General features: G+C 75.4%; 105 protein-coding genes, 3 tRNA genes and 1 other RNA gene (2 of these 109 only partly in view). 62 read left to right on the forward strand and 47 right to left on the reverse strand.

Annotation, left to right across the window (positions count from 1 at the left end):
- From ACI8AF_RS01070 to ACI8AF_RS01080, 3 genes are all read right to left on the reverse strand, one after another.
- Positions 1-757: the 5' portion of a DegT/DnrJ/EryC1/StrS family aminotransferase gene (locus ACI8AF_RS01070; protein ID WP_456537800.1), read on the reverse strand. 458 nt of this gene lie to the left of the window's left edge; the window shows 757 of its 1,215 coding nt (coding positions 1-757); the start codon lies at positions 755-757; its stop codon lies off the left edge, out of view.
- 160 nt (positions 758-917) lie between these two features.
- A complete protein-coding gene (locus tag ACI8AF_RS01075; RefSeq protein WP_456537801.1) occupies positions 918-1,532 on the reverse strand; it encodes a hypothetical protein in 615 nt (204 codons plus the stop codon).
- A gap of 1,585 nt (positions 1,533-3,117) precedes the next feature.
- The gene (locus ACI8AF_RS01080; RefSeq protein ID WP_456537802.1) at positions 3,118-4,659 is read right to left on the reverse strand and encodes an AMP-binding protein; all 1,542 of its coding nucleotides are present in this window, start codon (positions 4,657-4,659) and stop codon (positions 3,118-3,120) included.
- A gap of 64 nt (positions 4,660-4,723) precedes the next feature.
- Between ACI8AF_RS01080 and ACI8AF_RS01085 the strand changes: the two genes are divergently transcribed.
- The 3 genes from ACI8AF_RS01085 to ACI8AF_RS01095 all read left to right on the forward strand — a co-directional run bounded on the left by ACI8AF_RS01085 (position 4,724) and on the right by ACI8AF_RS01095 (position 10,610).
- Positions 4,724-7,522 carry an ATP-binding protein gene (locus ACI8AF_RS01085; RefSeq protein ID WP_456537803.1) on the forward strand — a complete coding sequence of 933 codons (2,799 nt, stop codon included), beginning with the start codon at positions 4,724-4,726 and terminating at the stop codon, positions 7,520-7,522.
- Positions 7,523-7,600: 78 nt separating this feature from the next.
- Complete coding sequence (locus ACI8AF_RS01090; protein WP_456537804.1) at positions 7,601-8,164, forward strand: DUF4188 domain-containing protein; 564 nt, start codon at positions 7,601-7,603, stop codon at positions 8,162-8,164.
- A 223-nt stretch (positions 8,165-8,387) separates the two neighbouring features.
- Entirely contained in the window at positions 8,388-10,610 is a 2,223-nt protein-coding gene (locus ACI8AF_RS01095; RefSeq protein ID WP_456537805.1) for an MMPL family transporter, read from the forward strand.
- Between the two features lie 63 nt (positions 10,611-10,673).
- Here the strand turns inward: ACI8AF_RS01095 and ACI8AF_RS01100 are convergent, their stop codons facing one another.
- The 4 genes from ACI8AF_RS01100 to ACI8AF_RS01115 form a co-directional block, all read right to left on the reverse strand.
- Positions 10,674-12,650, reverse strand: coding sequence for a hypothetical protein (locus ACI8AF_RS01100; protein WP_456537806.1), 1,977 nt, complete (start codon positions 12,648-12,650; stop codon positions 10,674-10,676).
- Positions 12,651-12,857: 207 nt separating this feature from the next.
- Complete coding sequence (locus tag ACI8AF_RS01105) at positions 12,858-13,370, reverse strand: Hsp20/alpha crystallin family protein (RefSeq protein WP_456537807.1); 513 nt, start codon at positions 13,368-13,370, stop codon at positions 12,858-12,860.
- Between the two features lie 155 nt (positions 13,371-13,525).
- Complete coding sequence (locus ACI8AF_RS01110; RefSeq protein ID WP_456537808.1) at positions 13,526-14,995, reverse strand: NAD-dependent succinate-semialdehyde dehydrogenase; 1,470 nt, start codon at positions 14,993-14,995, stop codon at positions 13,526-13,528.
- A gap of 285 nt (positions 14,996-15,280) precedes the next feature.
- Positions 15,281-16,591 (reverse strand): alpha-hydroxy-acid oxidizing protein, encoded by a 1,311-nt coding sequence (locus ACI8AF_RS01115; protein ID WP_456537809.1) that lies wholly within the window; start codon positions 16,589-16,591, stop codon positions 15,281-15,283.
- Between the two features lie 298 nt (positions 16,592-16,889).
- Between ACI8AF_RS01115 and ACI8AF_RS01120 the strand changes: the two genes are divergently transcribed.
- From ACI8AF_RS01120 to ACI8AF_RS01160, 9 genes are all read left to right on the forward strand, one after another.
- Positions 16,890-17,618 (forward strand): hypothetical protein, encoded by a 729-nt coding sequence (locus tag ACI8AF_RS01120; RefSeq protein ID WP_456537810.1) that lies wholly within the window; start codon positions 16,890-16,892, stop codon positions 17,616-17,618.
- A 25-nt stretch (positions 17,619-17,643) separates the two neighbouring features.
- Positions 17,644-18,144: a MarR family winged helix-turn-helix transcriptional regulator gene (locus ACI8AF_RS01125; RefSeq protein WP_456537811.1), complete on the forward strand. Its 501-nt coding sequence runs from the start codon at positions 17,644-17,646 to the stop codon at positions 18,142-18,144.
- Between the two features lie 126 nt (positions 18,145-18,270).
- Complete coding sequence (locus tag ACI8AF_RS01130) at positions 18,271-19,761, forward strand: HAD-IIIA family hydrolase (RefSeq protein WP_456537812.1); 1,491 nt, start codon at positions 18,271-18,273, stop codon at positions 19,759-19,761.
- On the forward strand, positions 19,761-20,762 hold the full coding sequence (locus ACI8AF_RS01135) for a glycosyltransferase family 9 protein (protein ID WP_456537813.1): 1,002 nt from the start codon (positions 19,761-19,763) through the stop codon (positions 20,760-20,762). Before ACI8AF_RS01130 ends, ACI8AF_RS01135 begins: the two co-directional genes overlap by 1 nt.
- Entirely contained in the window at positions 20,759-21,724 is a 966-nt protein-coding gene (locus ACI8AF_RS01140) for a glycosyltransferase (protein WP_456537814.1), read from the forward strand. Before ACI8AF_RS01135 ends, ACI8AF_RS01140 begins: the two co-directional genes overlap by 4 nt.
- Positions 21,721-22,923: a glycosyltransferase gene (locus tag ACI8AF_RS01145; RefSeq protein WP_456537815.1), complete on the forward strand. Its 1,203-nt coding sequence runs from the start codon at positions 21,721-21,723 to the stop codon at positions 22,921-22,923. Before ACI8AF_RS01140 ends, ACI8AF_RS01145 begins: the two co-directional genes overlap by 4 nt.
- Positions 22,920-23,600, forward strand: a complete 681-nt coding sequence (locus tag ACI8AF_RS01150; protein WP_456537816.1) for a D-sedoheptulose-7-phosphate isomerase — start codon at positions 22,920-22,922, stop codon at positions 23,598-23,600. The genes ACI8AF_RS01145 and ACI8AF_RS01150 overlap by 4 nt, the downstream gene beginning before the upstream one ends.
- Positions 23,597-24,970 (forward strand): D-glycero-beta-D-manno-heptose 1-phosphate adenylyltransferase, encoded by a 1,374-nt coding sequence (rfaE2, locus tag ACI8AF_RS01155; RefSeq protein ID WP_456537817.1) that lies wholly within the window; start codon positions 23,597-23,599, stop codon positions 24,968-24,970. Before ACI8AF_RS01150 ends, rfaE2 begins: the two co-directional genes overlap by 4 nt.
- Positions 24,971-24,978: 8 nt before the next feature.
- Positions 24,979-25,890, forward strand: a complete 912-nt coding sequence (locus ACI8AF_RS01160; protein ID WP_456537818.1) for a glycosyltransferase family 9 protein — start codon at positions 24,979-24,981, stop codon at positions 25,888-25,890.
- 57 nt (positions 25,891-25,947) lie between these two features.
- On the opposite strand, the gene ACI8AF_RS01165 is transcribed toward ACI8AF_RS01160, so the two are convergent.
- From ACI8AF_RS01165 to ACI8AF_RS01185, 5 genes are all read right to left on the reverse strand, one after another.
- On the reverse strand, positions 25,948-27,591 hold the full coding sequence (locus tag ACI8AF_RS01165) for a VWA domain-containing protein (protein ID WP_456537819.1): 1,644 nt from the start codon (positions 27,589-27,591) through the stop codon (positions 25,948-25,950).
- Positions 27,592-27,693: 102 nt separating this feature from the next.
- Positions 27,694-28,689, reverse strand: coding sequence for a UDP-glucuronic acid decarboxylase family protein (locus ACI8AF_RS01170; protein ID WP_456537820.1), 996 nt, complete (start codon positions 28,687-28,689; stop codon positions 27,694-27,696).
- Positions 28,690-29,292: 603 nt separating this feature from the next.
- Complete coding sequence (locus tag ACI8AF_RS01175) at positions 29,293-29,529, reverse strand: DUF2630 family protein (RefSeq protein ID WP_456537821.1); 237 nt, start codon at positions 29,527-29,529, stop codon at positions 29,293-29,295.
- 36 nt (positions 29,530-29,565) lie between these two features.
- Positions 29,566-30,486 carry a prephenate dehydrogenase gene (locus ACI8AF_RS01180; protein WP_456537822.1) on the reverse strand — a complete coding sequence of 307 codons (921 nt, stop codon included), beginning with the start codon at positions 30,484-30,486 and terminating at the stop codon, positions 29,566-29,568.
- A complete protein-coding gene (locus tag ACI8AF_RS01185) occupies positions 30,483-30,899 on the reverse strand; it encodes a PaaI family thioesterase (protein WP_456537823.1) in 417 nt (138 codons plus the stop codon). The genes ACI8AF_RS01180 and ACI8AF_RS01185 overlap by 4 nt, the downstream gene beginning before the upstream one ends.
- 43 nt (positions 30,900-30,942) lie before the next feature.
- Here ACI8AF_RS01185 and ACI8AF_RS01190 point away from each other — a divergent pair, with 43 nt between their 5' ends.
- The 5 genes from ACI8AF_RS01190 to ACI8AF_RS01210 all read left to right on the forward strand — a co-directional run bounded on the left by ACI8AF_RS01190 (position 30,943) and on the right by ACI8AF_RS01210 (position 33,395).
- Positions 30,943-31,608 (forward strand): O-methyltransferase, encoded by a 666-nt coding sequence (locus ACI8AF_RS01190; protein WP_456537824.1) that lies wholly within the window; start codon positions 30,943-30,945, stop codon positions 31,606-31,608.
- Positions 31,605-32,120: a tRNA adenosine deaminase-associated protein gene (locus tag ACI8AF_RS01195; protein ID WP_456537825.1), complete on the forward strand. Its 516-nt coding sequence runs from the start codon at positions 31,605-31,607 to the stop codon at positions 32,118-32,120. Before ACI8AF_RS01190 ends, ACI8AF_RS01195 begins: the two co-directional genes overlap by 4 nt.
- Positions 32,117-32,773 carry an HAD family hydrolase gene (locus ACI8AF_RS01200; protein WP_456537826.1) on the forward strand — a complete coding sequence of 219 codons (657 nt, stop codon included), beginning with the start codon at positions 32,117-32,119 and terminating at the stop codon, positions 32,771-32,773. Before ACI8AF_RS01195 ends, ACI8AF_RS01200 begins: the two co-directional genes overlap by 4 nt.
- Positions 32,774-32,841: 68 nt before the next feature.
- The gene (locus ACI8AF_RS01205) at positions 32,842-33,300 is read left to right on the forward strand and encodes a nucleoside deaminase (protein WP_456537827.1); all 459 of its coding nucleotides are present in this window, start codon (positions 32,842-32,844) and stop codon (positions 33,298-33,300) included.
- Positions 33,301-33,310: 10 nt separating this feature from the next.
- Positions 33,311-33,395: transfer RNA gene (locus ACI8AF_RS01210), tRNA-Ser, on the forward strand.
- 54 nt (positions 33,396-33,449) lie between these two features.
- On the opposite strand, the gene ACI8AF_RS01215 is transcribed toward ACI8AF_RS01210, so the two are convergent.
- The 3 genes from ACI8AF_RS01215 to ACI8AF_RS01225 are packed head-to-tail and all read right to left on the reverse strand — an operon-like array spanning position 33,450 to position 35,617.
- Positions 33,450-33,575, reverse strand: a complete 126-nt coding sequence (locus ACI8AF_RS01215) for a hypothetical protein (protein ID WP_456537828.1) — start codon at positions 33,573-33,575, stop codon at positions 33,450-33,452.
- 35 nt (positions 33,576-33,610) lie between these two features.
- The gene (locus ACI8AF_RS01220; RefSeq protein WP_456537829.1) at positions 33,611-35,257 is read right to left on the reverse strand and encodes a serine/threonine-protein kinase; all 1,647 of its coding nucleotides are present in this window, start codon (positions 35,255-35,257) and stop codon (positions 33,611-33,613) included.
- 12 nt (positions 35,258-35,269) lie between these two features.
- Entirely contained in the window at positions 35,270-35,617 is a 348-nt protein-coding gene (locus ACI8AF_RS01225) for a hypothetical protein (protein WP_456537830.1), read from the reverse strand.
- Positions 35,618-35,716: 99 nt separating this feature from the next.
- Between ACI8AF_RS01225 and ACI8AF_RS01230 the strand changes: the two genes are divergently transcribed.
- The 3 genes from ACI8AF_RS01230 to ACI8AF_RS01240 all read left to right on the forward strand — a co-directional run bounded on the left by ACI8AF_RS01230 (position 35,717) and on the right by ACI8AF_RS01240 (position 38,224).
- Positions 35,717-35,802: transfer RNA gene (locus ACI8AF_RS01230), tRNA-Ser, on the forward strand.
- A 106-nt stretch (positions 35,803-35,908) separates the two neighbouring features.
- Positions 35,909-36,004, forward strand: an RNA gene (gene ffs / locus ACI8AF_RS01235) — signal recognition particle sRNA small type.
- Positions 36,005-36,082: 78 nt separating this feature from the next.
- Complete coding sequence (locus ACI8AF_RS01240) at positions 36,083-38,224, forward strand: DNA polymerase III subunit gamma and tau (RefSeq protein ID WP_456537831.1); 2,142 nt, start codon at positions 36,083-36,085, stop codon at positions 38,222-38,224.
- Between the two features lie 14 nt (positions 38,225-38,238).
- On the opposite strand, the gene ACI8AF_RS01245 is transcribed toward ACI8AF_RS01240, so the two are convergent.
- On the reverse strand, positions 38,239-39,042 hold the full coding sequence (locus tag ACI8AF_RS01245) for an N-acetylmuramoyl-L-alanine amidase (protein WP_456537832.1): 804 nt from the start codon (positions 39,040-39,042) through the stop codon (positions 38,239-38,241).
- 50 nt (positions 39,043-39,092) lie between these two features.
- Here ACI8AF_RS01245 and ACI8AF_RS01250 point away from each other — a divergent pair, with 50 nt between their 5' ends.
- Complete coding sequence (locus ACI8AF_RS01250; RefSeq protein WP_456537833.1) at positions 39,093-39,428, forward strand: YbaB/EbfC family nucleoid-associated protein; 336 nt, start codon at positions 39,093-39,095, stop codon at positions 39,426-39,428.
- Positions 39,429-39,453: 25 nt separating this feature from the next.
- Complete coding sequence (gene recR, locus ACI8AF_RS01255; RefSeq protein WP_456537834.1) at positions 39,454-40,053, forward strand: recombination mediator RecR; 600 nt, start codon at positions 39,454-39,456, stop codon at positions 40,051-40,053.
- Between the two features lie 43 nt (positions 40,054-40,096).
- On the opposite strand, the gene ACI8AF_RS01260 is transcribed toward recR, so the two are convergent.
- Positions 40,097-40,453, reverse strand: coding sequence for a Rieske (2Fe-2S) protein (locus ACI8AF_RS01260; RefSeq protein WP_456537835.1), 357 nt, complete (start codon positions 40,451-40,453; stop codon positions 40,097-40,099).
- Positions 40,454-40,563: 110 nt separating this feature from the next.
- On the opposite strand from ACI8AF_RS01260, the gene ACI8AF_RS01265 reads away from it, so the two are divergent.
- The 3 genes from ACI8AF_RS01265 to ACI8AF_RS01275 all read left to right on the forward strand — a co-directional run bounded on the left by ACI8AF_RS01265 (position 40,564) and on the right by ACI8AF_RS01275 (position 45,517).
- A complete protein-coding gene (locus ACI8AF_RS01265) occupies positions 40,564-42,513 on the forward strand; it encodes a TPM domain-containing protein (RefSeq protein ID WP_456537836.1) in 1,950 nt (649 codons plus the stop codon).
- Positions 42,514-42,608: 95 nt separating this feature from the next.
- Positions 42,609-44,690 carry a TPM domain-containing protein gene (locus tag ACI8AF_RS01270; RefSeq protein ID WP_456537837.1) on the forward strand — a complete coding sequence of 694 codons (2,082 nt, stop codon included), beginning with the start codon at positions 42,609-42,611 and terminating at the stop codon, positions 44,688-44,690.
- Between the two features lie 53 nt (positions 44,691-44,743).
- Positions 44,744-45,517, forward strand: coding sequence for a VOC family protein (locus ACI8AF_RS01275; RefSeq protein WP_456537838.1), 774 nt, complete (start codon positions 44,744-44,746; stop codon positions 45,515-45,517).
- 30 nt (positions 45,518-45,547) lie between these two features.
- Here the strand turns inward: ACI8AF_RS01275 and ACI8AF_RS01280 are convergent, their stop codons facing one another.
- Positions 45,548-45,985, reverse strand: a complete 438-nt coding sequence (locus ACI8AF_RS01280; RefSeq protein WP_456537839.1) for a PPOX class F420-dependent oxidoreductase — start codon at positions 45,983-45,985, stop codon at positions 45,548-45,550.
- Between the two features lie 219 nt (positions 45,986-46,204).
- On the opposite strand from ACI8AF_RS01280, the gene ACI8AF_RS01285 reads away from it, so the two are divergent.
- The 4 genes from ACI8AF_RS01285 (at position 46,205) to ACI8AF_RS01300 (ending at position 51,875) form a co-directional block, all read left to right on the forward strand.
- Entirely contained in the window at positions 46,205-47,854 is a 1,650-nt protein-coding gene (locus ACI8AF_RS01285; protein WP_456537840.1) for an ABC transporter substrate-binding protein, read from the forward strand.
- 165 nt (positions 47,855-48,019) lie between these two features.
- Complete coding sequence (locus ACI8AF_RS01290) at positions 48,020-49,126, forward strand: ABC transporter permease (protein WP_456537841.1); 1,107 nt, start codon at positions 48,020-48,022, stop codon at positions 49,124-49,126.
- The gene (locus ACI8AF_RS01295) at positions 49,126-50,193 is read left to right on the forward strand and encodes an ABC transporter permease (RefSeq protein WP_456537842.1); all 1,068 of its coding nucleotides are present in this window, start codon (positions 49,126-49,128) and stop codon (positions 50,191-50,193) included. Before ACI8AF_RS01290 ends, ACI8AF_RS01295 begins: the two co-directional genes overlap by 1 nt.
- A complete protein-coding gene (locus ACI8AF_RS01300; RefSeq protein WP_456537843.1) occupies positions 50,190-51,875 on the forward strand; it encodes a dipeptide ABC transporter ATP-binding protein in 1,686 nt (561 codons plus the stop codon). The genes ACI8AF_RS01295 and ACI8AF_RS01300 overlap by 4 nt, the downstream gene beginning before the upstream one ends.
- 34 nt (positions 51,876-51,909) lie before the next feature.
- On the opposite strand, the gene ACI8AF_RS01305 is transcribed toward ACI8AF_RS01300, so the two are convergent.
- Positions 51,910-52,878 carry a pirin family protein gene (locus ACI8AF_RS01305; protein WP_456537844.1) on the reverse strand — a complete coding sequence of 323 codons (969 nt, stop codon included), beginning with the start codon at positions 52,876-52,878 and terminating at the stop codon, positions 51,910-51,912.
- Positions 52,879-52,888: 10 nt separating this feature from the next.
- Complete coding sequence (locus tag ACI8AF_RS01310; RefSeq protein ID WP_456537845.1) at positions 52,889-53,881, reverse strand: pirin family protein; 993 nt, start codon at positions 53,879-53,881, stop codon at positions 52,889-52,891.
- A gap of 108 nt (positions 53,882-53,989) precedes the next feature.
- Between ACI8AF_RS01310 and ACI8AF_RS01315 the strand changes: the two genes are divergently transcribed.
- Genes ACI8AF_RS01315 through ACI8AF_RS01335 form a run of 5 tightly spaced genes read left to right on the forward strand, consistent with a single transcriptional unit; the run spans position 53,990 to position 59,261 of the window.
- Complete coding sequence (locus ACI8AF_RS01315; protein ID WP_456537846.1) at positions 53,990-55,003, forward strand: methylenetetrahydrofolate reductase C-terminal domain-containing protein; 1,014 nt, start codon at positions 53,990-53,992, stop codon at positions 55,001-55,003.
- The gene (locus ACI8AF_RS01320; protein ID WP_456537847.1) at positions 55,000-55,797 is read left to right on the forward strand and encodes a class I SAM-dependent methyltransferase; all 798 of its coding nucleotides are present in this window, start codon (positions 55,000-55,002) and stop codon (positions 55,795-55,797) included. Before ACI8AF_RS01315 ends, ACI8AF_RS01320 begins: the two co-directional genes overlap by 4 nt.
- 10 nt (positions 55,798-55,807) lie before the next feature.
- Complete coding sequence (locus ACI8AF_RS01325; RefSeq protein ID WP_456537848.1) at positions 55,808-57,406, forward strand: circularly permuted type 2 ATP-grasp protein; 1,599 nt, start codon at positions 55,808-55,810, stop codon at positions 57,404-57,406.
- A complete protein-coding gene (locus ACI8AF_RS01330) occupies positions 57,400-58,362 on the forward strand; it encodes an alpha-E domain-containing protein (RefSeq protein WP_456537849.1) in 963 nt (320 codons plus the stop codon). The genes ACI8AF_RS01325 and ACI8AF_RS01330 overlap by 7 nt, the downstream gene beginning before the upstream one ends.
- Positions 58,359-59,261: a transglutaminase family protein gene (locus tag ACI8AF_RS01335; RefSeq protein ID WP_456537850.1), complete on the forward strand. Its 903-nt coding sequence runs from the start codon at positions 58,359-58,361 to the stop codon at positions 59,259-59,261. Before ACI8AF_RS01330 ends, ACI8AF_RS01335 begins: the two co-directional genes overlap by 4 nt.
- 61 nt (positions 59,262-59,322) lie before the next feature.
- Here the strand turns inward: ACI8AF_RS01335 and ACI8AF_RS01340 are convergent, their stop codons facing one another.
- Positions 59,323-59,961 carry a hypothetical protein gene (locus ACI8AF_RS01340; RefSeq protein WP_456537851.1) on the reverse strand — a complete coding sequence of 213 codons (639 nt, stop codon included), beginning with the start codon at positions 59,959-59,961 and terminating at the stop codon, positions 59,323-59,325.
- A gap of 258 nt (positions 59,962-60,219) precedes the next feature.
- Between ACI8AF_RS01340 and ACI8AF_RS01345 the strand changes: the two genes are divergently transcribed.
- Positions 60,220-62,025 (forward strand): ABC-F family ATP-binding cassette domain-containing protein, encoded by a 1,806-nt coding sequence (locus tag ACI8AF_RS01345; RefSeq protein ID WP_456537852.1) that lies wholly within the window; start codon positions 60,220-60,222, stop codon positions 62,023-62,025.
- Positions 62,026-62,040: 15 nt separating this feature from the next.
- Here ACI8AF_RS01345 and ACI8AF_RS01350 read toward each other — a convergent pair whose 3' ends face one another.
- Entirely contained in the window at positions 62,041-64,914 is a 2,874-nt protein-coding gene (locus ACI8AF_RS01350; RefSeq protein ID WP_456537853.1) for an ATP-binding protein, read from the reverse strand.
- A 153-nt stretch (positions 64,915-65,067) separates the two neighbouring features.
- Between ACI8AF_RS01350 and ACI8AF_RS01355 the strand changes: the two genes are divergently transcribed.
- Positions 65,068-66,441, forward strand: a complete 1,374-nt coding sequence (locus tag ACI8AF_RS01355) for an FAD-binding oxidoreductase (RefSeq protein WP_456537854.1) — start codon at positions 65,068-65,070, stop codon at positions 66,439-66,441.
- A gap of 101 nt (positions 66,442-66,542) precedes the next feature.
- Positions 66,543-66,821 carry a DUF4242 domain-containing protein gene (locus ACI8AF_RS01360; protein WP_456537855.1) on the forward strand — a complete coding sequence of 93 codons (279 nt, stop codon included), beginning with the start codon at positions 66,543-66,545 and terminating at the stop codon, positions 66,819-66,821.
- 28 nt (positions 66,822-66,849) lie between these two features.
- On the opposite strand, the gene ACI8AF_RS01365 is transcribed toward ACI8AF_RS01360, so the two are convergent.
- On the reverse strand, positions 66,850-67,560 hold the full coding sequence (locus tag ACI8AF_RS01365) for a hypothetical protein (protein WP_456537856.1): 711 nt from the start codon (positions 67,558-67,560) through the stop codon (positions 66,850-66,852).
- 146 nt (positions 67,561-67,706) lie between these two features.
- Here ACI8AF_RS01365 and ACI8AF_RS01370 point away from each other — a divergent pair, with 146 nt between their 5' ends.
- The 8 genes from ACI8AF_RS01370 to mnhG all read left to right on the forward strand — a co-directional run bounded on the left by ACI8AF_RS01370 (position 67,707) and on the right by mnhG (position 76,006).
- Positions 67,707-68,891 (forward strand): sensor histidine kinase, encoded by a 1,185-nt coding sequence (locus tag ACI8AF_RS01370; RefSeq protein ID WP_456537857.1) that lies wholly within the window; start codon positions 67,707-67,709, stop codon positions 68,889-68,891.
- Positions 68,888-69,547: a response regulator gene (locus ACI8AF_RS01375; protein WP_456538036.1), complete on the forward strand. Its 660-nt coding sequence runs from the start codon at positions 68,888-68,890 to the stop codon at positions 69,545-69,547. The genes ACI8AF_RS01370 and ACI8AF_RS01375 overlap by 4 nt, the downstream gene beginning before the upstream one ends.
- A gap of 86 nt (positions 69,548-69,633) precedes the next feature.
- Positions 69,634-72,537: a Na+/H+ antiporter subunit A gene (locus tag ACI8AF_RS01380; protein WP_456538037.1), complete on the forward strand. Its 2,904-nt coding sequence runs from the start codon at positions 69,634-69,636 to the stop codon at positions 72,535-72,537.
- Positions 72,534-73,055, forward strand: a complete 522-nt coding sequence (locus tag ACI8AF_RS01385; RefSeq protein ID WP_456537858.1) for a Na(+)/H(+) antiporter subunit C — start codon at positions 72,534-72,536, stop codon at positions 73,053-73,055. The genes ACI8AF_RS01380 and ACI8AF_RS01385 overlap by 4 nt, the downstream gene beginning before the upstream one ends.
- Positions 73,052-74,734 carry a Na+/H+ antiporter subunit D gene (locus tag ACI8AF_RS01390; protein WP_456537859.1) on the forward strand — a complete coding sequence of 561 codons (1,683 nt, stop codon included), beginning with the start codon at positions 73,052-73,054 and terminating at the stop codon, positions 74,732-74,734. Before ACI8AF_RS01385 ends, ACI8AF_RS01390 begins: the two co-directional genes overlap by 4 nt.
- Entirely contained in the window at positions 74,731-75,321 is a 591-nt protein-coding gene (locus ACI8AF_RS01395; protein ID WP_456537860.1) for a Na+/H+ antiporter subunit E, read from the forward strand. The genes ACI8AF_RS01390 and ACI8AF_RS01395 overlap by 4 nt, the downstream gene beginning before the upstream one ends.
- Complete coding sequence (locus tag ACI8AF_RS01400) at positions 75,318-75,614, forward strand: monovalent cation/H+ antiporter complex subunit F (RefSeq protein ID WP_456537861.1); 297 nt, start codon at positions 75,318-75,320, stop codon at positions 75,612-75,614. Before ACI8AF_RS01395 ends, ACI8AF_RS01400 begins: the two co-directional genes overlap by 4 nt.
- On the forward strand, positions 75,611-76,006 hold the full coding sequence (mnhG, locus tag ACI8AF_RS01405; protein ID WP_456537862.1) for a monovalent cation/H(+) antiporter subunit G: 396 nt from the start codon (positions 75,611-75,613) through the stop codon (positions 76,004-76,006). Before ACI8AF_RS01400 ends, mnhG begins: the two co-directional genes overlap by 4 nt.
- Here mnhG and ACI8AF_RS01410 read toward each other — a convergent pair.
- The 4 genes from ACI8AF_RS01410 to ACI8AF_RS01425 all read right to left on the reverse strand — a co-directional run bounded on the left by ACI8AF_RS01410 (position 76,003) and on the right by ACI8AF_RS01425 (position 81,018).
- Positions 76,003-76,740 carry a VOC family protein gene (locus tag ACI8AF_RS01410; RefSeq protein ID WP_456537863.1) on the reverse strand — a complete coding sequence of 246 codons (738 nt, stop codon included), beginning with the start codon at positions 76,738-76,740 and terminating at the stop codon, positions 76,003-76,005. The genes mnhG and ACI8AF_RS01410 overlap by 4 nt on opposite strands.
- A gap of 26 nt (positions 76,741-76,766) precedes the next feature.
- Positions 76,767-78,506, reverse strand: a complete 1,740-nt coding sequence (leuA, locus tag ACI8AF_RS01415; RefSeq protein WP_456537864.1) for a 2-isopropylmalate synthase — start codon at positions 78,504-78,506, stop codon at positions 76,767-76,769.
- 179 nt (positions 78,507-78,685) lie between these two features.
- Entirely contained in the window at positions 78,686-79,315 is a 630-nt protein-coding gene (locus tag ACI8AF_RS01420) for a helix-turn-helix domain-containing protein (protein ID WP_456537865.1), read from the reverse strand.
- A gap of 110 nt (positions 79,316-79,425) precedes the next feature.
- Positions 79,426-81,018: a phospholipase D family protein gene (locus ACI8AF_RS01425; protein WP_456537866.1), complete on the reverse strand. Its 1,593-nt coding sequence runs from the start codon at positions 81,016-81,018 to the stop codon at positions 79,426-79,428.
- A gap of 24 nt (positions 81,019-81,042) precedes the next feature.
- Here ACI8AF_RS01425 and ACI8AF_RS01430 point away from each other — a divergent pair, with 24 nt between their 5' ends.
- Together ACI8AF_RS01430 and ACI8AF_RS01435 are read left to right on the forward strand one after the other, a co-directional pair.
- Positions 81,043-82,311 (forward strand): aspartate kinase, encoded by a 1,269-nt coding sequence (locus ACI8AF_RS01430; RefSeq protein WP_456537867.1) that lies wholly within the window; start codon positions 81,043-81,045, stop codon positions 82,309-82,311.
- The gene (locus ACI8AF_RS01435) at positions 82,308-83,360 is read left to right on the forward strand and encodes an aspartate-semialdehyde dehydrogenase (protein ID WP_456537868.1); all 1,053 of its coding nucleotides are present in this window, start codon (positions 82,308-82,310) and stop codon (positions 83,358-83,360) included. Before ACI8AF_RS01430 ends, ACI8AF_RS01435 begins: the two co-directional genes overlap by 4 nt.
- Here the strand turns inward: ACI8AF_RS01435 and ACI8AF_RS01440 are convergent.
- From ACI8AF_RS01440 to ACI8AF_RS01450, 3 genes are all read right to left on the reverse strand, one after another.
- Positions 83,357-85,156 (reverse strand): S9 family peptidase, encoded by a 1,800-nt coding sequence (locus ACI8AF_RS01440; protein ID WP_456537869.1) that lies wholly within the window; start codon positions 85,154-85,156, stop codon positions 83,357-83,359. The genes ACI8AF_RS01435 and ACI8AF_RS01440 overlap by 4 nt on opposite strands.
- Before the next feature lie 56 nt (positions 85,157-85,212).
- Positions 85,213-85,289 (reverse strand) — tRNA-Pro (locus ACI8AF_RS01445).
- A 51-nt stretch (positions 85,290-85,340) separates the two neighbouring features.
- Complete coding sequence (locus ACI8AF_RS01450; protein WP_456537870.1) at positions 85,341-86,252, reverse strand: metallophosphoesterase; 912 nt, start codon at positions 86,250-86,252, stop codon at positions 85,341-85,343.
- 31 nt (positions 86,253-86,283) lie between these two features.
- Between ACI8AF_RS01450 and ACI8AF_RS01455 the strand changes: the two genes are divergently transcribed.
- Complete coding sequence (locus ACI8AF_RS01455; RefSeq protein ID WP_456537871.1) at positions 86,284-86,736, forward strand: GatB/YqeY domain-containing protein; 453 nt, start codon at positions 86,284-86,286, stop codon at positions 86,734-86,736.
- On the opposite strand, the gene ACI8AF_RS01460 is transcribed toward ACI8AF_RS01455, so the two are convergent.
- From ACI8AF_RS01460 to ACI8AF_RS01470, 3 genes are read right to left on the reverse strand one after another with little or no spacing between them, the layout of a single operon-like run.
- Positions 86,733-89,063, reverse strand: a complete 2,331-nt coding sequence (locus tag ACI8AF_RS01460; protein WP_456537872.1) for a transglycosylase domain-containing protein — start codon at positions 89,061-89,063, stop codon at positions 86,733-86,735. The two genes, ACI8AF_RS01455 and ACI8AF_RS01460, sit on opposite strands and share 4 nt — an antisense overlap.
- A 43-nt stretch (positions 89,064-89,106) precedes the next feature.
- Positions 89,107-90,312, reverse strand: a complete 1,206-nt coding sequence (locus ACI8AF_RS01465) for an ArsA family ATPase (protein WP_456537873.1) — start codon at positions 90,310-90,312, stop codon at positions 89,107-89,109.
- Positions 90,309-91,295: an ArsA-related P-loop ATPase gene (locus tag ACI8AF_RS01470; protein ID WP_456537874.1), complete on the reverse strand. Its 987-nt coding sequence runs from the start codon at positions 91,293-91,295 to the stop codon at positions 90,309-90,311. The genes ACI8AF_RS01465 and ACI8AF_RS01470 overlap by 4 nt, the downstream gene beginning before the upstream one ends.
- Before the next feature lie 63 nt (positions 91,296-91,358).
- Between ACI8AF_RS01470 and ACI8AF_RS01475 the strand changes: the two genes are divergently transcribed.
- The 3 genes from ACI8AF_RS01475 to ACI8AF_RS01485 are packed head-to-tail and all read left to right on the forward strand — an operon-like array spanning position 91,359 to position 92,823.
- Positions 91,359-91,532, forward strand: coding sequence for a hypothetical protein (locus ACI8AF_RS01475; RefSeq protein WP_456537875.1), 174 nt, complete (start codon positions 91,359-91,361; stop codon positions 91,530-91,532).
- An 8-nt stretch (positions 91,533-91,540) separates the two neighbouring features.
- Positions 91,541-92,029 carry a RidA family protein gene (locus tag ACI8AF_RS01480; RefSeq protein ID WP_456537876.1) on the forward strand — a complete coding sequence of 163 codons (489 nt, stop codon included), beginning with the start codon at positions 91,541-91,543 and terminating at the stop codon, positions 92,027-92,029.
- Positions 92,026-92,823: an NUDIX hydrolase gene (locus tag ACI8AF_RS01485; RefSeq protein ID WP_456537877.1), complete on the forward strand. Its 798-nt coding sequence runs from the start codon at positions 92,026-92,028 to the stop codon at positions 92,821-92,823. The genes ACI8AF_RS01480 and ACI8AF_RS01485 overlap by 4 nt, the downstream gene beginning before the upstream one ends.
- A 13-nt stretch (positions 92,824-92,836) precedes the next feature.
- Here the strand turns inward: ACI8AF_RS01485 and ACI8AF_RS01490 are convergent, their stop codons facing one another.
- Both ACI8AF_RS01490 and ACI8AF_RS01495 read right to left on the reverse strand, forming a co-directional pair.
- A complete protein-coding gene (locus ACI8AF_RS01490) occupies positions 92,837-93,511 on the reverse strand; it encodes a Crp/Fnr family transcriptional regulator (RefSeq protein ID WP_456537878.1) in 675 nt (224 codons plus the stop codon).
- 161 nt (positions 93,512-93,672) lie between these two features.
- A complete protein-coding gene (locus ACI8AF_RS01495) occupies positions 93,673-93,912 on the reverse strand; it encodes a hypothetical protein (protein WP_456537879.1) in 240 nt (79 codons plus the stop codon).
- 145 nt (positions 93,913-94,057) lie between these two features.
- On the opposite strand from ACI8AF_RS01495, the gene nth reads away from it, so the two are divergent.
- The 5 genes from nth to ACI8AF_RS01520 are packed head-to-tail and all read left to right on the forward strand — an operon-like array spanning position 94,058 to position 97,883.
- A complete protein-coding gene (nth, locus tag ACI8AF_RS01500) occupies positions 94,058-94,876 on the forward strand; it encodes an endonuclease III (protein ID WP_456537880.1) in 819 nt (272 codons plus the stop codon).
- A complete protein-coding gene (locus ACI8AF_RS01505) occupies positions 94,873-95,463 on the forward strand; it encodes a TlpA family protein disulfide reductase (protein ID WP_456537881.1) in 591 nt (196 codons plus the stop codon). Before nth ends, ACI8AF_RS01505 begins: the two co-directional genes overlap by 4 nt.
- Positions 95,460-96,221, forward strand: coding sequence for an NUDIX hydrolase (locus ACI8AF_RS01510; protein ID WP_456537882.1), 762 nt, complete (start codon positions 95,460-95,462; stop codon positions 96,219-96,221). The genes ACI8AF_RS01505 and ACI8AF_RS01510 overlap by 4 nt, the downstream gene beginning before the upstream one ends.
- Positions 96,222-96,274: 53 nt before the next feature.
- Positions 96,275-96,697 carry a plastocyanin/azurin family copper-binding protein gene (locus tag ACI8AF_RS01515; protein WP_456537883.1) on the forward strand — a complete coding sequence of 141 codons (423 nt, stop codon included), beginning with the start codon at positions 96,275-96,277 and terminating at the stop codon, positions 96,695-96,697.
- A gap of 4 nt (positions 96,698-96,701) precedes the next feature.
- Positions 96,702-97,883 carry a MarP family serine protease gene (locus ACI8AF_RS01520; protein ID WP_456537884.1) on the forward strand — a complete coding sequence of 394 codons (1,182 nt, stop codon included), beginning with the start codon at positions 96,702-96,704 and terminating at the stop codon, positions 97,881-97,883.
- A 69-nt stretch (positions 97,884-97,952) separates the two neighbouring features.
- Here ACI8AF_RS01520 and ACI8AF_RS01525 read toward each other — a convergent pair whose 3' ends face one another.
- The 3 genes from ACI8AF_RS01525 to acs all read right to left on the reverse strand — a co-directional run bounded on the left by ACI8AF_RS01525 (position 97,953) and on the right by acs (position 101,473).
- Positions 97,953-98,894 (reverse strand): alpha/beta fold hydrolase, encoded by a 942-nt coding sequence (locus tag ACI8AF_RS01525; protein WP_456537885.1) that lies wholly within the window; start codon positions 98,892-98,894, stop codon positions 97,953-97,955.
- A 10-nt stretch (positions 98,895-98,904) separates the two neighbouring features.
- A complete protein-coding gene (locus ACI8AF_RS01530; RefSeq protein ID WP_456537886.1) occupies positions 98,905-99,393 on the reverse strand; it encodes a phage holin family protein in 489 nt (162 codons plus the stop codon).
- 133 nt (positions 99,394-99,526) lie between these two features.
- The gene (gene acs / locus ACI8AF_RS01535; RefSeq protein ID WP_456537887.1) at positions 99,527-101,473 is read right to left on the reverse strand and encodes an acetate--CoA ligase; all 1,947 of its coding nucleotides are present in this window, start codon (positions 101,471-101,473) and stop codon (positions 99,527-99,529) included.
- A 93-nt stretch (positions 101,474-101,566) separates the two neighbouring features.
- On the opposite strand from acs, the gene ACI8AF_RS01540 reads away from it, so the two are divergent.
- Complete coding sequence (locus tag ACI8AF_RS01540; RefSeq protein ID WP_456537888.1) at positions 101,567-102,268, forward strand: (2Fe-2S)-binding protein; 702 nt, start codon at positions 101,567-101,569, stop codon at positions 102,266-102,268.
- 4 nt (positions 102,269-102,272) lie between these two features.
- Here ACI8AF_RS01540 and ACI8AF_RS01545 read toward each other — a convergent pair whose 3' ends face one another.
- From ACI8AF_RS01545 to ACI8AF_RS01555, 3 genes are read right to left on the reverse strand one after another with little or no spacing between them, the layout of a single operon-like run.
- Positions 102,273-102,836: a hypothetical protein gene (locus ACI8AF_RS01545; protein WP_456537889.1), complete on the reverse strand. Its 564-nt coding sequence runs from the start codon at positions 102,834-102,836 to the stop codon at positions 102,273-102,275.
- Between the two features lie 26 nt (positions 102,837-102,862).
- Positions 102,863-103,891, reverse strand: coding sequence for an S-adenosylmethionine:tRNA ribosyltransferase-isomerase (locus tag ACI8AF_RS01550; RefSeq protein ID WP_456537890.1), 1,029 nt, complete (start codon positions 103,889-103,891; stop codon positions 102,863-102,865).
- Positions 103,888-104,583, reverse strand: a complete 696-nt coding sequence (locus tag ACI8AF_RS01555; RefSeq protein WP_456537891.1) for an SDR family NAD(P)-dependent oxidoreductase — start codon at positions 104,581-104,583, stop codon at positions 103,888-103,890. The genes ACI8AF_RS01550 and ACI8AF_RS01555 overlap by 4 nt, the downstream gene beginning before the upstream one ends.
- A 46-nt stretch (positions 104,584-104,629) precedes the next feature.
- On the opposite strand from ACI8AF_RS01555, the gene soxR reads away from it, so the two are divergent.
- The 4 genes from soxR (at position 104,630) to ACI8AF_RS01575 (ending at position 107,589) form a co-directional block, all read left to right on the forward strand.
- Positions 104,630-105,097 (forward strand): redox-sensitive transcriptional activator SoxR, encoded by a 468-nt coding sequence (gene soxR, locus ACI8AF_RS01560; RefSeq protein ID WP_456537892.1) that lies wholly within the window; start codon positions 104,630-104,632, stop codon positions 105,095-105,097.
- A gap of 98 nt (positions 105,098-105,195) precedes the next feature.
- Complete coding sequence (ygiD, locus tag ACI8AF_RS01565) at positions 105,196-106,047, forward strand: 4,5-DOPA-extradiol-dioxygenase (RefSeq protein ID WP_456537893.1); 852 nt, start codon at positions 105,196-105,198, stop codon at positions 106,045-106,047.
- Positions 106,048-106,142: 95 nt separating this feature from the next.
- Positions 106,143-106,955, forward strand: a complete 813-nt coding sequence (locus tag ACI8AF_RS01570) for a hypothetical protein (protein WP_456537894.1) — start codon at positions 106,143-106,145, stop codon at positions 106,953-106,955.
- Entirely contained in the window at positions 106,933-107,589 is a 657-nt protein-coding gene (locus ACI8AF_RS01575) for a class F sortase (protein WP_456537895.1), read from the forward strand. Before ACI8AF_RS01570 ends, ACI8AF_RS01575 begins: the two co-directional genes overlap by 23 nt.
- A 3-nt stretch (positions 107,590-107,592) precedes the next feature.
- Here the strand turns inward: ACI8AF_RS01575 and ACI8AF_RS01580 are convergent, their stop codons facing one another.
- The 4 genes from ACI8AF_RS01580 to ACI8AF_RS01595 all read right to left on the reverse strand — a co-directional run bounded on the left by ACI8AF_RS01580 (position 107,593) and on the right by ACI8AF_RS01595 (position 110,015).
- The gene (locus ACI8AF_RS01580) at positions 107,593-107,856 is read right to left on the reverse strand and encodes a helix-turn-helix transcriptional regulator (RefSeq protein WP_456537896.1); all 264 of its coding nucleotides are present in this window, start codon (positions 107,854-107,856) and stop codon (positions 107,593-107,595) included.
- Positions 107,853-108,707: an ABC transporter permease gene (locus tag ACI8AF_RS01585; RefSeq protein ID WP_456537897.1), complete on the reverse strand. Its 855-nt coding sequence runs from the start codon at positions 108,705-108,707 to the stop codon at positions 107,853-107,855. The genes ACI8AF_RS01580 and ACI8AF_RS01585 overlap by 4 nt, the downstream gene beginning before the upstream one ends.
- Entirely contained in the window at positions 108,704-109,669 is a 966-nt protein-coding gene (locus ACI8AF_RS01590; RefSeq protein ID WP_456537898.1) for an ABC transporter ATP-binding protein, read from the reverse strand. The genes ACI8AF_RS01585 and ACI8AF_RS01590 overlap by 4 nt, the downstream gene beginning before the upstream one ends.
- A gap of 76 nt (positions 109,670-109,745) precedes the next feature.
- Positions 109,746-110,015, reverse strand: a complete 270-nt coding sequence (locus ACI8AF_RS01595; RefSeq protein WP_456537899.1) for an HNH endonuclease signature motif containing protein — start codon at positions 110,013-110,015, stop codon at positions 109,746-109,748.
- A 257-nt stretch (positions 110,016-110,272) separates the two neighbouring features.
- On the opposite strand from ACI8AF_RS01595, the gene ACI8AF_RS01600 reads away from it, so the two are divergent.
- Positions 110,273-110,395: a hypothetical protein gene (locus tag ACI8AF_RS01600; RefSeq protein ID WP_456537900.1), complete on the forward strand. Its 123-nt coding sequence runs from the start codon at positions 110,273-110,275 to the stop codon at positions 110,393-110,395.
- A gap of 2 nt (positions 110,396-110,397) precedes the next feature.
- Here the strand turns inward: ACI8AF_RS01600 and cobA are convergent, their stop codons facing one another.
- Both cobA and cobT read right to left on the reverse strand, forming a co-directional pair.
- Positions 110,398-111,675, reverse strand: coding sequence for a uroporphyrinogen-III C-methyltransferase (gene cobA / locus ACI8AF_RS01605; protein WP_456537901.1), 1,278 nt, complete (start codon positions 111,673-111,675; stop codon positions 110,398-110,400).
- On the reverse strand, positions 111,675-112,570 hold the 3' portion of the coding sequence (cobT, locus tag ACI8AF_RS01610; protein ID WP_456538038.1) for a nicotinate-nucleotide--dimethylbenzimidazole phosphoribosyltransferase. It continues 172 nt past the right edge of the window; the window shows 896 of its 1,068 coding nt (coding positions 173-1,068); its start codon lies off the right edge, out of view; its stop codon occupies positions 111,675-111,677. The genes cobA and cobT overlap by 1 nt, the downstream gene beginning before the upstream one ends.

Genomic DNA, 112,570 nt, shown 5'->3' on the forward strand with positions numbered 1-112,570 from the left:
GGCTGCGGCCGTGGTCGGCCAGCTGCCGCACCCGGGCGAGGAGCCAGGAGTCGTCGGACACGAGGGCGCCGCCGTCGCCCAGCCCACCCAGGTTGGTGCCCGGCGCGAAGCTGAAGGCCGCCGCGAGGCCGACGCTCCCGGCACGGCGGCTCCCGAACGTCGCGCCGGGCGCCTGGGTGGCGTCCTCGAGCAGGACCAGGCCGTGCCGCTGCGCGACGGCCTCGAGCCGGTCGACGTCGGCCATCTGGCCGTACATGTGGACGGCGATGACGGCCGCGGTGCGGCGGTTGACGGCGCCGGCGACGGCATCGGGGTCGATCTGCAGCGTCGTCGGGAGCACGTCGACGAACCGGGGGAACGCACCGACCGCGCACACCGCCTCGGCCGTGCCCACGAAGGCGTTCCCCGGGAGCACCACCTCGTCGCCCGGACCGATGCCGAGCGCGGCGAGGCTCAGCTCCAGGGCGTCGGAACCCGATCCGACCCCGACGCAGGCGGACGTGCCGCAGTAGTCGGCGAACTGGCTCTCGAAGGTCTCCACCTCCGGGCCGTCGGTGAACCGGCCGTGCGCCAGGACGGTCCGCCAGGCACGGTCCAGTTCCCCGCGCAGCAGCCGGGTGCCGGCCCGGACGTCGAGCAGGGGGATGAACGGAGGGTTCCCGAGGCGGTCCGGCACCGCCTCGCCGACCGCGTCGGACGACGGGGCGGCCGTGATCCGGGGGACCGGGACGGGGTGCGCGGATTCAGCGGTTGACATCAGGGGTGGTCCTCACGGTTCCCGCGACGGTGCGGGCAGGCGGACAGGGATGGCGGCGACCTCTGCGGCCTCCGGGAGCGACGGCGTCCGACCGTTCGGGCGGCGCCCGGCGTGCGCGGTCCGCGGAGCCGTGCGGGCAGGCCGCACGGCCTCGGCGGGGTCAGCCGGGGCTGCTCCCCGGAGCGGTCGTCCGCTCGACCGGGTCGGCGAGGACGTCGGGTTCCACCCACGACGACGACGGGAGCGCCGCGGTCGGGCCGACGACGGGCAGGTAGGCGTCGACGCTGTGGCGGTGCTTCCCGCGCGCCGACGCAGAGGCGCCGACGGTCGAGGCCGCCCCGGCGTGAGTGGTGGGGCAGGGCGCCGGCGCCGGTAGCGGCGTGGACGGGTGAGGTGGCGCGTGCGACAGCGGCGGGGCGGTGGTGCCCCCGGCGCCGGCGGTCTGCGTGATCGTCGCGACGGCCGGGTCCCCGACCCGGGTGGCCGCCACGACGACGTACCGCGGCGTCGCCTCCCGCACTGCGTCGTCGCCCTGCGGCGAAGCCCCGCAGGTCAGGAGCAGGGCGACCGCTGTGAACGTCGTCGGTGCCGGCAGCTCGGAGAGGGGCGTGGCCTCCAGGAGCTCGGCCGGCTCGGGCGCCGTGTCGGTCGAGGAGGGCGCGGTGGCCTCCGTAGTGGTCGCGACCACCACCTCGACCGCGGCAACCGGCTGCTCGGCGACCGGGGCGTCGGCCGGCGGGTCGGTGGTGGGCGTGGTCGCGGCCGGCGGGGCCACGTCGGCGGCCTGGGTGTCGGCCGGCGGGGCGGTCGGCTGCTCGACGGGCTGCGCAGCGGCGGGCGGGGCGCTCGAGTGGTCCGCGGCGGGGGCGGTCGCCGGCCGGACACCGGGGGCCTCGGCGGCGGGCGGCTCGGTAGCGAGAGGCCCGGTGACGGGAGGCGCGGTGCTGGGCGGCTCGGTAGCCGGAGGCGCGGTGGTGGACGGCCCGGTGACGGGAGGCGCGGTGGTGGGCGGCTCGGTGGCGAGAGGCCCGGTGACGGGAGGCGCGGTGCTGGGCGGCTCGGTAGCCGGAGGCGCGGTGGTGGACGGCCCGGTGACGGGAGGCGCGGTGGTGGACGGCCCGGCGGCCGGAGGCTCGGCGGGAGGCGGCTCAGTGGCCGGAGGCACGGTCGTGGGCGGTTCGGTGGCCGGAGGCACGGTCGTGGGCGGTTCGGTGGCCGGAGGCACGGTCGTGGGCGGCTCGGCCGCCGGGGGCCCGGTGGTGGGCGGCTCAGTGGCCGGAGGCACGGTCGTCGGCGGTTCGGCGGCCGGAGGCACGTCGATGGGCGCACTCGGAGGAACAGGGGGCTGAGGGGGTGCGTCGGCGGGCTCGCCCGGCGGCGTGGCTGCTTCGCCGGGAGGCTCGGTGGGCTCGCCGGCAGGCTCGGTGGGCTCGCCGGGAGACTCGGTGGGCTCGGTGGCGGGATCGGCCGGTTCGACAGGTGGATCGGCCACCGGGGCGGGCGGCTCGGTGGGTTCGCCGGGAGGCTCGGTGGGCTCGCCGGCAGGCTCGGTGGGCTCCGTGGGCTCGGTGGCGGGATCGGCCGGTTCGACAGGTGGATCGGCCACCGGGGCGGGCGGCTCGGCGGGTTCGCCAGGAGGTTCGGCGGGTTCGCCAGGAGGCTCGGTGGGTCCGCCGGGCCGCCCGGCGGGCTCGGCCGGATCACCGGGAGGACTCGTGGGCTTGGCGGGCGGATCGGCCGGCGGACCGCCCGGATGGTCGGAGGCCGGGGTGCTCTCGGGCGGCCCCGCGCTCACCGGCGGGTCCGCGCTCGCGGACCCCGGCGATGCCGCGGACGCGGGACCGGCGAGTGCCACGAGGAGGGCGAAGCCGCTGACGACCAGGACGACCAGCACGAGCAGCCGGCGTCCGGTCCGGCGACCCGGGGGCTGCTCCTCGAGGCGCAGCCGCATCTCCCGGCGGGCGTCGTCCAACCGGACGACGTCGCCGGGCGACGACGGCAGCGCTCTCGTGCCCACCCCAGACCCCTGATTCTCGGGGGAGGGTGCCCCCGCGGAGCGGCGGGACCACCCCCGCAGCGACGGGTGCCGCGGTCAGCCGGACCATGCGCCGCGCACGTCCGAGGTGGCAACCCTCCCTCCCGCCCGATGAGCCGGGCACGGCCTGCGGTGACCTTCAGTGATCGGAAGAGTGGCGACAGCAGTCGGATCGCTCGACATGCGGATCGCGCCGGTCCACCGGCGCGCACGGCGACCGCACTACGTGCAGAGCCGTGCGACAGCCGGTGCGCCGGCCGTCCGGTCCTGCGCCGTTGCCCGCGCCGGCCCTCACGGAGAGTGTCGGAAGCCCCGGCGGTGGCGTTCAGGCGGGGACGGCGCTGCGGTCACGCAGGGCGCGGCGCAGGATCTTGCCCGCCGGCGAGCGCGGGACCGCCTCGACCACGTCGACCCCGGCCAGACGCTTGTAGTGCGCCGTCCGCGCGGCGGCCCACTCGACCAGCTCGGCCGGGTCGAGCGCCCCTCGGGGGACGACGAAGGCCACCGGCCGCTCCCCGGTGCGCGCGTCCGGCCGGCCGATCACCGCCGCGTCCAGGACGCCGGGGTGGGTGACCAGCAGCGCCTCGAGCTCGGCCGGCGCCACCTGGAACCCGCTCACCTTGATCAGCTCCTTGACGCGGTCGACGACGAACACCTCGCCGTCCGCGGTGACCGTGCCGAGGTCGCCGGAGCGGAACCACCCCTCGGCGTCGATCGCGGCGGCCGTGGCCGCGGGGTCGCCGAGGTAGCCGGCCATCACCTGCGGGCCGCGGAACCACAGCTCGCCGGTCGCGCCCGCGGGCACGTCGGCGCCGGTGGCGGGGTCGACCAGGCGGGCCTCGGTGCCGGGCACCAGCGTGCCGACCGCGCCGGGGGTGTGGCCGCTGCCGTCGCGGCGGCAGATCGACAGGATCGGGCTGGTCTCGGTGAGCCCGTACACCTGCAGCACCGGTCGCCCGAGCCGCCGCGCGGCCTCCTGCTCGAGCTCGGCGGACAGGGGCGCCGACCCGCACATCACCGCGTCCAGCGAGGAGAGGTCGTAGCGGTCGACGAGCGGGGAGCGGGCGAGCGCCAGGACCACGGGCGGCGCCGAGGGCAGCAGGGTCGCGCGGTACCGCTCGACCAGCTGCAGCGCCGCCTCGAGGTCGAACCGCGGCAGGGTCACCACCGTCGCGCCGGCGTCGAGGGTCAGGCAGATCGAGGCGCAGAAGCCGGCGACGTGGAAGAACGGCAGCACGCCGATCATCACGTCGTCGTCCCGCATCGCGATCACCGCGCGGCTCTGGCAGACGTTGGCGACGACGTTGCGGTGGGTCAGCCGCACCCCCTTCGGCAGCCCCGTCGTCCCCGACGAGTAGGGCAGCAGCGCGACGTCGCGCGCCGGGTCGATCCGCACGTCGGGGCAGGGCTCACCGGCGGCGATCAGCGAGGCGAAGGAGTCCTCACCGATCACCAGGACGTCGGTCGCGCCCGCGGCCCGCGCCTTGTCCGCGAACGGCCCGACGGTGACCAGGGTCCGCGCGCCGGAGTCGCGCAGCTGGTGCGCGATCTCCTCCGCCGTCCACAGCGGGTTGATCGGCGTGACGGCGCCGCCCGCGAGCTGCGCGCCGAGCATCACCACGGGCCACTCGGGCAGGTTGGGCGCGAGGACCGCCAGGACGTCGCCGGGCCGGAAGCCGCGGGCGGCCAGCCCGCCGGCCACGCGGCAGGCCAGCGTCTCGACCTGGGCGGAGGAGAGGGCGCGGCCGGTCGGGCCGTCGACGAACGCGGGGCGGTCGCCGCGGCGGGCCGCGCCCGCGAGCAGGAAGGCGGGCAGGTCGACGTCGGGGACGGCGACGGGCGGAACGGGACTGGAGATCGCTGTCATGGGCCGATCCCACGCGCGCGGGCACCTGTCGCGCTTCGGGGAGCGTCCCTAACGTTGGCGCGCGATGACCCGCACGACGGCGCGGGCCGACCCGCTGCTGGAGCGGGAGGCGGAGGTCGAGGCGGTCGTCGCGGCGCTGGACGCCGCGGCGACCGGGCGCGGCTGCGCGCTCCTGGTCGAGGGACCGGCCGGGATCGGCAAGACCCGCCTCCTCGACGCCGCCCGCGCGGCCGCCGTCGAGCGCGGCTTCCGGGTGCTGAGCGCCCGCGCCGGTCCCCTGGAGCGCGAGTTCGGGTTCGGGGTGGTCCGCGGCCTGCTCGAGCCGGTCCTGCGGACGGCGTCGGAGGCGGAGCGGGCCGCCCTGCTCGACGGCGCCGCCCGGCTGGCCGCGCCGGTGCTCGACCCCGCCGCCACGCCGGCACCCGGCTTCGCCACCCTGCACGGCGTCTACTGGCTGCTCGCCGGGCTGGCCGAGCGAGCGCCGCTGCTCGTGGCCGTCGACGACGCGCACGAGGCCGACGGGCCGTCCCTGCGGGCGCTGGCCCACCTCGCGCACCGCGTCGAGGGCCTGCCGGTGCTGGTCGCCGTCGCCACCCGGCCGCCGGAGCCCGGGAGCGACACCGGGGAGCTGTTCGACGTGCTCCGCGCCGAGCCCACCACCGTCGTCGTCCACCCCCGCCCGCTGTCGGCTGCGGCGTCGGCGGTCGTGCTGCGGGACCTGTTCGGCACCGACGCCGACGACGCGTTCGTCGCCGCATGCGGGGAGGTCGCGGCCGGCAACCCGATGCTGCTCGGTGCCCTGGCCCGGTCGCTGGCCGCGGCGGGCCTCGCGCCGACGGCGGAGGCGGTCCCAGCTGTCCACGACCGCGCGCCCGAGATCGTCGCCGCATTCGTCCTGCCCCGGCTGCGGCACCTGCCGCGGGAGGCGGTCGCGGCCGCCCGTGCGCTCGCCGTCCTCGGCGCCGACGCGCAGCTGCGGCACGTGGCCGCGGTGGCCGGCCTGCTCCCGGACGCCGCGGCGCGCGGCGTCGACCGGCTGGTCGCCGCCGAGCTGGTCGTCCCCGGGCCGGCGTTCGTGCACCCGCTGGTCGCGCAGGCCGTGGTCGACCACCTGCCCGCGGGGGAGCGGCACCTCGCCCACCGCACCGCCGCGCGCGAGCTGGCCGCCGACGGCGCGCCGGCCGAGGCGGTCGCGGCGCACCTGCTCGAGGTGGCGCCGCTGCGCGACCCGTGGGTCGTGGAGCGGCTGCGCCGCGCGGCGCGCGAGGCGCTGGGCAAGGGCGCGCCCGGCCCGGCGGTGGCCTACCTGCGGCGCGCGCTGGCCGAGCCGCCGCCGCCCGGGCTGCGCGCCGAGGTGCTCTTCGAGCTCGGCGACGCCGAGACGCACCTGGGCCCGGCCGCGGGGCTGGACCGGCTGGCCGAGGCGCTGGCGGTGACCACCCGCCCGACCGCCCGCGCCCGCGTCGCCCTTCGGCTGGCCCGCGGGTTGGAGACGGCGTGGGAGCTGCCCCGCGCCCTGGCCGTGCTGCGGGACGCCGTCGTCGAGGCCGACGCCGCCGAGGTGGAGCCCGCGGTGCGGCAGCTGCTCGAGGCCGAGTACGTCGGGCTGGCCCGGTCGCGGCCCGCCGTCCGCGCCGATGCGCTGGCCCGGCTCGCGCGGCTGCTGCCCACCGCAGGGCCGGACACGGTGGCCGGCTGCGTGCTGCTCGCCACCTCGGCCGTCGAGGTGCTCCAGGAACCCGGCCGGACGGCGGAGGCCGTCGCGCAGGCCCGCGCCGCGCTGACCGGCGTCCTGCGGCTGGACAGCGCCTCCTTCGTCACCGGCGTCCTCTACCTGGCCGCGCCGGTGCTGGCCGCCGCGGGCGAGCTGACCGAGGCGGTGGCCGCAGCCGACGACGCCGTGGGCGATGCACGGGGACGCGGGGCCCCGGTCGAGCTCGGCGCCGCCCTGGGCTCGCGCGCGGAGATGGGACGGCGGACCGGCGCGCTGCTCGACGCCGAGGCCGACCTGCGCCTGGCCCTGGACCTCGCGGCGGCGGCGGGCGCGCCGTATCCGCGGCGGCTGCTGCTCGGCACGCTGCTGCCGGTGCTGGTCGAGCGCGGCGAGGTCGCTGCCGCGCAGCAGGAGCTGGACGAGCTGGGGCTGGCGCTGGACCACGCCGCGCTGCTGGCCGCGGTCGGCCGCCTCCGGCTCGTGCAGGGGCGACCGGGGGTGGCGGTCGACGTCCTCCGGGACGCCGGGGAGCGGCTGGCCCGCCGCGGGTGGGTCCACCCCGGGCTGGTGCCGTGGCGCACGGACGCCGCGCTCGCGCTGCACCGGCTCGGCCGCGCGGAGGAGGCGGGTGCGGAGGCGCGGGCGGCCCTCGCCGACGCCGAGCGCTTCGCCGCGCCCGTCGCCACCGGGATCGCGCTGCGCACGGTCGGGCAGGTGGGCGACGACCTCGACGCGCTCGCCGCGGCGGTCGGCGTCCTGGGCGGCACCGCCGCCCGGCTGGAGCACGCGCGCGCCCAGGTCGAGCTCGGCGCCGGGCTGCGGCGGGCCAACCACCGGGCCGACGCGCGCACACCCCTGCGGGAGGGTCTGGACACCGCCTCGCGCTGCGGTGCGGGAGCCCTCGTCCGGCAGGCCGTCGAGGAGCTCGCCGCCGCCGGGGCCCGGCCCCGGACGCCCCGCCTGACCGGGGCGGAGGCGCTGTCGGCCAGCGAGCGACGGGTGGCCCGGCTGGCCGCCGACGGGCTGACCAACCGCGACATCGCGCAGGCCCTGTTCGTCACCACCAAGACCGTGGAGGTCCACCTCTCCGCCGCCTACCGCAAGCTCGGCATCGCCTCGCGCGCGCAGCTGCCGGGGGTCCTCGGCTGAGTTGCTGGGGTCCGACCCCGAGGCGGCGGACCGGTGCCCTGCGGTGCGCTCGACCTCCCGCCCCTCGAGGAGGTCCCCGTGCAGACCCAGGTCCCCAAGCCCTACGTCGGCGCCGCCGAGCACGCCCCGCGCGGTGTCAGCGGTGGCCAGTTCGCCGCCACCCCCGACGGCGAGGTCGTGCTCTTCCTGATCGGCATGCGGTTCAACCGCCTGCGCCGGGTGCGCAGCTGGTGGCCGGTGTTCGCCGGCATGCCCCGGATGGTCCGGGAGCTGCTCGCCCGCCCGGACTCGGGGCTGCTCGCCCGGCCGCGCACGTACTGGTCGGGTCGCGACCTCCTCGTCGTCCAGTACTGGCGGTCGGTGGAGGACCTCGGCCGCTACGCCCGCGACGCCGGCATGGCGCACGCCCCCGCCTGGGGGGCCTTCAACCGGAGCGGTGCCGCGTCCGCCGACGTCGGCATCTGGCACGAGACCTACAGCGTCCGCGCCGACCAGGTCGAGAGCCTGTACGGCAACGTGCCGCTGCGCGGGCTGGCCGAGGCGACCTCGTGGGCGCCCCGGGTGCGCCGCACACGGTCGCGCACCGGCGAGCGCATGGGCCAGCACGACCCCGAGTACGTGGCCGACCGCCGCGCCGGCTGATCCCCGACCCGGCCGGGAGCCCCCCGAGCCCCTGGTGACCGAGGACCAGGGGCGGATGGGGGCGTTCCCCGATACCTGTGCAGATCCCGCCCCGAGAGGCTTCCCGCGGTGGTGTTCGGGCTGGCCCGACACCCGAACGGCCAGGTGGCGGGATGGGCGCGCGTCCCGCCCGACGGCAGGTTCGACCCGGCGACTTCTCCGAGATCAGGAAGGCACGAAGACAGTGGACGCATCACGCAATCTCGCGGCGCGCGCCGGGCGGTGGAGCGCGCGGCACCGGAGGACGGCGGTCCTCGGCTGGCTGGCGTTCGTCGTCCTGGCGATCACCCTCGGCAACCTGATCCCGCGCGGGGAGCTCACCGCGGCCGAGGCGAACGTCGGCCCCACGGCCGAGGCCCAGCGCATCCTCGACGCGCACGGCTGGGAGGAGCCGGCGTCGGAGATGGTGCTCGTGCAGCGCGCCGACGACGTCTCCGAGGCGGCCGCGACCGCGGCGCTCACCGACGTCGTCGCGACCCTGGAGGCCACCCCGGACGTCGAGAACGTGGCCAGCCCGCTGTCGGGCGCCCCGCTCACCTCCGCCGACGGCCGGTCGGTGCTGGTGACGTTCGACATCCGCGGCTCGCCCGACGACGCCGCCGACAAGGTCGGCCCGATCACCGAGGCGGTGGCCGAGGTCGCCGACCGGCACCCCGACGTCCGCGTCGAGCAGTTCGGCGGCGCCAGCGCCGACGTCGCCCTGGACGAGGCGCTGGCCGGCGACTTCGAGCGGGCCGAGTACCTGGCCATCCCGATCACCCTCGCCGTCCTGCTGCTGACCTTCGGCGCGATCGTCGCCGCGCTGCTGCCGCTGGTGTTCGCGCTGACCGCGTTCGTCGGCGCGCTCGGGCTGCTCACCTACGTCAGCCAGGTCTGGCACGTCGACGGGACGGCGCAGACGGTCATGCTGCTCATCGGCCTGGCCGTGGGCGTGGACTACTCGCTCTTCTACCTCAAGCGGGAGCGCGAGGAGCGGGCCCGCGGCAACGGTGCGGTCGACGCCCTCGACATCGCCGCCGCCACCTCCGGCCGGTCGATCCTCATCTCGGGGCTCACCGTCATCGTCGCCATGGCCGGCGTCTTCCTCACCGGCTCGGCGGTCTTCACCGGCATCGGCGTCGCCACCATCCTCGTCGTCGCCACCTCGGTGCTCGGCTCGCTCACCGTGCTGCCGGCGCTGATGAGCTGGCTGGGCGACCGGGTCGAGAAGGGGCGCATCCCCGGCCTGCACCGCCGCGAGGCGCGGCCGTCGCGGTTCTGGGGTGTGGTGCTCGGTGCCGTGCTGCGCCGCCCCGTGGTGGCAGCCGTTGTCGCCGGCGGGGCGCTGGTCGCCCTCGCCGTCCCGACCGTGCAGCTGGAGCTGCGCAACGACGGCATCCAGGACCTGCCGCAGGACCTGCCGGTCATCCAGACCTACGAGCGCATCGCCGAGGCGTTCCCCGGCGGCTCGTCACCGGCGGAGGTGGTGATCGAGGCCGACGACGTCGCGGCGCCGGAGGTGCAGGCGGCGATCGCCGACCTGCGCGCGCAGGCGCTGGGCACCGGGCAGATGAACGAGCCGGTCGACGTCCGGACCAGCGAGGACGGCGAGGTCGCCGTCGTCTCGTTGCCGCTGGTGGGCGACGGCCAGGAGCAGGCGTCGGTCGACGCGCTGCACGCCCTCGAGGGCATCGTCGCCGACACCGTCGGCTCGGTGGACGGCGTCACCGCGGTGGTGACCGGTGAGACCGCGGGCTCGGTGGCCTTCCGCGACCTGATCGCCGAGCGGACGCCGTGGGTGTTCGGGTTCGTGCTGGTGCTGGCGTTCCTGCTGCTGCTGGTCTCGTTCCGCTCGGTGGTGGTCGCGTTCACCGCGATCGTGCTCAACACGCTCTCGGTCGCGGCGGCCTACGGCACCCTGGTGCTGGTCTTCCAGGAGGGCTGGGGCGGCTCGCTGATCGGACTGCAGGAGACCGGCGCCATCGTCACCTGGATCCCGCTGTTCCTCTTCGTGATCCTCTTCGGGCTGTCGATGGACTACCACGTCTTCATCCTCAGCCGGATCCGCGAGGGCTACGACCGCGGGCTGTCGACCCGGGCCGCGATCGCGAACGGGATCACCTCGTCGGCCGGGGTGGTCACCAGCGCCGCGATCATCATGGTGTTCGTCTTCGGCACCTTCGTGACGCTGTCGACGACCAACATGAAGCAGATCGGGCTGGGGCTGGCGGTCGCGGTGCTGCTCGACGCCACCGTCGTCCGGGCGCTGCTGCTGCCGGCCGTGATGCAGCTGCTCGGCGAGCGCAACTGGTACCTGCCGCGCTGGCTGCGGTGGCTGCCGACGCTGCAGCACGAGCCGGTGCCGCCGCCGTCGGTGGAGCGGCCGCGGCCGGTGGTCGACGAGCCGCTGGTCCTCTCCCGCGACTGACCGCCGCTCGGCGCCGGGAGCCTGGTCGGCTCCCGGCGCCGAGAGCGGTCCGGGTACCGCCGGTCAGCGGGTGAGGGACGCGTCGTCGGCCTGGAAGCACACCCCGACCGGAGCGCCGGTCGAGTACACCTCGAAGTCCAGGCTCGACCCCGGGGCGACCGGCGTGTAGGCCGTGGTCAGCAGCTGCCACGACGTCGTGACCGCCACCGATGCGGTGACCGACCCCTGCAGCACGCCACCCGCGTACTCGCGCACCCGCAGCCGGACCGTGAGCCCGGGGGTGTCCGACCGGACCCACACCCCGGCGGTGTAGGCGCCGGCCTGGGTGAAGCTCACCCAGCTGGGCTTGTCGGTGAGCCCGCAGACGCCACCGGCCACGGAGTTCGTCACCGCGGCGGCCCAGTCACCCGAGTGCCCGCCGGCGACCCGGCTGAGGGTGTTCGCCGCCACGTCTCCCGCCCAGCCGGCGGTGTCCGTCTCGAAGCCCGGGTTGCCGACGAGGTTGCCCGCCGACGCGGCGACGGTCCACGTCCGCTGCGCCGGGCTGAAGTCGGCGTTGTAGGACGGGTCGACGGCGACGACCCGGAAGGTGTGGTCGGCGGTCGTCAGACCCGTGTAGCTCACCGGCGAGGTGCACGGGGTGTACGCGGCGCCGTCGAGGCTGCACTGGAAGCCCGTGGCCTCGCTCGCCGAGAAGGTGAAGGTGGCCGACGTGTCGGTCACCGACCCCGACGGCCCCGAGTCGATGGCGGTGTCGGGTCGGGTCACGTCGGGCGTGGGGCCGGGGTTCAGCGGGGCGAAGCCGATCCCGTAGTGGTCCTCGCGCCCGAAGGCGGTGCCGTCGCTGCCGACCCAGAGCCCCTGCGGGGTGGCGAACAGCGCCATCGTGCCGTGGAAGCGGGACTTCGTCGGGTTCCACGGGAGGGCCTTGCCGGTCACCGGGTCGATGGCGCCGATGCCCGGTCGCTCGACCGCCCCGGGACCGGCCGAGTCACGGCCGAACGGGTTGTCCAGCCAGCGCTGGTGACCACCGACGTACACCGCCGTGCCGGTCACCGCGACGCTGTAGAGCGTGTCGCCGCCGGTCCAGTTGATCCAGGTGGGCTGGACCGTGCTGCTGACGTTCGCCGTCTCGAACCGGGCCGCGGCGTCGCAGATCCCGTTGGTGCCGGTGGGTCCACCGGTGGAGACCACGACGAAGTAGCTGCCGTCGGGGGAGAAGTCCACGCCTTCCGCGCTGACGTCGCGGGCGCCGGACGCCGCGCAGTCGACGTCGAAGCGGGGCGCGTGCCAGGTGCTCAACGTCGCGGACGTCGCGCCGAGGTTGAGCATGAACGCCTGCCGGCGACCCTGGCCGTTGACCGTCGCGAAGTTGCCGGTCGCCACCAGCCGGGTGCCGTTCGGCGAGACGGCGATGTGCTTGACCCGGGTCTCGTCCCCCGTCCACACCACGCCGGCGACGTTGACGTTGATCCGGCCGGTGTCCGCCCCGGTGACCGGGTCCATGGCCATGATCTTCTTGGTGAAGTTCCCCGCCGCGATCACGACGCCGTTGGCGATCACGAGGTCGGACACCGTGCGCATGCCCGTGGGCGCGAAGGTGGGGTCGATCCGGTTGTTGACCAGGTCGTACTTCATGATCCCGCGGCGGGTGACCCCGTTGACGGTGGCGAAGGCGCCACCGACGTAGAGCGCCGTGTCGGTGGCCGCGAGCGACGTGACCATGCCGTCGAACTGCAGCTGGAGCGGGGAGACCACCCCGGTCCGGCTGTCGAAGGCGACGAAGTTCTGCCGGCTGTACGTCGTCGTCCGCGCCCAGTCCTGCACCTGCTGGAAGCGACCGCCGGCGAAGACGGTGTCACCGACCTGCGCGAAGTCGTAGATGCTGTACGAGGTGTTGTCGAGCACCAGGTGCGGGGTGACGTCGGACGGGTTGTCCGACACCACCGCGGGTTGCGACAGCGCCGCCTGCGCCGGCACGCCGCCCAGGGCGACCAGCGCGACCACGCCGAGGAGGGCCACCGCGGCCTTCCTGCACATCTCGGGGAACCCACCTCTGGCACTGCGCATGGCGTCCTCGCTCACGCTCGACGGACGCCGCGCGGACTTCCCCCGGCCTGCGCGGCACTGGTGCCGCGACCGTAGGAACGAGCGGGGTGAGGTGGCACCCGGCAGAAGACGCAGAGGTTCTAGACCTGTTGCAGGAGAACGTGCTGCTCGGCGCCTCGTCCGGGTCGTGCGACGGTCCTAGGACCCCCGGCTCACCCGGATCCGGGTCGACTCGGACGACGGTTCGGCCAGCGGGATGCGGATCTCGAGGACGCCGTCGGTGTAGGACGCCGTGATCTCGTCCGGCCGTGCCCGCTCCGGCAGCGGGAGCGAGCGCTCGGACCGGCCGGTGGGCAGCTCGCGGCGCAGGTAGGTGCGCTCGTCGTCGCCCCGGCGCTCGACCGCGATGCGCAGCTCACCGGCGTCGGCGGTCAGCTCGACGTCCCGGTCGGGGTCGACGCCCGGCAGGGAGGCCCGCACCACGTGCGCGCCGTCCTCGCGGTACTCGTCGACCCGGATCCGGTCGTCGGCCACCGGCTCCTCGTCGACGACGTCGGCCTTCGGGCGGCTGTCCTCGCGGGTGGCCTGCGCCCACACCGAGCCGCCCCCCTGCGGGCGGTTGGCGCGCATGGTGCGCACCCAGTCGTCGAACATCTCCTCGAGCCGACCGAAGGGGATCGACGACTCGTTCCAGCGGCCCTGTCCGCTCATGGGGGCGGCTCCTCTCCGTTGCCTGCTCTTTCGAACGAACGAACCCCGCCGGTGGTGCCGCGATCAGCCCACCTGATCCGAAGTGGTCCTCCCCCACGGTGCGACGTGGGGGAGGAGCCCGGGGGATCAGGTGGGCTGATCGTGGCCGGGACCGCCTACAGCGGGAACGAGATGTACTTCGTCTGCAGGTACTCGGCGATGCCCTCGTGCCCGCCCTCGCGGCCGATGCCCGACTGCTTCACGCCGCCGAACGGCGCGGCCGGGTCGCTCACCACGCCGCGGTTGAGGCCGACCATGCCGAACTCCAGCGCCTCCGACAGCCGCAGCCCGCGGGCCAGGTCGCCGGTGAAGACGTACGCGACCAGGCCGTACTCGGTGCCGTTGGCGTTCGCCAGCACCTCGTCGTCCGAGGTGAACGGCACGATCGGCGCCACCGGGCCGAAGATCTCCTCCTCCGTCGCCGGCGACCCGGCCGGGACGTCGAGCAGCACGGTCGGCGGGTAGAAGTAGCCGGGGCCCTCGGGCCGCTCGCCGCCGATCACCGGGCGCGCGCCGGCCGAGACGGTCTCGCGCACGATCCGCTCGACCTTCTCCACGGTGTCCTCGTTGACCAGCGGGCCCAGGCCGACGCCCTCGTCGTCCCCGCGGCCGACCTTGACCGCGCCCATCTTCTCGGCGAGCCGGCGGCCGAACTCCTCGGCGACCGGCGCCTCGACGTAGAACCGGTTGGCCGCGGTGCAGGCCTCGCCGCCGTTGCGCAGCTTGGCCAGCATCGCGCCCTCGACGGCGGCGTCGAGGTCGGCGTCGGCGCAGACGATGAACGGGGCGTTCCCGCCGAGCTCCATCGAGCTGACCAGCACCTGGTCGGCGGCCTGCTTGAGCAGGATGCGGCCGACCTCGGTGGACCCGGTGAAGCTGATCTTGCGCAGTCGCGGGTCGGCCATCGCCGCCTTGCTGACGTCGCCGGCCTTGCTGGTCGGCAGCAGGTTGACCACGCCGTCGGGGACGCCGGCCTCGGTGAGCAGCTCGACGAGCAGCGCCGCGGTCAGCGGCGTCTCGGCGGCCGGCTTGACCAGCGACGTGCAGCCGGCGGCCAGCGCCGGCCCGAGCTTGCGGGTGAGCATCGCGGCCGGGAAGTTCCACGGCGTGATGAGCAGGCAGACGCCCACCGGCTGGTTGGTCACCACGGTGCGCGTGCCGCCGGCGGGCGCGACGCCGTAGTGGCCGTCGATGCGCACCGCCTCCTCGGAGAACCAGCGGAAGAACTCGGCGGCGTAGGTGCGCTCGGCGCGCGCGTCGGCCAGCGCCTTGCCGTTCTCCCGCACCATGAGCAGCGCCAGGTCGTCGGCGTGCTCGCCCATGAGCTCGAACGCCCGCCGGATGACCTCCGAGCGCTTGCGCGGCGGTGTCGCCGCCCACCCCGGCAGCGCGGCCGCGGCGGCGTCCATGGCGGCGGCCGTGTCCTCGGGCGTGGCGTCGGCGACCCGGGTGAGCACCGACGCGTCGGCCGGGTCGTGCACCTCGAACTCGGCGCCGTCGCTCGACGGCCGCCACTGCCCGCCGATGTACAGGCCGGTCGGGACCGGTCGGCTCACCCCGGGGACGTCTGCGTACAGGTCGGCCATCGCGCATCTCCTCCTCGCTCCACCAGCAGGGCACCATCCTGCGCCCGGCCGCGGACCTGCTGCAGAGGGGAGTTCGTGGGGCGGGGGGCCGGTCCTGACGGTCTGGCCGCGTTGGTCGGTCCACCGAGCTGTCGGTGGCCACTCTTTGCCGGCTGCCCCCGCCCGAACCCACTGTGACCCCGGTCACTCGGAGGGGTCAACCCTCGTCGGCGTGTCGGCAGGGGCCGGGCGTGTCCGCCGCTTCCCGCACCGAGAACGGTCCTGGTTCCGGTGCGGAAAGCGGGTTCAGCCGACGCGGCGGAGGACGTCCGGGGTGAGCTCGCCGACACGGGTGTGCCCGGTCAGCCCGAGGGTCAGGTCGAACTCGCCGAGCACGTCCTCGACCACCTGCCGGACGCCGGCCTCCCCGGCCAGCGCCAGCCCCCACGCGAACGGCCGCCCGAGCAGCGCCGCCCGCGCGCCCAGCGCGACGGCGGTGAAGACGTCGGCGCCGCTGCGGACGCCGCTGTCGAGCAGCACCGGCACCCGGTCGGCGACGGCGGCGACGACGTCGGGCAGCGCGTCGAGCGCCGCGATCGAGCGGTCGACCTGCCGCCCGCCGTGGGTGCTCACCACGACGCCGTCCACGCCCTCGTCGACCGCCCGCCGGGCGTCGTCGGGGTGCAGCACGCCCTTGAGCACGATCGGCAGCCGCGTCCGCGCGCGCAGCCAGCCCAGGTCGGCCCAGCTGATCGAGGGGCGGGAGTAGATGCCGAGGAACGTCTCGACGGCGGCCCGGGGGAGCGGCGAGCGGAGGTTGTCCCGCAGCGACCCCGGCCAGGCGCGCGCCATGCCCACCAGCGCGCGGACGGCCGCCGGCGTGGGGAACGGCTGGCGGTCGCGCTGGGCCGAGGCGGCGGGGTCGGCCGGTGCCGGCGTGCCCGCCACCCGCTCCTCGACCAGCCGCCGGAACACCGGGTCGGAGGTGTACTGCGCGATGCCCTTGCCCAGCGCGAACGGCAGGTGCCCGAGGTCGAGGTCGCGGGGCCGCCAGCCGAGCATCGTGGTGTCCAGGGTGACGACGACGGCGTCGCAGCCGGCCGCCTCGGCGCGGGAGAGCAGGCTCTCGACCAGCTCGTCGGAGGTCGACCAGTAGAGCTGGAACCAGCGCGGCGCGTCGCCCATCGCGGCCGCGCAGGTCTCCATGGGCACCGACGCCTGGTTGGAGAAAACCATCGGCACGCCGGTGGCGGCCGCCGCCCGCGCCACGGCGAGGTCGGCCTCGCGGTCGACCAGCTCGAGCGCGCCCACCGGGCCGAGCAGCAGCGGGGCCGGCAGCCGGCGGCCGAACAGCTCGACCGAGGTGTCGCGGTCGCTGCAGTCGCGCAGCACCCGCGGCACGACGGCCCAGCGGTCGAACGCCGCCCGGTTGGCCCGCTGGGTCGCCTCGTCCCCGGCGCCGCCGGCCACGTAGGAGTAGGCGCGCGGGTTCAGCTTCCGCTTCGCCAGGCGCTGCAGCCCGCGCGCGGTCGTCGGCACGCGGGGGTGCCGGCCGTACACCCCGGCGCGGTAGACCTCGTCCTGGCGACGCCGCCCGGTGCCCGCTGCTGAGTCCATCGCCACACCGTAGTGACGGCCCCGCGGGGCGGGGTCGTCACCGGTCCTCAGGGTCCTTGGTCCTGAATTCCGTCGACACGCCGCGCGACACGCCCGACGGGCTGATCACAGTGGCGGAACTTCCCGTCACACCCAGGCATGATGGACCGGCCGACGCCTGGGGGAGACCGCAACACGCAGGACAGGGCGGCGGCAGCAGTTCGAGGGGGACGCCGTGCCGGCCGGGCCGACGCCGATTTCCGCACGCAGGACAGCCGGGCTCACGGCTGCGCTCCTGCTCGCCGCCCTCGGCTCGGCGGTGGCGCTCGCGCCGCCCGCGGGCGCCGTCGACGATCTCGCCCGGCCCAACTACGCGGTGACCCAGGGCCCCAGCTGCCACCCCGGCGGGGTGCGGATCGAGGTCGTCGCCGGCACCGCGCCCTACCGCGTCGTGCTGGCCACCACGCGCACCCCCGAGGGGGAGGACGTCGCCGAGGTCCACCCCGGCCAGACCGTCGTCCTCGCCACCGACGACGTCGCCTGGGGCGAGACGATCGACAGCCGCCTGGAGTTCACCGCCCTCGACGACTCGGGCGACACCTTCGCCGACGACCTCCGGCCGTACAGCTTCACCCGCCCCACCGAGGAGGACTGCGCCGCGATCGCGCCGCCGGTCGCCGGGGCGACGCCGGCACCGGCGACCGTGCCGGGCACGGACGGCGAGGCCGCGCCGGCCCCCGGCGAGCAGGACGTCCCGGCGGGGTCGGAGGGGCACGCGCCGGCGAACACGGACGACGGGCCCGCGCCCGGGGGCGGCACGACGGAGGGCGGCGCCGGCGACGGCGCACCGTCCCCGGAGACCGTGCCCGGGCACGGCAGCGACCTGCAGGTGGAGACGGCCGCCGCGGGCATGCCGGTCGCGCCGGTGACCCGGGCGCCCGCGTGGCCGGTGATCGCCGCCGGGGTGTCACTGGCCGGAGCCGCCGCCGGAGTGCTGCTGGCCGGTGCCCGTCGCGGCCGCGGCGCCGCGCCGACGCCGGGCGCCTGAGCCCGGGGTCGGGGAGGATGGCCCGGTGACCTCTTCCCGGGACGCGCTGGCGCGCGGCGTCCCCCGCAACGCCGCCGGGGTCCCGGGAGCGGCTCCCCGGCCCGCGGAGACGTGGCTGCGCATCGTCCAGGTCCACGACCGCATCAGCCACCGCGTCGACTCCGCGCTGCACCGCCAGCACGGCCTCTCGCTGACCGGTTTCGAGGCGCTGCGCCGCATCGCCGAGGCGCCGGGCGAGCGAGCCAGCATGGGCGAGGTGGCCGAGGCGCTCGGCCTGTCCCGCCCCGGTGTCACCAGCACGATCAACCGGCTGGTCACCGAGGGGCTGGTCGTCCGCGAGCGGGCCGAGGAGGACAAGCGCCTGCTGCACGCCCGGCTCACCCCGGCCGGCCGGCAGCGCGTGGACGCCGCCGCCCGCACCCACGACGACCTCGTCGCACACCTGCTGGCCCTGCTCGGCGACGACGCCACCGTCGTGACCGACGCGCTGGCCCGCGTCTCCGCCGCCGCGCGCGTCCGCCGCTGACCCTCCGTCACCGACACGCCGCGCGGCGCGTGGGCGCGGTCCGGGCGGGGTAGCCCGCACGTCAACGCCCGGAAAACTTCAAGCCCGTAGTGTTTCCGGCCGCTTCCGTCCGGATACGACGCGATCATGCTCGAGCAGTGCACGGTCGTCGTGCCGACCATCGGCCGGCCGTCGCTGGACGTGCTGCTCGACGCCCTGGCCACCGCGCCGGGCCCGCGGCCCGCGGAGCTGCTCGTCGTCGACGACCGCCCCTCCGGGGAGCCGCTGCGGGTCGAGCGCCCCGGGCTGCCCCCGGTCCGCGTCGTCCGCACCGGCGGCGGCGGCCCGGCCCGTGCCCGCAACCTGGGCTGGCGCACCGCCCGCACCGGGTGGGTGGCCTTCCTCGACGACGACGTCGTCCCCGACCCCGACTGGTACGAGCGCCTGGCCGCCGACATCGCCGACCTCCCGGCCGACGTCGCCGGCAGCCAGGGCCGGGTCCGGGTGCCGCTCCCGGAGGACCGGCGCCCCACCGACTGGGAGCGCGGCACCGCGGGGCTGGCCGCGAGCAGCTGGATCACCGCCGACCTGGCCTACCGCCGCGCCGCGCTCGCCGCGGTCGGCGGTTTCGACGAGCGCTTCCCCCGCGCCTTCCGGGAGGACTCCGACCTCGCGCTGCGGGTCATGGACACCGGCGCCCGCCTCGTCCGGGGGCAGCGGTGGATCACCCACCCGGTGCGGCCGGTCGACCGCTGGATCAGCCTGCGGGTGCAGGCGGGCAACGCCGACGACGTCCTCATGCGCCGGCTGCACGGGCCCGGCTGGCGGCGGCGCGCCGACGCCCCGCTCGGCCGCCGTCCCGGCCACCTGGCGATCACCGCGGCCGGCGCCGCGGCGGTCGCGCTGGCCGCCGCGCGACGGCCCCGCGCCGCCGGGGCCGCCGCCGCCGCCTGGCTCGCCGGCACCGCCGAGTTCGCCTGGCGACGGATCTCGCCCGGCCCGCGCACCCGCGACGAGCTGACGACGATGGCCGTCACCAGCGCCGCGATCCCCGCGCTGGCCACCTGGCACTGGGCGAGGGGCGTCGTCCGGCACCGCCGCGTCGAGCAGTGGCGGGGCCTGCCCGACCTCGTGCTCTTCGACCGCGACGGCACGCTGGTGCACGACTTCCCGTACAACGGCGACCCCGAGTGGGTCCGCCCGGTCGACGGCGCGCGGGATTCGCTGGACCGGCTGCGCGCCCGCGGGGTGCGGGTCGGCGTGGTCAGCAACCAGAGCGGGGTCGCCCGCGGGCTGATCACCGAGGACCAGGTGCGCGCCTGCATGACCCGGCTCGAGGAGCTGCTCGGCCCCTTCGACGTGGTCCGCTGGTGCCCGCACGGCCCCGACGACGGCTGCGCCTGCCGCAAGCCCGCGCCCGGCATGGTCAAGGACGCCTGCGCCGAGCTCGGCGTCGACCCCGCCCGCTGCGTCGTCGTGGGCGACATCGGTGCCGACGTCGAGGCCGCCACCGCCGCCGGTGCGGTCGGGATCCTCGTCCCGACCCCGGTCACCAGGAGATCGGAGGTCGCCGCGGCGACCCATGCGGTCCAACAGCTGGCCGCCGCCGTCGACGACGTGCTGGCGGGCAGGTGGTAGTGGCGCCGACGGTCCTCATCGCGCGACTCGACAACGCGGGAGACGTGCTGCTCCAGGGCCCCCTGGTGCGCGCGGTCGCGGCCGGGTCCGAGCGGGTCGTGTTCCTCGCCGGTCCGGCCGGTGCCGACGCCGCGCGCCTGCTGCCCGGTGTCGACGAGGTGTGGACCTGGGCCTGCCCGTGGATCCTCGGCGAGCCGCCGGCGGTCGACGCCACCGACCTGGCCGCGCTCACCGAGCGGGTGCGCGGCCTGGCCCCCGACGCCGCGGTGGTCTCCACGTCGTTCCACCAGTCGCCGCTGCCGCTGGCGCTGCTGCTGCGCGCCGCGGGGGTGCCCCGGATCAGCGCGATCAGCGTGGACTACCCCGGCTCGCTGCTCGACGTCCGGCACCGGGTCGACGACGACCTGCCCGAGCCCGAGCGCGCGCTCTCGCTGGCCCGCGCGGCCGGCTTCGCGCTGCCCCCCGGCGACGGCGGCCGGCTGGCGGTGCGCCGGCCCCTGCCCCCCGTCGACCACGAGCCGGGCTACGTCGTGCTGCACCCGGGCGCGTCGGTGCCGGCCCGGGCCTGGCCGGCCGGGCGCTGCGCCGAGGCGGTCGAGGCGCTCGCCGACGCGGGGTTCCGCGTGCTGGTCACCGGCGGCCCGGCCGAGCGGGAGCTCACCGCGGCCGTCGCCGGCACGCGGGGCGTGGACCTGGGCGGGGAGACCTCGCTGGCCGAGATGGCCGCCCTGCTCGACGGCGCGTCCGCCGTCGTCGTCGGCAACACCGGCCCGGCGCACCTGGCCGCCGCGGTCGGCACCCCCGTCGTCTCGCTCTTCTCCCCGGTGGTCCCGGCCGAGCGGTGGGCGCCCTACGGGGTCCCCACCGTGCTGCTGGGCGACCAGAGCGCGGCCTGCCGCGGGACCCGGGCGCGCGAGTGCCCCGTGCCCGGCCACCCCTGCCTGTCCTCGGTGACCGCCGCCGACGTGGTCGCCGCCGTCGAGAAGCTGGTGGTCCCATGAAGGTCCTGGTCTGGCACGTGCACGGCTCGTGGACGACCGCGTTCGTCGAGGGACGGCACGAGTACCTGATCCCCGTCACGCCGGACCGCGGCCCCGACGGCCTCGGCCGCGCCCGCACGTGGGACTGGCCGGCCGCGGCCCGCGAGGTGACGCCCGAGCAGCTGCGCGCCGAAGAGGTCGACGTCGTCGTGCTGCAGCGCACCCGCGACCTCGAGCTGGTGCGCGAGTGGCTCGGCCGCGAGCCCGGCCGCGACCTGCCGGCGGTGTTCCTCGAGCACAACGCCCCCGACGGCGCGGTGCCGGACACCCGGCACCCGATGGCCGACCAGGACGTCGTCCCGATCGCGCACGTCACCCACTTCAACCGCACGTTCTACGACAACGGCCGGGCGCCGACGACGGTCATCGAGCACGGCATCGTCGACCCCGGGGAGCGCTACACCGGCGAGCTGCCCCGCGCCGCGGTGGTGAGCAACGAGCCGGTGCGCCGCGGCCGGTACGTCGGCGCCGACCTGCTGCCCGGCCTGGCCGCGGTCGCGCCGGTCGACGTCTTCGGCATGGGCCTGGCCGGCCTGCACGAGAAGTACGGCCTCGACCCCGACCGGGTGGCGCTGCACGACGACCCGCCGCAGGCGGCGATGCACGCCGAGCTGGCGCGGCGCCGGGTGTACGTGCACCCGGTCCGCTGGACGTCGCTCGGCCTGTCGCTGCTCGAGGCGATGCACCTGGGCATGCCCGTGGTGGGGCTGGCCGCCACCGAGGCGGTGGAGGCGGTCCCGGCCGAGGCGGGTGTGCTCTCGACCGACCCGGACCGGCTGTGGGCGGCCGTCCGGCACTTCCTGCACGACGAGGACGCCGCCCGGCTGGCCGGCAAGGCGGCACGCGCCGCCGCGCTGGACCGGTACGGGCTTCCCCGGTTCCTCGCTGACTGGGACCGGCTCCTCGAGGAGGTCACGCGGTGAAGATCGACATGGTGTCCGAGCACGCCAGCCCGCTGGCGGCGATCGGCGGTGTGGACGCCGGGGGGCAGAACGTGCACGTGGCCGCGCTGGCCGCGGGCCTGGCCCGGCGGGGCCACGAGGTCACGGTGTTCACGCGCCGGGACGACGACGCGCTCCCCGAGCAGGTCGTCACGCAGGACGGCTACCACGTGGTGCACGTGCCGGCCGGGCCGCCGGTGGAGCTGCCCAAGGACGACCTGCTGCGGCACATGCCCGAGTTCGCCTCCGTCCTGCGCCGCCGGTGGGGGGCGCACCCGCCGGACCTCGTGCACGCGCACTTCTGGATGAGCGGGTTGGCCTCGGTGGCCGCGGCGGGCTCCCTGCCGGTGGTGCAGACCTTCCACGCGCTCGGTTCGGTCAAGCGCCGGCACCAGGGCGACGCCGACACCTCGCCGCCGCAGCGGATCGAGCTGGAGCGGTCGCTCTGCCGCACCGTCACCCACGTCGTCGCCACCTGCTCCGACGAGGTCTTCGAGCTGCGCCGGCTGGGCCTCGCCCGCGACCGCGCCTCGATCGTGCCGTGCGGCGTCGACACCTCGGTGTTCACGCCGAAGGGCCCGGTGGCCGACCGCGGCGCCCGGCCCCGGCTGCTCGTGCTCGGCCGGTTGGTCGAGCGCAAGGGGCAGGAGGACGCCGTCCGCGCGCTGGCCGACGTCCCCGGCGCCGAGCTCGTCGTCGTCGGCGGCCCGCCGGCCGACCGGCTCGGCGAGGACGCCGAGGTGCAGCGGCTGCGCGCGGTGGCCGAGCGGGTCGGGGTGGCCGACCGCCTGGTCTTCACCGGCTCGGTGGCCCGCGCCGACGTGCCGGCCTGGATCCGCTCCGCCGACGTCGTCCTCGCCGTCCCCTGGTACGAGCCGTTCGGCATCACCCCGCTCGAGGCGATGGCCTGCGGGCGGCCGGTGGTCGCCACCGCCGTCGGCGGCCTGGTCGACAGCGTCGCCGAGGGGGTGACCGGCGACCTCGTCCCGCCGCGGGACCCCGCCCGGCTCGCCGAGGCCGTCTCCGCGCTGCTCGCCGACGACGCGCGGCGGGCCGCCTACGGCGCGGCCGGCGTCCAGCGCGCCCGCGCCCGCTACCGCTGGAGCCGGGTGGTCGCCGACACCGAGGCCGTCTACCGCCAGGTCCTGTCCGCCCCCCGACTCGTGGAGGTCGCGCGATGACGGTCGCCCCCCACTCGTTCTTCGAGAACACCGCCGGCGAGATCCCCTCGCCCGACGCGTGCACGCACCTGACCGGCGCCGACCACATCGCGTCGCTGTCGGCGGCGCTGCGCTCGCTCGACGGGCAGCTCGACGTCCTCGACGGCTGGGGACGGCGGCTGGCCGACGTGCTGTGCGGCGACAACCGGGGGCGGCTGCTCGCGGCCGGCAACGGCGGCAGCGCCGCGCAGGCGCAGCACCTGACCGCCGAGCTGGTCGGCCGCTACCGCGCCGACCGGCCGCCGTTCTCCGCGATCTGCCTGACCGCCGAGACGTCGTCGCTGACCGCCATCGCCAACGACTACCCGGCCGACGAGCTGTTCGCCCGGCAGGTGGAGGCGCACGGCCGGGCCGGTGACGTCCTCGTGCTGCTGTCCACGTCGGGGCGGTCGCCGAACGCGGTGGCCGCGGCCCGCCGGGCGCGGGAGTGCGGCATCACCGTGCTGGCGATGACCGGCCCGGCGCCCAACCCGCTCGAGGCGGTCGCCGACGAGGCCGTGTGCATCGACTCGCCGTGGACGGCGACGGTGCAGGAGTGCCACCTGGTCGCGCTGCACCTGCTCTGCGCCGCCTTCGACGCGGCGGTGCTGGCCGAGCCGGCCCGGGTGCCGGCGACCAGGCTCGGGGTGGCCGGGTGACCCGGCCGCTGGTGGTGGTCGGGGACGCGCTGCTCGACGTCGACCTGGTCGGGACGGCGTCACGGCTCACCCCCGACGCGCCGGTGCCGGTGGTCGAGGACGCCGAGCGCCGGGAGCGGCCCGGGGGAGCGGCGCTGGCCGCGGTGATCGCCGCCCGGACCACCGCGCGTGAGGTCGTGCTGGTCGCGCCGATCGACACCGACGAGGGCGCGCAGCGGCTGCGCTCGCTGCTCGACGGCCGGGTGCGGCTCGTGGCGATCCCGGCCACCGGCGGCACCGCGGTCAAGCAGCGGGTGCGGGTGGGCGACCACTCCGTCGTCCGCATCGACAGCGGGGCACCCGTGGCGACGCTCGGCGCGCTCCCGGCCGAGGCGGCGGAGGTCGTCCGGTCGGCCGCGGCGGTGCTCGTCGCCGACTACGGCCGGGGGACGACGGCGGCGCCCGACGTGCGGGCGGCGCTCGCCGCGGCGCGCGGCCCGGTGGTGTGGGACCCGCACCCGCGCGGCGCCGACCCGGTGCCCAACGCCCGCCTGGTGACGCCGAACGGCGCGGAGGCCGCCCGGGTGGCCGCCGCGGCCGGGTGCGACGTCGCCGGCGACGGGCTGGCGGCGGTCGGGGCGCGGGCCGAGGCGCTGATCCGGCACTGGGGCGTGGGGGCGGTCGCGGTGACGATCGGCGCGCGGGGCGCGCTGCTCTCCTACGGCGAGGGCGCGCCCATGGTCGTGCCGGCCGCGAAGGTCACCGGCGGCGACCCGTGCGGGGCCGGCGACTCCTTCGCCGCCGCGGCGGCGCTCGCCCTGGCCGACGGCGCGGTCACCGCCGACGCGGTGGCGACCGCGGTGGCCTCGGCGTCGGCGTTCGTCGCGCGCGGCGGCGCGTCGGCCTGGGACGCCGAGGTGGCCGAGCCGGACGTGGTCGTCGACCCCTCGGTCGACGGGCTGCTGGCGCGGGTCCGCGCGGTCGGGGGCACCGTCGTGGCCACCGGTGGTTGCTTCGACCTGCTGCACCCCGGCCACGTCGCGACGCTGCGCGCGGCCCGCGGGCTGGGCGACTGCCTGGTGGTGTGCATCAACTCCGACGACTCGGTGCGCCGGCTCAAGGGCCCCACGCGGCCGCTGAACAGCGCGCCCGACCGCGCGCGGGTGCTCGAGGCGCTGGAGTTCGTCGACGCCGTGGTCGTCTTCGACGAGGACACCCCGGCGGAGGTCCTCGACCGGCTGCGGCCCGACGTGTGGGCCAAGGGCGGCGACTACGCCGGCGCCGACCTCCCGGAGGCCGCGGTGCTGCGCCGCTGGGGCGGGCAGGCCGTCGTCCTGCCCTACCTCGACGGGCACTCGACGACCGCGCTGGTCGAGCGCTCCCGAGTATGAGGACCGCCGTGGTCCTCCGGCCGCTGGGGCTGGGGGACCTGCTCACGGGGGTGCCGGCGATCCGCGCGGTCCGGGCCGCGGTGCCCGAGCACCACCTCGTCCTGGCGACGACGGCGGCGCTCGAGCCCCTCGCCGCGCTGATCGACGCCGTCGACGAGGTGCTGCCCGCCCGCGAGCTCGAACCGCTGGACTGGGACCGCCGGCCGCCGGAGCTCGCCGTCGACCTGCACGGCAAGGGACCGGCGTCGCACGTGGTCGTCGACCAGCTGCACCCCGACCGGCTGCTCACCTTCGCCAGCCCCGGCTACCCCGGCCCGGTCTGGCGGCCCGACGAGCACGAGGTCCGCCGCTGGTGCCGGCTGGTCGCCGAGGGCCTCGGCGTCGACGCCGACCCCGACGCGCTCGACCTCGCCGTCCCGGCCGTGCCCCCGCCGGTGACCGGGGCGGCGGTCGTCCACCCGGGGGCGGCGTTCCCGGGCCGGCGCTGGCCGCCCGAGCGGTTCGCCGCCGTCGCCCGGCACCTGGCCGGGGCGGGGCACGACGTGCGGATCACCGGCGGGCCGGCCGAGGAACCGCTCGCCCGGGCCGTCGCGGAGGGCGCCGGGCTGGGCCCCGACGCCGTCCTGGCCGGCCGGACGACGTCGCTGGAGCTGGCCGCCGTCGTGGCGGCCGCGCGCGTGGTGGTCTGCGGCGACACCGGCGTCGCGCACCTGGCCACGGCGTACCGGCGGCCGTCGGTGGTGCTGTTCGGCCCGGTCTCCCCGGCGCTGTGGGGGCCACCGCCACGACCCCAGCACGTCGTGCTGTGGCACGGCGACGGGACCGGCGACCCGTGGGGCACCGAGCTCGACCCGGCGCTGGAGGAGGTCACCGTCGACGAGGTGACCGGGGCGCTGGACACCCTTCTCCGGGCTCGCTAGTGCTCTGCCCACCACGGTGGGCAGAGCACTAGCACCGGCAGGGGAGTTGTGCGGGCTCTACTGCCGCTGGCGGAGGGCGTCGAAGAGGACCGACTGCAGGTCCGCGGGGTCCTCGGCCGAGTAGGCGGCGCCACCGGTGGCGTCGGCGATCTGCTGCAGCACGTCGAGGTCGGCGTCCGGGCCGAGCGCGACGCCGATGACCTTCACCGGCCGGTCCGGGTCGGCCTCGGCCGTCAGCGTGTCCAGCAGCTCCTCCAGCGCGATGCTCTGGTCGTCCTCGTTCGTCCCGTCGGTGACGATCAGCACGCTGTTCACCGCGTCGGGGTTGTAGTCCGCCTGGGCGGCCCGCACCGATGCCAGCACCGTGTCGTACAGACCCGTGCCGCCCGGCGTGAGCGAGTCGGGGATGGTGTCGAGCTGGTCGTCGAGGACGTCGCGCTGCGGCCGGCCGTCGGCGTCGGCGTCCAGCCGCCGGGTGGGCACGAGCTCGCGGTAGTCCTGCTCGCCCTCGAGCTGGAAGGCGAAGGTCCACAGCCCGATCGCCGAGGTGTCGGGCACCAGGGTGAGCGCGCTCTTGGCCGCGTCGCGGGCCAGCGTGGCCCGGGTGCCGTCGCCCACCGGCGCCTCCATCGAGGTGGAGACGTCGAAGACGGCGAGGATCCGCGAGGGCGCGGTGAGGCTCGACAGCCGCCCGAGCAGGGCCCGGACGTCGGCCGGGTCGAGCGCGACCGCGGCGGGCGCCGCCTCCTGCAGCCCGTTGTCGGTCGCGGCGGCGGGCGCGGCGCCGTCGGGGGCCCGGAAGCCCGCCTCCCGCGCCCGGTCGTGCGCCGCCGCGCCGCCGAGCCGGTCGAGCACGGCGTCCACCGCGGCGGCGTCGCCGTCCCCGCTCGCGCCCACCCGCAGCACCGGGTAGTCCAGCGCCGGCGAGCCGTCGCTCGGGTACACGACGGCCAGCAGGGAGTCGCCGGCGGTCGAGTTCACCGCCCAGACCTCCTGCTCGCTCACCGGCACCAGCGGCGCCTGCGGGTCACCGGCGGCACCGGCCGCCAGGGCGTCCTGGACGCTCAGCGCCGGGCCGCGGGAGGCGGCGAGCACCGCCTGCACGATCGCGTTGTCGGCGTCCTCGCCGCCGCCGAGCCCCGCCCGCACGGCCCCCAGCGCGCTGATCCCCTCGGCGCTGCGGGCCAGGTCCGGCACGGTGATGGGGTGGCCGGCCGAGAGCGCCTCCGCCCACGTGGGCGGGGTGTCCGGCGCGCCGAACCAGCCGGCGACCGACGAGCTGGTGGCCAGCACGATCGGCGAGGAGGCCAGGTTGCCGGCGGGCTCCAGCGGCGCCCCCTCGGGCGCACGGGCCAGCCACAGCGACGAGTCGGGCACCCACACCTGGGGGAGCGCCCCGCCCTCCAGAGCGCCCAGGTCGGCGACCGTCTCCAGCGGTCCCTGGGTCTCGACCTCGGCCACGGCGCAGCCGCCGTCGGGCAGCGTCTGCGGGTCGGCCAGCAGTTCACGGGCCAGGTCGCCCACCTCCGGGGCGACGGTCACCCGGACGGGCTGCTCCGCGCACGCGGCGTCGTCTGCACCGGAGGCGACGACCCACCACACGATCCCCCCGGCGAGGAGGACGAGGACCGCCGCGGCGGCGACCACGGCACGGGGGTGGACACGGCGGGACGAGGAGGAGGTGTCGGCGTGGCGGCCCATGCTCGCTCTCAGTCGTAGGGGACGGCCGGCGGGCGACCCCCCGTGCCGCCGACCCAGCGTAGTCGGCCGCGAGCCCTCCGTGTGTCGTCCCCGGGACGCCGATCAGCCGGCCGCGGCGGCCGCCGTCCCCAGCTGCGCGGCGAACCACGCCACCGTCCGCCGCAGCCCCTCCTCGGAGGGCACCTCGGGCCGCCAGCCGAGCAGCTGCTCGGCCCGGGTGGTGTCCGGACGGCGGACCTTCGGGTCGTCCACCGGCAGGTCGATGAACTCGATCGGCGACGACGAGCCGGTCATCTCCTTGATCCACCCGGCCAGCCGGAGCATGGACAGCTCGTCGGGGTTGCCGATGTTGACCGGGCCGGTCTCGGTCGAGAAGGCCAGCGCCAGGATGCCCCGGACGGTGTCGTCGACGTAGCAGATGGAGCGGGTCTGCGACCCGTCACCGGCGACGGTCAGCGGCCGGCCGGACAGCGCCTGCCCGACGAAGGCGGGGATCGCCCGGCCGTCGTCCACGCGCATCCGCGGGCCGTAGGTGTTGAAGATCCGCACGATGGCGGTGTCGGTGCCCTTGGACGTGCGGTAGGCGGTGGTCAGCGCCTCGCTGAACCGCTTGGCCTCGTCGTAGACCCCGCGCGGGCCGACCGGGTTCACGTTGCCCCAGTAGTCCTCGTCCTGCGGGTGCTGCAGCGGGTCGCCGTAGACCTCCGAGGTGGAGGCCAGCACGTACCGGGCGCCCTTCTCGTGGGCCAGGCCCAGGGTGTGCAGCGTGCCGAGGCTGCCCACCTTGAGCGTCTCGATCGGCATCTTCAGGTAGTCCAGCGGGCTGGCCGGCGAGGCGAAGTGCAGCACCAGGTCGACCGGCCCGGGGACGTGCACGAAGTCGGTCACGTCGCAGCGGACCAGCCGGAAGCCCGGGTGCTCCATCAGGTGCAGCACGTTGTTCGGCGAACCGGTGAGGAAGTTGTCGAGGCAGACCACCTCGACGCCCCGGTCGAGCAGGTGCTCGCACAGGTGCGATCCCAGGAAGCCGGCGCCGCCGGTGACCACCGCTCGCCGGATGGTGCGCGCCTCGCGCACCGGACTCGCTGCCTGGGGCATGGGGGCTCCTCCGTCGTCGTCCCGGGTGCTGCGCGGCTGCCCTACCCCAAGATCACGGCGACACACTTCGGGAGCGAACCACACAGCAGAACGGGCCGCCGGCCCCCGGCGGGGACCGACGGCCCGTTCGTCGAGCGGTGCGCGTCAGGCGTTGGGGATGCCGTTCTCGGGCACGTCCCCGGACCCGGCGTCGGACTCCTCGATCGCGGCGTCGCCGTTGTCGGTGACCAGGACGCCGGTGAGGTCCTCGCCCGTGGTGCCGTTCGGGAGGAGCAGCGGCGGCTGGCCGGGGTCGACGAGCAGTCCCGGCAGCGCGTGGTCGACGGCCTGCTCGACGGCCGCGGCAGCGATCCGGTCTTCGTGCGTGCTGCGGTCGACCTGCTCGCGCTGCCGCTGGACGGCCGGCTGCTCGTGGTGGTCGCGCTGCCGGCCGGCGACGACGTCCCGGCGCTGGCCGACCTGGCGGGGGCGCTGCTGCGCCGGGGGATCCGGTCGGTGTGGGGCACCCGCTCGGGGGCCCAGGTGGGGGTCGTCGCGCTGGGCACCCGCCGGGCCGAGGCGCCCGCCGCGAGCGTGCGAGCGGTGGGGGGCGAGGGGGTCCTTCTACTGGAGGTAGTTCTCGACCTCCTGCTCGGGACGGGCCTGCGCCTCGTCCGGGTCCTCGCCGTACTGGCGCTTGGCCCGCCACTGGCGCAGCAGGTCCCAGCACTGGTCCAGCTGGACCTCGAGGTGGCTCAGCCGCTCCCGCTGCTCGTCGGTGTGGTCGCCGCTGCTGCCGCGCAACTTGTGCTCCTCGTCCACCAGCGCCGAGATCCGGCTGAGGATGTCCTTCTCGTCCATGATCGCTCCCTGCCCTTTCTCCCGACGGGGAAACCGTCAGGCCGTCTGCTCCGGCACCCAGCCCTCGACGAAGGCGGCCAGCCGCCGGGTGACCGCACCGCCGGCGCGGCCCAGCGCCAGCAGCGCCGCGCGGTCCAGCGGGACCCGGACCTCGCGCCGCCCCGTCCGTCGCGTCGCCACCGCGTGGCCGGCCGCCACCAGCTCCGGCCACGGTCGGCCGAGCTGGGCCAGCACCCGCTCGAGCGCGGCGGCGGTGGGCGCGGCGTTGCCCTCGACCATCGCGGTGACGAAGGCCGGGTCGCTGCCCACCACCCGCGTGCCGCTCGCGAAGCTGCCCGCCGCCAGGGTCAGCGCCAGCGGCCCGGCCTCGCCCGCCGCGGCGGCGAGCGCGGCGGCCAGCAGGTGCGGCACGTGGCTGACCGCGGCGACCGCGTCGTCGTGCTCGGCGGCGGTGACCGGCACGACCTCGGCGCCGACCTGCAGGGCCACCTCCGCGACCCGCAGCCAGCGCGGCAGCTCCGTGCCCGGCTCCAGGCAGACCGCCCAGCGGGCGCCGGCGAACAGCGCCGGGTCGGTCGCCCCGTGGCCGGACCGTTCCGTCCCGCACATCGGGTGGCCCCCGACGAACCGGCCGCCGTAGCGGGCGCCCGGCCCGGCCAGCACCGGCACCTTCACCGACCCGAGGTCGGTGACCGTCGCGTCGGGGGCGACGGCGAGGTCGTCGAGCGCCGTCTCCATCGCCGGCAGCGGCACGGCCAGGACGACGACGCCGTCCAGCTCCCGACCGATTCGGACGCCCCGCGCAGCGGCGGCCTCGCGGGCGGCCGGGTCGACGTCCCAGCCGGTCACCGGGCGGCCGGCGGCGGCCAGTGCGGCGGCCAGCGAGCCACCGAGCTGCCCGAGGCCGACGACCGACACCGGCGGCACCGGCATGGTCGGGACCGGGAACGAGCTCATGCGGTTCCCCACGGGCGGTCGGTGCGGAAGACCCGGGCGAGCGCGGTGGCCACCAGCCGCCCGTCCTGCGCCCGGGCCTCGATGCGGTAGACCGCGGTGCGGTTGCTGCGGTGCACCTCGACGCCCTCGGCCACCAGCCGGTCGCCCGCGGCGCCGGCGGCGAGGAACTCGGTGTGCACGTCCTGCGCGATCGCCACGGTGCCGTGGCTGTTGCTCACGGCGGCGTGCACGACGTCGAGCAGCGCCATCGTGGCCCCGCCGTGCGCCATGCCGACGGCGTTGAGCAGCTGCGGGCCGACGGTCATCGCCGCGCGCGCGTACCCGGGGCGGACCTGCTCCAGCTCGATGCCCAGGTGCCCGGCCAGCGGGTCGGCCGCGAGCCGGGCGAACAGCTCGGCCGGGACGTCGTCCATGATCGGACCCTATGACCCCCGCGCTCCTCAGGCCCCACGCGCCATGACCCCGCGGTCCTTCCTCCTGACCCCGGAGCTCGCCGAGTACGTGCGCGCGTCCTCCGAGCCCTACGACCAGGTCGTGCTCGACCTGCTGGCGGAGACCGCCGCGCTGGCCGAGCGGGACCCGGCCGCCTCGCCGACCTTCCAGATCGCGCCGGAGCAGGGCAGCTTCATGCAGCTGCTCACCGCCGCCGTGGGCGCCCGGAGCGCGGTGGAGATCGGCACGTTCACCGGCTACTCGGCGCTGTGCATCGCCCGCGGCATGCCCGCGGACGGACGGCTGGTCTGCCTCGACGTCAGCGAGGAGTGGACGGCGATCGCCCGCCGCCACTGGGAGCGGGCCGGCGTGGCCGACCGGATCGAGGTGCGGATCGGCGACGCCCACGAGTCGCTGCGGGCGCTGCCGGCCGAGCCGCACCTGGACCTGGCGTTCGTCGACGCCGACAAGGAGGGCTACGCCGACTACGTCGACCAGCTGCACCCGCGGCTGCGCGACAACGGCCTCGTGCTCCTCGACAACACCCTGCGCGACGGCCGGGTCCTCGACCCGCAGGACGACGACGCCCGCGCCGTCGCCGCGCTCAACGCCGCCCTGGCCACCGACCCCCGCTGGGAGACCGTGCTGCTGCCGGTCTCCGACGGGCTGACCCTGCTGCGCAAGCGATGAGCCCCGAGTCGGTGGACGAGGCCCCCGAGCTCCGGCCGAGCTTCGCGGTCAAGGTCGCGCGCACCGGCACCCGGTGGGCGGTCGAGCTGCTGGCCGCCGACGCCGGCGACGAGCTGCCGGTGCTGGAGCGGGCCCTCGGCGACCCGGGAGCCGCGGAGTGGCCGGGGCCGTTCGTCGTCGTCGTCGACTCGCGGCTGTACTTCGTCGTGCTGCGCCACGGCCCCGGCGGCATGGTCCGGGCGCTGATCTCCGACGCGACGATGCAGGAGTGGGTGCTCGCCGCCGAGGTGGTCGAGCGGTACGGCATCGGCGTCGACACCGACGGCGCCTTCGACGACGACGAGTCCGGCTGGCCGGGCGGCGACCTCGACGTGTTCGCCGACGACGGGCTGCCCGCCGACGAGCTGCGCCCGATCGTGACCGCCGACGACCTGTGGGCCGACGAGATGGTCACCCGGATCGCGGCGCGCCTCGGGTTCGCCGACGAGCTCGTCGCGGCGGTGGCCCCGTGACGGCGGTCGTGGGTGCGGTGGTGTTCGACCTCGGCGGGGTGCTCACCGAGAGCCCGATGCACGCCTTCGCCGCCTACGAGCGGGAGGTCGGTCTGCCGGAGGGGCTGATCCGGCGGCTGAACAGCACCGACCCGGACACGAACGCCTGGGCCCGGTACGAGCGCGGCGAGCTGGACGTGACCGGCTTCTCGGCGGCGTTCGAGGCGGAGGCGCTCGCGGCCGGGCACCGGGTGGACGCCGCCCGGGTGCTCGACGGGCTGCGCGGCGAGCTGCGGCCGCAGATGGTCGCCGCGGTCCGCCGGCTCAAGGACGCCGGGCTGCCGCTGGGCCTGCTGTCGAACAACGTCGCCCCGATGGAGCGGACCGGTGAGCTCGGCGAGCTGCTGGCGCTGTTCGACGCCGTGGTCGAGTCGTCGGTCGAGGGCGTGCGCAAGCCCGAGCCGGAGATCTACGAGCGGGCGCTCGCCCGGCTGTCCGACGCCGTGGGCCGGCCGGTGCCCGCCGCGGACTGCGCCTACCTCGACGACCTCGGGATCAACCTCAAGCCGGCCCGCGCGCTGGGGTTCCGCACGATCAAGGTGGTGGAGCCGGACGAGGCCCTGGCCGAGCTCGCGGAGCTGGTCGGCTTCCCGCTGGACGGCGACCCCTCGTGACGTGTTCGCGCAACCTAGTGCTCTGCCCACCATGCCGGGCAGAGCACTAGGACGCCGAGGTGTCAGTGGTGGACGTCGACGCCGCGATGGACCGGGCGCTGGAGCTGGCCGCAGCCGCGCAGGAGTGGGGCGACACGCCGATCGGCGCCGTCGTCCTCGGGCCGGACGGGACGGTCCTGGCCGAGGCGGCCAACGAGCGGGAGAAGCGGGGCGACCCCACCGCGCACGCCGAGGTGCTCGCCCTCCGGGACGCCGCGCGGGTGCACGGCGACGGCTGGCGGCTGACCGGCGCGACGCTGGTCGTCACCCTCGAGCCGTGCACCATGTGCGCAGGTGCGAGCGTCCTCGCGCGGGTCGGCCGGGTGGTCTACGGCGCCGACGACCCCAAGGCCGGGGCGGTCGGGTCGCTGTGGGACGTCGTCCGGGACCGCCGGCTCAACCACCGGCCCGAGGTCACCGCCGGGATCCGGGCCGAGGAGTCCGCCGCGCTGCTACGCGCGTTCTTCCGCGCGCAGAGGGGCCTGTAGTCTCTTCGGCGGTGGCGTGTCCGAGCGGCCGAAGGAGCACGCCTCGAAAGCGTGTGAGGTGCAAGCCTCCGTGGGTTCAAATCCCACCGCCACCGCCCTCCGCGAGAGGCGGCACCCCGCTAGGGTGCCGCCTCTCGCGCGTTCTCGGGTCACATCGGCCGGCGGGGCCGGTGGACGGCGGCCGCCGCGTGCCGGCCGCCGCACAGCGGGCAGCGGGCCTCCGGCTCCGGAGGTGCCTGCTCGGTTCGCGGGAGGGTGGCGGCGGGAGAGCTCACGACCGGACGCTAGGCCCGGGGTACGACAGTCCGGCTCACGGATCGCACTCGCAGTCGAGCAGCAGCTCGCCGTCCTGGACGACGAAGTCGAACCGGCGCACGGCGCTCTCGGTCCCGCCGTCCCGGTACACCCAGGTGAGCCGGGCGAGGGCGCTGCTCTGCCCGTCGCCCGCCCGGACCTCGCTCACCTGCACGTCGGAGAACTGGCCCCAGTAGGCGGCGTAGTCCTCCTGGCTGCCGATCGCCTCGCGCAGCGTCGGCCCGGTGCGGGCGAAGGCGGCGGCGGGATCGCTGGTGACCAGCTCGTGGTAGTCCACCAGGAACCGCTCGACGTTCGCCGCGCTCAGCGGGTCGCCGGTCGCCGTCGGCTGTGCCGACGTCGTGGTCTCGGAGCCGGCCCCCGTCGTTCCCGCCGGCTGCTCCGTCGTCTCCTCGGCCGGCGGGGACGAGGAGGTCTCCGCGGACGGCGACGAGGTCTGCTGCGCCGTCCCGCCGCCGCCGTCGTCCGTCCCGCGACCGGTCAGCCAGACGACCCCCAGCACCACCGCGACGGTGAGCAGGGCGCCCAGCGCGACCCACAGCCACGGTCGCCGACGGGAGCCCGCCGCCTCGCCGTCGGTCGGGCGGGCCGGGGGAGCGGGTACCGGTGGGGCGGCGGCCGGCCGGGGCGTGGTGGCCGGCGGCGGGTCCTCGGCCGCGGGGCGCGGGACCACCGGGGGCGGCGGAGGGGACGGGGTCGGCTCGGCGGGCGCCGCTGCGGGGAAGGTCGCCGTCCGCTGCCGGCCGGAGGAGCGCAGCTGCGTGCGCGCCAGCAGGACCGTGGTCGTGTCGCCGTCCCGGGAGACCAGCGAGGCCAGCTCGTCGCGGATCTCGGCCATGGACGGCCGGGTCCCCGGGGTGGGCGCGAGCATCTTCATCAGGGGCTCGGTGAGCCCGGCGCAGTTCACCGGCGGGTTGATGCGGCCGGCCGCGACGCGGTGCAACTGCTGGAGCGAGTTGCCGCTCATGCCGAACGGCGGTTGCCCCTCCCGGCAGGTGTAGAGGGTGGCGCCGAGCGAGAAGACGTCGCTGGCCGGCCCGGGTTCCTCGCCCTGCGCCACTTCGGGCGCGAGGAAGGCGGGCGTGCCGGTGATCTGGCCGGTCTGGGTGAGGGTGACGTCCCCGCTGGCGTGCGAGATGCCGAAGTCGGTGATCTTGACGAGGCCCTCGACCCGGGGCTCGCCCTCCCCGATGAGGATGTTGGCCGGCTTCACGTCGCGGTGCACGATGCCCGCGGCGTGCGTGGCGGCCAGCGCGTCGGCCACCTGCGCGCCGATCTGCGCGACCGTCTCGACGCGCAGCAGCCCGTCCTCGGTCAGGACCGCGGCCAGGCTGCGGGAGGGCAGGTACTCCATGACCAGCCACGGCTGACCCGACTCGACGGCCACGTCGTAGACCGAGATCGCGTGCGGGTGGGAGAGCCGCGCGGCGATCCTGCCCTCGCGGAGGGCGCGCTGCCGCTGCTGCTCGGCCTCCTTCGGATCCGCACTCGCCGGCGGCACCACCTGCTTGATCGCCACCTGCCGGCCCAGCAGCTCGTCGCGGGCGACCCAGACCGTGCCCATCCCGCCGCCACCGATCTGCGACAGCAGCCGGTAGCGGCCCGCGACGAGCCGACCCGGCCGGGTCAGGGGTGCGGTCACGGCAGACCGCCGTCAGACGGCGGAGGGGACCCCGAAGCGGCGCGCGTACTCCTCCTGGGCGCCGGCGGGCAACGCGTCGTAGAGGGTGCCGAGCTCCTGCAGCGCCTCGGGGGAGAGGTCGTCGAACAGCCGCTGCCAGGTCGGCGGCTCGTCGTAGCCGCGGGTGAGCAGCAGCTCCCAGGCCTGCGCCTGCCGGTCCCGCTTGCTGCGCTCGGCGGCGAACTCGGAGAGGTAGCGGTCCTTGGCCGCGGCCTTCTCCTCCTTGGTGGCGTCCGCCGGCAGGCTGCCCGGGTCGGCCCCCTGGAGGACGGCGAGGATGGCTTCCACGACCTCGGGTCTCACCTGCTGCGGTTCGCTCATCGTCTGCCTCCTCGTGGGTACCGGTCGAACCTTTCCCTGTCGGCCGACACTCAACCACCCCCGGGTCCGCGGTGCGCGCCGCCCGGTACTCTGCTCGACGGAGGATTCGCCTAGTGGCCTATGGCGCTCGCTTGGAAAGCGGGTTGGGTTAACAGCCCTCGGGGGTTCGAATCCCCCATCCTCCGCGCCTCCTCGGGCCCCCGGTCGCCGCACCGGGGGCCCGATGCGTCTCCCGGCTCCCGTGTCGGGGGCGGCGCGTCCGGTCTCGGGGCGCCGTCCCGTACAGTGGGGCCAGACCCCTCGTGTGGCGTCACCCCGTGAACCTCCCCAGGGCCGGAAGGCAGCAAGGATAAGCGGGCTCTGGCGGGTGCGCGGGGGGTCCCTACTTTTCCCGGGCCGGTGCCGTCGCCCACACGGCGCCGTCGGGTCCCCGGCGTCGTCACCTCCGCCACGTAACCTGCCTGCGTGGCTCTGGCGCTCTACCGGAAGTACCGCCCGGCGACCTTCGCCGAGGTGGTCGGGCAGGAGCACGTCACCGCCCCGCTGGTGAACGCGGTCGACGCCGGCCGGATCAACCACGCCTACCTCTTCAGCGGCCCGCGCGGCTGCGGCAAGACGTCGTCGGCGCGGATCCTCGCCCGCTCGCTCAACTGCGAGAAGGGGCCGACGTCGACGCCGTGCGGCGTGTGCACCTCCTGCGTCTCCCTGGCGCCCGACGGCCCCGGCTCGATCGACGTCATCGAGATCGACGCGGCCAGCCACGGCGGTGTCGACGACGCCCGCGACCTGCGGGAGCGCGCCTTCTTCGCGCCGGTCAACAGCCGCTACAAGGTGTACATCGTCGACGAGGCGCACATGGTCACCACGCAGGGCTTCAACGCCCTGCTCAAGGTGGTCGAGGAGCCGCCGGAGTTCCTCGTCTTCGTCTTCGCCACCACCGAGCCGGACAAGGTGCTGCCCACGATCCGCTCGCGCACGCACCACTACCCGTTCCGGCTGGTGCCGCCCACCACGCTGCGCGGCCTGCTGGAGAAGACCTGCGCCGCCGAGGGCGTGCAGGTCGAGCCCACCGTCTTCCCGCTCGTCGTCCGGGCCGGCGGCGGCTCGGTGCGCGACTCGCTGTCCATCCTCGACCAGCTGCTCGCCGGCGCGGGGTCCGAGGGCGTCACCTACAAGGAGGCGGTCGGCCTCCTGGGGGTCACCGACGACGCCCTGCTCGACGAGACGATCGACGCCCTGGCCGCGCACGACGCGCCGGCGGTCTTCCGCGCCGTCGACCGGGTGGTCGAGGCCGGCCACGACCCGCGCCGCTTCGCCACCGACCTGCTCGACCGGCTGCGGGACCTGATCGTGCTCGACGCCGTCCCCGAGGCCGGTGGCAACGGCCTGCTCGACTGCCCGCCCGACCGGCTCGACCTGATGAGCTCCCAGGCCCAGGCGCTGGGCTCGGCGACCCTGTCGCGGATGGCCGACACCGTGCACGAGGGGCTCACCGAGATGCGCGGGACGACCGCGCCGCGGCTGCTGCTCGAGCTGGTCTGCGCGCGCATGCTCCTGCCCGCCACCGACGGCTCCGCCGCCGCCACCCTGCAGCGGCTGGAGCGCCTCGAGCGGCGGATGTCGATCGCCGGCGAGCACGCCGGCCGGCCCGTGGAGCCCGACGACGCGCCGGTCGCGCGGGCGGCGGCCCCGGTCGAGGCGCCGCCGGCCGCCCCCGCGCCGTCCCCGGCCGGGCCGCGCCGGGAGTTCGTGCGCCGGTCGCAGCAGGCCGCCGCCCCGGCACCGGCTCCCGCACCCGAGCCGCCGCCGGCACCGACCCCGCCGACGGCCCGGGCGGCGGCCCCGGCACCGGCCGGGCCCGTCGCCGACGACGACTGGCCCGAGACCCTCCGGCCCGGCACCGCCGCCCCGGCGCCCGCGAAGCCGCGGGTGGCCACCGCTGAACCGGACATCCCGCTGCCGCCCGAGCCCACGGACGACGAGGACTGGCCGCACGCCGCCCGCCCCGCGCGCCCCCCCCCCCCCCCCCCCCCCCCCCCCGCCCCCCCCCCCCCCCGCCCCCCCCGGCCCCGGGCCCCGGCCCCCCCGCCCCCCCCCCCCCCCGAGCCGACCCCGGTGGCGTCGGCGAACCCGCCGGAGCAGGCCTCCGGCGGCGACCTCACCACCAGCGACGTCCGCCGGATCTGGCCCGAGCTGCTGGCGGTGGTCAAGCGGCACAAGCGCACCACCGAGGCCCTGCTCAAGAACGCGCAGGTGCACGAGCTGCGCGCCGGCACCCTCGTGCTGTCGACGTCGTCGCCGGCGCTGGCCCGGCGGATCGGCGACGACCTGAACAAGGACGTCCTGCGCGAGGCGCTCAACGAGCTGCTCGGCGTGCGCTGGAAGGTCGAGGCGGTCGTCGAGGGGGCCGGCGGACCGCCCGGCACCAAGGTCTCGCCCGAGGTGGCCCGCGAGGCCGCCCGCGCCGCCGAGGAGCGCGAGCTGGCCGCCCAGCACGCCGCCGAGGCGGCCGGCGAGCCGGTCGACGACACCCCCGCCGTGGACCCGGAGCAGGCGGCGCTCGCCCTGCTGCGCTCCCAGCTCGGCGCCCGCCCCGTGGAGGGCTGAGGAAGGGACCGGCGTCAGCGTCCGAGGAAGGCCAGGACGCCGGCGGCGAGCCGCCCGGCCAGCGCCTGCCGGCCCTCGGCGGTGCTCATCCACGCCGCGTCGGCGGCGTTGCGCATGTTGCCGCACTCGACGTAGACCGCCGGCACCGCGCTGAGGTTCAGCCCGGCGAGGTCGGGCCGTTCGTCGAGCCCGTCCGCGCCGAGGTAGTCGCTGACCGGCTCGACCGCCACCAGCGCGTCGCGCAGCGCGGTGGCGAGGGCGTCGGTGCGCGCCGCGACGTCCGGCCCGGCGGGATCGAGCGAGGACGTGATCACGTGGAAGCCGCGCCCGCCCGGCGCGGCGCCGTCCCCGTGGATGCCGACGAACGCCGCCGCGCCGACCTGCCCGCCGAGCGCCCCGCGCGCGTCCACGCACGGACCCACGCCGTCGTCGTCCGGACGCGAGAGCACCACCTGCACGCCCGCGGCGGTCAGCAGGTCGCGGGTGCGGACGGCGACGTCCCACGTGAAGGCGTGCTCGGGGTAGCCGGCGTCGGTCGCCGTCCCCGTGGTGTTGCACGGCTTGGTGCCGCCGGCGCCGTCGGGCACCGGCGCGGTCACCACCTCGGGGTGCGCTGCGTTGCCGCCGTTGTGCCCGGGGTCGAGGACGACGACCGGCGGCGGTGCCGGGGGCGGGGTGGGCGACGGCGGGGGAGCGCTGGGAGCCGCCGTGCTCGACGACGGCGGGGCGACCGTCGGGGCGGCGGGGGCGGCGGGGGCGGCGGGCGCGGAGCAGGCCGCGAGCAGGGCGAGGGGCACCAGCACCCTCGCCCGTCGCACACGGCCAGCGTGTCACGCCCGATGTCGCTGCCGCGGCCTACGCTCGGGGCATGTTCCCCGGAGGCCAGCCCGACATGGCGCAGTTGCTCCAGCAGGCCCAGCAGATGCAGCAGCAGCTGGTCGCCGCGCAGGAGGAGCTCGCGCGCACCGAGGTCACCGGCTCGGCCGGTGGCAACCTCGTCACCGCCACGATGACCGGCAGCGGCGAGCTCACCGCGCTCACCATCGCGCCGGCCGCGGTCGACCCCGACGACGTGGAGACGCTGCAGGACCTCATCGTCGCCGCCGTCCGCGACGCGCGGCGCGCCGTCGACGAGCTGGCCGCCACCACCATGGGCCCGCTGGCCGGCGGCCTCGGTGGCGGCCTGGGCCTGCCCGGCCTGTAGATCCGCCCCGGAGGAAAGAACCACCGTGTACGAGGGTGCCGTCCAGGACCTCATCGACGAGCTCGGCCGGCTGCCGGGCGTCGGTCCCAAGAGCGCCCAGCGCATCGCCTTCCACCTGCTCGCCGCCGAGAGCGCCGACGTCGGTCGGCTGGTCGCGGCGCTGCAGCGGGTGCAGGCCGAGGTGCGCTTCTGCTCGACCTGCTACAACGTCGCCGAGGGCGAGCAGTGCCGGATCTGCCGCGACCCGCGCCGCTCCGACGACGTCATCTGCGTCGTCGAGGAACCCAAGGACGTCGTCGCGATCGAGCGCACGCGGGAGTTCCGCGGCAAGTACCACGTGCTCGGCGGCGCGATCAGCCCGATCGAGGGCGTCGGCCCCGACGACCTGCGGGTTCGGGAGCTGATGACGCGGCTCATGGACGGCTCGGTCACCGAGCTGATCATCGCCACCGACCCCAACCTCGAGGGCGAGGCCACCGCGGCCTACCTGGCGCGGCTGGTCGGCCCCATGGGGCTCGCGGTGTCCCGGCTGGCCAGCGGACTGCCGGTCGGCGGTGACCTCGAGTACGCCGACGAGGTCACCCTGGGCCGCGCCTTCGAGGGCCGCCGCCGCATCGACGCCTGAAGCGGAGTCCCAGGGCCGCACTTCCCGCGCCCTGGGACTCCGCTCACTCGACCACGACGTCGTCGCCGCGGCGGAGGGCCGTGCGCACCCGGAGCCTCAGCCGCTTGGCGTACGCCCGCACGAACTGCGTGTAGCCGGGCGTCGGGCCGTGGTAGCCGAGGAAGCCGCGCGGCCCCTCGACCATCTCCCCGGTGCGGACGTCGTAGCGGCTCTGGTGCCACGGGCAGACCAGGCAGCCGTCGGCGTCGACGCTGCCCTCGGACAGGTCGGCCAGCTGGTGCCGGCAGCGCCGGGAGACCGCGAAGTACCCCCCGCCGGCGTTGCCCACCGCCCAGTCGCCGGCGCGGCGGACCGCGCCCGGCGGGAGCTCGGCGGCGGGGATCCGGTCGGGTGCGTCCACGGTGCCTCCAGCGGCTCGGGGGTCGGACCGCCGCCCTACCCGCGACCGACCCGATCGACGCGGGCCGCGGTTAGGGTCCGGCGGAACGCGTCCGCCCGGAGGGAGCCCTCGTGCGCCGGTTGCTCGTCGTCCTCGGCCTGCTGGCCGGGCTGCTGCTCGCCGCCGCCCCGGCGCTGGCCGAGGCCCCGTTCCGGCTCGACGACCAGGTCACCGACGAGTCCGGGGTGCTCTCCTCCGGCGACCGGGACCGGGTCGAGGAGGCGCTGGAGGAGCTCCGCGACGCCGACGGCACGCAGCTGTGGGTGGTGTTCGTCGACTCCTTCGACGGCGCCGACGGGTTCGACTGGGCGGCCGACACCGCCGAGGCCTCCCAGCTCGGCGACGGCGACGTGCTGTTCGCCGTCGCCGTCGGCGACCGCGCGTACGGCTGGTCGGTCGACGAGGGCTTCCGGCTGTCCGACGAGGACCTGCAGGACCTCGTCACCTCCGACGTCGAGCCGCGGCTCGCCGAGGAGGACTGGGCCGGCGCGGTGGTGGCCCTGGCCGACGGTCTGCAGCCGTCGTCGATCTGGCCGGCCGTGCTGGTCGTCGCCGCCGTCGTCCTGGTCGTCGCCGGCCTGGTCTGGGGAAACCGGGTGCGCAAGCGGCGCCGGGCCGAGGACGAGCGCCGGCGCCGCGAGGACCCGTTCCCCGGCGAGCCCACCGAGTCGGTGCAGGGCCGGGCCGCGGAGGCGCTGCTGCAGGTGGACGAGGCGCTGCGCACGTCGCAGGTCGACCTGGACTTCGCCCGCCAGCAGTACGGCGAGGCGGCCGTCGCCGAGGCGGCCGCGACCTTCGCCGCCGCCCGCGCCGAGATGGACCAGGCCTTCGCGGTCCGGCAGCGGCTCGACGACGAGCACCCGGAGGACGACGAGACGACCCGGAAGATGCTCGCCGAGCTGATCCGGCTCGCCGACTCGGCCGACACGAAGCTCGACGCGCAGGCCGCGGCCTTTGCGCAGCTGCGCGACCTGGAGCGCAACGCCCCGCTGCTGCTCGACGGGCTGGCCGCGCGGGTCACCGCCCTGACCGAGCGCCTGCCGCAGGAGGAGGCCGCGCTGGCCCGCCTCCGCGAGCGCTGGTCCCGCACGGCGCTGGCGCCCGAGGACGACAACGACGCCGAGGCCCGCGCCCGCCTCATCGCCGCGCAGCAGGCGGTCGACGGCGGCCGCGCCGAGATCGCCGCGGGCCGGCCGGGGATGGCCGCGCCGGCCGTCCGGGCCGCGGAGGAGGCGGTCAGCCAGGCGGCGACGCTGCTCGACGCGATCGGCCGTCGCGGGCAGGAGCTCGAGGACGCCGCGGCCCGGCTGCCCGCCGCGCGCGCGGAGGCCGAGCGCGCGCTGGGCGAGGCCCGCACGCTGGCCGCCTCCGGTACCGAGAGCACCGGCCTCGCCGAGCAGCTGGCCCGCGCGGAGCAGGCGCTGGCCGAGGTCGACGCGCTGGCCGGCGGGAGCCCGCCCGACCCGCTGACCGCGCTGGAGAAGCTCACCGCGGCCGACACCGCGCTCGACGAGGCGCTGGCCCGGGCGCGGGACGAGCAGGCGCGGCAGGACGCCGCCCGCGCCCGGCTCGACCGCGTGCTCGCCGGGGCTCGGGTCCGGGTCGCCGGGGCCGAGGACCTCGTCGCGACGCGCGGCGCCCGGGTGGGCGCCGCCGCGCGCACCGCGCTGGCCGAGGCGCGCCGCCACCTCGCCCAGGCCGAGGCGGCCGCCGCGCTCGACGCCGTGGTGGCCCTGGCCGCCGCCGAGCGGGCGACCGCCCAGGCGCAGGCGGCGCAGAACGCCGTGCACCGCGACCTCTCCCCGCCCGTCGCCGTGGGCGGCGGCTGGGGAGGGGGCTACGGCGGTGGCGGGTGGGGAGGCGGAGGCCTCGGCTGGGGCGGCGGAGGGTTCGGCGGCTCCGGCGGCGGTTACCGCTCCTCCCGTCGCTCGTCGTCGCGCTCCTCCGGCGTCCGCCGCTCGTCCGGTGGCGGCCGGCGGTCCGGCGGGGGCGGTCGGCGCGGGGGCGGCGGCCGGTTCTGAAGCGGCGGCGCGCGGGAACCCGGCAGGGCGTCCGCACGTGCAGAAGGTCCGGGACGTCCTCTGCGGCGGCCCACGCAACTGGAGGTTCGCGCACCGTGCGTCGTCTGACGATCGTCCTCGGCGTCTCCGCCGCCGCCCTGCTCGCCGGGGCGGCCCCGGCGCTCGCCGAGCCGCCGTCGGCCCTGTCCGACCAGGTCACCGACACCGCCGACGTCCTCTCCGCCGGCGAGGAGGCCGACGTCGAGCAGGTCCTGCAGGACCTGCAGACCGACACCGGCACCCAGCTGTACGTCGCCTTCGTCGACACCTTCGACGGCGCCGACGGCCAGCAGTGGGCCACCGAGGCCGCGAACGCGACCGGCCTCTCCGGCAACCAGGTGCTGCTGGCCGTCGCGGTGGAGGACGGGCAGTACGGGTTCGACGCGGGCACGGCGGAGGACCAGGCCGAGCTCAACCAGGGCGCCGCCGACATCGAGTCGCAGCTGGGCGACGGGGACTGGGCCGGTGCGGTGAGCGCCACGGCCGACGCGCTCGGCGGCTCGACGGCGTCGTCCTCCGACTCCTCCGCCGGCGGCGGCGGGGGCGGCGGCGCCGTCCTGCTGGTCGTGCTGCTGCTCGCGCTGGTCGCCGTCGGCGGCTACCTGTTCGTGCGCTCGCGCCGGAACCGGGGCCGCGCCGAGCTGCCGGCCGCCGGGCGGGGGCAGCTGCCGGCGCCCGACCCGCACGCCGGCACGCCGACCGCGACGCTCAACGGCCGCGCGAGCGAGGCCCTGCTCGAGCTCGACGAGCGGGTCCGCACCGCCCAGGTCAACGTCGACTTCGCCCGCACCCACTTCGGGGCCGACGCCGTGCCCGGTGCCGACGAGGCCCTGGAGCGCTCGCGCGACGAGCTGGCCCGGGCCTTCACCATCCGCCAGGAGCTGGACGACGAGATCCCCGAGGACGAGCCGACGCAGCGGCGGATGCTCACCGAGCTGCTGGCCCTCACCGACGCGGCGGGCAAGCGGCTGGCGGAGCAGTCCGCCGCCCTCGACGCCCTGCGCGCGCAGGAGGCCCAGGCCCCGCAGGCCATCGAGGAGCTGGGCCGCCGGATCGACGCCCTGCAGCAGCGGCTGCCCGCCCAGGAGCGCAGGCTCACCGAGCTGCAGGGCCGCTACGCCGCGAGCGCCCTGGCCCCGGTCGCGGTGAACGTGCAGGAGGCCGGGGCCCGGCTGGCCGCGGCGGAGCAGCTGCTCGGCCAGGCCCGCGAGGCCCAGCAGGGCGGGCAGACGGGGCAGGCCGTCGGCCGGCTGCGTCCGGCCGAGGACGCGGTCACGCAGAGCACCACGCTGCTCGACGCGATCGACCGGCTGGCCGAGGACCTCGCCACCGCCGAGCAGCGGCTGGCCGCCGCCCGCGCCGAGACCGAGGCCGACCTGGCCGAGGCCCGGGCGCTGATGGCGCGCGGCGACCGCGACGGCCTGCAGCCGCCCGTCGCCCGCGCCCAGGCCGAGCTGGCGTCCGCCGAGAGCGCGCTGCACCCGTCCGACGGCGGCCTGCCCGACCCGCTGGCCGCGCTGCGCCGGATCGAGGAGGCCGACGCCGCCCTCGAGCAGGCGCTGCAGAGCGCCCGCGACGCGGAGACCAACCGCCGGCGTGCCGCCGAGGCGCTCGAGCAGGCACTGCTCACCGCGCGCTCGGGGGTCACGGCGGCCGACGACTTCATCAGCACCCGGCGCGGTGCCGTGGGCAGCGAGGCGCGCACCCGCCTGGCCGAGGCCGAGCGCCACCTCGAGGCGTCGGCCCGGATGGCCTACGACGACCCGGTCCGCGCGCTGCGCGAGGCGCAGAGCGCCGACCAGCTGGCCCGCTACGCCCTCCAGCTCGCCCAGGACGACGTGCTGCGGTGGTCGCAGCGCACCGGCTACGGCTGGGGCGGCGGCTACGGGCAGGGCGGCGGCTACGGGCAGGGCTACGGCTACGGACGCCCGGGCTACGGCTACGGGCGCGGCGGTGGCATGGGCAACGCCCTGGGGTGGGGGCTCGGCGGCCTCGTGCTCGGCGGCCTGCTGTTCGGGGACAACGACGGCGACTTCGGCGGCGACTTCTCGGCCGGCGGGGGCGACTTCGGCGGGGGCGGGGACTTCGGCGGCGGCGGGGACTTCGGCGGCGACTTCGGCGGCGGCGGGGACTTCTGAGAACTGTCGGTGCCCGGGAGGAGGCTGCGGCCCCCGACTCGAGGAGGACAGCGATGCCCACCCGCGACACCCCCTGGCCGAACGGCACCCCGTGCTGGGTCGACTACGGAGCCGCTGACGTCGACGCCGCCCGCGCCTTCTACGGCGGCCTGTTCGGCTGGGAGTTCACCGGCGGCGGCGAGGAGTACGGCGGCTACCTCAACGCCACGCGCGACGGCCGGCCGGTCGCCGGCCTGGCACCGCTCGTGCAGGACTCCGGCCCGCCCGCCTGGACGACCTACTTCGCCACCGACGACTCCGCGGCCGCGGTCGAGCGCATCACGGCGGCCGGCGGCACCGTCGTCGTCGCGCCGATGGAGGTGCCGCCGTTCGGCGTCATGACCATCGCGCTCGACCCGCAGGGCAACGGGTTCGGCCTCTGGGAGGCCCGGGAGCACACCGGCTTCCAGCGGCACAGCGAGCCGGGCACGGTGGCGTGGGACGAGGCGACCTCCGACGACCCCGCCGCCGCCCGGGCCTTCTACGGCGCGGTCTTCGGCTACGCCTTCGACGACGTGGAGGGCCTCGAGGGCTACGCCACCTTCCGCACCGACGAGCGCACCCCCGAGTACCCGCAGGGCGGCATGGGCGGTTCCGTGCCCGGCATCCCCACCGGCTGGCTGGTCTGCTTCGGGGTGGCGTCGGCCGACGAGGCGGTCGCCGCCGTGGAGGCGCAGGGCGGCAAGGTGCTCACCGGCCCCGAGGACACCCCGTTCGGGCGGTTCGCCGTCCTCGAGGACCCGTGGGGCGCGCCGTTCGAGGTGATCCAGGACGTCGACCCGGCCTGAGCCGGACCGGGGAGCTGCCGCGCCGGCGGGTCAGCCGCGCGGCAGCTGCCCGTAGGCGTGCTCGGGGCGCAGCCGCACGACCAGCCGGCGGTCGGTGACCATCGCCGCCCGGTACTCGTCCCAGTCCGGGTGCTCGCCGGCGGTGCCGCGGTAGTAGGTGATCAGCTCCTCCACCGTCGCGTCGTGCGGGTCGGCGGCCACCGGCGTGAGCTCGGCGGTGCCCTCGACCGCGACCCAGGTCCAGACGTCGTCGCCGCGCACGTGGAGGGTGGCCCGCGGATCGCGCCGCAGGTTGCGGGTCTTCACCCGGTCGTCGGTGACCGAGATGCGGATCAGCCCGGCGTCGCGGTCGTACGCGTAGCCGATCGTCGACACCTGGGGCCGGCCGTCGCCCTTGACGGTGGCCAGCACGCCCCACCGGTTCGCGGCGAGGACGTCGAGCATGCGGGGATCGGGGTGGACCGCCATGCCCTCAGCCTGCCGCAGCCCGGGCCGTCCGTGCACCCCGGCCGGACGACGACAAGCTCTCCGGCGGTCCCCGGTCACGACCGCATAACACCCTGTCCGCCGCCCTCCTGAGCGGGAAAACCTCTGTGCTAGGCATGGGGCCTCTTATCGGACCACGGGCGGCCGCCGTGGGGCGCGCCCCGCGCCCGGCGGCCGCTCCCATGAAGACGAGGTACGCGGATGAGTTCCGTTTCGAGGGACGGCCGGCGGCGGCTCGCCGTCACGTCCGGCATCGCGGTGACGGCCCTGGTGCTGGCCGCCTGCGGCGGGGGCGGTGACGACGACGGCGGCGGCGGCTCGGGCGGCGGCGGCGACACCCTGATCATCGGGACCAGCGACAAGATCACCACGATCGACCCGGCGGGCTCGTACGACAACGGCTCGTTCGCCGTGATGAACCAGGTCTACCCGTTCCTGATGAACACCCCCTACGGCAGCCCGGACGTCGAGCCGGACATCGCCGAGTCGGCCGAGTTCACCTCGCCGACCCAGTACACGGTCACGCTGAAGCCGGGCCTGACCTTCGCCAACGGCAACGAGCTGACCTCGTCGGACGTGAAGTTCACCTTCGACCGCATGGTGGCGATCAACGACCCGAACGGCCCGGCCTCGCTGCTGTACAACCTGGCCAGCGTCGACGCGCCCGACGACACCACGGTCGTGTTCAACCTGACCAACCCCGACGACCAGGTCTTCCCGCAGATCCTCTCCAGCCCGGTGGGCCCGATCGTCGACGAGGACGTCTTCTCGCCCGACTCGCTCACGCCGGACGACGAGATCGTCGAGGGCCAGGCGTTCGCCGGCCCGTACACGATCACCGACTACGACCTCAACAACCTGGTCTCCTACGAGGCCAACCCCGACTACCAGGGCCTGCTCGGTGCGCCGGCGACGTCGAACATCGACGTCAAGTACTACGCCGACGCCTCGAACCTGAAGCTCGACGTGCAGGAGGGCAACATCGACGTCGCCTTCCGCAGCCTGTCGGCGACCGACATCGAGGACCTGCGCGGCAACGACGACGTCCGGGTCGTCGACGGGCCGGGCGGAGAGATCCGCTACATCGTCTTCAACTTCAACACGCAGCCCTACGGCGCGACGACGCCCGAGGCCGACCCGGCCAAGGCGCTCGCCGTCCGGCAGGCGGTGGCCGACCTGATCGACCGCGAGGAGCTCGCCGACCAGGTCTACAAGGGCACCTACACCCCGCTGTACTCGTTCGTGCCCGAGGGCCTCACCGGCGCCACCACCCCGCTGCGGGACCTCTACGGCGACGGGCAGGGCGGGCCGGACCCGGACAAGGCGGCCCAGCGGCTGCAGGCGGCCGGCGTCCAGACCCCGGTCGAGCTGAACCTCCAGTACTCCGACGACCACTACGGGCCGTCCTCGGGTGACGAGTACGCCCTGATCAAGGACCAGCTGGAGGCGACGGGCCTGTTCACCGTCAACCTGCAGACGACGGAGTGGGTCCAGTACTCCGAGGACCGCGTCGCCGACGTGTACCCGGCCTACCAGCTCGGCTGGTTCCCGGACTACTCCGACGCCGACAACTACCTCACGCCGTTCTTCCTCACGGAGAACTTCCTGAGCAACCACTACTCCAACCAGCAGGTCAACGACCTGATCCTGCAGCAGGCCACCACCGCCGACCCGGCGGCGCGGCAGGCGCTCATCGAGCAGATCCAGGAGCTCGAGGCGCAGGACCTGTCGACCGTGCCGTACCTGCAGGGTGCCCAGGTCGCCGTCACCGGGGTGGACATCGAGGGGGCCGAGGACACCCTCGACGCCTCGTTCAAGTTCCGGTACGGAGCCCTGTCCCGCACCAGCTGAGGCGGGCGGACCCGTAGCCGGGCCCCGGGTGGCTCGCCTCGAGCGAGCCACCCGGGGCCCGCGCGCGTGCGGCGCCCGGCACGGGCGCATCCTTTTCACCGCAACCGGCACCCCGGTTGCGCTTCGAGGCCGCGAACCACCGCGGCACCGGACGGCTGGACGGACATGACGACCACCACGAGCGAGCTGACCGACAGCCCGGCCCAGGACGACGGCGCCGGCGCACCGGTCGCCCGCCGACGACGCCAGGGCGGCGGCCTGGGCCGCTACGTCCTGGTGCGCTTCCTGCTGATCATCCCGACGATCTTCATCCTCGTGACGACCGTCTTCTTCCTGATGCGGACGACGGGCGACCCGATCACCGCCGCGCTCGGCGGCCGGCTGCCGGCCGACCAGCTCGCCGAGCGGGTCCGCGAGGCCGGGTACGACCGCCCGCTGTTCGAGCAGTACCTGGACTACCTCGGCGGCGTCTTCACCGGCGACTTCGGGACGACCGCCAGCGACCGCCGGCCGGTGCTCGACGTGCTCACCACGTTCGGCACCGCGACCCTCGAGCTCACCGTCTACGCCCTGGTCGTGGCCTTCCTGGTCGGCATCCCGCTGGGCCTGGTGGCCGCCTACTTCCGCGACCGCGCCCCGGACGCCGTGCTGCGGGTGTTCGCGATCCTCTTCTACGCCACGCCGGTGTTCTTCCTCGGCCTGCTGTTCAAGCTGATCTTCTCGGTGGGCCTGGACTGGCTGCCGGTGGCCGGCCGCGCCTCGACCCGCTCGGAGCTCCAGCTGACCCGGATGGACGGCGCGACCGGGATCTACCTGGTCGACGCCATCAAGCTGGGCGACCCGGAGATCATCGGCGACGTCCTGGAGCACGCGATCCTGCCCGCGCTGGCGCTCGGGCTGCTCACCGCCGGCATCTTCCTGCGGCTGGTGCGCACCAACGTGATCGGCACGCTGGGCTCCGGCTACGTCGAGGCGGCCCGCTCGCGCGGGGTGGGGGAGTACCGGCTGCTGCGCAAGCACGCCTACCGGCCGGCGCTCATCCCGATCATCACGGTGATCGGCCTGCAGGTCGCCATCCTGCTGGTCGGCGCGGTGCTCACCGAGACGACGTTCGAGTGGAAGGGGCTGGGCTTCCAGCTCTCGGAGTACCTGCAGGCCCGCGACTTCGTGGCGGTGCAGGGCATCGTCGCGCTGCTGGCGGTGATCGTCGCGGTGACGAACTTCGTCGTCGACATCGTCGCCGCGCTCATCGACCCCCGGGTGAGGTACTGATGGCCACCGCGGCGACCCCCGCCGACACCCCCGCGGCCCCGCGGCGGCGGCGCTCCTGGAAGAAGCTGCCGGTCGTCCACCAGCTGCGGCAGAGCGTGGGCCTGCAACGCGGGATGCTCGTCGCCGGCCTCGTGCTCATCGCGGTCTTCCTCATCGCGGCGCTCTTCGCGCCGCTGCTCGCGCCGTACGAGTACGGCCAGCTGCGCGACGCCGAGGGCGCGTTCGGTGCGCAGCAGCCGCCGTCGAGCGCGCACTGGCTGGGCACCACCGTGGGGGGTTACGACGTCCTGTCCCGCGTGATCTGGGGGGCGCGGACGGCGCTGCTGGTCATCGTGGTCGCCGTCCTGCTCTCGCTCGTGGCCGGCGTGCTGCTCGGGCTGGTGTCCGGCTACTTCGGCGGCTGGGTCGACCGCGTGCTCGTGGTGATCTGCGACGCCATCTACGCCTTCCCGACGCTGCTGCTGGCCATCGTGATCGCGATCGCGATCAGCGGCGGGCAGTCCAGCATGTGGGGCGGGATCATGGCCGCGGCCATCTCGATCACCGTCGTCTTCATCCCGCAGTACTTCCGGGTGGTCCGCGCCGAGACGGTGCGGATCAAGGCGGAGGCCTTCGTCGAGTCGGCCCGCGTGATCGGCGCGAGCAACTGGCGGATCATGACCCGGCACGTGCTGCGCAACGCCACCCGCACCCTGCCGCTGATCCTCACGCTCAACGCCTCCGAGGCGATCCTCACCCTGGCCGGCCTGGGCTTCCTCGGCTTCGGCATCCAGCCGACCGCGGCCGCCGAGTGGGGCTACGACCTCAACCGCTCGATCTCCGACGTGAGCAGCGGCATCTGGTGGACGTCGGTGTTCCCGGGTGCGGCGATCGTGCTCACCGTGCTCGCGCTGACGCTGGTCGGCGAGAGCCTCAACGACCTGGCCGACCCGCGGCTGCGCGCCCGCCGCCGGGCGGCCGACGACGTCCCCGTCGGCCTCGCCGAGGTGGCGGTCGTGCCGGGCGGCACGCTCGCCGCGCCGGGCGGGATCGGCGGGCTGGAACCAGGGGCGGGGAGCGCACGATGAGCGTCGTCGACATCGACAACCTGGCGGTCTCCTTCGCCACCGACGCGGGCACCGTCCCGGCGGTGCGCGACGTCAGCCTCTCCGTCGAGGCCGGCGAGGTGCTGGCCATCGTCGGCGAGAGCGGCAGCGGGAAGACGGTGACCGCGCGCAGCATCCTCGGCCTGCTGCCCGAGACCGCGACCACCCGCGGCGCCGTCGTCCTGTCCCGCAAGGACGGGACGGGGGAGCACGACGTCGTGCAGCTCTCCTCCAAGCAGATGCGCGAGGTGCGCGGGCGGGACGCCGCGATGGTGTTCCAGGAGCCCGGCAGCGTCCTGAACCCCGTCTACAAGGTGGGCTGGCAGATCGTCGAGGGGCTGCGCGCCCACGGCCGGATGAGCCGCGCGGAGGCGCGGGAGAAGGCGATCGACGTGCTGCGGCGGGTCGGCATCCCCGACCCCGAGGAGCGCATCGACTACTACCCGCACCAGTTCTCCGGCGGGCAGAAGCAGCGCATCGTCATCGCGCAGGCGCTCGCGCTCGACCCCGGCGTGATCATCGCCGACGAGCCGACCACGGCCCTCGACGTCACGGTGCAGGCCGAGATCCTCGACCTGCTTCGGCGCTGCCGCGACGAGTTCGGCGCGGCGATCGTCCTGATCACGCACAACATGGGCGTGGTGGCCGACCTCGCCGACCGGGTCGCCGTCATGTACCAGGGGCGGATCGTCGAGGAGGCCGACGTCCGGACGCTGTTCCGCGCGCCGCGGGACGCCTACACCCGGCAGCTGCTCGGCTCGGTGCCGCGGATCGGCCAGGGGACGGCGCGGGCGGTCGAGCGGGCCGCCCGGCGGGCGCCGGACTGGTCGCAGACCGCCCCGGTCGTCGAGGCGCGCGACCTGCGCATCGTCTACCCCGGCCGGTTCCGGCAGCCGGACTTCACCGCGGTGGACGGCGTCAGCTTCGCCATCCGCCCGGGCGAGGTGCTCGGCCTCGTCGGCGAGAGCGGCAGCGGCAAGACCACGATCGGCCGGGCCATCGCCGGGCTGACCAGGGTGACCGACGGCTCGTTGCGGGTGCTCGGCACCGAGATGAACGGGGTCAAGGAGCGCGCGTTCCGGCCGGTGCGCGAGCGCATCGGGTTCGTCTTCCAGGACCCGGCGACCAGCTTCAACCCGCTGCTCACCATCGCCGAGGCCGTCGCGGAGCCGCTGATCGTGCACGGCCGGCACAAGGACCTCGCCGGCGCGCGCAAGCGGGTCGACGACATGCTCGAGTCGGTGCAGCTGCCGAAGAGCTTCGGCGACCGGTACCCGCACGAGCTGTCGGGCGGCCAGCGGCAGCGGGCGTCGCTGGCCCGCGGGCTGGCGCTCTTCCCCGAGCTGCTGATCGCCGACGAGCCGACGTCGGCGCTGGACGTGTCGGTGCAGGCCAAGGTGCTCGAGCTGTTCGAGGACCTGCAGCGCGAGCTCGGGTTCGCGGCGCTGTTCATCAGCCACGACCTCGCCGTGGTCGACCTGCTGGCCGACCGGATCGCCGTCCTCTACCGGGGGCAGCTGGTCGAGGAGGGGACGGGGGAGCAGGTGCTCGGCGCGCCCCAGCACCCGTACACCCAGCGGCTGCTGGCCTCGCTGCCGGTGCCGGACCCGGACGAGCAGGCCCGCCGCCGCGCCCACTGGGAGCAGCTGTCCACCGGAGGCTGAGCGCGCAGTATTCCTGCGCGCTCAGCCTCCGGGATCAGCGCTCGCGGCCGCGGGCCTTGAGGGGGACGGGCGGCAGCGGCGGGGCCTCGAGCCGGTCGCCGTCGTAGCCGACCACGGGCGCGAACCGGCCGCGCTCGGCGTTCCAGTCGTCGGCGAACTCGGCGATCTCCTCGCCGGAGCGGCCGACGAAGTTCCACCACATGACGATCCGCTCCTCGAACGGCTCGCCGCCCAGGAGCAGCACCTTCGCCGGCTCCTCGGCGCGCAGCCGCAGGGTGCGCCGGCCGGTGCCGAGGTAGGCCATCGTGCCGTGCCCGAGCGGGGCGTCCTCGACCGTCGCGGCGCCCGAGGCGGCGAGGACGGCGTGCTCGAAGCCGGGCTCGAGGGGCACCTCGACGTCGGCCCCGGCGGCCAGCTCGAGGTCGACGCCGACCAGCGGGGTGTAGGCGGTGCCCGGCGAGGTGGCGCCGCCGAACGAGCCCATGAGCACGGTGGCGCGCACGCCGTCGGACGCGAAGCCCGGCAGTGCCGGGTGGTGCTCGAAGGCGGGGGCGACCTCGCGCGACCCGTCGGGCAGCACCACCCACAGCTGCGCGCCGTGCAGGAAGCGCGGGTGGGCCGCCGGCGACTGCTCGGAGTGCGCGATGCCGTGCCCGGCGGTCATCAGCGCCAGCTCGCCGGGGCCGAAGGTGACGTCGCTGCCGAGCGAGTCGCGGTGGTGCACCTCGCCCTGCAGCAGCCACGACACGGTCTGCAGGCCGGTGTGCGGGTGCGGCGCCACCTGCATGCCCGGGGACGACGTCACGTCGTCGGGACCGTAGTGGTCGACGAACGCCCACGCGCCCACCAGCCGCCGCCCGAGGGTGGGCAGCAGCCGGCGGACGTGCGTGCTCTCCCCGAGCAGGACCTCCTTGCCGGGCAGCACGTCCAGGACCGGGCCGGCGGAGGTCTGCTCCAGCCCGCCCAGCTCCCGGGGCGTCGGCCGGCGGTCGAGGTTGCTCATGGCGTGCTTCCTACTCCTGCCCGGCCTCGCCGTGCACGCCCCCGTGGGGGATCCGCTGCGCCGGGATCGAGCCCAGCCGGCCGGCCTGGAAGTCGGTGAAGGCGTCGAGCACCTCCTGCCGGGTGTTCATCACGAACGGCCCGTACATGGCGATCGGCTCGCGGATCGGCTGCCCGCCCAGGATGACGACGTCCAGGGACGGCGTGCGCGACTCCTGCTTCAGCGCCCCGCTGACGGTCACCGTGTCCCCCGGCCCGAAGACGGCGAGCTGCCCGGTGCGCACCGGCTGCATGTCGGGGCCGACCGAGCCGGCGCCGGAGAGCACGTAGACCAGCGCGTTGAAGTCCGGCCGCCAGGGCAGGTCGAGGGTCGCGCCGGGGGCGATCGTGGCGTGCACCATCGCCATGGGCGTGTAGGTGCTGCCCGGGCCGGTGTGCCCGGCGACGTCGCCGGCGATCACCCGCAGGAACGCGCCGGCGTCCTGGCTGGCGAGCAGCACCGACTGGTCCGCCCGCAGGTCCTGGTAGCGCGGCTCCACCCACTTCTGCGCCCCCGGCAGGTTCACCCACAGCTGCAGGCCGTGGAACAGGCCGCCGCTGACCACGAGGTGCTCCGGTGGGCGCTCGATGTGCAGCACGCCGCCGCCGGCGGTCATCCACTGGGTGTCGCCGTTGCTGATCGTGCCGCCCCCGCCGTGGCTGTCGGCGTGCTCGAAGGTGCCGTCGATGATGTAGGTGACGGTCTCGAAGCCGCGGTGCGGGTGCCAGGACGTGCCCTTGGGCTCGCCCGGCGCGTACTCGACCTCGCCCATCTGGTCCATGTGGATGAACGGGTCGAGGTCGCGGAGGTCCACGCCCGCGAAGGCGCGGCGCACCGGGAAGCCCTCGCCCTCGAAGCCCGAGGGCGCGGTGGTCACCGAGCGGACCCGGCGGCGGACCGTGCGCGGCGCGGGGAGCGGGACGCGCGGCAGGGTGGTGGTGTCCTCGACGGTGATGGCCGGCATGACGGGCCTCCTTGAGTTGAGAGCTCAACTATTGGGCACTCTAGCGCGTGGCGGCCCCGGTGTGTTCCCACCGGGGCGGACGGTCTCGATCCGGTGCAGGATCGGCGGGTGGACGACGACGGGGGCCGGCCCGGGTGCCCCAAGCGCATGGTCTTCGGGCCCTGCGGCGGGGTGCGGGACGACGGGGCGTGCGAGGTCGCCGCGCGCCCGTGCGTCTTCGCCGGCACCCCGCTCGTGCGCTGGGCGGACGGGCCGCGGCCGGTCCCGCCGCCGCGGCCCGGTGGGCTGCTCGAGCGCGCGCGGCACGGCCCCGTCGTCCTCGCCGACCTGACGGTGCGGCCCTACGACCGCGGGTCGGTCCGCAGGGTGGTGGGCGCGCTCACCCCGGCCGCCGACGCCGTCCTGGTGGGGGAGCACGCCAACCGCCCCGACTTCCCGCCGTCGATGGTGGCCGCCGAGGTGATGGACGCCGGCGGGCGGCTGTGGACGACGCTGGCCTGCCGCGACCGCAACCGGGTGGTCCTCGAGCAGGAGCTGACCGGGCTGGCTGCGCTCGGCGTGGACGGCGTGCTGTGCGTGACCGGGGACGCCCGCGGCCCGTCGGTGCGGCCGGGCGCCACCCAGGTCTTCGACGTCGACGGCACCCGCCTCGCCGCGCTGGCCGCCGAGCGGGGGCTCTCGGCCGCCGTCCCCGAGTCGCCCGAGGCACCGCCGGTGGACCTGCGCCCGGCGCGGGTCGTCGAGAAGCAGCGCGCGGGCGCGGCGCTGTGCGTGCTCAACCACGTCGGCACCCCCGACCGGGTCGCCGCCTTCGTCGCCGCCGCGCGCGCGGCCGGCGCCACGCTGCCCTTCCTGGCCGCCGTCGCCGTCTACACCGACGAGCGCTCGGCCCGGGTGCTGCAGGCCTTCCCCGGCCTGCACCTCGACGGCGCCGTCGTCGAGCGGGTGCTCGCCGCACCCGATCCGCGCGAGGCCGGCATCGCCGCGGCCGTGACGGAGGCGCGGGCGCTGCTGGCGGTGCCGGGGGTGGTCGGCGTCAACCTCTCGGGACTGGCGTCGGCCCGCGGGGAGGACGAGGGTGCCCGTGTGAAGGCCGAGGTGGCGACGAGGATCCGCGGGTGACGCTCGAGAGCGACGCGATGGAGGCCGAGTTCGGCACGGTCGCGGCCTGGACCGAGCAGGCGGTGCGGGCGCTCGGTCCCGAGCACGCGATCCCCGCCGCCTGCCGCGGCAGCGGCAGCGAGGGCGCGCTGCGCTGGCTGGCCGACGGCCTCGGGCTGCGGGCGGGCTCCCGGGTCCTCGACGACGGCGCCGGCCTCGGCGGACCGGCGGGCTGGCTGGCGGCCGAGCGCGGGGTGCGCCCGGTCTGCGCCGAGCCGATGGCCGACGCGGTCGCCGCCTCCCGTCGGCTGTTCGGCCTGCCCGCCGTCGTCGCGGCCGCCCAGGCGCTGCCCTTCGCCGACGGGGCGTTCGACGCCGCCTGGTGCCTCGGCGTCCTGTGCACCCTGTCGGACAAGGCCGCCGCGCTCGCCGAGCTGCGCCGGGTGCTGGCCGACGGCGGCCGGCTCGGCCTGCTGGTCTTCGTCGCCGACGGCCCGCTCACGCACCCGGTGCCCGAGGGCAACGAGTTCCCGTCGACCGCGGAGACGGGGTCGCTGCTGACGGCGGCCGGCTTCCGGGTCGTCGCGACGGGCGAGGCGGACCTGCGCGACAGCCCGCCGGAGTGGGACGCGCGCGCCGACGCCGTCGACGACGAGGTGGCCCGGCGGCACGGCGACGCGCCCGAGCTGCGGGAGGCGCGGGAGCAGGCCGGCCGGGTCGCGCAGCTGCTCTCCGCGGGGCAGCTGCGGCCCTGGCTCGGCGTCGCGGAGGCCGGCTCACGTCGCCGAAACGCGCAGGACACACGGCGGAACTAGGTTGCGATCCATGGCGGACCTCTTCGACGGCTACCCCCTGGGGGAGCAGTGGGACGAGATGTTCGGCCGTCCCCTCGAGCCCCGGTCGGCCTACGCGGGCCTGTTCACCGCCCTCCAGCCCATGGCCGGCGAGGAGCTGGCCGCCCGGGCCGACCTGCTGTCGCAGACCTACCGGGACGCCGGGGTCACCTTCGCGCACGCCGGGGAGGAGCAGCCGTTCCCGCTCGACATCGTGCCGCGGGTGATCGGTCACGAGGAGTGGGAGGTCATCGAGCGCGGCGTCGCCCAGCGGGTGCTGGCGCTGGAGGCCTTCCTCGCCGACGTCTACGGCGCCGGGGAGGTGTTCGCCGACCGGGTCGTGCCGCGCAGCGTCGTCACCACCAGCGCGCACTTCCACCGCCAGGCGCACGGGCTCGTGCCGCCCAACGGGGTGCGGGTGCACGTCGCCGGCATCGACCTGGTGCGCGACGAGGCCGGCGACTTCCGGGTGCTCGAGGACAACCTGCGCTCGCCGTCGGGCGTCAGCTACGTCATCACCAACCGCTCGGCGATGAGCCAGGTGCTGCCCGAGCTGTTCGCCGACCACCGCGTGCAGCCCGTCGACGACTACCCGACCCGCCTGCTCGCCGCGCTCAAGGCGTCGGCGCCGTCCAACGTGAGCGACCCGACGGTCGTCGTCCTCACGCCGGGTGTCTACAACTCGGCCTACTTCGAGCACGCGCTGCTCGCCCGCCAGATGGGCGTCGAGCTGGTCGAGGGCCGCGACCTCGTCTGCGCCGGCAACCAGGTGAGCATGCGGACGACGGACGGGCAGCGCCGCGTCGACGTCATCTACCGGCGCATCGACGACGAGTTCCTCGACCCGGTGCACTTCCGGCCCGACTCGGTGATCGGCTGCGCCGGCGTCCTCAACGCCGCCCGCGCCGGGCGGGTGACCATCGCCAACGCCGTCGGCAACGGCGTCGCCGACGACAAGCTGCTCTACACCTGGGTGCCCGACCTCGTGCGGTACTACCTGGGCGAGGAGCCGGTGCTGCAGAACGCCGAGACGCACCGCCTCGACGAGGAGGACACCGTCGAGTGGGTGCTCGGGTCGCTGGACCAGCTGGTGCTCAAGCCGGTCGACGGGTCGGGCGGCAAGGGCATCGTGATCGGCCCGCGGGCCGACGAGCGCACCCTCGCCGAGCTGGCCGTCAAGGTGCGGGCCAGGCCGCGGGACTGGATCGCGCAGAAGCCGATCGGGCTGTCGACCTGCCCGACGCTGGTGGGCGGGCGGATCGCGCCGCGGCACGTCGACCTGCGGCCGTTCGCGGTGAACGACGGCTCGAAGGTGTGGGTGCTGCCGGGCGGGCTGACCCGGGTCGCGCTGCCCGAGGGCGAGCTGGTGGTGAACTCCAGCCAGGGCGGCGGCTCCAAGGACACGTGGGTGATCAGCCCGCCGCGGCCGGCGTCGGAGCCGGAGCAACCGGACCACACGACGATCGAGTTCAGCACCGCCGACCTCTCCGGCGACGCGCCGCACCAGGACCCGGGTCCGGTCAACGACCTCGCCGTCGGCCAGTCGCAGCAGCAGCAGCAGCAGCAGGAGGGGGTGCGGCCGGGATGCTGAGCCGGATCGCCGAGTCGCTGTTCTGGATCGGCCGCTACGTGGAGCGGGCCGACGACACGGCCCGCATCCTCGACGTGCACACCCAGCGGCTGGTCGAGGACCCGTGGATCGACGAGCGCCGCGCCTGCGCCAACCTGCTCGCGCTCATGGGCAACCCGGTGCAGGGCGGGGAGGCCGACACCGAGCTGGTGCTCGACACCCTGGCCTTCGAGCGCAGCAGCCCGGCCTCGATCGTCGGGGCGCTGTCGGCGGCGCGGGAGAACGCCCGCGGCGCCCGCGAGGTGCTCTCGGCCGAGATCTGGGAGTCGCTCAACGTCACCCACAACGCCCTGCCGCAGCAGCGCACGATGGCCCGCCGGTACGGGCCGCACTCGCTGTTCCGGTTCGTCCGCGAGCGCTCGGCCATGGTGTTCGGCCTGGCCGACGCGACGATGAGCCGCGACGAGAGCTGGCTGTTCCTCATCCTCGGCCGCTCGCTGGAGCGGGTGGACATGACCGCGCGGATGCTCTCCACCCGGGTGCTGGCGGGGGACGCGGCGCCGTCCTGGACCCTCGTGCTGCGCTCGACCGGCGCCTACGAACCCTACCTGCGCACCTACCGGGGGCAGGTGAACTCGGGCCGGGCAGCGGAGTTCCTGCTGCTCGACCGGCTGTTCCCGCGCTCGGTGTTCGCCGCGCTGGAGCAGGCCGAGGCGTGCCTGGCCGAGCTGGAGCGGGCGCCGGTGCGCTCCGTCGGCAGTGCGGCCACCCGGGTCGGCGTGGCCGGCGAGGCCCACCGCATCGTCGGGCGGGCGCGGACGATGCTGGAGTTCATGGCCCCCGACCAGCTGCTCGGCCAGCTGCCGCAGCGGCTGGAGGAGCTGCAGCGCACCTGCTCGGCGGCGAGCGCGGCGGTGACCCACCGCTTCTTCACCGAGCAGGCACCGCAGGTGTGGGTGCCGGAGGAGGTCGGGTGAGCCAGACGCAGACCCAGGGCGCCCAGACGCAGGTGCAGGGGCCGCGGCTGTCCGCGCAGCGGTGGCGGCTGCAGGTCGTGCACCGGACGACGTTCCTCTACAGCGGGCCCGTCCGGTCGTCGTACAACGAGGCCCGGCTGACCCCGGAGAACAGCGGGCGGCAGACGGTGCTGCGCTCCCGGGTGGAGATCGAGCCGGCCGCGAGCGCGTACGCCTACCGCGACTACTGGGGCTCGACGGTCACCGCGTTCGACCTGCACGTGCCGCACGCGGAGCTGGTGGTCACCGGCACCTCGATCGTCGAGGCGGGGCCGGAGCCGGCGCTGCACCGCTCCCTCGGCTGGGCCGAGCTGGCCGGCCGAGACGTCCGCGACCGCTTCGGCGAGCTGCTCGGTCCCACCCGGCTGACCGCGATGGACGACGCGGTGGTGGAGCAGGTGCGGGCGGCGGTCGGTCCGGCCGAGCCGCACGAGGCCGGCGCGGTGGTCTGCCGCTTCGTGCGCGACCACATGGACTACCTGTCCGGCGCCACCAACGTGAAGACCAACGCCATGCAGGCGTGGACCACCGGCAAGGGCGTCTGCCAGGACATCTCGCACGTCACCGTCGGGCTGCTGCGGGCGCTCGGGCTCCCGGCCCGCTACGTCTCCGGGTACCTGCACCCGAAGCCGGAGGCCGCGATCGGTGCCCCGGTCACCGGGGAGAGCCACGCCTGGGTGGAGTGGTGGGACGGCGGCTGGACCGGCTTCGACCCCACCAACGCCGTCGAGGTCGGGCCGCGGCACGTGACCCTCGGCCGCGGCCGGGACTACGGCGACGTCCCGCCGTTCAAGGGGCTGTTCTCGGGGCCGAGGAGCGAGGGGCACGAGGTGACCGTCGAGGTCACCCGCCTGGCCTAGCGGCCCTCCTGCAGGGCCCCGCCGCGGGCTTGCGGGCGGCGGGGCCCTGCAGGAGGGTCCTTCACCGGAGGAGGCGAGCGACCCCGGTCGGTCCCTCGGGCTCGTCGCCCGAGGGCAGGTGGGCGGTGCGCTCGGTGAGCCGCTCCCGCCAGTACAGGGGGGCGCCGTCGAGCCAGGTGGCGCCCGCGTCGGTGAGCCGGCCGTCGGCGACCAGCGGCGCCCAGCCCCGGACCAGGCGCAGCGCCTCGGCCGCGGTGACCAGCACCCGGGCGATGCCCTGCCGGCGGAACACCGGCTCGACGGTGACGTCCTCGACGACGCCGGAGCGGCACCACCAGCGGATCTCGCCGACCCGGTCGGCCATCCGCAGCCCCCGGCGGGCCACGTCGTGCGGGCCGACCAGCGAGCCGGCGGGGTAGGCGGTGCCGGCGAAGGCGACGAGGGAGAACGTGGGCACCCCGCTGGTCGCGTGTCCGATCTCGGCGAACCACAGCGGCGGTTCGGGACGGGCCACCGACTCGGAGACGTCGATCCGCAGGACGTGCCCGTCCTGCGCCCGGTAGCGGACGTCGGCAAGCCAGCCGGACGGCATGCGGCCGCGGGCGCCGGTGAGGTCGACCGGCGTGCCGTGGGCGAACCGGTCGGAGTTGACCAGGACCAGGGAGTGCTCCGGCGGGGCCCCGACCAGCCGGTGGGTCATCCGGCCCACCCACACCGTGGGGGAGGTGGGGGCCGGCGGCCGCGACGGACGGCGCGCCGCCCCGCCCGCCGAGCGGATGCGGGGGCGCTGCTCCCGCAGCCCGTCACCTTGGGGTTCCCGTGCTGCCGCCGCACTCATGGTGTCCTGCCTCCCGTTCGCGCTGGTGCCGGCCCGGGTGGGCCGCTCGGGACGAAGGTTCACCGAGGTCACTTGGGCCCTTCTTGGGCGTGACTAGGGGACGGCGATACTGGGTCCCTCATGAGCGCACCGCTGAACCTCCTCGCGCTGGAGCGGGTCTCCAAGGCGCACGGCACGACGGTGCTGCTGGACGACGTCTCGCTCGGCGTCGCCGCCGGCGAGCGGATCGGCGTCGTCGGCCGCAACGGCAGCGGCAAGTCCACGCTGCTCGGCGTCCTGACCGGCGCGGAGGACCCCGACTCCGGCCGGGTCACCCGCCGCGGCGACCTCCAGCTGGGGGTGCTGGACCAGTCGGGGACCCTGCCGCCGGGGACGACGGTGCGCGACGTCGTCCTGCCGACCAGCGTGTTCGCGGCCGAGCACGAGTGGGCCGCCGACCCGGCGGTGCGCAGCGTGCTCACCGGCCTGGAGCTCGACCGGCTCGGCCTCGACGCGCCGGTCGCCCCGATGTCCGGGGGCGAGCGCCGCCGGGTCGCGCTGGCCGCGCAGCTGATCCGGCCGCTGGACCTGCTGGTGCTCGACGAGCCGACCAACCACCTCGACGTCGAGGGGGTGGCGTGGCTGGCCGACTTCGTGAAGAACCGGGTCGGCGCGCTCGTCGTCGTCACCCACGACCGGTGGTTCCTCGACGAGGTCTGCTCGACCACGTGGGAGGTCGCCGAGGGCAAGGTCTTCGCCTACGAGGGCGGCTACTCGGCCTACACGCTGGCCCGCGCCGAGCGGGCGCGGATCGCGGCGGCGACCGAGGAACGCCGGCTCAACCTGGTGCGCAAGGAGCTGGCCTGGCTGCGTCGCGGCCCGCCGGCGCGCACCAGCAAGCCGCGTTTCCGGATCGAGGCGGCCGAGGCGCTGATCGCCGACGAGCCGCCGCCCCGCGAGTCGACGGCGCTCAAGGGGTTCGCGGCCCGCCGGCTGGGGCGGACCGTCTACGACGTCGAGGACGTGTCGTACTCGGTCGAGGGCCGGGAGCTCTTCCGCGACGTCACCTGGCACGTCGGCCCGGGCGACCGGATCGGCGTCGTCGGCGTCAACGGCGCGGGCAAGACGACGCTGCTGCGGTTGCTGGTCGGCGAGCTCGAGCCCGACGCGGGCCGGGTGGTGCGCGGGCAGACGGTCGCGCCGGCGTACCTGTCCCAGCACGTCACCGAGCTGCCCGGGCGGCTGCGGGTGCTGGAGGCGGTGCAGGAGATCGCGCGCATCGCCCGGTTCGGCAACCAGGAGATCTCGGCGTCGTCGCTGGCCGAGCGGTTCGGCTTCGCCGCGGCGCGGCAGTGGACGCCGGTCGGCGACCTCTCCGGCGGCGAGCGGCGCCGGCTGCAGCTGCTGCGGCTGCTCATGGGCGAGCCGAACGTGCTGGTCCTCGACGAGCCCACCAACGACCTCGACATCGACACCCTGACCGCGCTGGAGGACCTGCTCGACTCCTTCCCCGGCACGGTGCTGGTGGTCAGCCACGACCGCTACTTCGTCGACCGGGTCTGCGACTCGGTGGTCGCGCTGCTCGGCGACGGGTCGCTGGCCGCGCTGCCCGGTGGGGTGGAGGAGTACCTCGCCCGCCGGGCGGCGGGGGAGGCGCAGCTGCGCCCGGCCGGCGGCGCGGGGCCCGGGCCGGCGGCCGCCGCGGTGGCCGCGCCCGCCGGTCCGTCCGCGGCCGAGGTGCGCACCGCCCGCAAGGAGGCCGCCCGGCTGGAACGCCGGCTGGAGCGGCTGACCGCCGACGAGGAGAAGCTGCACGGCGAGCTGGCCGCCGCCGCGACCGACCACGCCAGGGTGCTGGAGCTCGATGCCCGGTTGCGGGCGCTGCAGGCCGAGAAGGAGCAGGTCGAGACCGACTGGCTGGCCGCGGCCGAGCTGGCCGAGGGCTGAGGGGACCGGATCTCCTCACCGGGCGGGGTGGGCCGCCCCGCCGAGGAGGCCGTGGGTGGCTGCGTACATCGCCGCCTGCGTCCGGTTCCCGGCGCCGGTCTTGGCCAGGATGCTCCGGACGTGGTTGGCCACGGTGTTCTCGCTGATCACCAGCCGGGCGGAGATCTCCCGGTTGAGCAGACCGGCACCGATCAGCCGCAGCACCTCGGTCTCACGGGGCGTGAGCCCGGCGGTTGCGGCCGGCGCTGGCGCGGCGGCCGACGGAGGTCGCAGGGCCCGCAGAACTCGTCGCAGAGCGAGCGGCTCGGCCAGCGCGCGCGCCTCCTCGGTGAGCTCCCGGACCCGCGACGGCGGGGCGCCGGCCCGCCGGTGGTGCGCGGCGAGCGCCGCGAGGCTCTCCGCCCGGTGCAGCGTCGCTCCCATGCGGACGTCCATGGCGAGTGCCTCCTGCAGCTCCTCCTCGGCGCCCGGCCGGCCGAGGACGGAGTCCAGCGCACCGAGGTAGCGGTCGGCGCTGCCGAACACCGCGATGAAGTCGCCGGCGACCAGGTTGACGCCGGAGTACTCGCCCAGCCACGGCCGCAGCCGGCGCAGCGCCTCGCCGTCGCGCAGGTGCAGCGCGGCCTCGACGAGGAAGGCCAGGACGCACGGCCACTGCGCGGAGTCGTCATAGCGGTCCAGCCGCCCGTCGAGCAGCCAGTGCAGCAGCCGTGCCGCCGGGGCGTCGAGGCCCAGTTCGGTGTACAGGGCCAGCAGCCCGGGCGCCCAGTGGTCCTCCGGTGACTCCGTGCCGGTGATCAGCGGGCGGACCTGCGCCACGCCTCCGGTCTCCCTGCGGAGCAGGTACGTGCGGACGGCGGACGACCCCTCGGTGTCCTCGGTGCCCAGGGCGGCGCCGAGCTCCGCCAGCTCGATGATCGTCCGCTCGGCGCCGGGTAGGTCGCCGGCGGCGAACAGCCGGGCCCACTGCACGCACCGGGCCACGTAGTCGGCGAGCCGCTGACCGGTGGTCCGCGCGACCTCCAGCTGGTCCTCGTGCGCCTCGGCCAGCCCGCGGACGTCGCCCTGGAGGTAGCCGATGACGGCGCGGAAGTACGCGGAGACCCCGAGGTCGACGTGGGCGCCGGTGCGCCTGGCCAGCCGGGCCAGCTCCGTGGCGCGGGCCAGCTTCTCCGGCGCGTCGGCCGGGCGCAGCCGGTACCAGAGGCCGGCCTGCAGCGCCTGGACGAGGAGCTCGTCGTCCTGCCGGGCGCGGGCCAGCTCGATCGCCCGCCGGCAGAGGACGCCGGCCTCCTCCGTCGCTCCGCTGAAGGCGAGCGCCCGGCCGAGACCCGCCAGCCCGCGGACGTAGAGCGCGTCCGCCGGATCGTGCTCGACGGCGCGCAGGGCCGCGGTGAACAGCTCGACCGCTCGGGAGCCGGGCCGGCCCACCCGCCAGGACGCCCCCTCGAAGCCGATGGCCGCTTCCAGCCGCTCCCGCGGGCCGGCCCGCCGGGCGACCTCCTCGAACACCACGCGCGCGCGGGCGAAGTCCCCGCCCAGCAGGTGGGCGTGCGCCGCCGACAGCAGCAGCCGGTAGCGGTCGGCGCGGTCGGCACCGAGCTCGGCGGCCTGCTCGAACCAGCGGGCCGCGTCCTCGTGGGCCAGGCTGGCCGACGCCGCCTCGGCGGCCTCCGTGAGGTAGCGCACCGCCTGGGGGCCGTAGCCGAGGGCCTGGCCCTGGGCGTAGTGGTAGGCCAGCCGCTGGGTGCGGCGGACGGAGGGCGCGCCCGACGCCTCGAGGACCGCGGCCACCCGCACGTGCTCGCGCGCCCGGCGGGTGGCCGGCATGAGGTCGAGCACCGCCTGCCGGGCGAGGGCGTGCGGGAACCGGAAGACCGCACCGGTCGGTTCCAGCAGCCCGAAGTCGACCGCGGTGTCCAGCGCCGCCAACGTCGTCTCCTCGCCCCAGGCCGACATCGCCAGCACCGTCGCGGCGTCGGTCTCCTCACCCACGACCGCGGCCAGCTCGAGAGTCTGCCGCTGGGGATCGGTCAGCCGCGCCAGCCGGCCGGCCACCATGTCCCGCACCGAGAGGGGCGCCTGCTCGCCCGGTTCGGGCACGGCTCCCCGGGAGGACGCCTCGCGGACCAGTTCCCGCAGCAGGAACGGGTTGCCACCGGTGCGGTCCCGCAGCAGCGCGGCCGCCCTCCTCGCGCGCTGCGGCGACCACGGCGTCTCCCGCGCCAGGTACTCGGTGATCTCGTCGGTGGACAGGCCGGCGAGGTCGAGGCGGCGCACGCCGTCGAGCCGGTAGAGGTCGGCGACGGTCGAGGTCAGCGCGGCCGACCGGTCCGGCGCCGTCGTCCGGTACGTGGCCAGCACGAACAACGGGAGCTCCGGCGTCCGCTCGACGAGGTGACCGAGCAGCTGCAGCCCGGCCGGGCCGGCCCGGTGCAGGTCCTCCAGGGCGAGCACGACCGGTCCCGATCCGGCCACGACGGCGACCGCGTCGACCGCTGCGTCGTAGAGCTCCCGACGGGTGTCGGGCTCGGGCGCGTTATCGGCCGCCCGGCCGGCGAGCCGGGCGAGCGGCCCCGCGCGGTCGTCGAGACCGGCCAGCAACGCCTCGGCCGGCTCGACGAACGGCTGGTAGGGCGGACCGAACTCCGCGATGCAGGTGCCCAGCAGGACCGATGCCCCGCGGGCGTGCAGGCCGCAGAACTCCGCCAGCAGCCGCGACTTGCCGGCACCCGGCTCGCCGCCGAGGAAGGCGACCTGCCGGGCACCGCCGGTCACGTCCGCCCACTGCTCCTCGAGGGCGGCCAGCTCGGCGCGGCGGCCGACGAACGCGGGGCGCGCGGCCCGCGCCCAGCGCGCCGGGAGGGGAGGCGGCGTCCAGCCGGACACTTCCCGGACGCTAGCCCTCGCCCCCGCCGGCGTCGATGGCCAGATCTGACCCCCCGCCGGCCGGCCGCGTTTCGCCTCGTTCTGGTCATGTGCCGGCCCCGTCCCCGTCCCTAGCGTCGGGCGCCATCGGCACCGAGCTCACGAGGAGGAGCCATGACCACGCAGCTGCCGCGGACGCTGGCCGACCGGGTGGAGGGCACGGTCGTCCGGGCCGGGGATCCGGGCTACGACGACGCCCGCCGGGTCTACAACGGCATGATCGACGCCCGTCCGCACGCGATCGTGCGCTGCACCGGCACCGCGGACGTGGCGGCGGCGATCGCCTACGCGACGGAGACCGACCGGGTGGTGGCCGTCCGCGGCGGCGCTCACAGCGTGCCCGGGTTCGGCACCGCCGACGACGCCGTCGTCGTCGACCTGTCGCCGCTGCGGTCGGTCACCGTCGATCCGCGGGCGCGGACGGTGTCGGCAGGCGGCGGCACCACCTGGGGGCGGCTCAACGACGCGGCGGCGGCTCACGGGCTGGCCACCCCTGGCGGGATCGTCTCCACCACCGGCATCGGCGGGCTCACCCTGGGCGGCGGCATCGGCTACCTCACCCGAGGGTACGGCCTCTCCTGCGACAACCTCCTGGCCGCCGAGGTGGTCACCGCCGAGGGGCGGGTCATCACCGCCGACGCGGAGGAGAACCCCGACCTGTTCTGGGCGCTGCGCGGCGGGGGTGGCAACTTCGGCGTCGTCACGAGGTTCACCTACCGGGCGCACCCCGTCCCGGAGGCGGTCATGGTCGGCTTGATGTTCTTCGAGCTGGACGACGCCGCCGCCCTGCTCACCTTCTTCCGCGACTTCATCCGGGAGGCCCCGCGCGAGTACGGCGGCTACCCGGCCTTCCACCTCGCCCCGCCGCTGCCGTTCATCCCCGAGGAGCGGGTCGGGCAGCCGCACGCGGTCGTCGTCTCCTGCTGGACCGGCTCCCGGCCCGAGGGTGAGCGGGTCCTCGACCGCATCCGCCGGGTCGCCCCACCGGTGGCCGATTCGGTCGGCCCCATGCCGTACCCGGCGATCAACACGATGTTCGACCCGCTGCTGCCGCCGGGGCTGCGGAACTACTGGAAGCCGGCGTTCCTCACCGAGCTCACCGACGAGGCGATCGCCGCGCACGTGGAGCACGGGGCGCGCGTGCCGTTCGTCAGCTCCGGGATGCACATGTACGCCGTCAACGGCGCGGCGCACGACGTGGCACCCGACGAGACCGCCTTCGGGCACCGCGACGCGACGTTCGCGGTCAACATCGCCGGCATCTGGCCCGACCCCGCCGACGACGAGGCGAACACGCGGTGGGTGCGGGAGTACCACGCCGCGATCGCCCCGCACGCAGACCCGGGGGGCTACGTCAACTTCGCCTCGGCCGACGACCAGCCGCAGGTGGCCGCCAACTACGGCGCCGGCTACGCGCGGCTGCGGGAGGTGAAGCGCCGCTTCGACCCCGGCAACGTGTTCCGGCTGAACCAGAACATCGAGCCGTGACGGGAGGGCGGCCCTTCCCCGCCCTGGCCGCTCCCTCCACCATGGGGAGCGAGGGACCCCTCCGGGGGTGCGCAGCCCGGGTCGCGACGGGAGAGGACCCCATGCCTGTCTTCATGGTCGAGCGCCGGTTCGCCGAGGCACTGGAGGTCACCGCCGATGCCGCGGACGGCCTGAACCGCGTCAACGCCGACGAGGGCGTCCAGTGGCTCTACTCGTTCCTCTCCGCCGACAAGCGCAAGACCTACTGCCTGTACGAGGCGCCGTCGGCGGAGGCGATCCGACGGGCCGCCGAACGGGCCGGCCTGCCGGCGGACGTCGTCCTCGAGGTCAGCGGCGCGGTGCACCCGGACGGGTCGCTCGGCCCGGTGCCGGCCGCCTGACCAGCGTCGTCAGGGGAAGTGCTGCCCGTCAGGCGGCGGCAGCGGCCTCGGCGCGGTTGCGCTGGACCATCCGCAGGCCGATCAGGACCGCGGGGACGGCGCCGACCAGGGCGAAGCCCGCGTAGAGCAGCGGCGTGAAGCTCAGCGCGATCGACAGGCCGATGCTGACCACCGCGGGGGCGAACAGCCACCAGCTCGTGACGCCGGCCCTGGCCAGACCGCCGTAGACCACCAGCGGGCCGACGATGCCGAGCAGGTGCACCGTGCCGACGATCGCCAGGGCGGGCGAGCTGGACACGGTCTCGAACAGCGACAGCGCCGTGTCGGGGTCGAGCTCGCGGCCGATGCCACCGGTCCAGAAGTCGTAGAGCACGTACCCGGCGACGGTCACCAGGCCGAGGGCCGACAGCAGCGCACCGACCACGGTGCCGATCCGGCCCTTGCGACCGCGGACCAGCGCGGGCGCGGCCAGCCAGGCCAGGCCCTGGAACATGTTGCCGTAGTGCAGCAGCATCGCCGAGAGCGCCGTCCGGCCCTCGTCGCGGGCGAGCGAGGCGATGTAGTCGGCGTTCTCGAGCGAGTCCGCGGGCGGCGAGGTCGCCAGGCCGGCCACGTACAGCAGCGAGCCGACGATCAGGGCGCCGCCGGCGATCGGCAGCATCAGCGAGCCGGCGCTGCGGGTGGGGCGGGTGGTCGTGGCGGTCGTCGCCACGTCGGGGGTGATCGCGTTGGTCGTCATGGCCCGGAACGCTAGGAACGGCCGGGGGTGCGCCGCGTCCGCCGGAACGGACCGATCCGCGTCCGTCGCGCGGCGGAACGCGACACCCGCGACGTCCGCCGCGCGGGGGATGCCCGCCGCTGCCCGCGCCACCTAGCGTGCTGGTCATGCCCCGGTGGATCTCCGCAGCCCGCGGCCGCGTGCGCCTGCTCTGGCCGGCGGTCGGCCTCCTGGTGGCGCTGCTCTCGCTGGTGGAGATCGCGACCGACCAGAACTTCCACTTCCCGCTGGTCACCTCCGTGCCCGGCGTCGTGGTGGGCGCGCTGCTGGCGGTCAGCCCGCGCTGGCCCGAGACGACGGCGGTGCTCGGCGCGCTGAGCGTCCTCGGCAACGCCGCGCTGGGCACCCCCGGACCGGGGGGCGCCCAGCTGGTCGGCATGGCCCTGCTGGTCGGTCACGCCGCCGCGGTGCTGCCGTACGCGCGCGGCATCCGGGCGGCCGGCGTCGCCAGCCTGGTGGTGGTCGTCGCGGGGATCGCGCTCTCGTCGTCCACGTGGGAGGGCGTGTTCTTCTTCCTGGTCACCGGCACCGCGTACGGCGTGGGCCTGCTGGTGCGGCAGTCCCGGGAGCGCTCGCGGGAGCTGCAGGTGCTCGCCGCCCGCCTGGCCGAGCAGCAGGAGACGGTCGCCGCGGCCGCGACCACCGCCGAGCGGGCCCGGATCGCCCGCGAGGTGCACGACTCGGTGGCCCACGCGGTGAGCGTCATGGTGCTGCAGATGGGCGGGCTGCGACGGTTGCTGCCCGACCACCCGCAGGCGCAGGAGGTGCTCCGCGGGCTCGAGCGGCTCGGCCGCGACTCGGTCGACGAGATGCGCCGGGTCGTGGGCATCCTGCGGGAGCAGCCGGACGGCGAACCCGCCCCGCTGCCGTCGCTGTCCCGCCTCGACGCCGTCCTGGGCGAGCTGCGCACCGGCGGCATGCCGATCGAGCTGGTGGTCACCGGGGAGCCGGTGGAGCTGCCCCAGCTGGTCGACGTCTCCGCCGTCCGGGTGGTGCAGGAGGCGCTGTCCAACGTCGTCCGGCACGCCGGCGCCGCGGCCACCGCGGTCGAGGTCGGCTACGCGGCCGACCGGGTCACCGTCACCGTCACCGACGACGGCCGGGCGCGCGTCCCCACGCCCCCGTCCGTGCCGGGCGCCGGCGGCCACGGCCAGCTGCACATGCGCGAGCGGGTCTCGGTGGTCGGCGGCCGGCTGGAGGTGGGGCCGGTCCGCGGCGGTGGCTACCGGGTGCGCGCCGTCTTCCCGATCCACGTGGCCGAGCGGCCGGCCCCGGCGGAGGTGGGCGCGTGACGATCCGCGTGGTGCTGGTCGACGACCAGGCGATGGTGCGCACCGGCCTGCGCATGGTGCTGGCCGCCGAACCCGACATCGAGGTCGTCGGCGAGGCCGCCGACGGGGCGGCCGGCGTCCGGGTGGTCACCGAGCAGCGGCCCGACGTCGTCCTGCTCGACGTCCGCATGCCCGGGGTGGACGGGCTGGAGGCGGCGCGGCGGATCATCGCCGCCGCGCTGCCGACGCGGGTCGTCGTCCTGACCACGTTCGACGAGGACGAGTACGTCGCGGCGGCCCTGCGCGCCGGGGTGAGCGGCTTCCTGCTCAAGGTGGCCCCGCCCGAGGACCTCGTCGCCGCGGTGCGCACCGTCGCCGCCGGCCAGGGCCTGCTCGACCCGGCCGTGACCCTCCGGGTGATCGAGTCGTTCGCCGCCGCCCCCGCGCCCGACCCCGGCGCCGCCGGGCGGCTGGGCGAGCTGACCGAGCGCGAGACCGACGTGCTGGCCCTGGTCGCGGCCGGGCTCTCCAACGCCGAGATCGCCGCGCGGCTGTACCTGGGCGAGGCCACGGTCAAGACGCACGTGAGCCGGGTACTGCTCAAGCTGGGGCTGCGGGACCGCGTGCAGGCCGTCGCCTTCGCCTACGAGAGCGGGCTGGTCACGCCGGGCAGGTAGTATGGGGTCACCGCCGGCCGTGGACGACCGACGTCTGTGGACCCGGAGCCGACCCACGACTCCCGGGAGACCTCCTGCTCGCACTGCTGCTCCTCCACCTCGTGGCCGCGCTCTGCGCGCCGCTCCTCGTGCGCTGGTGGGGTCGGCAGGCGTTCCTCCCGCTGGCCCTCGTGCCGGCCACCGGCTTCGCCTGGGTGCTCGCCCAGCTCGCCCGCGTCCTCGACGGCGACGAGGTGGTCGAGCGCACGACCTGGATCCCCGCGCTCGAGCTGGACGTCGTGCTGCGGCTGGACGCGCTCTCCCTGACCCTCGCCGCGCTGGTCACCGGCGTCGGCGCGCTGGTGCTCCTCTACTGCGCGCGGTACTTCGAGCCGGGGGACGAGGGCACCGGCCGGTTCGCCGGCACCCTCACCGCCTTCGCCGGCTCGATGCTCGGCCTGGTCCTCGCCGACGACCTGCTGCTGCTCTACGTCTTCTGGGAGCTCACCACCGTCTTCTCCTTCCTGCTGATCGGCGGGTCGGGACGGCGGCTCGCGGCCCGGCGGGCGGCCACCCAGGCGCTGGTCCTCACCACCGCCGGCGGCCTGGCCATGCTGGTGGGGCTGATCCTGATCGGCGAGGCCAGCGGCAGCTACCTGCTCTCCGAGGTGGTGGCCGCCCCGGGCAGCGGGGCGTACATGACGGCCGGCACGGTGCTCGTCCTGGTCGGCGCGATCACCAAGTCGGCCCTGGTGCCGTTCCACTTCTGGCTGCCCGCGGCCATGGAGGCGCCCACGCCGGTCAGCGCCTACCTGCACGCCGCGGCGATGGTGAAGGCCGGCATCTACCTGGTCGCCCGGCTGGCGCCCGGGCTGGCCGACGTCCCCGGCTGGCGGCCCGTCCTGCTGGTGCTCGGCCTGGCCACCATGCTCGTCGGCGGCTACCGGGCGCTGCGGCAGACCGACCTCAAGCTGCTGCTCGCGTTCGGCACGGTCAGCCAGCTGGGCTTCCTCACCGTGCTGGTCGGCGCCGGCAGCCGCGAGCTGGCGGCCGCTGGGCTGGCCATGCTGGTGGCGCACGCGCTGTTCAAGGCGACGCTGTTCCTCGTCGTCGGCGTCGTCGACCACGCCACCGGCACCCGGGACCTGCGGGAGCTGTCCGGGCTGGGCCGCCGGCTGCCCGTGCTCGCCGCGATCGGCGGCCTGGCGGCCGCGTCGATGGCCGGCATCCCGCCGCTGCTGGGGTTCGTCGGCAAGGAGGCGGCGTTCACCGCACTGCTCGAGGGCGGCCTCGCCAACCGCACCGCCGCCGTTCTGGAGCTGACCGGGCTGGTGCTCGGCTCGGTCCTCACCGCCGCCTACACCTTCCGGTTCCTGTGGGGCGCCTTCGCCCGCAAGCCCGAGCTGCCCCCGACCGCGCCGCCGGCGCTGGTGCACCCGCCGGGTGCGCTGTTCCTCCTCGCGCCGGCCGTGCTCGCCGCCGCGAGCCTCGTGGCCGGGCCCGCCAGCACCTTGCTCGAGCCGCTGGTCGCGGAGTACGCGGACACGCTGCCGCTGATCGCGCCCGAGGCGGAGGAGCTGGCCCTGTGGCACGGCCTCCAGCCGGCCCTGCTGCTGTCGGCGCTCACGCTGCTCGGCGGTGCGGCGCTGTTCGCGGTGCGGACGCGGATCCAGCGGCTGCAGAAGCGGGTGGCGTTCGGCGCCTCGGCCGACGAGGGCTACTGGAACGTGATCCAGGCCCTCGACCGGCTCTCGGTGCTGCTCACGGGGACGACGCAGCGCGGCTCCCTGCCGGCCTACCTCGGCACCATCCTCGTCGTCGTCCTCGCGCTGCCGGGGACCGTGCTGCTCACCCGGGCACCGTGGCCGGGCGAGTGGCGGGCGTGGGACACGCCGGTCCAGGCGCTGGTCGGCGCGGTGGTGCTGGCGGCGGCCGGGCTCGCCGTTCGCATGCGGCAGCGGATGTCGGCGGTGCTCGTCGTGGGCGTCACCGGCTACGGGCTGGCCGTCCTCTTCGCGCTGCAGGGGGCACCCGACCTCGCGCTGACGCAGTTCCTCGTCGAGACGCTGACCCTGGTGACGTTCGTGCTGGTGCTGCGCAAGCTGCCCAAGGACATCACCGAGCGGCACCGCCCCCGCGAGCGGGTGGCCCGCGGCTTCCTGGCGATCGCGGTCGGCCTGCTCATGGCCGGTGTCGGGGCCGTCGCGCTGGCCTCCCGCACCGCCGAGCCGGTGTCGGTCGACTTCCCGGAGCAGGCCTACGAGTTCGGCGGCGGGGAGAACGTCGTCAACGTGACCCTGGTCGACATCCGGGCCTGGGACACCCTGGGCGAGATCTCCGTCCTCGTCGTGGCCGCGACGGGCGTGGCCAGCCTGGTGTTCCTGCGCCAGCGCACCGGCCTCATCGCCCGGGTCGCCCGCGACCGGCTGGCACGGGAGGACGGCGGGCGGCGGGCGCCGCGCCGGCGCTGGCTCGCCGCGAGCGCCACCCTCGCGCCGCAGCGGCGCTCGGTGATCCTCGAGGTGGTCACCAGGATGCTGTTCCACACCATCCTGGTGTTCTCCCTGTTCCTGCTCTTCTCCGGGCACAACGAGCCCGGCGGCGGGTTCGCCGGCGGCCTGGTCGCCGGCCTGGCCATGGTGCTGCGCTACCTGGCCGGCGGCCGCTACGAGCTGGGCGAGGCGGCCCCGGTGGACCCGGGCAAGGTGCTCGGCCTGGGCCTGCTCATCGCCGGCGGCTACGCGGTGACCGGCCTGGTCGGCGGCGGGGAGGTCCTGCAGTCGGTGATCTACCAGGTCACCCTGCCGGTGCTCGGCGACGTCAAGCTCGTCACCTCGCTGTTCTTCGACGTCGGCGTCTACCTGATCGTCGTCGGCCTGGTCCTCGACATCCTGCGCAGCCTCGGCGCCGAGCTCGACCGCGAGGAGGAGGCCGGCGCCTTCCCGGCCGAGGACCCCACCGGCGACACGGCCTCCGGAGCCGCCGTCCCCGAGGAGGTGACCGTCCGATGACCCCCACCGTCGTCCTGCCGGTGATCATCGGCGGGCTCTACGCCGCCGGCGTCTACCTGCTGCTCGACCGCAGCCTCACCCGCGTGCTGCTCGGCTTCCTGCTGCTGGGCAACGCCACCAACCTGCTGCTGCTGTCGGCCGGTGGGCCGGGTGGCCTCGCGCCGATCCTCGGCTACGCCGAGCCGGAGGAGATGAGCGATCCGCTGCCGCAGGCGCTGATCCTCACCGCGATCGTGATCACGTTCGCCGCGTCGGCGTTCCTGCTGGCGATGATCTACCGGTCCTGGCGGCTGGTCCGGCAGGAGGTCGTGGGCATCGACGAGGAGGACCGGCGGGTGGCCACCCGGTCCGGGATGGACTCCGACGAGCTCGACCCGGACGACCTCGCCGCGGAGGACCGCCCCGCCGGGCACGCCGACAGCCTGCGCGACGACGTCGACGAGCTGCTCGAGCGGCACTTCGCGGGCATCCCCTCCGACGACGTGGACCTCCCGCCGACGCAGGGGAGGAGCCGGTGACGAGCGCGCTCGCCCCGCTGCCGGTCCTGCTGCCCCTGCTGGGCGCCGCGGCGGCCCTGCTCACCGGCCACCGGCCGCGCATCCAGCGCACGGTGAGCACGCTGGTGCTCACCGGCGTGCTGGTGGTCTCCGTCGTCCTGCTGTTCCTCGCCGACGCCGAGGGCGCGACGGCGATCTCGGTCGGCGGCTGGCCGGTGCCGCTCGGCATCGTCCTGGTGGTGGACCGCCTGTCGGCGCTCATGCTCGTCGTCGCCTCGACGGTCGGCCTCGGTGTCCTCCTGTTCGGCATCGGGCAGGGCTCGGCCGACGGCGACGAGGAGACGCCGCTGTCGATCTTCCACCCCACCTTCCTGGTGCTGATCGCCGGCGTGAGCAACGCCTTCCTGGCCGGCGACCTGTTCAACCTCTACGTCGGGTTCGAGATCCTGCTGGTGGCCAGCTACGTGCTGCTCACGCTCGGGGGGACGGCGCCGCGGGTGCGCGGCGGCATCACCTACGTGGTCGTCAGCCTGTGCAGCTCGCTGCTGTTCCTCGGCGCGATCGGGCTGGTGTACGCCGCGACCGGGACGGTCAACCTCGCACAGCTGGCCGAGCGGCTCGACGACATCCCCGCCGGCACGGCGCTGCTCATCCAGTCGATGCTGCTGATCGCGTTCGGCATCAAGGCGGCCGTCTTCCCGCTCTACGCGTGGCTGCCCGACAGCTACCCGACCGCACCCGCCCCGGTCACCGCGGTCTTCGCCGGCCTGCTCACCAAGGTCGGCGTGTACGCGATCATCCGCACGCAGACGCTGCTGTTCCCCGGCGGCGTCCTCGACGACCTGCTGCTGTGGGCGGCGCTGGCCACGATGCTCATCGGCATCCTGGGCGCGGTCGCGCAGACCGACATCCGGCGGATGCTGTCGTTCACGCTGGTCAGCCACGTGGGTTACATGATCTTCGGGATCGGCCTGGCGACGGTGGGCGGGCTGGCCGGCGCGGTGTTCTACGTGGCGCACCACATCGCCATCCAGACCACGCTCTTCCTCGTCGCGGGGCTGGTCGAGCGCAAGGGCGGCTCGACGTCGATCGAGCGGCTCGGGGGGCTGGCGCGCCTGTCCCCGCTGCTGGCGGTCCTGTTCTTCGTGCCGGCCATGAACCTCGCCGGCATCCCGCCGCTGTCGGGGTTCATCGGCAAGGTGGGGCTGCTGCAGGCCGGGGTCGCCGAGGGGGGCGCGCTGGCGTTCACGCTGGTGGTCGGCGGGGTGGTGGCCAGCCTGCTGACGCTGGTGGCCATCGCGCGGGTGTGGACCCGGGCGTTCTGGCGGCCGCTGGCGGAACCGCAGGACGACGCCGACCGGGACGGCGCCGGCCGGGACGGCGCCGGCCGGGAGGACGGGGCGGCCGCGGGCGGGTCGCGCGCCTCGGGGGCCGGGGACGGCGGCGAGCTGACCGCGTGGGAGCGGCACCAGGCGGTGGCCACCGCCTCGCACCCGCAGGACGACGAGCCACCCGCGCGGATCAGCGAGCGGCCGCTGCCGTGGCTCATGGTGGGGGCGACCGCCGGGATGGTCGCGGTCACCCTCGTGCTGACGCTGGTCGCCGGGCCGCTGTACGGGCTGGCCGACCGGGCCGCGGCCGACCTGCTCGACCGCACGCCCTACATCGCGGCGGTGCTCGGCGGCGGGGGCGGCGGGTGAGCGCGCGTCCCGCGGGGCCGGGCTGGCGGCACCGCGTGCTGCCGCTGCTCTGGCTGGTGCTGGTGTGGAACCTGCTCTGGGGCACCTGGTCCTGGGCCAACCTGCTGTCGGGTCTGCTGGTCGCGCTGCTCGTCACGGTGCTGCTGCCGCTGCCACCGGAGGCCGGTGGCCTGCGCTTGCGGCCGTGGCCGGCGCTGGTGTACGTCACCCGGTTCCTGGCCGACCTCGTGGCGTCCTGCGTGCAGGTCGTGCTGCTGGCCTTGCGGGGCGGGCGGCCGCGGGGCGCGATCATCGCGGTGCAGGCGCGCACCGACAACGACCTGCTGCTGACCCTCCTGGCGGCGACCGTCTCGCTGATCCCCGGCTCGATCGTGCTGGAGCTCGACCGGGACCGGCGGGTGCTGGGCCTGCACGTGCTCGACGCGCGCGACGCCGCGGGCATCGAGGCGCAGAAGCAGCGGGTGCTCGCCGAGGAGGAGCGGATCGTCCGGGCCTTCGGCGGGCCGGACGACCTGGCGCGGCTGGGGCTGTCGGCCGGGGTGGCCGAGGCGGCCGCGGGGCTGGACGCGCGGGGAGGCCGGTCGTGACCGCCACCTACGCCGTCCTCTACGCGATGATCGGCCTCGGTTCGCTGCTGACCCTGGTCCGCCTGGCGCGCGGCCCCTCGCTGCTCGACCGGGTGGTGGCCACCGACACCCTGCTGGTGATCATCTCGGCCGGGCTGGCGGTGCACGCCGGCCTGGCCCGGGACCCGACCCTGGTCCGGGTGCTGGTCGTCGTGTCCCTGCTGGCGTTCGTCGGCTCGGTGTCGGTCGCCCGCTACATCGGCGGCATGCTGGTGCGCGCCGAGGAGGCGCGGGAACGGGAGGCCGAGGCGTGATCGAGTCGCCCGCTGACGTCGTGGCCCTGGTGTGCCTCGGCCTCGGCGCGTTCCTGTGCCTGTCGGCCGGGGTGGGGCTGCTGCGGTTCCCCGACGTCCTCGCCCGCATGCACGCCGGCACGAAGCCGCAGGTGCTCGGCGTGCTGCTGATCATGACTGGCGCCGCGATCCGGCTGCAGGGGTGGTCGGCCACCTGGATGCTGCTGCTCGTGGCGCTGTTCCAGATGCTCACCGCCCCGGTCAGCGCGCACATGGTCAGCCGGGTGGCCTACCGCCGCCGGCACGTGCGCCGCGACCTGCTGCTGGTCGACGAGCTGCGCACCGACGAGCCCGGCGGCCCGCACCACCGGGGCGACGAGCCGGCCGACGCGCCGCCCGGCTCGGCGAGCTAGCCGAGCTGCCCCAGGTAGAACGGCAGCCCCTGGTCGTCCCGGCACAGCGACGTGAGCCCGTAGGGCATCCGTTCGACCTCCCCGGCCTGCCCGCCGGCGGTGCGGACCGCGGCGACGGCCACCTCGAGGTCGTCGACGGCGTACAGGGGCACCGTGCCGGGCTCGTCGGAGCCGCCGCCGATGCCGACCATCGGGACCGGGCCCTCCACCTGCCAGCCGTCGGCCACCCGGCCGGGGACGGCGGCCCAGCCGAGCACCGCCCCGTAGAAGTCCCGGGCGCGGGCGCCGTCGGGCACCTGGAGGGTGAGGTAGACGGCGTCGCCGGGGCGGAGCGGCGGTCGCGGGGCGGCCGGCGCGGAGTCGAGCGCGTGCAGCATCCAGCGGTGCCCGTAGGGGTCGACGACGACGCCGACCCGGCCGCCGGGCGCCTCGGCGGGCGGGCGCTCGACGGTCGCACCCAGCTCGGCGGCGCGGGTGACGGCGGCCTCGACGTCGTCGACCGTGAGGTGCAGCGAGACCGCGGTCCCGCCGTCGCCCGGGCCGGTCAGGCCCAGCTCCGGGTACTCGTCGGCGAGGTAGAACGGCGCGCCGGCGATCTCCATCTCGGCGTGGCCGATCCGGTCGTCGTCCATCAGGTACGGGTCACCGACGACCCGGGCGCCGAGAGCCTCGCAGTACCAGTCCATCGCCGCCCGGGCGTCGCGGACGGAGAGGTAGGGCGTGAGCTGCGTCACGCCCCCATCCTCTCCGAGATCGGCCGCTACCGCTGGGCCCGGTTCACCGCCGACACCACCGCGCGCAACGAGGCGGTGACGATGTTCGGGTCGATGCCGACGCCCCACAGGACCCGGTCGCCGACGGCGCACTCGACGTAGGCGGCCGCCCGGGCGTCGCCGCCGGCCGACAGCGCGTGCTCGGCGTAGTCGAGCACCCGCACGTCGACGTCGAGGCCGCGCAGCGCGTCGACGAACGCGGCGATCGGACCGTTGCCCTGACCGGAGACGGTGACCGGGACGCCGGCGTCCTCCAGCTCGACGGTCATCTCGTCGAGCTTCTCACCGTGCGCCTGGTGGCGGTGGCCGGCCAGGCTGAACCGGCCCCAGGGCGCCGCCGGCTCGGGCAGGTACTCGCTGCTGAAGGCGGCCCACATCTGCTCGGCGGTGACCTCGCCGCCCTCGTCGTCGGTGTGCCGCTGGATGACCGCGCTGAACTCGATCTGCAGCCGGCGCGGCAGGTCCAGGTGGTGCTCGGTCTTCATGATGTAGGCGACGCCGCCCTTGCCGGACTGGCTGTTCACCCGGATGACGGCCTCGTAGCTGCGGCCGACGTCCTTGGGGTCGATCGGCAGGTAGGGGACCGCCCAGGTCATCTGGTCGACCGGCCGGCCGGCGGCCTGCGCGTCGACCTCCAGCGCCTTGAAGCCCTTGTTGATGGCGTCCTGGTGGGAGCCGGAGAAGGCGGTGTAGACCAGGTCGCCGCCGTAGGGGTGCCGCTCGTGCACGCCGATCTGGTTGCAGTACTCGACGGTGCGGCGGATCTCGTCGATGTCGGAGAAGTCGATCTGCGGGTCGATGCCCTGGCTGAACAGGTTCAGGCCCAGGGTGACCAGGTCGACGTTGCCGGTGCGCTCGCCGTTGCCGAACAGGCAGCCCTCGATGCGGTCGGCCCCGGCGCGGTAGCCCAGTTCGGCGGCGGCCACGGCCGTGCCGCGGTCGTTGTGCGGGTGCAGGCTCAGCACGACCGCGTCGCGGCGGCCGAGGTTGCGGTGCATCCACTCAATCTGGTCGGCGTAGACGGTCGGCTCGGCCATCTCGACGGTGGCCGGCAGGTTGAGGATCGTGGGCCGGTCGGCGGTCGGCTCCCAGACGTCGGTGACGGCGTTGCAGACCTCCACGGCGAAGTCCAGCTCGGTGCCGGTGAAGGACTCGGGGGAGTACTCGAACCGGATCTCGGTGTCGCCGGCCTGCTCGGCCAGCTTGCGCACCAGCTGCGCGCCGTGGACGGCGATGTCGACGATGCCGGCGCGGTCGGAGCCGAAGACGACCCGCCGCTGCAGCGTGCTGGTGGAGTTGTACAGGTGCACGATCGCCTGGTTCGCGCCGCGCAGGGACTCGAAGGTGCGCTCGATCAGCTCGTCACGGGCCTGGGTCAGCACCTGGATCGTGACGTCGTCGGGGACCAGGTCCTCCTCGACGAGCTGGCGGACGAAGTCGTAGTCGGTCTGGCTGGCCGCCGGGAACCCGACCTCGATCTCCTTGTAGCCCATGCGGACCAGCAGCTCGAACATCCGCCGCTTGCGGTCGGGCGTCATCGGGTCGATCAGGGCCTGGTTGCCGTCGCGCAGGTCGACCGCGCACCAGCGCGGGGCGGCGGTGGTGACCTTCTCCGGCCAGGTGCGGTCCGGCAGGTCGATCGGGGTGAAGGGGACGTACCGGTGGACCGGCATCCCCGAGGGCTGCTGGGGATTGCGTACGTGCGGGTGCTGCGAAGGGGTGGTCACGGGATTCTCGCTCCTCGGGCGCGGGCTGGACTCAGCTCCGTCGTGGGGCGGTCAGCAGGCGCCGGGGAACGCTCCAGGCCACGGCGGGATCCCCGCGGCGAGGGGGCCGACCTAGGAGAGGGCCTCGCCGCGGCGGGTAAGCAGGAGGCTGCCGCGCACGGGCCCACGGTAGCAGCGGCTCAACCCACATCGCACACACACGGGCAGCCGTCGGCGTGTACGGGCCGTTCGCCCGTGTCCAGCTCGGCGCACTCCGGTGGGCACTCGCAGACCCACTCGGGCTGCTCGCGCACCTCGCCGGCGTCCCGCCGCCGACGGAACTCCTCGTCGAGCTCCTGCCGGAGGGCCCGTGCCCGCGCGGCCCTGCGTTCCCACGGTGCGTCGCCCGGCTGCGGGAGCTGGTGGTCGCCCGGGGTGCCGAGGCGGCCGCGCCAGAAGTCGCGGGTCCAGCGCACGCGGTCGAACGTGTACCAGGGCTGCTCCCGGCTGTACCGCTCGTCTCCGTGCCACCAGTCCTGGTCGCCGTAGCGCGTGTCCAGGTGGGCGGGGAACCGGCGGCCGGCCATGTCCCGGACCGCACCGTCGGCCATGCCGGTGACCTCCGCCCCGGTGTCGTCCAGGAGCGCCAGCTGCCATCCCGCCAGTGCCGCTGCCCGCGCCAGGATGCGCGCGTCCAGGCCAGCTGAGCCGCTCTCCGCGGCTGCGACGGCCGACTTGGAGATCCCCAGGCGGGCGGCCAGTTCCCGTTGGGAGAGGTCCGCCGTGCGCCGGATCCGCCGGAGCGCTCCGGTCAACTCGAACGACGCCACGGCGGCAGGGTGCCCGCCGGGCACGGGCACTGGGCCACCGTCCGCGGATCTGTGGACGGGCGGCGCACCCGAGGAGGAATGTGTGCGGGGCCGGGGAGGCGCCGTGGCGGTCAGAACGTGCGCTTGAGGCGCAGGCGCAGGGGGCGGCCGTCGGGGTCGTCGAAGAGGCGGTAGACCGGCGTCGCCCAGAGCCGGGTGACCAGCGAGAGCTGCTCGGGGGAGTGGTGGCGCAGCCGCCCCGGCGGGCGCGGTCCCTGCCGGCCGCCCTCGTGCCAGGCGTCGAGGGCGTCGGCGCTGGCGACCAGCGCCTCGACGAAGCGGCCGGGGTCGACCAGGTCGTCGTCCTCGCTGCCGTCGGCCGCCCGGTCGAGGTGCTCGCGGGCCAGTTGGAGGCGCAGGTCGCGGGCGAACACCCGGGCGCACTCACCGGTGCCGGCCGGGTCGCGCGGCTCCCGCGGGTCGAGGGTGGTGTCGAGGACGGCGGAGGAGAGCTCGCTGTCGTGGGTCCAGGACCGGCGGTTGAAGTTGTCGCTGCCGACGCTGGCCCAGGTGTCGTCGACCACGCAGACCTTGGCGTGCACGTACACCGGCGTGCCCTCGTGGTTCTCGACGTCGAAGACGTGCACGCGGTCGCGACCGGCCCGCCGGCACATCTCGATCGCCTGCCACCGCCCGACGTACTGCGGCAGCTCGGCGAAGGCGCCCTCCTGGTCGGGCACCCGCGGCACGACGACCACCAGGTGCAGGTCCGGGCGTGCGGCCAGCGCCTCGGCGAACAGCCGGGCGACGTCGGCCGACCACATGTACTGGTCCTCCAGGTACACCAGCCGGCGGGCCCGGTTGATGGCCTTCGAGTAGCCCCGGGCCACCGACCGCTCGCCCTTCGGCGCGAAGTCGTAGGGCGGCCGGATCGCGGGGTACGTGCGCAGCGTCTGCACGAGGTGCGGTCCGCACTCCCGCGGCGGGGGCAGCTGCGGGGGCAGCGGCGGCGGGTCGAGCCGGGCGTGGTGCAGCTTGTCGCGCACCCAGGCGATCGGGTGGTCGACGTCGGCGTTGGTCGGGTCCTCCCAGCGCTCGCGAAAGGCGGTGTCGAGCACGTGCACGGCCGGGCCGCGCAGCATGAGCTGCACGTCGTGCCACGGCGGCCGCTCCCCGTACACCGAAGCCATCTGCACCGGCTGCGGGTCGCCGAGGTGCCGGGCGTCGTCCCGCCGGGAGTGGCACAGGTCGATGCCACCGGCGAAGGCGACGTCCCGGGACGGGTCACCGGCGTGCCGCAGCACCACGAACTTCTGGTGGTGGCTGCCGAACCGCCGCACCCGCTGGTCGAGCACCATCTGCCCGCCGTCGTGCTCGATCTCCTCGTCGAGCGCGCGGTTCTCCTCCTTGCTGAACGACGCCCGGTCCATGTGCGAGCGCCACACCAGCCCGCGGACGGCGACCCCGCGGCGGGCCGCCTCCTCGAACAGCTGGGCCACGGTCGGGCCGTCCTCGCGCAGCTTCTGGTCGGGATCGCCGCGCCAGTCGGTGAAGAACAGGTGGTCACCCCTGCCGAGCGCCTCGACCTCCTCGACGAGCCGGTCGAAGTAGGTCGTCCCGTGGACCAGCGGCTCGGCGAGGTTGCCCGCCGTCCAGGCCGGCAGCGCCGTCGCGGGGTTGCCCCGCTCCCCGGCGCTGAGCAGCCACTGCTCCGGATCGTCCACCCGGCGACGGTAGCCTGTTGACCCGTGGCACTCGTCGTCCAGAAGTACGGCGGCTCGTCCGTCGCCTCCGCAGCGCACATCAAGCGTGTCGCCGAGCGGATCGTGAGCGCCAAGAAGGACGGCCACGACGTCGTCGTCGTGGTCTCCGCCATGGGCGACACCACCGACGAGCTGCTCGACCAGGCCAGCCAGATCACCGACGACCCGCCCGGTCGCGAGCTGGACATGCTGCTCACCGCCGGCGAGCGCATCTCCATGGCGCTGCTGGCGATCGCCATCTCCACGCACGGCTACGAGGCCCGGTCGTTCACCGGCTCGCAGGCCGGCGTGATCACGACGTCCAGCCACGGCAAGGCCCGGATCATCGACGTGACCCCCGGCCGGCTGCGCTCGGCCCTCGACGAGGGCTCGATCGTCATCGTCGCCGGCTTCCAGGGCGTCAGCCAGGACACCAAGGACATCACGACGCTGGGACGCGGCGGCTCGGACACCACCGCCGTCGCCGTGGCGGCCGCGCTGCAGGCCGACGTCTGCGAGATCTACACCGACGTCGACGGCGTCTTCACCGCCGACCCGCGGATCGTCCCCAACGCCAAGCGGCTGCAGACCATCACCTACGAGGAGATGCTCGAACTCGCCGCCTCCGGGGCCAAGGTGCTCATGCTGCGCTGCGTCGAGTACGCCCGCCGCTACGGCATCCCCGTGCACGTCCGCAGCTCCTACTCACAGCTCCCCGGCACGACCGTGACCGGCTCGATGGAGGACCTCTCGGTGGAACAGGCGATCATCACCGGCGTCGCGCACGACCGCAGCGAGGGCAAGATCACCGTCTACGGCGTGCCCGACCGGCCGGGCGAGGCGGCGCAGATCTTCCGCGTCCTCGCCGACGCCGAGATCAACATCGACATGATCGTGCAGAACGTGTCGGCCGAGGCCAGCAAGCTGGCCGACATCTCCTTCACGCTGCCCAAGAGCGACGGCCCGGCCGCGCTGGCCGCGCTGGAGAAGGTCAAGAACACCGTCGGCTTCACCGACGTCAGCTTCGACCAGCACATCGGCAAGGTGTCGCTGGTCGGCGCGGGCATGCGCTCGCACCCCGGCGTGTCGGCGCGGTTCTTCGGCGCCCTGGCGGACGCGGGCGTCAACCTGGAGCTGATCAGCACCTCGGAGATCCGCATCTCCGTGGTCTGCCGCGACACCGACGTGGACGTCGCGGTGCGCGCGGTGCACGACGCCTTCGAGCTCGGCACCGAGGACGTCGAGGCCGTGGTGTACGGAGGAACCGGACGATGAGCATCTTCAAGCAGGACGGGCTGCGCGTCGGCGTCGTCGGCGCCACCGGCCAGGTCGGCGCCGTCATGCGCCGGATCCTGGCGGAGCGGGACTTCCCGATCAGCGAGCTGCGCTTCTTCGCCTCCGCCCGGTCGGCCGGCAGCACCCTGCCCTGGGACGGCGGGGAGATCACCGTCGAGGACGCCGCGGTCGCCGACCCCAGCGGCCTCGACGTCGCCCTGTTCTCGGCCGGCGCAAGCACCTCGCGGGTGCAGGCCCCGCGGTTCGCCGAGGCCGGCGTCACCGTGATCGACAACAGCTCGGCCTTCCGGCGCGACCCCGACGTCCCGCTGATCGTGGCAGAGGTGAACCCGCACGCCCTCGCCGAGATGCGCAAGGGCATCATCGCCAACCCGAACTGCACCACCATGGCCGCGATGCCGGTGCTCAAGCCGCTGCACGACGAGGCGCAGCTGGTCCGCATCGTCGCGAGCACCTACCAGGCGGTGTCCGGCAGCGGCCTGGCCGGCGTCGAGGAGCTCGACACCCAGGTGAAGTCGGTCGTCGACAAGGCCGCCGAGCTCACCCACGACGGCTCGGCGGTCACCTTCCCCGAGCCGGTCAAGTACGTGCGGCCGATCGCGTTCAACGTGCTGCCGATGGCCGGCTCCCTGGTGGACGACGGCACGTTCGAGACCGACGAGGAGCAGAAGCTCCGCAACGAGAGCCGGAAGATCCTCGGCATCCCCGAGCTGCTGGTCTCGGGCACCTGCGTGCGGGTGCCGGTCTTCACCGGCCACTCGCTGTCGCTCAACGTCGAGTTCGCCCGGCCGCTGTCGGTCGAGCGCGCCACCGAGCTGCTCACCGGCGCCCCCGGTGTCGAGCTCTCCACGGTGCCCAACCCGCTGCAGGCGGCCGGCCAGGACCCGAGCTACGTCGGCCGCATCCGGCAGGACCCGGGCGTCCCGGACGGCCGCGGCCTCGCGCTGTTCGTCAGCAACGACAACCTGCGCAAGGGCGCAGCGCTCAACACCGTCCAGATCGCGGAGCTGGTGGCACGGTCCCGCTAGGGCTGCACGTGGCGTAGCGCGAAGCCCAGGGCCACCTCGACCTGGCGGATCGTCTCCTCGATCACCAGCGACCCGTGCCCGGCGTCGAACCGGTACACCTCGTGCTGCTTGCCCAGCCGCTCCAGCTCGCCCAGGTAGTTCTCGATCTGCCGGATGGGGCAGCGCGGGTCGTTGGCGCCGGCCACGACGAGCACCGGCGCGGCGACGGCGTCGACGTAGGTGATCGGCGACGAGCGCACGTAGACGTCGCGCACCTCCTCCGGTGACCCGCCGAACAGCGCCCGGTCGTAGGCCCGCAGGCCCTCCATCTCGTCCTCGTACGCGGCCAGGTAGTCCGCGACGGGCACCTCGGCGATGCCCGCGGCCCACCGCTCGGGCTGGGTGCCCAGCCCCAGCAGGGTGAGGAAGCCGCCCCAGGAGCCGCCGGAGAGGATCGCGCGGGCCGGGTCGACGACGCCCTCGGCCACCAGCGCGTCGTGGACCGCGCCGACGTCCTCGAGCTCGGTCAGCCCGGGCCGCCCGGTGAGCGCGTCGCGCCAGACGCTGCCGTAGCCCGTGGAGCCGCGGTAGTTCACGTGCACGACCGCGTAGCCGGCGTCGACGTAGGCCGCGCGCCGGGCCCGGTACGAGTCGTCGTCGAGCGACTCGGGGCCGCCGTGCACCAGGAAGGCGGTTGCGTACGGCGCCGGCCGGTCCGGCGGGCGGACCAGCAGCGCGTGCACCTCACCGCCGGGGCCGTCGACCCACCGGTCCTCGATCGGGTACGCGGCGGGCGGCGCGACCTCCGACACCGACAGGACCACGGGGCCGTTGGCCCGGCGCACCACCGGCGGCTCCACCGACGACGACCAGGCCAGCTCCACCGTGCCGTCGGGGCGGGCCGTTGCCCCCCGCACGACCCCCGGCGGGGTGTCCAGCCGCTCCAGGAACCCCGTGGACAGGTCGTATCGGTACAGCTCGCTGCGGGCCGCTGAGTCGTGGCCCACCAGCAGCGCAGAGCCGTCGGGGTAGAAGCCGGCGCTCACGTCGCCGGGCAGGTCGAGCACGATCTCGGTCTCCTCGCCGGTCGCGAGGTCCCAGACGAGCAGCTCCTCGCGGCCGCGCCGCTCGTGGCCGACCAGCAGCCGGCGGTCACCGGGCAGCGGGCCGAACTCCAGCGCGTGCAGACCGCGCCCCTCGCCGTCCCACTTGTCCGCCACCACCGCGTCGTCCGCCGTCCGCAGCACCCGCAGCGCCGGGTAGCGCGGGTCGCCGTGCTCGGAGTGGGAGATCACCAGCAGCTCGTCGTCGCGGCTGAGCGCGTCGACCGACGCCGGGTCCTCGTGCCGGTAGACCACCCGCGGCGTGCCGCCGTGCGGCGCCACCCACAGCTCGCTGCCGTCGTCGGTCGACCGCCCGACGGCGACCAGCGTGCGCCCCACCTCCAGGCCCGCCGGGTAGGCCGGCCCGACCTCGGGCAGCGGCTCGGTGTCCGGGCCGCCGTCGAACGGCTGGGTGCGCCAGGTGCCGAACTCGTCGCCGTCGGTGTCGGCGAACCACCAGACCGTGCCGCCGTCGGGGGAGAGGGTGGCGATCAGCGTGCCGTTGGGCCGGTCGGTGACCTGGCGGTGGCGGTCGTTCGCCCGATCCCAGGCGTACTGCTCCACGACGCCGCTGACGTCGGAGGCGTACAGGCAGCGGTCCGGCGCGTCCTCGGCCCACTCGGGCAGGCTCACCCGCGGTGCGCGGAACCGGGCCTGCCAGCGGGCGGTGACCTCCGGGGAGAGGGCCGGGGCCTCGGGCGCTGCAGAACTCAACGCGACCTCCTCGTGGAACGACTCAGGGGCCGCCTGGTCGGCGGCCCCTGAGCAGGTGGTCGGGGTGACAGGATTTGAACCTGCGACCTCGTCGTCCCGAACGACGCGCGCTACCAAGCTGCGCCACACCCCGAGGTGCGGGATCGAGTCTAACCTGCCCCCCGGACTGCCCCGGCGGCGGGCCTCAGGCCGCCCGCGGGGTGAGGGTGAGCAGCGTGGCCTCGGGCGGGCAGGCGAACCGCACGGGCGCGTACGGGCTGGTGCCGAGGCCCGCCGAGACGTGCAGCCACGTCCCGTTCGGGTTCGCCGGCGTCGCGTCGGCCCACCGGTGCAGCCAGCGGACGCGGTCGCGGTCGATGCCGCAGTTGGTCACCAGCGCGCCGTAGAGCGGCACCCGCAGCTGCCCGCCGTGGGTGTGGCCGCACAGCAGCAGGTCGTAGCCGTCGGCGGCGAACCGGTCGAGCACCCGGGGCTCGGGGGAGTGCACCAGCCCGATCCGCAGGTCGGCCGTGGGATCGGCGCGGCCGGCCACCTCGTCGTAGCGGTCCCGCTTCAGGTGCGGGTCGTCCAGGCCGGCGAGGACGATCCGGCGGCCGTCGACCTTGAGCTCGCCGCGGGCGTTCGTGAGGTCCAGCCACCCCCGCCCGGTCAGCCCGTCGCGCAGGTCCCGCCACGGCAGCGGCTCGCCGTGCACCCGCTTGTGGTCGCGCTTGAAGTACTTCAGCGGGTTCTTCGGCTTCGGCGCGTAGTAGTCGTTGGACGACGTCACGAACGCGCCCGGCCGGTCGAGCAGCGGGTCGAGGGCGCGCAGCGTGGGCGGCACGGCGTCGAAGCCGGCGAGGTTGTCACCGGTGTCGATCACCAGGTCGGGCTCGAGCGCGGCCAGCCCGGCGACCCACTCCTGCTTGCTCCGCTGGCCCGCGGTCATGTGCAGGTCGGACAGCTGCAGGATCGACAGCGGCCGCGAGCCGGGCGCCAGGACCGGGACGTCGAAGCGGCGCAACGTCCAGCGGGTGCGCTCGTAGAGGCTCGCGTAGGCGACGGTGGCCGCGCCGGTGGTGACGGCGGCGGTGGGCAGGGCGGTGTACCAGCGCACGGTGGTCCAGCCTACGTGCCAGGCTGGGGGCGTGTCCGAGCTCAAGGAACAGCTGCGCGCCGACCTGACCACCGCGATGAAGTCCCGCGACGAGCTGCGCACCGCGACGCTGCGCATGGCGCTCACCGCGGTCACCGCCGAGGAGGTCGCCGGCAAGGAGGCCCGCGAGCTCAGCGACGACGACGTGCAGGCGGTGCTGCGCCGCGAGGCGAAGAAGCGCCGGGAGGCCGCCGACGCCTTCGCCGGGGCCGGGCGGCCCGAGCAGGCCGAGCGCGAGCGCGCCGAGGGCGAGGTGCTGGCCGCCTACCTGTCGGCGCAGATGGAGGACGCCGACCTGGCCGCCCTCGTGGCCGACGTCGTCACGCGGACCGGTGCGTCCGGCATGAAGGACATGGGCCGGGTCATGGGCGCGGCGAACCAGGCCGTCGCCGGGCGCGCCGAGGGTGCGCGGGTGGCCGCGGAGGTCCGCCGCCAGCTGGGCTAGTCGTCGTCGTCCCCGCCGCCACCGGGGCCGGAGTTGTCCCCGCCGCCGGGTCCGTTCCCCTGCTGGCCGTCCTGGCCGTTGTCGCCCTCGGCGGGCGGCTGCGGGTTGGCCGGCGGCGCGACGTAGCCGGAGCCGTCGCTCACCTGGATGGTGATCGTCTGCTCCTGGGTGGCGCGGGAACCCGACGGCGGGTTCAGGCCCAGGAACGTACCCTCCGGCTGGTCGCTCTCGACGACGGCGGTGTCGGACGGGAACCCGGCCGACGCCAGCGCGTCCTCGCAGTTGTCGACCGACGTGCAGTTCGGCACCACGCGGGTGTTGCCGTTCACGACCGTCTGGTCGGCGGGCGGGAACTCCGCCGTCGGCTGGTTGCTGAGGATCGGCAGCATCGCGTCGTGCCAGATGGTGGCCGGCTTGTTGCCGCCGAAGCCGCCGACGTTCTGGTTCTGCTTCGGGTTGAGCACCATCACGCTGGCCGTGTACTCGGGCGTGTAGCCGACGAAGGCGGCCGAGAAGTTGCTCTGCGACGTACCGGTCTTGCCGGCGATCTGGTGGCCCGGGACGTAGGCCCGCGCACCGGTCTGCCCCGGGTACCCCGGCTCGACGTCCTTGCGCAGGATCTGGTTCAGCGTGGTGGCCACGCCGCTCGGGATGGCCTCGGCGTGGCAGTTGTCCGCGGTGACGACGGGGGTGCCGTCCTCCTTGAGCAGCGGCTGGCCGTCGCGGCCGAGGACCTGCACGACCGGCGTCGGGTCGCACTGCGTGCCGCTGGCCGCCAGCGTGGAGTACGCGCTGGCCAGGTCGAGCGGGCTGGTGGGCTCCGGGCCGAGGGTGAACGAGCCCCGCTCCTCGGCGATGATCTGGTCGGCGATCGGGTCGAGCGAGTGCAGCCCCATCCGCTGGGCCATGCGCACCGGGCCCTCGACGCTGCCGAGCGCGTCCTCCAGCGCCACGAAGTAGGTGTTGGAGGACATGACGAGCGCCTGCTCCATGTTCAGCGTCCCGGGGTAGCTGCCGGCGTTCTCGACGCTGTAGGGGTTGCGGCCGTTCTTGTAGACGCGCGAGGTGTACCGGTCGCCGGTGGTCAGCGTGAAGTGCTGCGAGTAGCCCTCCTCGAGGGCCGCTGCGGCGGTGAACACCTTGTACGTCGAGCCGGCGCCCTGGCTGGCCGCGGTGTTGAGCACGACGGACTCGCACTCGGGCGCGTCGCAGCCGTACCGGCGGTTGACGCTCATCGCCAGCACGTGCCCCGTCCCGGGCTCCACCGCGGTGAACATGCCGGCCAGCGGGGCGCCCATGGGCAGCGTGTTGAGCACGGCCTGGTCGCCGGCCACCTGCATGTCGGGCCGCAGGGTGGTCTGGATGGTCAGGCCGCCGTCGTTGATCTGCTGGTCGGTCAGCCCGAGCGTGCCGGTGAGGTAGCTGCGGAGGTAGGCGCAGAAGAAGCCGCCGACGGCCGCGTCGACGCAGCCGTTCGCGGGCGGCTGGCCCGGGGTGACCGTGACCGGCGTGGCGAGCGCCTCGGCCAGCTGCTGGTCGTCGATGTGCCCGAGCCTGTGCATCCGGTTGAGCACCTGGTCGCGGCGGGTCTTGGCGTTCTCGGGGTTGGTGGTCGGGTCGTCGTTGGTCGGGCTCTGCACCAGCCCGGCCAGCATGGCGGCCTGCACCAGGTCCAGGTCGGCGGCGTTGACCGAGAAGTAGCGCTGGGCGGCGGCCTGGATGCCGTAGGCGCCCTGGCCGAAGTACACCGTGTTGAGGTAGCGGGTGAGGATCTCGTCCTTGGAGAACTCCTCCTCCATCGCCATGGCCAGGCGGGCCTCGCGCAGCTTGCGGCCCGGGGTCTGCTCGGTCGCCGCCTGCCGCTCCTCGGGGGTGTCCGCCGTCTGCAGCAGGGTCTGCTTGACCAGCTGCTGGGTCAGCGTCGAGCCGCCCTCCTGGACCGAGCCGGCGGCGACGTTGGTGACCAGCGCGCGCAGCGTGCCCTGCACGTCGAGGCCGTTGTGCTCGTAGAAGCGCGAGTCCTCGATGTCGACCAGCGCCTGCTTCACCAGGTCGCTGATCTGCTCGCTGGCGACCGGGATCCGGTTGTTCGTGTAGAAGTACGTGATCACCGAGCCGTCGGCGGCGAGGACGACGCTGTTGCCGGCGGGCGACTCGTCGGTCAGCTCACCGGGCAGCGCGTCGAGCAGCGACGCGGAGTTGCGGGCGACCAGGCCCGACCCCCCGATCCAGGGGAACAGCACACCGGCGAGCAGGGCCCCGGCGAGGACGATGGTCCCGGCCAGCTTGGCGAGGGTGGCGGACCGGACGCGCGCATTCTCCGACATCGCAGGCCAAGGTACCTGCCGGAGCAGCCCCGGGCCGTCGAGCTCAGGGACGGCGCGCGGGGAGGATCCGCGTGCGCGGCGTGCCGGTCGGGGTGTCGTCGTCCGGACCGATCAGTTCCGCTCCCATGCCGCGCAACCCGTCCAGGTCGTGGACGTCGCCGGCGGCGGCCGGGACGGTGCGGACGGCGACCTGCGGGTGGGCGCTGGTGAACCGGTCGGCCAGCCGCTGCTCGCGCGTGGCCAGGGTCATCCGCTCGGCGTGCACCCGCAGCGCGCCGGCCGCGACCTGCGAGCCCTTGCCGCCGGCCTCGAGCACCTCCTCGGCCGCACCCTCGGCGCGGGTCGCCGACAGCGCGGTGGTGGCCGGCGGGTGGGTGCGGTTGAGCACCAGGCCGGCCAGCGGCATGCCCTCGGCGGAGAGCCGGTCGACGAAGTAGGACGCCTCCCGCAGCGCGTCGGGCTCGGGGGTGGCGACGACGACGAACGACGTCCCCGGCATCCGCAGCATCTCGTAGGTGGCGGTGGCGCGTTCCCGGAAGCCGCCGAACATGGTGTCCAGCGCCGTGACGAACGCGGAGATGTCGCGCAGCAGCTGGCCGCCGAGGATCTTGGAGATGATCCGGCTGAACATGCTGAAGCCGGCGCCGACCACCCGCATGCCCACCCGTCCACCGGCCCGGGCCGGGGCGGTGAGGAGCCGGATCATCGTGCCGTCGAGGAAGCGGCTCATCCGGTTGGGGGCGTCGAGGAAGTCCAGCGCCGACCGCGAGGGCGGGGTGTCGACGACGATGAGGTCCCACTGGTCGGTGGCCCGCAGCTGGCCCAGCTTCTCCATGGCCATGTACTCCTGCGTCCCGGCGAAGGACGAGGACAGCGCCTGGTAGAAGGGGTTCTCGAAGATCTGCTGGGCCCGGTCGGGGCTGGTGTGCGCGGACACGACGTCGTCGAACGTCCGCTTCATGTCCAGCATCATCGCGTGCAGCTCGCCGTCGGCCCCCCCGACGTCCACCTTGCGCGGCTCGTTGTCGAGCTCCACCAGCCCGAGCGACTGCGCCAGCCGCCGGGCGGGGTCGATGGTGAGGACGACGACCCGGCGGCCGGCCTCGGCCGCGGCCAGCGCCAGCGCCGCCGACGTCGTCGTCTTGCCCACGCCGCCGGCGCCGCAGCACACGACGATGCGGGTCTCCGGCGACCGGATGAGGGCGGCGAGGTCCATCGGCGGGGCGACCCGGACGACCGAGCCCGTCACGCGGCGACCTCGGGGCTCAGGTGCTCCTCCAGCCGGCCGGCCAGCTCGAACAGGCAGCCCACGTCGACGGGCCCGACCAGCAGCGGCAGCTCGACGGTGGGCCGGCCGAGCGCGAGGACGTCCCCGCGCAGGGCGTCCTGGGCGGCCCACCGCTGGGCGTGCTCGACCGCCTCGGCGGCCAGGGGCGCGGCCAGCGAGGCCGGCAGGTGCGCCGACTCCAGGGCGGGCACCAGCTCGGCGCCGGTCAGCCGGCCCTCCGCCGCCCGGACCAGGCTGGACGGCGGCAGCGCCGGCTCGGTGGCCATGTTGACGACCACCGAGCCCACCGGCAGGCCGACGGCGGTCAGCTCCGCGATGGCGTCGGCGGTCTCCTGCACCGGCATGTCCTCGAGCAGGGTGACCACGTGCACCGCCGTCTGCGGGGACTTCAGCACCGCCATGACGCCGTCGCTCTGGGTCTTGATCGGGCCGGAGCGGGCCAGCTGGCCCATCTCGCCGGTGACGTTGAGGAAGCGGGTGATGCGGCCGGTCGGCGGCGCGTCGACGACGACGGCGTCGTAGACCCGCTTGCCGTCGTGCCGGCGGGTCACCGCCTCCTTGACCTTGCCGGTGATGAGCACGTCGCGCAGGCCGGGCGCGATGGCGGTGGCGAAGTCGATGGCGCCCATCTTGCGCAGGGCGCGGCCGGCCCGGCGCAGGTTGTAGAAGAGGTCGAGGTACTCGAGGAGCGCCTCCTCGACGTCGATGGCGAGGGCCTTGACCTCCCCGCCGCCGCGCGTGACGGCCACCCGCCGCTCCTCGTAGGGCAGCGGCGGGGTGTCGAACAGCTGGGCGATGCCCTGCCGGCCCTCGGTCTCGACGAGCAGGACGGTGCGGCCGTCGGCGGCCAGCGCCAGGGCCAGGGCGGCGGCGACGGTGGTCTTCCCGGTCCCGCCCTTGCCGGTCACCACGTGGCAGCGCACGGGCAGGGGCTCGGGGCTCACGGTGCTCAGCGTAGGAGGACCGTCTGTGCGGGGCCCGTCCCGGGAGGCGCTAGCGTCCCCTGCATGAGCGAACCGGTTCGCCGCAAGTGGGAGTACGCCACCATCCCGCTGCTGATCCACAACACCAAGGCGATCCTCGACTCCTGGGGCGTCGACGGCTGGGAGCTGGTCACCGTGCTCCCCGGTCCCGGCGGGGCGGAGCAGCTGGTCGCCTACCTCAAGCGCCCCTCCGACTGAGGACTGCCATGACCGCCCCCACGTCCCCGGACGCCGCGCCGAGCTGGCACGCCCGGCTCGCCGAGCTCGGCATCCGCCTGCCCCCGGTGGCCGCCCCGGTCGCCTCCTACGTGCCGGCCGTGCGCAGCGGCTCGCTGGTGTTCACCAGCGGCCAGCTGCCCTTCATCGACGGCGGGCTGCGCCGCTCCGGCAAGGTCGGCGGCTCGGTCGAGGTCGAGGAGGCCGCGGCCGACGCCAAGCTCTGCGCGCTCAACGCGCTGGCCGCGATCGACGAGCTGGTCGGGCTGGACTCGATCGCCCGCGTCGTCCGCGTCGTCGGCTACGTGGCCAGCGCCGAGGGCTTCAGCGGGCAGCCGCGGGTCGTCAACGGCGCCAGCGAGCTGCTCGGCAAGATCTTCGGCCCGGCGGGGGAGCACGCCCGCAGCGCCGTCGGCGTCGCCGAGCTGCCGATGAACGCGCCGGTCGAGGTCGAGCTGACCGTCGAGCTGAGGGGATGACCCCCGCCGAGCCGAGGCAGGCGGCCACCGTCCTGCTGCTGCGCGACGGTGCCGACGGGCTCGAGGTGTACCTGCTCCGCCGCACGCGGGGCATGCCCTTCGCCGGCGGGATGACCGCCTACCCCGGTGGCGGGGTCGACCCGCGGGACGGCGACGTGGACGTCGCCTGGGTCGGGCCCGCCCCGGCCGACTGGGCCGCCGCGTTCGGCTGCGACGAGCGGACGGCGCGCGAGCTGGTCTGCGCCGCGGTCCGGGAGACCTTCGAGGAGGCCGGCGTGCTGCTCGCCGGCCCCGCCGACGGCGGCGACGTCGTCCTGGACGTCTCCGGCGACGACTGGGAGGACCAGCGGCAGGCGCTGCTGTCCCGCGAGCTGTCGCTGGCCGAGCTGCTGGCCGGCCGCGGGCTGGCGCTGCGCTCGGACCTGCTGCGGCCCTTCGCGCACTGGATCACCCCGCCGGTGGAGCCGCGGCGCTACGACACGAAGTTCTTCGCCGCCGCCCTGCCGGTGGGGCAGGAGGCCCGGCACGTCTCCGGGGAGGCGGACGAGGCGAGCTGGCTGACCCCGGCGGCGGCCCTGGCCGAGGCGGAGACCGGCGGGCGGCCGATGCTCCCGCCGACCCAGCACACGCTCGGCCAGCTGCAGCCGTTCGCCGACGTCGCGGCCGCACTGGCCGGCTCGCCGCCGGAGCCGCTGCAGCCGATCAGCCCCACCTTCGAGGAGACGCCCGACGGCCGCTGGGCCGTGCTCCCCGACGGCACCCGCGTGCGCCTGGTGGTCCCGCTTCCCCAGTAGGAGGACCCCGCTCTCAGCGGGCGCGGCGGCGGAGGCGCTCCTCGTCGAGGACGACGACCGACTTGCCCTGCAGCTGGATCCAGCCGCGGTGCACGAAGTCGGCCAGCGCCTTGTTGACCGTCTCGCGGGAAGCGCCGACCAGCTGGGCCAGCTCCTCCTGGGTGAGGTCGTGGCGCACGCGCAGGCCGTCGGAGTCGCGGCTGCCGAAGCGGTCGGCCATCTGCAGCAGAGCCTTGGCGACGCGGCCGGGGACGTCGGTGAAGATCAGGTCGGCCACCGAGTCGTTGGTGCGGCGCAGCCGGCGGGCCAGCACGTGCAGCAGCCGCTCGCCGACCTCGGGGTGCGCCTCGATCCACGGGCGCAGCACCGACTGCGGCATCTTGGCCAGCTTCACGTCGGTCACCGCGGTCGCCGTCGCGGTGCGCGGGCCCGGGTCGAACACCGACAGCTCACCGAACTGGTCGGAGGGACCCATCACGGCCAGCACGTTCTCGCGGCCGTCGGGCGAGCGCCGCGACAGCTTGATCTTGCCGGAGAGGACGATGTACAGGCTGTCCCCCGGCTCGCCCTCGTTGAAGACCACCCGGCCGCGGGGGAGGGTGAGCGTCTCGAGGCGGCTGACCACCGGCTCCACGGCTTCTTCCGCAAGCCCCTGGAAGAGCCCGGACTGGGCCAGTACGTCGTCCACTGCACGTCCTCTCACTGCACGTCTCGCGCCGGACGCCCGGTAGGCATCCGTGTCCGACCGGTGAGTCTAGGGGGCTGTGCTGATCGTCACCCGTTCGAGACGGCGGTCGTGCCCCGGACGGGCGAGTGGGCGTGCTCACACCGTGCGCACGCCGACGGGGGTCAGACCAGCGGTTCCTGGGCGCGCCTGGTCCGCCCGCGGTTGCGGTTGCGCCAGCGGTTGAGCGCCCGGCGGACGCCCGACGTGGTGAGCGTGTCCACCTCGCCCGGGGTGGCGCTGGACAGGAACTCGGCCACCTCGCGGCCGGTCGCCGGGCGGCGCAGCGGCTCCTCGACCCGCTCCATGACCAGCAGGAAGGCGATCAGCAGCGGCGGGAACAGGATGACGATGAGGGCGACCATGCGAACCTCCTCGGCCCTTCTGCACGGGGTCGGGGTACCCACGCGCGGACGGGTGAGTCCTGGGACGGTGCCGTCCCCGGTCACGTGGCGCCGTCGATGATGGCACGCCCGGTCGATGTCGGCGGCTCCGCATACCCTCGACCGCGTGTCCCCGCCCGCGACCGCACGGCCCGCCTACGCCCGCCCGCTGACCGGGCGCTCCGCCGCCGGCCGCCGTCCGGCACGCGGGGCGCTGCCGGGCGGGTCACCGTTCGACGAGCAGGAGACCGCGCTCGCCCGCACCCGGCGGGCCCGCCGGATGGCCCGCGAGCTCGCGGTGATCCACCCCGACGCGCACTGCGAGCTGGACTTCACCAACGCCTTCGAGCTGCTGGTCGCCACGGTGCTCTCGGCGCAGACCACCGACAAGATGGTCAACAAGGTCACCCCGACGCTGTTCGCGAGGTACCCCGACGCGTACGCGCTGGCCGGCGCCGACCGCACGGAGCTCGAGACGATCCTCAAGCCCACCGGCTTCTTCCGCGCCAAGGCCGGCTCGGTGCTGGGCCTGGCCCAGGCGCTGGTCGAGCGGTTCGACGGCGAGGTGCCCGGGCGCATGGCCGACCTGGTCACGCTGCCCGGCGTCGGCCGCAAGACCGCCAACGTGGTGCTCGGCAACGCCTTCGACGTCCCCGGCCTGACCGTCGACACCCACTTCGGGCGGCTGGTCCGCCGCTTCGGCTGGACGGCGGAGGAAGACCCGGTCAAGGTCGAGGCCGAGATCGCCCAGCTGATCCCCAAGCGGGAGTGGACGATGTTCTCCCACCGGGTGATCTTCCACGGCCGCCGGGTCTGCCACGCCAAGAAGGCCGCCTGCGGCGCCTGCGGGCTCGCGCAGTGGTGCCCCTCCTTCGGCATCGGCCCCACCGACCCGGAGGTGGCGCTGAAGCTGGTCAGGACCCCGGCCGCATCGGACACCGAGTGAGAGCTCCGCGCGCCGCGCTCGCGGCACTCGTCCTCACCGGCCTCCTGGCCGGGTGCACCGGCAGCGAGCCGGAGTCGCCGCTGGCCACCCGCGGCACCAACCCCTCGGACGTCGCCGACTCGCCGCTGCTGCCGTGCCCGACGCAGCCGGACACCCCCGCCTCGGGCGCCGCGCTGCTGCCCGCGCTGTCGTTCGGCTGCCTCGGCGGCGGCACCTACGACCTGGGGCGCGCGCCGGGCGTGCCCACCGTGGTGAACCTCTGGGCCAGCTGGTGCGGTCCCTGCCGCGAGGAGCTCCCGCTGATGCAGGAGCTCGCCGACGCCGGCGGGTCGCAGCTCGCGGTCGTCGGGGTGATCAGCAAGGACGGCACCGAGCAGGCGCAGTCGTTCGCCACCGACGTCGGCGCGAGCTTCCCGGGCGCGTTCGACGGCGAGGGCGAGCTGATGACCGAGCTCGGCCTCAACGCGCTGCCCTACACCTACTTCCTCGACGCCTCCGGCGCGATCGCGTACACGCAGGTCGGCCCGGTCCGCAGCGTCGACGAGCTGCGCGCGCTGGTCGCCGAGCACCTGGGCGTCCAGCTGTGACCGCCGGGGAGCGCGATGCCGGCACCGATGGCGTCCCCGAGTACCTGCAGCGCCTCGTCGACGCCTCGATCGACCTGCCGCTGCGGCACGCCACACCGCGGGCGAGCGCGACCGCCCGCCGCTCGGCGGTGCTCATCCTCTTCGGCGAGGGGCCGGCCGGGCCCGACGTCCTGCTGATCGAGAAGTCGGCCGCGCTGCGCCGGCACGCCGGGCAGCCGGCGTTCCCCGGCGGCGGGGCCGACCCCGGCGACGACTACCCGGTGGAGACCGCGCTGCGGGAGGCGCAGGAGGAGGCCGGCGTCGACCCGGCCGGTGTCCGCGTGCTCGCCACGCTGCAGGAGCTCTACCTCATGCCGTCGGACAACCTCGTCGTCCCGGTGGTGGGCTGGTGGGAGGAGCCCGGCGACGTGTCGGTCGGCGACCCGCGCGAGGTGGCCCGCGTCGCCCGCGTCCCGCTGGCCGACCTGGTCGACCCGGCCAACCGGTTCCGGGTGTCGCACCCGTCGGGCTTCGTCGGCCCGGCGTTCGGCGTGGCCGACATGGTGGTGTGGGGCTTCACCGCGGCGCTGCTCGACGCGATCCTCGACGCCGCCGGTCTGGCCCGGCCGTGGGACCGGTCCGACGTCCGCCCGCTGCCCGAGCCCGGGGCGAGGCGCGCGGCCGCGCTGCCCGGCTCGCTCGACGACGACGACGCCGCGCCGACGGTGGCCGATCCCGCACCCGACGGCCCTCCGACGCGTACGGTCGGCCCGCGATGAAGGTGGGGGTGGGCTCGCCGAGACCTCGGACGGCCCGGCGGAGCGGAGCGCTCGTGGTCGGAGTGGTGCTGGCGGCCGGTGTGCTGGCCGGCTGCGGCGGTGGGGACGGCGGCGGCTCGCCCGCCGCGCCGTCGTCCGCGGCCGAGGGGCTCGGGGAGGTGACCACCGACGCCGAGGGCGTGCAGGAGGTCACCATCCAGACGCAGGACGACTACGTGTTCACCCCCGACACCTTCACGGTGCAGCCCGGGCGGGTGCGGCTGACCGTCGTCAACGTCGCCGAGCAGCTGACCCACAACTTCCGCTTCACCCCCGGCGAGACGCCGGAGCCGGTGGACGAGGAGATCCCGCTGCTCGCGCCGGGGCAGAGCGAGACGATCGAGTTCGAGGTCACCGCGCCCGGCGACTACGGGTTCGACTGCAGCTTCCACATCCAGCTCGGCCAGGTCGGCACCATGACGGTCGCGGCGGGGTGAGGCGGTGTCGCTCGTGGACCTGATCCTCATCGCGCTGGCGCTGCTGTTCGCCTTCTCCGGGTTCCGGCAGGGCCTCATCGTGTCGGCGGCGTCGTTCCTCGGCTTCTTCGGCGGCGCCGTGCTCGGGGCGCAGCTCTCCGGGCCGATCGCCGACCGGATGAGCGACTCCAGCGTGACCCGGGTGTTCGTCGCGCTCGTCGTGGTGCTGGCCGGGGCGCTGCTGGGCCAGCTCGTGGCCGGCGCGGTCGGCCGGGCGGTGCGCCGGCGGGTCACCTGGGAGCCGGCCAAGCTGGTCGACTCGGTGGCCGGCGCGGTGCTGTCGGCGGCCGCCGTCCTGCTGGTCGCCTGGATGGTCGCGACGCCCCTGGCGAGCTCGCCGTTCCCGCAGGTGGCCAGCCAGGTGCGCCAGTCGGCGCTGGTGCAGGCGGTCGACGAGGCGGTGCCCGACAGCGTCCGCTCCGTCTACGGGAACCTGCGCGAGGCGATCGAGCGCCGGGGGCTGCCCGACGTCCTCGACCCGCTCACGCCGACCGAGGCCCGCGACGTCCCCGCGCCCGACCCGAACCTGCAGAACAGCCCGGTCGTGGCCGCGGTGCAGGGCTCGGTCGTCAAGATCAGCGGCATCGCGCCGTCGTGCTCCCGGCAGATCGACGGCTCCGGCTTCGTCTACGCCGCGGGCCGGGTGATGACCAACGCCCACGTGCTCGCCGGCGTGACCGACCCGGTGGTCGAGGCCGAGGGCGAGGAGTACGACGCCGTCCCGGTGTACGTCGACGAGGCCACCGACATCGCCGTCCTGGCCGTCCCCGAGCTGCCGCAGGTGCCGCTGAGCTTCGCCCCCGAGGCGCTCGACACCGGTGCCGACGCGATCATCATGGGCTACCCCGGCGGCGGCGACCTGTTCGTCGGCCCCGCGCGCGTGCGCGACCGCGGGGAGATCAGCGGGCCCGACTTCCGCAACACGACCACGGTCGTCCGCGACGTGTACGCGCTCTACGGGCAGGTGCGGGCCGGCAACTCCGGCGGGCCGCTGTTCGACACCGAGGGCCGCGTGCTGGGCGTGGTGTTCGCCTCGGCGATCACCGACCCGGACACCGGGTACGCGCTGACCCTCGACCAGATCTCCGAGGCGGCCACCGAGGGCGCCACCTCCCAGGTCCGCGCCGACACCGGACCGTGTGAGTGAAAGGACCCCCGTGCCCCCCACCGCTCGCACGCTCGCGGCGGGACCCTGCACGAGGGCCGTTCCATCACGTCACCTCGCCCATCGGACGACGGCCGCGGTGATCTCGTCCGGGGCCTCCTCGGGGAGGAAGTGGCCGAGGCCGGGCAGCACCCGCCACTCGTAGGCGCCGGCCACGTAGCGCCCGGATCCCTCGGCGGTGGTCGGGAGGATGTACGGGTCCAGCGCGCCGTGCAGCTGCAGCGTCGGCGCCGAGATCGGTGCGGCCATCCGGCGGGCGTAGCGCAGGCCGTCGGGCCGCAGCTGCGAGCGCCCGGCCCAGCGGTAGTACTCCATCGCGCCGTACGCGGCCTGGGGGATGCGCGCCGCCGACCGGTACCGCTCGACCGCCTCGGCGAAGTCGGCGGTCGACGTCCAGCCCGGCCCCGCCCAGCGGCGCAGGAGCTCGGCCACCGGGTCGTCGTCGGCACGGGTCAGCCGCCGCTCGGGCAGCCGGGGGAGCTGGAAGCGCAGCGCGGGCCGCAGCGCCCGCCGCTGCGGCCCGTCGGTCACCGCCGCCCGCAGCCGGCGCGGGTGCGCCATCGACAGCACGACCAGCCGGCGCACGCTGCGGGGGTGCAGCGCCGCCGTCGTCCAGCCGAGCAGGCCGCCCCAGTCGTGGCCGACGACGACGGCGTCCTGCTCGCCGAGCGCGCGGACCAGCGCGGCGACGTCGGCGGCGAGGGTCGGCAGGTCGTAGCCGCGCGGCGGCTTGTCGCTGGCGCCGTAGCCGCGCAGGTCGGGCGCGACGACGCGGAACCCGGCCCCGGCCAGGCCGGTCAGCTGGGCCCGCCACGTCCACCAGAACTGCGGGAAGCCGTGCAGCAGCAGGACCAGCGGGCCCTCGCCGGCCTCGGCGGCGTGCAGCCGCACGCCGTTGGCCGAGATGTCGCGGTGGGTCCAGGGGCCGGGGAGCAGGACGCTGACGGCGTCCGGCGGGGCCGCCTCGCCGGCGGGTCTGTCCGGGGCGGTCACCGAGCGGCGGTCAGACCAGGTACGAGTCCGGGTCGCGGCGGGTGACCTGCCCGTGCGCGACGACCGGGAGGTCGCGGCGCCGGCGGCCCGGCTCCTCGCGGTGCAGCACCTCGGGCAGCTCGCGCAGCGACTCGATCGTCCGCTCGGGCTTCTCGATCTTCTTGATCGTCCGGAGCCCGACCAGCGCGGCCAGGCCCGCGGCCAGCGCGATCGCGACGAAGACGATGAGGAAGGCCGCCCAGCGGGGCAGCCACTCGGCCAGCAGCTCGGCGACGAAGAAGAAGAAGTAGATGCCGGCGAACGCCAGCAGCACGCCGGCCGCGCCGAAGGCGCCGGCGCCGATGCCGGCCTTCTTCGCCGACCGGCTCATCTCCGCCTTGGCCAGCTCGATCTCGCTGCGCACGAGCGTGGACATGTCGGCCATCGCGCTCTGCACGAGCTCACCGACGGAGGGCTCGTGGGCCCCGGTGGCCCGGCTGGTCTGTGCGCTGTGGGCCACGGGGCCACCTCCTGAGGTCGTGCGTGCGGTCGTGATGATCGTGCCGGATACCCGGCGGCGGCGCTCGTGACGCCCTCGGCCGGGTGACCGGAGGCCGGGAGCGCAGGAAACCTGCGCTCCCGGCCTTCAACCCTCAATCCTCGGAGGGGGAGCTGGGCAGCTTCTCCTTGATCAGTTCCATGACCGAGGAGTCGGTGAGCGTGGTGACGTCACCGAGCTGCCGGTTCTCCGCCACGTCGCGCAGCAGGCGGCGCATGATCTTTCCCGAGCGGGTCTTCGGCAGCTCCTGCACCACCATGATCTGCCGCGGCTTGGCGATCGGGCCGATGTCGCGGGCGACGTGGGTGCGCAGCGTCTGCACCAGGTCCTCGCCCGAGTCCTCGGCCGTGCCGCGCAGGATCACGAACGCGACGATGCCCTGCCCGGTGGTCGGGTCGCTCGCGCCCACGACCGCGGCCTCGGCCACCGCCGGGTGCGCCACCAGCGACGACTCGACCTCCGTCGTCGAGATGCGGTGCCCGGACACGTTCATGACGTCGTCCACCCGGCCGAGCAGCCAGATGTCGCCGTCGGCGTCCTTCTTGGCCCCGTCGCCGGCGAAGTACATCCCCGGGAACCGCGACCAGTACGTGTCCTTGTACCGCTCGTCGTCGCCCCAGATCGTGCGCAGCATCGCCGGCCACGGCTCGGTGAGCACGAGCAGGCCGGTGGTGTCGTCGGGCAGCTCGTTGCCCTCGTCGTCGACGACCTTGGCCGAGATGCCGGGGAACGGGGTCTGCGCCGAGCCGGGCTTGAGGTTGGTGACGCCGGGCAGCGGCGTGATCATGTGCGCGCCGGTCTCGGTCTGCCACCAGGTGTCGACGATCGGGCAGCGGCCGTGCCCGATGTGCTCGTGGTACCAGAGCCACGCCTCGGGGTTGATCGGCTCGCCGACCGAGCCGAGGACGCGCAGCGTCGACAGGTCGAAGCCGCCGGGCACGTCCTCGCCCCACTTCATGAACGTGCGGATGACGGTCGGGGCGGTGTAGAGGATCGAGACCTTGTACTTGTCGACGATCTCCCACCAGCGCCCGCGGTGCGGGGTCTCCGGAGTCCCCTCGTACATGACCGACGTCGTCCGGTTGGCCAGCGGCCCGTACACGATGTAGCTGTGGCCGGTGACCCAGCCGACGTCGGCCGCGGTCCAGTAGACGTCGGTGTCGGGCTTGAGGTCGAACGTCGCCCAGTGCGTGTAGGCGACCTGGGTCAGGTAGCCGCCGGAGGTGTGCAGGATGCCCTTCGGCTTCGCCGTCGTCCCCGACGTGTACATGATGTAGAGCGGGTGCTCGGCGTCGAACGCCTCGGGCGTGTGCTCGCCCGACTGCCGGCCGACGACGTCGTCCCACCAGAGGTCGCGGCCCTCGTCCCACGCCACGTCCTGCCCGGTGCGCTTGACCACCAGGACGTTGCGCACGCCCCCGGTGCGGCCCACCGCCTCGTCGACGGCGGGCTTGAGCGCGCTGGGCGCACCGCGGCGGTAGCCGCCGTCGGCAGTGATCACCAGGACCGCGCCGGCGTCGGTGATCCGGCTGGCCAGGGCGTCGGCGGAGAAGCCGCCGAAGACGACCATGTGGACGGCGCCGATGCGGGCGCAGGCGAGCATCGCGATGACCGTCTCGGGGATCATCGGCATGTAGATGGCGACCCGGTCGCCGGCCTGCACGCCCAGCTCGGTGAGCGCGCTCGCGGCCTTGCACACCTCGGCGGTGAGCTCTGCGTAGGTGAGGGTCCGGGTGTCGCCCGGCTCGCCCTCCCAGTGGTAGGCGACCTGGTCGCCGTGCCCGGCCTCGACGTGCCGGTCGAGGCAGTTGTAGGCGACGTTGAGCTTCCCGCCGACGAACCACTTCGCGAAGGGCGGGTCGCTCCAGTCGAGGACCTGGTCCCACTCCTGGGCCCAGGTGAGCCGGCGGGCCTGCTGCTCCCAGAACGCCAGCCGGTCGCGGGACGCCTCGTCGTAGACCTCCGGGCCCACGTTGGCCTGCGCGGCCAGCTCGTCCGACGGCGGGAACCGCCGGGTCGCCACCTCGCTCGTCTCGCTCATGCTTCCTCCCTCGACATGACCTGGAACACACCGTATTGCCCCGAGCCGGGGTCCGTCCTCCCGGTGCTCCGGACAGCGGTGAGACTGGGCCCCGTGACCCCTCCGCAGGCCGACGTCGCGGCCCGGCTGCCCGGTGCGGCCGCGCTGGGCCTGGTCGCACCGCCCGGGGCGGTGGCGGTGCCGGCCACGCGGCTGGCCGACGAGGCGTGGACGGCGGAGGTGCTGACCCGCCGCGCCCGCACCCAGGGGACGGCGGACCTGAGGGTCCTGGCCACCGTGTGGTGGTACTCGGCCTCGGCGGTGCTGCTGACGCCGTCGCTGGCCGGGCTGCTCACCGGCCGGCCGCTGTCGGGGCGGCTCGAGGAGACGACGCTGCACCTGCTCGCCGGGGGGCTCCCGGTGGCCGCGGTGTCGGCGGCGCCGGCGACCGACGTCGCGGGGGACCTGCGGACGGCGCTGGCCCAGGCGGTCGCGGCGGTGGCGCGCGCGGGCGGTCTCCGGGAGCGGCCGCTGTGGGCCGTCGCGACCGACTCGATCGCCAACCGGCTGCTGGCCCTGGGCCGCGCCGTCGGCGACGTGGGCGCCGCGACGTCGCTCGCCGTCCACCTGGGCCGCGCGATCGGTCCTCCGCTGCCGGTGCCCCGGTACGTGGACGTCGCCGGCGCCCGGTTCACCCGCCGGGTGTCGTGCTGCCTGCTCTACCGCGTGCCGCACGAGCCGATGTGCACCTCGTGCCCGCACCGGCCGCCGGCCGAGCGGCAGGTCCTGCTCGAGGACGCCGCCGAGCGGATGTGACCGGTCAGCGCGCGTCGGCCTCCGCGGCGGCGATCCGCCGGCTGGGCGCCGGCTCGCCGGACAGGATCCGCTTGAGGAACGGCGGGTCCGGCTCGTCGCCGAACGCGGCCCGCGCCACCTCCGCCGGCGGGTGCCCGGCCGCGGCCAGGACCCGGCGCCCGGCGTCGTCCATGGCCTGCCGCTCCCAGCGCAGCGCCCACGCGCCGATCGGGTAGGCCAGGACCACGGTGATCCAGATCCACGGCACGCTGGCGGCCAGGAGCACCAGCAGGACGACGTAGAGCACCAGCGACGCGCCCACGACGACCCCGCCGATCCGCTGCCGCTGCTTCGGCACCGGGGAGGTCCAGCGCCCGAGGCAGGCGGCCAGGTGCCACAGCTGGCGGGCCGGCTCGGCGGTGACCAGGGACGGCGGCACGACGACCCGCCGCTCGCCGTCCTTCTCGCGGACCACCGGCGGCCGCTCCTGCTGCCGCGGCACGTCGACCACCAGCCGCGGCACCGGCAGGTCGACGGCCTCGGCGAGCTGCCGCAGCCGCTCCTGGACCATGCCCTCGTTCGCGCTCATCCCCGTCAGCATGGCGGATGCCGCGGTCAGGGCAGGAACAGCATCGAGTCGCCGAACTCGTGCCACAGGTAGTGCCCGGCCACGGCGGCGCGGTAGGCGGCCGCGACCAGCTGCGGCCCGGCGACCGCCTCGAGCAGCCGCAGGTGGCTGGCCTCGGGTGCGTGCAGCCCGGTGACCAGGCCGGTCACCGCGCGGGCCGGCCGCTCGGGGCCGAGCACCAGGTCGGTCCAGCCGGCGGCCGGCCGGGTGACGCCGTCGTCGTCCGTGGCGGTCTCCAGCGCTCGCGTCACGGTCGTGCCGACGGCGACCACCCGGTGCCCGGCGCGGCGGGTGCTGGTCACCAGCCGCGCGGTGACCTCGGGGACGGCGAACCGCTCGGCCACCGGCGGTTCGTGCAGCTCGGGGCTGGAGACGCCGGCGTGCAGCACGAGCGGGACGACCGGGACGCCGCGCGCCATCAGCCGCACCAGCACCGCCTCGCTGAACGGGCGCCCGGCGCTGGCCATCTCCGCGCTGCCGGGCTCGGTGGCGTAGACGGTCTGGTAGGCCTCGAGCGGGTAGGTGCCGGCGAGGTAGCCGTAGCGGATCGGGACGCCGTGCCGCTCGAGCAGCGGCCGCGCCGCGACGGCCGGCTCGGGACGCGCCCGCCACAGCCGCGACGGCCGCGCGGGGTCGGGGTGGCCGGCCAGCAGGTGCAGGCGGACGTCGCCGGGCAGGCCCAGCACGGTGCCCGGCTCGACGCGCAGGTCCGGCCCGCCGTTGTCCGGCCGCCGCACCTCGACCACCCAGTCGCCGTCGTCGAGCGTGCCGGCGACGTGCAGCGGGACGACGACGCCGTCCGCCCGCGCGGCGGCCAGGCGGGCGGGGAGCGTGGCCGAGGTGTTCACCACGACCAGGTCGCCCGGCTCCAGCAGGTCGGGCAGGTCGCGGAAGACCCCGGAGGTGATCCCGCCGGGGCGGACGGCCATGAGGCGCACCCCGTCGCGCGGGGTGCCGGACCACTCCGGCGGGGCGGTCGCCTCGGCGTCGCGGGGCAGCGTGAACGTCGTGGTCACCGGGCCACCGCCGGCAGCAGCTCGGCGGCGCGGTAGCGGCCGCTGGGCAGGTCCTCCTCGGCCAGCCGCAGCAGCGCCGGGACGATGGACGCCGGGTCCGGCCGGTCGCCGATGTCCTCGCCGGGGAAGGCGGCCTGGTGCATGTCGGTGCGCATGTCGCCCGGGTCGACGGCGAAGACGCGCAGCGCGGGGTGCTCGACGGCCAGGACGGCGGAGAGCTGGTCGAGGGCGGCCTTGCTGGCGCCGTAGCCGCCCCAGCCCGGATAGGCCTCGACGGCGGCGTCGGAGCTGACGTTCAGCACCCGCCCGCCGGCGCGCTCGAGGGCCGGCAGCGCCAGCTGGACCAGTGCGAGCGGGGCGAGGGTGTTGACGGCGAGGACGGCCTGCAGGTCCTCGGTGCGCAGGCGGGCCAGCGGCGGCAGCGGGCTGGGGCCGAGGTCGCTGGCGTTGTTGACGAGCAGGTCGATGCGGTCGCCGGCGGCGCGCACCAGCGCGGCCCGGTGGGCCGGGTCGGCGACGTCGCCGGGGACGGCGGTGACGCGGTCGGGCCGGGCGAGGTCGGCGACGGCGGCAGCGAGCCGGTCGGCGTCGCGGCCGTCGACGACCACCCGCCAGCCGCGGTCGGTGAGCGCGGTCATCAGGGCACGGCCGAGACCGCGCGAGGCTCCGGTGAGCACTGCTGTGGAGGTCATGGGAGTACCGTCCGACCTCAAGTGAACTTGAGGTCAAGGGGGTGCCGTGGAGCAGCTCACGATCGGCCAGGTGTCGGCGCGCTCGGGGGTGGCGGCCTCGGCGTTGCGCTACTACGAGGACCAGGGTCTGATCACCTCGACCCGTACCGCCGGCGGCGCCCGCCGCTACGCCCGCACGGTGCTCCGGCGCCTGGCGTTCGTGCGGGCGGCGCAGAACGTCGGGCTGTCGCTGTCGGAGATCCGCGACGCGCTGGCCACGCTGCCCGGGGACCGGCCGCCGACGGCGAAGGACTGGGCCCGGCTGTCGCGCAGCTGGCGGGACCGGCTGGACGAGCAGATCGCGGCGCTGGTGCAGCTGCGCGACGGGCTGGACTCCTGCATCGGCTGCGGCTGCCTGTCGCTGGGCCGGTGCGCGCTGTCGAACCCGGGCGACGTCGCGGCGTCGGCGGGTCCGGGCGCCCGGTGGCTGTCGCCGCTGCTGCGCCGGGTGCCGCCCGTGAGCAATGCGGGCTGAATCGGACCGTTCCGTTCCACGGTCTCGCATTCCGGCCGCCAGGGGGTGATGATCCGTCGGGACGGGAGCAGACGGGGAACCTGGGGGAGGGGGCGACGATGACCGTCATGCCTGCCGCGTTCTTCGGCCACGGCAACCCGATGAACGCGCTGGAGAAGAACCGCTACACCGAGGCCTGGCGGGCCTTCGGGGAGAGCGTGCCGCGCCCGCGGGCGATCCTGGTGATCTCGGCGCACTGGTACGTGCACGCCACCGCGGTCACGGCGATGCCGCGGCCGCGGACCATCCACGACTTCTTCGGCTTCCCGAAGGAGCTCTTCGACGTCCGCTACGAGCCGCCCGGCCTGCCCTCGCTCTACGAGGAGGTCGCCGACATCGTCCACCCGACCTGGGTGGGCGCCGACCTGGACAGCTGGGGGATCGACCACGGCACCTGGTCGGTGCTGGTGCACGCCTTCCCCGACGCCGACATCCCCGTCGTCCAGCTGTCGATCAACGCGCTGAAGTCGACGGACTACCACCTCCAGCTCGGGGCGGCGCTGGCACCGCTGCGCGAGGACGGCGTCCTGGTGGTCGGCAGCGGCAACGTGGTGCACAACCTCGGCGGGGTGAGCCGCGCGATGCCCGACGCGGGCTTCGACTGGGCGCAGCGGTTCGACCGCTCGGCCAAGGAGTTCATGCTCACCGACCCGACGGAGGTGGGCCGGCTCGACGGGCACCGCGACTACGACCTGGCGGTGCCGACGCCGGACCACTTCATCCCCCTGCTCTACATCGCGGGGGTGGCCGGGGCGACGCACACGCCGGCCGAGGTGCTGGTCGACGGCTACTCGTACGGCTCGCTGTCGATGACCGCGTACACGGTCGGCATGGAGGCGCCGACGCCGGACGGCAGCGGGTTCGCCGCGCCGCTCCCGGACGGTCCGCCGCCGGACGGCGCCAACATCTGAGAGCCGGACCGGTCCGTAACCCCTCGGCGGCGCCCTCGTTGGAGCCGGGAGAACGAGCAGCTGCTCGCCGCGCCACCAGGGGGTTCCCGTTGTCCGTGCGCTCGTCCCGCAAGCCGCTCCGGGTGCTCGTGCCCGCCGTCCTCGCCGCCGCCGTCGTCCTGGTCCCCGGTGCGGCCGCCGCGGACGAGGGGACCGACGACCCGCTCGGGGGCATCACCGGCCCGCTCCACGACGCTCTCGGCGGCGGCGGGGGGACCGGTGGCACCGGCTCCGCGCCGGGCGGTCAGCTCCCCGGCCCCGAGGACCTGCCACAGCTGCCGCTGCCCGGCACGGGGTCGGAGGAGGAGGCGCCGGCGCTGCCGGAGCCGCCGGCCGAGCTCGGACCGGAGGAGCTGGCCGAGCTGCTGGCGCCGCTGGGCATCTCCGAGGAGTGCGTGACCGGCGTGTACGGGGACTTCCAGGCCATCGGCGAGGCGCTCGCCGGCGGTGGGGAGGACCTGCAGGACCTGCTGACCCAGCTCGTCGGTGCCCTCCAGAACGGCGGCGCGGGGCTCGGCCCGGAGGCGCTCACCGAGAACGACCTGGCCACGGCGCTGCAGGACCTCGTGACGACGCTGCAGGAGGAGTGCGTGCCGGCGCACGGCGGCGGGACCCCGCCGCCGCCCGACGGCGGCCACTCCGCGCCGCCGCCGGCCGCGACGCCGCACGAGCAGGCGCCGGCCGCCCCGGCCGCGGCGCCGGTCGCCGCGGCGCCGGTCAGCTACCTCGGCTACGCGCCGACCGGCGGGACCGGGGACGAGGCGGAGGGCGGCGTGCCGCTGGCCGCGCTGGCCGGGATCGTGCTGCTGAGCGGGCTCGGCGCGGCCGGCTACCGGGTGGGGACCCGTGGCTCGGGCGCGCGCGGCTGATCTGGTCCGGCCGCTCGCGGCCTTCCTCGTCGTCCTGGGTGTCGGGACCGCGCTCGTCCTGATCGTCACGTCGCGGCCCGCGGCCGATGCGGCGCCGGCCGCGGCGGGAGCGGTGCCCGAGCCGGCGCCGCTGCCGGCGGACGCGCCGCTCGCCGCCGGGCCGATCGTGCCGGCGCGGCTGCAGATCCCGGCCATCGGCGTGGACACCACCGTGGAGCCCCGGGGCACCGTCGAGTACGAGAACCCCTTCACGGGGCGGACGGTGGAGGGCTACGACGTCCCCGACTCGATGTGGACGACGTCGTGGTGGTCGGACGGTCCGGCGCCGGGGTCGGGGCAGATGGCGGTGGTCCTCGGGCACGCGCAGGCCGGCGGGGGTGCCGTCTTCGACCGGCTCGCCGACCTGCGGCCGGGGGACGAGGTCGTGCTCGTCGACGGGGACGGCGCCGTGCTGCGGCTGGCCGTGCTCGGGGAGCCGCTGACCGGGCTGGACAAGTCGACGTCCGCGCTGGCCGACGCGCTGAACGGGCACCCCGCCGACGCCGACGTCGCCCTGGTCACCTGCGGTGGGGAGTTCGACGAGGACGCCGGGGCGAGCGAGGAGAACGAGGTCGTCTTCGCGACCGTGATCTGACCGTCAGGCCGTCTCGCTGCCCGAGGCGTCGGTGATCCGCGGGAACGGCGTCGTCGAGAAGACGACCTCGACCGGCAGGCCGAAGAACTCGGCGATGCGCAGCGCCAGGTGCAGGCTCGGGTTGTACTCGCCGCGCTCGAGGTAGCCGACGGTCTGGTAGTGGACGCCGAGGGCGTCCGCCAGCTCCCGCCGGGTCACCCCGCGCTCGGCGCGCAGCAGCGCGATGCGGTTGTAGACGGCGTCGCCGCTGCGGTCGCCGCTGTTCACCGGACCCACTGCAGCGCGGCGTCGCGGGCCGCCTCGACCGACGAGCCGGACTGCCGGCGCGCCATGCGCCGCAGCACCGCCGGGGTGACGAGCAGGCCCACGACGGCCCACGCGACGAGGACGAGCACCGCGGTGCCCGTGCGCCACTCCCCACCGAGCTCGGCGGCGGCCGCCTCGGGCGGGAGGAACGCCGAGCGCATGAGCAGGCCGATCCAGTAGACGGGGAAGAACTGCGCCACCGCCTGGACCCAGCCCCACATGGTCTGGACGGGGAAGAAGATCCCGGAGATCGCGGTGATCACGATGACCGGGAGCATCCCCCACGTGCCGACCTTCTGCACGCTCGGCACGACCGAGCCGAGGATCATCCCGAGCGGCAGCGTGGCCAGGAGTCCGAGCACGATGACGAGGACGACGGTGAGCCAGCCGGTGGCGCCGTTCTGCATGACGTCGTCGAAGAGGAAGAAGCTCGGCACGAGGATGACGAGCATCTGCGGCACCACGCCGAGGGAGTGGTAGACGAGCTGCCCGGAGACGTAGCCCTGCATGCCGTGGGGGATGGCCTTGTGCCGCAGCAGCGTGCCGTCCTCGCGCTCCATGGCGAGCGCGTAGGCCGGGCCGATGATGACCCCGAACGCGATGAGCGCACCGAGGATGCTCGGCAGCGCAACCGTGGGGGTGAGCAGGTCGGTGCCGGCGACCTCGTCGTCGCGGTTGATCCAGAGGTAGAGCAGCGTGGCAAGCGCGGTGAACAGGTAGAAGCCCTGGTCCTGCGGGCTGCGGATGCTGAGGACGAACTCCGTCCAGCCGCGGCGGATGCCGAGGCCGATCGCGTGCCGGGTGGCGTTCATCGCACGACCTCCGTCAGCTCGACCGCGCTGCGGTCGCCGGACTCGTGGCGCTGCACCAGCGCCAGGTAGGTGTCCTCCAGGCTGGCGCGGCGGACCTCCAGGTCGGCCACCGCGTCGCCGTGCTGCTCGAACAGCCTGCGGACGAACGGCGTGGGGTCCTCGGTGGCGTGCACGAACCGCTCCCCGTCGCAGGCCCAGCGGACCTCGGCGCGGCCGGCCACCTGGCGGGTGAGCGCGTCGGCGCTGCCGTCGGCGACGATCCGCCCGCCGGCCAGGATGAGGATCCGGTCGGCCAGCCGCTCGGCCTCGGCCAGGTCGTGCGTGGTCAGCAGGATGCTGGTGCCCTCCAGGTCGGAGAGCCGGTGCACGAGGTCGTGGAAGTCGCGCCGCGCCTGCGGGTCGAAACCCGCCGTCGGCTCGTCGAGGAAGAGCAGCTCGGGTCGGCCGATGATGCCGACCGCGACGTCGAGCCGGCGCCGCTGACCGCCGGAGAGCGTGACGATCTTGCGGTCGGCGTGCGCCGTGAGCCCGACCGTGTCGAGCAGCCAGTCCACGTCGTACGGCCCCGGGTGGTCGGGGCGGGCGTAGGGCTCGAAGTAGCCGGCGAGGTAGGTGAGCAGGCGCCGCGGTGACCAGCGGGCGTGGTCGCGCCAGGACTGGAGCACGATCCCGACCCGCGACCGCCAGGCGTCGTCACCGCGCGAGGGGTCCTGCCCCAGCACGCTGACCTCGCCGGCCGACCGCAGCCGGAACCCCTCGAGGATCTCGATGGTGGTCGTCTTGCCCGCGCCGTTGGGTCCGAGGAGGCAGACCACCTCACCGGGACGGACGTCGAAGTCCACCCCGGCCAGCACGTCGTGGTCGCCGTAGCGCATGCGCAGGCCGCGCACCGAGACGGCGGCCTCGGGGTCGGGCTCGACAGGCGGGGCGGGGGAGGGGGACTCGGTGCGCACGGGATCCATCGGGCACTCCTCTGGGCTCCGGGATGCCAGAGATAGTAGAAGTGCTATATCCGTAGTACAAGTACTGCTCGGCTCTTCAGCCTGCGCGGGCGAGCTCGGGGTCGTCGGCGGGTGGCCGGATGACGTGGATCTCGGTGCCGTCGGGCCGGTAGGTGTGCCACCGGCCGGCGGTGTCCCGCTCGATGCGGAAGTCGTGGTGAACCTGGGTGTGGTGCCGTTCGCAGAGCAGCCCGGAGTTGTCCAGGCTGGTCTCGCCGCCGAGCGCCCAGGCGAGCAGGTGGTGGACCTCGCACCAGTGGTGCGGGGCGTCGCAGCCGGCGAATGGAAGGACCCCGCTGCCCCCCACGCCTCGCCCGCTCGGCGCGGGCCCCTGCAGCGGGGCCGACGGCCGAGGTCGAGCGGTTCCCCGTTCGGGCCGAGCACGATCCGGGTGAGGTCGGCGTCGCAGGCCGCCCACCGGGCGCGGGCGGCGGAGAGGACCGCGCCGAAGCCGGTGCGGGCGGCGCCCCGGCCGGTCGTGGGGTCGAGCAGGTCCGCCAGGTCCACGGTGACCGCGACCTGGGGCTTCACGGTGCGCAGCAGCGGCAGGGTGCCGCAGCCGAGGTGGATGTCGGCCAGCTGCACGGCGGCGTCGGCCTGCCGCTGCGCCAGGCTGCGCTCGTCGCCGGCCGGCCGGTGGGCCTGGTCGAGCGGCTCACCACGCGAACCGCAGCGTGGAGCGGGTGAGGTCAGTCCTCGTCCTCGGCGTCGTCCGCCGGGGCGAGCGAGCGTCCGGGGAGCGCGACGACGTCGCCGACCACCCACACGGCCGGTGGCCGGATGCCCTCCTCGGCCATGGTCTTCGCCAGCCCGTCGAGGGTGGTGCGGACCACGCGCTGGGTGGGCGTCGAGCCGTCGGTGACGACGGCGACGGGCGTCTCCGGCGCCCGGCCGTGCGCCACCAGCGCCGCCGCGATCGCCGGTGCGGTGTCGACGCCCATGAGCACCACGAGCGTGCCGCGCAGCCGCCCGAGCGCGGCCCAGTCGACCAGCGACTGCGGGTGTCCCGGCGGCACGTGCCCCGACACGACGACGAACTCGTGGGTCAGCCCGCGGTGCGTGACCGGGATGCCGGCCAGCCCCGGGACGCCGATCGCGCTGGTCACGCCCGGCACGACCTCGACCGGGATGCCGGCGGCCACGCAGGCCTCCAGCTCCTCCATGCCGCGGCCGAAGACGAACGGGTCGCCGCCCTTGAGCCGGACGACCCGCTTGCCGGCCCGCGCGTGCGCGACCAGCAGCTCGTTGATCTGCTCCTGCGCCATCGAGCGCCCGCGCGGCAGCTTCGAGGCGTCGATGACCTCGACCTCCGAGGGCAGCGAGGCCAGCAGCGACTGGGGCGCGAGGTGGTCGGCCAGGACGACGTCGGCCTGCGAGACCGCCTGCTGCCCGCGCACCGTGATCAGGCCCGGGTCGCCCGGACCGCCGCCGACCAGCACCACCGCACCCGGCCGGTCCGGACCGGAGCGGCCGGCCCGGTCGGCGATGGACCCGTCGGTGAGCCCGGCGACCACGGCGTCGCGCACGCCGACCGCCCGCTGCGGGTCGCCGCCGCCGTGCACGCCGACGACCAGGTCGCCCTGCCGGCCCACGGCGGGAGTCCACACCGAGGACGCCGACCGGTCGTCGGCGCGGGCGCAGAAGATCCGCGCCGCCTCGGCCTCCGCCGCCACCGCCGCGTTGACCTCGGGGTCGTCGGTCGCCGCCACCGCGTACCAGGCGCCGTCGAGGTCGCCCGGCTCGTAGCGGCGCCGCACCCAGGTCAGCGCGCCCGGCTCGACCAGCGCCTCCAGCGCCGGGGTCACCTCGGGGGAGACGACGGTGACCAGCGCCCGCGCCTCCAGCAGCCCGGCCACCCGCCGGTGCGCCACCTGGCCGCCGCCGACGACGACCACGCGGCGGTCGAGCAGCCGCAGGCCGACGGGGTAGACGACCCCCGACGCGGGGTCCACGGGCGTCGCCGACATCAGGCCTTCTCGGTCACGCCGGCCGAGTCGAAGGTGGCCACGTCGCGCAGCGCGCGAGCGGCCGACTGCGCCAGCGGCAGCGCCAGCAGCGCGCCGGTGCCCTCGCCCAGCCGCAGGTCCAGCCCCAGCAGCGGGCGCAGGCCCAGCGCGCGCAGCGCGAGCCCGTGGCCCGGCTCGGCCGAGGTGTGCCCGGCGAGCGCGTGCTCCAGCGCCGCCGGGCACAGCGCGGCCGCGACCAGCGCCGCCGACCCGGCGATCACGCCGTCGAGGAGCACCGGCGTCCGTGCGGCGGCCGCGCCCAGCACGAAACCGGCCAGCGCCGCGTGCTCGAGCCCGCCGACCTCGGCCAGCGCGGCCAGCGCGGCCTCCGGCGACGCCGGGCGGGCCGGCACCCGGGCCACGGCCTGCGTCACGACGGCCACCTTGCGGGCCAGCGTCGGGTCGTCGACGCCGGTCCCGCGGCCGGTCGCCTCGGCGGGGGTAGCGCCGGTGAACGCGCAGACCAGCGCGGCCGACGCCGTCGTGTTGGTGATGCCCATGTCGCCGGTGACCAGCACGCCGTGGTCGGCGGCCAGGTCCGTCGCCACCTCGATGCCCACCTCGACCGCCCGGCGCGCCTCGGCGAGCGTCATCGCCGGGCCCAGCGCCAGGTCGGCGGTGCCGGGCCGCACCTTGCGGTCGAGCAGCCCGTCCGCCCGCTCCAGCGGCGTCGCCACCCCGACGTCCACGACCACCACGTCCGCGCCCAGCTGCGCGGCGAACGCGTTCACGACCGCCCCGCCGGCGACAAAGTTGGCGACCATCTGCGCGGTCACCTCCTGCGGCCAGTGGGTGACGCCCTGGGCGTGCACGCCGTGGTCGCCGGCGAACACGGCCACGGCGGCCGGCGCGGGGA

It is taken from the genome of Blastococcus sp. SYSU D00669 (genome assembly GCF_054050715.1).

Bases quoted from the DNA above. Each gene is read 5' to 3' on its own strand.
- ACI8AF_RS01365 (WP_456537856.1), bottom strand. From the start codon at position 67,560: ATGACGACCAACGCGATCACCCCCGACGTGGCGACGACCGCCACGACC.
- ACI8AF_RS01435 (WP_456537868.1), top strand. From the start codon at position 82,308: ATGAGCATCTTCAAGCAGGACGGGCTGCGCGTCGGCGTCGTCGGCGCC.
- ygiD (WP_456537893.1), top strand. From the start codon at position 105,196: ATGACCGTCATGCCTGCCGCGTTCTTCGGCCACGGCAACCCGATGAAC.
- ACI8AF_RS01110 (WP_456537808.1), bottom strand. From the start codon at position 14,995: ATGGCCGACCTGTACGCAGACGTCCCCGGGGTGAGCCGACCGGTCCCG.
- ACI8AF_RS01140 (WP_456537814.1), top strand. From the start codon at position 20,759: ATGAAGGTCCTGGTCTGGCACGTGCACGGCTCGTGGACGACCGCGTTC.
- ACI8AF_RS01330 (WP_456537849.1), top strand. From the start codon at position 57,400: ATGCTGAGCCGGATCGCCGAGTCGCTGTTCTGGATCGGCCGCTACGTG.
- ACI8AF_RS01495 (WP_456537879.1), bottom strand. From the start codon at position 93,912: ATGGTCGCCCTCATCGTCATCCTGTTCCCGCCGCTGCTGATCGCCTTC.
- ACI8AF_RS01340 (WP_456537851.1), bottom strand. From the start codon at position 59,961: ATGACCCACCGGCTGGTCGGGGCCCCGCCGGAGCACTCCCTGGTCCTG.
- ACI8AF_RS01290 (WP_456537841.1), top strand. From the start codon at position 48,020: ATGACGACCACCACGAGCGAGCTGACCGACAGCCCGGCCCAGGACGAC.
- ACI8AF_RS01305 (WP_456537844.1), bottom strand. From the start codon at position 52,878: ATGAGCAACCTCGACCGCCGGCCGACGCCCCGGGAGCTGGGCGGGCTG.
- ACI8AF_RS01275 (WP_456537838.1), top strand. From the start codon at position 44,744: ATGCCCACCCGCGACACCCCCTGGCCGAACGGCACCCCGTGCTGGGTC.
- ACI8AF_RS01480 (WP_456537876.1), top strand. From the start codon at position 91,541: ATGACCGCCCCCACGTCCCCGGACGCCGCGCCGAGCTGGCACGCCCGG.
- ACI8AF_RS01085 (WP_456537803.1), top strand. From the start codon at position 4,724: ATGACCCGCACGACGGCGCGGGCCGACCCGCTGCTGGAGCGGGAGGCG.
- ACI8AF_RS01285 (WP_456537840.1), top strand. From the start codon at position 46,205: ATGAGTTCCGTTTCGAGGGACGGCCGGCGGCGGCTCGCCGTCACGTCC.
- ACI8AF_RS01300 (WP_456537843.1), top strand. From the start codon at position 50,190: ATGAGCGTCGTCGACATCGACAACCTGGCGGTCTCCTTCGCCACCGAC.
- ACI8AF_RS01185 (WP_456537823.1), bottom strand. From the start codon at position 30,899: ATGGACGACGTCCCGGCCGAGCTGTTCGCCCGGCTCGCGGCCGACCCG.
- ACI8AF_RS01360 (WP_456537855.1), top strand. From the start codon at position 66,543: ATGCCTGTCTTCATGGTCGAGCGCCGGTTCGCCGAGGCACTGGAGGTC.
- ACI8AF_RS01460 (WP_456537872.1), bottom strand. From the start codon at position 89,063: ATGTCGGAGAATGCGCGCGTCCGGTCCGCCACCCTCGCCAAGCTGGCC.
- ACI8AF_RS01175 (WP_456537821.1), bottom strand. From the start codon at position 29,529: ATGGACGAGAAGGACATCCTCAGCCGGATCTCGGCGCTGGTGGACGAG.
- ACI8AF_RS01590 (WP_456537898.1), bottom strand. From the start codon at position 109,669: ATGGATCCCGTGCGCACCGAGTCCCCCTCCCCCGCCCCGCCTGTCGAG.
- ACI8AF_RS01165 (WP_456537819.1), bottom strand. From the start codon at position 27,591: ATGGGCCGCCACGCCGACACCTCCTCCTCGTCCCGCCGTGTCCACCCC.
- ACI8AF_RS01250 (WP_456537833.1), top strand. From the start codon at position 39,093: ATGTTCCCCGGAGGCCAGCCCGACATGGCGCAGTTGCTCCAGCAGGCC.
- ACI8AF_RS01225 (WP_456537830.1), bottom strand. From the start codon at position 35,617: ATGAGCGAACCGCAGCAGGTGAGACCCGAGGTCGTGGAAGCCATCCTC.
- ACI8AF_RS01310 (WP_456537845.1), bottom strand. From the start codon at position 53,881: ATGCCGGCCATCACCGTCGAGGACACCACCACCCTGCCGCGCGTCCCG.
- ACI8AF_RS01130 (WP_456537812.1), top strand. From the start codon at position 18,271: ATGCTCGAGCAGTGCACGGTCGTCGTGCCGACCATCGGCCGGCCGTCG.
- ACI8AF_RS01485 (WP_456537877.1), top strand. From the start codon at position 92,026: ATGACCCCCGCCGAGCCGAGGCAGGCGGCCACCGTCCTGCTGCTGCGC.
- ACI8AF_RS01195 (WP_456537825.1), top strand. From the start codon at position 31,605: ATGAGCCCCGAGTCGGTGGACGAGGCCCCCGAGCTCCGGCCGAGCTTC.
- ACI8AF_RS01325 (WP_456537848.1), top strand. From the start codon at position 55,808: ATGGCGGACCTCTTCGACGGCTACCCCCTGGGGGAGCAGTGGGACGAG.
- ACI8AF_RS01170 (WP_456537820.1), bottom strand. From the start codon at position 28,689: ATGCCCCAGGCAGCGAGTCCGGTGCGCGAGGCGCGCACCATCCGGCGA.
- ACI8AF_RS01190 (WP_456537824.1), top strand. From the start codon at position 30,943: ATGACCCCGCGGTCCTTCCTCCTGACCCCGGAGCTCGCCGAGTACGTG.
- cobA (WP_456537901.1), bottom strand. From the start codon at position 111,675: ATGTCGGCGACGCCCGTGGACCCCGCGTCGGGGGTCGTCTACCCCGTC.
- ACI8AF_RS01385 (WP_456537858.1), top strand. From the start codon at position 72,534: ATGACCCCCACCGTCGTCCTGCCGGTGATCATCGGCGGGCTCTACGCC.
- ACI8AF_RS01295 (WP_456537842.1), top strand. From the start codon at position 49,126: ATGGCCACCGCGGCGACCCCCGCCGACACCCCCGCGGCCCCGCGGCGG.
- ACI8AF_RS01100 (WP_456537806.1), bottom strand. From the start codon at position 12,650: ATGTGCAGGAAGGCCGCGGTGGCCCTCCTCGGCGTGGTCGCGCTGGTC.
- ACI8AF_RS01180 (WP_456537822.1), bottom strand. From the start codon at position 30,486: ATGAGCTCGTTCCCGGTCCCGACCATGCCGGTGCCGCCGGTGTCGGTC.
- ACI8AF_RS01545 (WP_456537889.1), bottom strand. From the start codon at position 102,836: ATGAGCGCGAACGAGGGCATGGTCCAGGAGCGGCTGCGGCAGCTCGCC.
- ACI8AF_RS01115 (WP_456537809.1), bottom strand. From the start codon at position 16,591: ATGGACTCAGCAGCGGGCACCGGGCGGCGTCGCCAGGACGAGGTCTAC.
- ACI8AF_RS01355 (WP_456537854.1), top strand. From the start codon at position 65,068: ATGACCACGCAGCTGCCGCGGACGCTGGCCGACCGGGTGGAGGGCACG.
- acs (WP_456537887.1), bottom strand. From the start codon at position 101,473: ATGAGCGAGACGAGCGAGGTGGCGACCCGGCGGTTCCCGCCGTCGGAC.
- ACI8AF_RS01475 (WP_456537875.1), top strand. From the start codon at position 91,359: ATGAGCGAACCGGTTCGCCGCAAGTGGGAGTACGCCACCATCCCGCTG.
- ACI8AF_RS01080 (WP_456537802.1), bottom strand. From the start codon at position 4,659: ATGACAGCGATCTCCAGTCCCGTTCCGCCCGTCGCCGTCCCCGACGTC.
- ACI8AF_RS01280 (WP_456537839.1), bottom strand. From the start codon at position 45,985: ATGGCGGTCCACCCCGATCCCCGCATGCTCGACGTCCTCGCCGCGAAC.
- ACI8AF_RS01585 (WP_456537897.1), bottom strand. From the start codon at position 108,707: ATGAACGCCACCCGGCACGCGATCGGCCTCGGCATCCGCCGCGGCTGG.
- ACI8AF_RS01370 (WP_456537857.1), top strand. From the start codon at position 67,707: ATGCCCCGGTGGATCTCCGCAGCCCGCGGCCGCGTGCGCCTGCTCTGG.
- ACI8AF_RS01150 (WP_456537816.1), top strand. From the start codon at position 22,920: ATGACGGTCGCCCCCCACTCGTTCTTCGAGAACACCGCCGGCGAGATC.
- ACI8AF_RS01105 (WP_456537807.1), bottom strand. From the start codon at position 13,370: ATGAGCGGACAGGGCCGCTGGAACGAGTCGTCGATCCCCTTCGGTCGG.
- ACI8AF_RS01345 (WP_456537852.1), top strand. From the start codon at position 60,220: ATGAGCGCACCGCTGAACCTCCTCGCGCTGGAGCGGGTCTCCAAGGCG.
- ACI8AF_RS01555 (WP_456537891.1), bottom strand. From the start codon at position 104,583: ATGACCTCCACAGCAGTGCTCACCGGAGCCTCGCGCGGTCTCGGCCGT.